102 protein-coding genes, 1 tRNA gene and 5 pseudogenes (1 of these 108 running past the window's edge) are annotated in these 115343 nt (G+C 63.9%); 52 read left to right on the forward strand and 56 right to left on the reverse strand.

Annotation, left to right across the window (positions count from 1 at the left end):
* Positions 1-395: 395 nt before the first annotated feature.
* The 7 genes and pseudogenes from M8523_RS18590 to M8523_RS18625 all read right to left on the reverse strand — a co-directional run bounded on the left by M8523_RS18590 (position 396) and on the right by M8523_RS18625 (position 6924).
* Complete coding sequence (locus M8523_RS18590) at positions 396-944, reverse strand: cupin domain-containing protein (protein ID WP_282586398.1); 549 nt, start codon at positions 942-944, stop codon at positions 396-398.
* Positions 941-1888 (reverse strand): alpha/beta fold hydrolase, encoded by a 948-nt coding sequence (locus M8523_RS18595; RefSeq protein WP_282586399.1) that lies wholly within the window; start codon positions 1886-1888, stop codon positions 941-943. The genes M8523_RS18590 and M8523_RS18595 overlap by 4 nt, the downstream gene beginning before the upstream one ends.
* The gene (locus M8523_RS18600; RefSeq protein ID WP_282586400.1) at positions 1885-2493 is read right to left on the reverse strand and encodes an isochorismatase family protein; all 609 of its coding nucleotides are present in this window, start codon (positions 2491-2493) and stop codon (positions 1885-1887) included. The genes M8523_RS18595 and M8523_RS18600 overlap by 4 nt, the downstream gene beginning before the upstream one ends.
* 31 nt (positions 2494-2524) lie before the next feature.
* On the reverse strand, positions 2525-3601 hold the full coding sequence (locus tag M8523_RS18605; protein ID WP_282586401.1) for an alkene reductase: 1077 nt from the start codon (positions 3599-3601) through the stop codon (positions 2525-2527).
* Positions 3602-3691: 90 nt separating this feature from the next.
* Positions 3692-4432 carry an SDR family NAD(P)-dependent oxidoreductase gene (locus M8523_RS18610; protein WP_282586402.1) on the reverse strand — a complete coding sequence of 247 codons (741 nt, stop codon included), beginning with the start codon at positions 4430-4432 and terminating at the stop codon, positions 3692-3694.
* A pseudogene (locus tag M8523_RS18615) lies at positions 4429-6077 on the reverse strand (CocE/NonD family hydrolase). The gene M8523_RS18610 and the pseudogene M8523_RS18615 overlap by 4 nt, the downstream one beginning before the upstream one ends.
* Before the next feature lies 1 nt (position 6078).
* Positions 6079-6924 (reverse strand): NmrA family NAD(P)-binding protein, encoded by an 846-nt coding sequence (locus M8523_RS18625; protein ID WP_282586405.1) that lies wholly within the window; start codon positions 6922-6924, stop codon positions 6079-6081.
* 155 nt (positions 6925-7079) lie between these two features.
* Between M8523_RS18625 and M8523_RS18630 the strand changes: the two genes are divergently transcribed.
* Complete coding sequence (locus M8523_RS18630) at positions 7080-8030, forward strand: LysR family transcriptional regulator (RefSeq protein WP_282586406.1); 951 nt, start codon at positions 7080-7082, stop codon at positions 8028-8030.
* A gap of 177 nt (positions 8031-8207) precedes the next feature.
* Here the strand turns inward: M8523_RS18630 and M8523_RS18635 are convergent, their stop codons facing one another.
* The 3 genes from M8523_RS18635 to M8523_RS18645 form a co-directional block, all read right to left on the reverse strand.
* Positions 8208-9641: an MFS transporter gene (locus tag M8523_RS18635; protein ID WP_282586407.1), complete on the reverse strand. Its 1434-nt coding sequence runs from the start codon at positions 9639-9641 to the stop codon at positions 8208-8210.
* A 178-nt stretch (positions 9642-9819) separates the two neighbouring features.
* Positions 9820-10833 carry a zinc-dependent alcohol dehydrogenase family protein gene (locus tag M8523_RS18640; protein ID WP_282586408.1) on the reverse strand — a complete coding sequence of 338 codons (1014 nt, stop codon included), beginning with the start codon at positions 10831-10833 and terminating at the stop codon, positions 9820-9822.
* An 11-nt stretch (positions 10834-10844) separates the two neighbouring features.
* The gene (locus tag M8523_RS18645) at positions 10845-11702 is read right to left on the reverse strand and encodes an N-acyl homoserine lactonase family protein (protein WP_282586409.1); all 858 of its coding nucleotides are present in this window, start codon (positions 11700-11702) and stop codon (positions 10845-10847) included.
* 241 nt (positions 11703-11943) lie between these two features.
* Here M8523_RS18645 and M8523_RS18650 point away from each other — a divergent pair, with 241 nt between their 5' ends.
* Together M8523_RS18650 and M8523_RS36765 are read left to right on the forward strand one after the other, a co-directional pair.
* Positions 11944-12852 (forward strand): LysR substrate-binding domain-containing protein, encoded by a 909-nt coding sequence (locus tag M8523_RS18650; protein WP_282586410.1) that lies wholly within the window; start codon positions 11944-11946, stop codon positions 12850-12852.
* 174 nt (positions 12853-13026) lie between these two features.
* Positions 13027-13435, forward strand: a pseudogene (locus tag M8523_RS36765) (helix-turn-helix domain-containing protein); the annotation flags it as partial.
* Here M8523_RS36765 and M8523_RS18660 read toward each other — a convergent pair.
* Positions 13423-13707: a type IV secretory system conjugative DNA transfer family protein gene (locus tag M8523_RS18660; protein ID WP_282586412.1), complete on the reverse strand. Its 285-nt coding sequence runs from the start codon at positions 13705-13707 to the stop codon at positions 13423-13425. The pseudogene M8523_RS36765 and the gene M8523_RS18660 sit on opposite strands and share 13 nt — an antisense overlap.
* 296 nt (positions 13708-14003) lie before the next feature.
* On the opposite strand from M8523_RS18660, the gene M8523_RS18665 reads away from it, so the two are divergent.
* Complete coding sequence (locus M8523_RS18665) at positions 14004-14132, forward strand: hypothetical protein (RefSeq protein WP_282586413.1); 129 nt, start codon at positions 14004-14006, stop codon at positions 14130-14132.
* A 54-nt stretch (positions 14133-14186) separates the two neighbouring features.
* Here M8523_RS18665 and M8523_RS18670 read toward each other — a convergent pair whose 3' ends face one another.
* From M8523_RS18670 to M8523_RS18685, 4 genes are all read right to left on the reverse strand, one after another.
* Positions 14187-14408 (reverse strand): hypothetical protein, encoded by a 222-nt coding sequence (locus tag M8523_RS18670; protein ID WP_282586414.1) that lies wholly within the window; start codon positions 14406-14408, stop codon positions 14187-14189.
* A complete protein-coding gene (locus tag M8523_RS18675; RefSeq protein ID WP_282586415.1) occupies positions 14405-14539 on the reverse strand; it encodes a hypothetical protein in 135 nt (44 codons plus the stop codon). Before M8523_RS18675 ends, M8523_RS18670 begins: the two co-directional genes overlap by 4 nt.
* 65 nt (positions 14540-14604) lie before the next feature.
* Positions 14605-15147: a carboxymuconolactone decarboxylase family protein gene (locus tag M8523_RS18680; protein ID WP_282586416.1), complete on the reverse strand. Its 543-nt coding sequence runs from the start codon at positions 15145-15147 to the stop codon at positions 14605-14607.
* A 156-nt stretch (positions 15148-15303) separates the two neighbouring features.
* Positions 15304-16038, reverse strand: a complete 735-nt coding sequence (locus M8523_RS18685) for an SDR family oxidoreductase (RefSeq protein ID WP_282586417.1) — start codon at positions 16036-16038, stop codon at positions 15304-15306.
* Positions 16039-16179: 141 nt separating this feature from the next.
* On the opposite strand from M8523_RS18685, the gene M8523_RS18690 reads away from it, so the two are divergent.
* A complete protein-coding gene (locus M8523_RS18690; RefSeq protein WP_282586418.1) occupies positions 16180-17085 on the forward strand; it encodes an AraC family transcriptional regulator in 906 nt (301 codons plus the stop codon).
* Positions 17086-17100: 15 nt separating this feature from the next.
* Positions 17101-17232, forward strand: coding sequence for a hypothetical protein (locus tag M8523_RS18695; RefSeq protein ID WP_282586419.1), 132 nt, complete (start codon positions 17101-17103; stop codon positions 17230-17232).
* Between the two features lie 75 nt (positions 17233-17307).
* On the opposite strand, the gene M8523_RS18700 is transcribed toward M8523_RS18695, so the two are convergent.
* On the reverse strand, positions 17308-17991 hold the full coding sequence (locus tag M8523_RS18700) for a substrate-binding domain-containing protein (protein WP_282586420.1): 684 nt from the start codon (positions 17989-17991) through the stop codon (positions 17308-17310).
* Positions 17922-18212 carry a LysR family transcriptional regulator gene (locus M8523_RS18705; protein ID WP_282586421.1) on the reverse strand — a complete coding sequence of 97 codons (291 nt, stop codon included), beginning with the start codon at positions 18210-18212 and terminating at the stop codon, positions 17922-17924. Before M8523_RS18705 ends, M8523_RS18700 begins: the two co-directional genes overlap by 70 nt.
* A gap of 77 nt (positions 18213-18289) precedes the next feature.
* On the opposite strand from M8523_RS18705, the gene M8523_RS18710 reads away from it, so the two are divergent.
* Together M8523_RS18710 and M8523_RS18715 are read left to right on the forward strand one after the other, a co-directional pair.
* A complete protein-coding gene (locus M8523_RS18710) occupies positions 18290-19084 on the forward strand; it encodes a DODA-type extradiol aromatic ring-opening family dioxygenase (protein WP_282586422.1) in 795 nt (264 codons plus the stop codon).
* Positions 19085-19114: 30 nt separating this feature from the next.
* Positions 19115-19732 carry an FMN-dependent NADH-azoreductase gene (locus tag M8523_RS18715; RefSeq protein ID WP_282586423.1) on the forward strand — a complete coding sequence of 206 codons (618 nt, stop codon included), beginning with the start codon at positions 19115-19117 and terminating at the stop codon, positions 19730-19732.
* 322 nt (positions 19733-20054) lie between these two features.
* Here the strand turns inward: M8523_RS18715 and M8523_RS18720 are convergent.
* The 3 genes and pseudogenes from M8523_RS18720 to M8523_RS18730 all read right to left on the reverse strand — a co-directional run.
* Positions 20055-21087, reverse strand: a pseudogene (locus M8523_RS18720) (pyridoxal phosphate-dependent aminotransferase); the annotation flags it as partial.
* A 286-nt stretch (positions 21088-21373) separates the two neighbouring features.
* Positions 21374-22277 (reverse strand): IS5 family transposase gene (locus tag M8523_RS18725; RefSeq protein ID WP_282586424.1). Its coding sequence is split into 2 segments (ribosomal slippage): positions 21374-22012 and positions 22014-22277, totalling 903 coding nucleotides; the frame shifts between segments, so codons are not numbered across the junction.
* Between the two features lie 107 nt (positions 22278-22384).
* A complete protein-coding gene (locus tag M8523_RS18730; protein ID WP_282586425.1) occupies positions 22385-23293 on the reverse strand; it encodes a LysR family transcriptional regulator in 909 nt (302 codons plus the stop codon).
* Positions 23294-23394: 101 nt separating this feature from the next.
* On the opposite strand from M8523_RS18730, the gene M8523_RS18735 reads away from it, so the two are divergent.
* Positions 23395-24156, forward strand: coding sequence for an SDR family NAD(P)-dependent oxidoreductase (locus M8523_RS18735; RefSeq protein ID WP_282586426.1), 762 nt, complete (start codon positions 23395-23397; stop codon positions 24154-24156).
* Positions 24157-24274: 118 nt separating this feature from the next.
* Here M8523_RS18735 and M8523_RS18740 read toward each other — a convergent pair whose 3' ends face one another.
* Both M8523_RS18740 and M8523_RS18745 read right to left on the reverse strand, forming a co-directional pair.
* Complete coding sequence (locus M8523_RS18740) at positions 24275-25315, reverse strand: cupin domain-containing protein (RefSeq protein ID WP_282586427.1); 1041 nt, start codon at positions 25313-25315, stop codon at positions 24275-24277.
* Between the two features lie 95 nt (positions 25316-25410).
* Positions 25411-25770: a nuclear transport factor 2 family protein gene (locus M8523_RS18745; protein WP_282586428.1), complete on the reverse strand. Its 360-nt coding sequence runs from the start codon at positions 25768-25770 to the stop codon at positions 25411-25413.
* 86 nt (positions 25771-25856) lie between these two features.
* Between M8523_RS18745 and M8523_RS18750 the strand changes: the two genes are divergently transcribed.
* Complete coding sequence (locus M8523_RS18750; RefSeq protein WP_282586548.1) at positions 25857-26798, forward strand: cupin domain-containing protein; 942 nt, start codon at positions 25857-25859, stop codon at positions 26796-26798.
* A gap of 4 nt (positions 26799-26802) precedes the next feature.
* Here the strand turns inward: M8523_RS18750 and M8523_RS36770 are convergent, their stop codons facing one another.
* The gene (locus tag M8523_RS36770) at positions 26803-27189 is read right to left on the reverse strand and encodes a nucleoside deaminase (RefSeq protein ID WP_428350853.1); all 387 of its coding nucleotides are present in this window, start codon (positions 27187-27189) and stop codon (positions 26803-26805) included.
* Between the two features lie 156 nt (positions 27190-27345).
* On the opposite strand from M8523_RS36770, the gene M8523_RS18755 reads away from it, so the two are divergent.
* Complete coding sequence (locus M8523_RS18755) at positions 27346-28443, forward strand: AI-2E family transporter (RefSeq protein ID WP_282586429.1); 1098 nt, start codon at positions 27346-27348, stop codon at positions 28441-28443.
* A 129-nt stretch (positions 28444-28572) separates the two neighbouring features.
* Here M8523_RS18755 and M8523_RS18760 read toward each other — a convergent pair whose 3' ends face one another.
* Together M8523_RS18760 and M8523_RS36775 are read right to left on the reverse strand one after the other, a co-directional pair.
* Positions 28573-28812 (reverse strand): BLUF domain-containing protein, encoded by a 240-nt coding sequence (locus M8523_RS18760; protein WP_282586430.1) that lies wholly within the window; start codon positions 28810-28812, stop codon positions 28573-28575.
* Between the two features lie 1027 nt (positions 28813-29839).
* A complete protein-coding gene (locus M8523_RS36775) occupies positions 29840-30082 on the reverse strand; it encodes a hypothetical protein (RefSeq protein WP_428350854.1) in 243 nt (80 codons plus the stop codon).
* 451 nt (positions 30083-30533) lie between these two features.
* Here M8523_RS36775 and M8523_RS36780 point away from each other — a divergent pair, with 451 nt between their 5' ends.
* Positions 30534-30743, forward strand: coding sequence for a DUF1488 family protein (locus tag M8523_RS36780; RefSeq protein WP_428350874.1), 210 nt, complete (start codon positions 30534-30536; stop codon positions 30741-30743).
* An 873-nt stretch (positions 30744-31616) separates the two neighbouring features.
* A complete protein-coding gene (locus M8523_RS18775) occupies positions 31617-31922 on the forward strand; it encodes a hypothetical protein (protein ID WP_282586432.1) in 306 nt (101 codons plus the stop codon).
* Between the two features lie 134 nt (positions 31923-32056).
* Here M8523_RS18775 and M8523_RS18780 read toward each other — a convergent pair whose 3' ends face one another.
* Positions 32057-32566, reverse strand: a complete 510-nt coding sequence (locus M8523_RS18780) for a ferritin-like domain-containing protein (RefSeq protein ID WP_282586433.1) — start codon at positions 32564-32566, stop codon at positions 32057-32059.
* Between the two features lie 345 nt (positions 32567-32911).
* Here M8523_RS18780 and M8523_RS18785 point away from each other — a divergent pair, with 345 nt between their 5' ends.
* The 3 genes from M8523_RS18785 to M8523_RS18795 all read left to right on the forward strand — a co-directional run bounded on the left by M8523_RS18785 (position 32912) and on the right by M8523_RS18795 (position 34731).
* A complete protein-coding gene (locus M8523_RS18785) occupies positions 32912-33298 on the forward strand; it encodes a response regulator (RefSeq protein WP_282586434.1) in 387 nt (128 codons plus the stop codon).
* Between the two features lie 11 nt (positions 33299-33309).
* Positions 33310-33576: a hypothetical protein gene (locus tag M8523_RS18790; RefSeq protein ID WP_282586435.1), complete on the forward strand. Its 267-nt coding sequence runs from the start codon at positions 33310-33312 to the stop codon at positions 33574-33576.
* Positions 33577-33756: 180 nt separating this feature from the next.
* Positions 33757-34731 (forward strand): sensor histidine kinase, encoded by a 975-nt coding sequence (locus tag M8523_RS18795; RefSeq protein WP_282586436.1) that lies wholly within the window; start codon positions 33757-33759, stop codon positions 34729-34731.
* Between the two features lie 27 nt (positions 34732-34758).
* Here M8523_RS18795 and M8523_RS18800 read toward each other — a convergent pair.
* Positions 34759-34962 (reverse strand): annotated as a pseudogene (locus tag M8523_RS18800) (hypothetical protein); the annotation flags it as partial.
* A gap of 201 nt (positions 34963-35163) precedes the next feature.
* On the opposite strand from M8523_RS18800, the gene M8523_RS18805 reads away from it, so the two are divergent.
* On the forward strand, positions 35164-35406 hold the full coding sequence (locus M8523_RS18805; RefSeq protein WP_282586437.1) for a hypothetical protein: 243 nt from the start codon (positions 35164-35166) through the stop codon (positions 35404-35406).
* Positions 35407-35417: 11 nt separating this feature from the next.
* Here M8523_RS18805 and M8523_RS18810 read toward each other — a convergent pair whose 3' ends face one another.
* The 5 genes from M8523_RS18810 to M8523_RS18830 all read right to left on the reverse strand — a co-directional run bounded on the left by M8523_RS18810 (position 35418) and on the right by M8523_RS18830 (position 40115).
* A complete protein-coding gene (locus M8523_RS18810; protein ID WP_282586438.1) occupies positions 35418-36443 on the reverse strand; it encodes an SDR family oxidoreductase in 1026 nt (341 codons plus the stop codon).
* A gap of 352 nt (positions 36444-36795) precedes the next feature.
* Positions 36796-36981 carry a hypothetical protein gene (locus tag M8523_RS18815; RefSeq protein ID WP_282586439.1) on the reverse strand — a complete coding sequence of 62 codons (186 nt, stop codon included), beginning with the start codon at positions 36979-36981 and terminating at the stop codon, positions 36796-36798.
* A 586-nt stretch (positions 36982-37567) separates the two neighbouring features.
* Positions 37568-38554, reverse strand: a complete 987-nt coding sequence (locus M8523_RS18820) for a tyrosine-type recombinase/integrase (protein WP_282586440.1) — start codon at positions 38552-38554, stop codon at positions 37568-37570.
* Between the two features lie 83 nt (positions 38555-38637).
* Positions 38638-38713 (reverse strand) — tRNA-Phe (locus M8523_RS18825).
* 82 nt (positions 38714-38795) lie between these two features.
* Positions 38796-40115 (reverse strand): MFS family transporter, encoded by a 1320-nt coding sequence (locus M8523_RS18830; protein WP_282586441.1) that lies wholly within the window; start codon positions 40113-40115, stop codon positions 38796-38798.
* 180 nt (positions 40116-40295) lie between these two features.
* Here M8523_RS18830 and M8523_RS18835 point away from each other — a divergent pair, with 180 nt between their 5' ends.
* The gene (locus M8523_RS18835; RefSeq protein WP_282586442.1) at positions 40296-40799 is read left to right on the forward strand and encodes a YciE/YciF ferroxidase family protein; all 504 of its coding nucleotides are present in this window, start codon (positions 40296-40298) and stop codon (positions 40797-40799) included.
* 164 nt (positions 40800-40963) lie between these two features.
* Positions 40964-41128 carry a DUF3309 family protein gene (locus M8523_RS18840; protein ID WP_282586443.1) on the forward strand — a complete coding sequence of 55 codons (165 nt, stop codon included), beginning with the start codon at positions 40964-40966 and terminating at the stop codon, positions 41126-41128.
* A 7-nt stretch (positions 41129-41135) separates the two neighbouring features.
* Here the strand turns inward: M8523_RS18840 and ruvX are convergent, their stop codons facing one another.
* A complete protein-coding gene (gene ruvX / locus M8523_RS18845) occupies positions 41136-41636 on the reverse strand; it encodes a Holliday junction resolvase RuvX (RefSeq protein ID WP_282586444.1) in 501 nt (166 codons plus the stop codon).
* A 156-nt stretch (positions 41637-41792) separates the two neighbouring features.
* On the opposite strand from ruvX, the gene gatC reads away from it, so the two are divergent.
* From gatC to gatB, 4 genes are all read left to right on the forward strand, one after another.
* Positions 41793-42080 carry an Asp-tRNA(Asn)/Glu-tRNA(Gln) amidotransferase subunit GatC gene (gene gatC / locus M8523_RS18850; RefSeq protein ID WP_282586445.1) on the forward strand — a complete coding sequence of 96 codons (288 nt, stop codon included), beginning with the start codon at positions 41793-41795 and terminating at the stop codon, positions 42078-42080.
* Between the two features lie 34 nt (positions 42081-42114).
* Complete coding sequence (gene gatA / locus M8523_RS18855; RefSeq protein ID WP_282586446.1) at positions 42115-43596, forward strand: Asp-tRNA(Asn)/Glu-tRNA(Gln) amidotransferase subunit GatA; 1482 nt, start codon at positions 42115-42117, stop codon at positions 43594-43596.
* Positions 43593-43889 carry a chorismate mutase gene (locus M8523_RS18860; RefSeq protein WP_282586447.1) on the forward strand — a complete coding sequence of 99 codons (297 nt, stop codon included), beginning with the start codon at positions 43593-43595 and terminating at the stop codon, positions 43887-43889. Before gatA ends, M8523_RS18860 begins: the two co-directional genes overlap by 4 nt.
* A gap of 187 nt (positions 43890-44076) precedes the next feature.
* Positions 44077-45567, forward strand: coding sequence for an Asp-tRNA(Asn)/Glu-tRNA(Gln) amidotransferase subunit GatB (gatB, locus tag M8523_RS18865; protein WP_282586448.1), 1491 nt, complete (start codon positions 44077-44079; stop codon positions 45565-45567).
* A 98-nt stretch (positions 45568-45665) separates the two neighbouring features.
* Here the strand turns inward: gatB and M8523_RS18870 are convergent, their stop codons facing one another.
* Complete coding sequence (locus M8523_RS18870) at positions 45666-46550, reverse strand: transglutaminase-like domain-containing protein (protein WP_282586449.1); 885 nt, start codon at positions 46548-46550, stop codon at positions 45666-45668.
* 169 nt (positions 46551-46719) lie between these two features.
* Between M8523_RS18870 and dctA the strand changes: the two genes are divergently transcribed.
* A complete protein-coding gene (dctA, locus tag M8523_RS18875; protein WP_282586450.1) occupies positions 46720-48060 on the forward strand; it encodes a C4-dicarboxylate transporter DctA in 1341 nt (446 codons plus the stop codon).
* Between the two features lie 135 nt (positions 48061-48195).
* Here the strand turns inward: dctA and gloA2 are convergent, their stop codons facing one another.
* Positions 48196-48576, reverse strand: a complete 381-nt coding sequence (gene gloA2 / locus M8523_RS18880; RefSeq protein WP_282586451.1) for an SMU1112c/YaeR family gloxylase I-like metalloprotein — start codon at positions 48574-48576, stop codon at positions 48196-48198.
* Between the two features lie 132 nt (positions 48577-48708).
* Entirely contained in the window at positions 48709-50946 is a 2238-nt protein-coding gene (locus M8523_RS18885; RefSeq protein WP_282586452.1) for a ComEC/Rec2 family competence protein, read from the reverse strand.
* A 117-nt stretch (positions 50947-51063) separates the two neighbouring features.
* On the opposite strand from M8523_RS18885, the gene gltX reads away from it, so the two are divergent.
* The 4 genes from gltX to M8523_RS18905 all read left to right on the forward strand — a co-directional run bounded on the left by gltX (position 51064) and on the right by M8523_RS18905 (position 55081).
* Entirely contained in the window at positions 51064-52485 is a 1422-nt protein-coding gene (gene gltX / locus M8523_RS18890; RefSeq protein WP_282586549.1) for a glutamate--tRNA ligase, read from the forward strand.
* Between the two features lie 189 nt (positions 52486-52674).
* Positions 52675-53436, forward strand: a complete 762-nt coding sequence (locus M8523_RS18895; RefSeq protein ID WP_282586453.1) for a class II aldolase/adducin family protein — start codon at positions 52675-52677, stop codon at positions 53434-53436.
* Between the two features lie 185 nt (positions 53437-53621).
* Positions 53622-54680 (forward strand): aromatic ring-hydroxylating oxygenase subunit alpha, encoded by a 1059-nt coding sequence (locus M8523_RS18900; RefSeq protein WP_282586454.1) that lies wholly within the window; start codon positions 53622-53624, stop codon positions 54678-54680.
* A 101-nt stretch (positions 54681-54781) separates the two neighbouring features.
* Positions 54782-55081: an alkylphosphonate utilization protein gene (locus M8523_RS18905; RefSeq protein ID WP_282586455.1), complete on the forward strand. Its 300-nt coding sequence runs from the start codon at positions 54782-54784 to the stop codon at positions 55079-55081.
* 191 nt (positions 55082-55272) lie between these two features.
* On the opposite strand, the gene M8523_RS18910 is transcribed toward M8523_RS18905, so the two are convergent.
* Positions 55273-56073 (reverse strand): SDR family NAD(P)-dependent oxidoreductase, encoded by an 801-nt coding sequence (locus tag M8523_RS18910; protein WP_282586456.1) that lies wholly within the window; start codon positions 56071-56073, stop codon positions 55273-55275.
* A gap of 266 nt (positions 56074-56339) precedes the next feature.
* Positions 56340-57731, reverse strand: a complete 1392-nt coding sequence (gene sthA / locus M8523_RS18915) for a Si-specific NAD(P)(+) transhydrogenase (RefSeq protein WP_282586457.1) — start codon at positions 57729-57731, stop codon at positions 56340-56342.
* A 321-nt stretch (positions 57732-58052) separates the two neighbouring features.
* Between sthA and M8523_RS18920 the strand changes: the two genes are divergently transcribed.
* From M8523_RS18920 to M8523_RS18940, 5 genes are all read left to right on the forward strand, one after another.
* A complete protein-coding gene (locus tag M8523_RS18920; RefSeq protein ID WP_282586550.1) occupies positions 58053-58331 on the forward strand; it encodes a DUF2849 domain-containing protein in 279 nt (92 codons plus the stop codon).
* Positions 58332-58347: 16 nt separating this feature from the next.
* Positions 58348-60021, forward strand: coding sequence for a nitrite/sulfite reductase (locus M8523_RS18925; RefSeq protein ID WP_282586458.1), 1674 nt, complete (start codon positions 58348-58350; stop codon positions 60019-60021).
* 5 nt (positions 60022-60026) lie between these two features.
* Positions 60027-60761: a phosphoadenylyl-sulfate reductase gene (locus tag M8523_RS18930; RefSeq protein WP_282586459.1), complete on the forward strand. Its 735-nt coding sequence runs from the start codon at positions 60027-60029 to the stop codon at positions 60759-60761.
* Entirely contained in the window at positions 60761-61270 is a 510-nt protein-coding gene (locus M8523_RS18935; protein ID WP_282586460.1) for a DUF934 domain-containing protein, read from the forward strand. Before M8523_RS18930 ends, M8523_RS18935 begins: the two co-directional genes overlap by 1 nt.
* Before the next feature lie 309 nt (positions 61271-61579).
* Complete coding sequence (locus tag M8523_RS18940; protein ID WP_282586461.1) at positions 61580-63232, forward strand: OFA family MFS transporter; 1653 nt, start codon at positions 61580-61582, stop codon at positions 63230-63232.
* Positions 63233-63606: 374 nt separating this feature from the next.
* Here M8523_RS18940 and M8523_RS18945 read toward each other — a convergent pair whose 3' ends face one another.
* From M8523_RS18945 to lexA, 5 genes are all read right to left on the reverse strand, one after another.
* Positions 63607-64632 (reverse strand): ABC transporter permease, encoded by a 1026-nt coding sequence (locus M8523_RS18945; protein ID WP_282586462.1) that lies wholly within the window; start codon positions 64630-64632, stop codon positions 63607-63609.
* 64 nt (positions 64633-64696) lie between these two features.
* The gene (locus tag M8523_RS18950; protein WP_282586463.1) at positions 64697-66235 is read right to left on the reverse strand and encodes a sugar ABC transporter ATP-binding protein; all 1539 of its coding nucleotides are present in this window, start codon (positions 66233-66235) and stop codon (positions 64697-64699) included.
* Between the two features lie 181 nt (positions 66236-66416).
* The gene (locus M8523_RS18955) at positions 66417-67331 is read right to left on the reverse strand and encodes a sugar ABC transporter substrate-binding protein (protein ID WP_282586464.1); all 915 of its coding nucleotides are present in this window, start codon (positions 67329-67331) and stop codon (positions 66417-66419) included.
* 77 nt (positions 67332-67408) lie between these two features.
* Entirely contained in the window at positions 67409-68233 is an 825-nt protein-coding gene (locus M8523_RS18960) for a TIM barrel protein (protein WP_282586465.1), read from the reverse strand.
* Between the two features lie 270 nt (positions 68234-68503).
* Positions 68504-69205 carry a transcriptional repressor LexA gene (gene lexA / locus M8523_RS18965; protein ID WP_282586466.1) on the reverse strand — a complete coding sequence of 234 codons (702 nt, stop codon included), beginning with the start codon at positions 69203-69205 and terminating at the stop codon, positions 68504-68506.
* Positions 69206-69620: 415 nt separating this feature from the next.
* On the opposite strand from lexA, the gene M8523_RS18970 reads away from it, so the two are divergent.
* Entirely contained in the window at positions 69621-72977 is a 3357-nt protein-coding gene (locus M8523_RS18970) for a DEAD/DEAH box helicase (RefSeq protein ID WP_282586467.1), read from the forward strand.
* 253 nt (positions 72978-73230) lie between these two features.
* Here M8523_RS18970 and M8523_RS18975 read toward each other — a convergent pair whose 3' ends face one another.
* Complete coding sequence (locus tag M8523_RS18975; protein WP_282586468.1) at positions 73231-73941, reverse strand: ArsR/SmtB family transcription factor; 711 nt, start codon at positions 73939-73941, stop codon at positions 73231-73233.
* A 475-nt stretch (positions 73942-74416) separates the two neighbouring features.
* On the opposite strand from M8523_RS18975, the gene M8523_RS18980 reads away from it, so the two are divergent.
* Positions 74417-75697, forward strand: a complete 1281-nt coding sequence (locus tag M8523_RS18980; RefSeq protein ID WP_282586469.1) for an MFS transporter — start codon at positions 74417-74419, stop codon at positions 75695-75697.
* 153 nt (positions 75698-75850) lie between these two features.
* Here M8523_RS18980 and tlpA read toward each other — a convergent pair whose 3' ends face one another.
* A complete protein-coding gene (gene tlpA / locus M8523_RS18985; RefSeq protein WP_282586470.1) occupies positions 75851-76516 on the reverse strand; it encodes a thiol:disulfide interchange protein TlpA in 666 nt (221 codons plus the stop codon).
* Between the two features lie 18 nt (positions 76517-76534).
* Here tlpA and argH point away from each other — a divergent pair, with 18 nt between their 5' ends.
* A complete protein-coding gene (gene argH / locus M8523_RS18990; RefSeq protein WP_282586471.1) occupies positions 76535-77929 on the forward strand; it encodes an argininosuccinate lyase in 1395 nt (464 codons plus the stop codon).
* 145 nt (positions 77930-78074) lie between these two features.
* Here argH and M8523_RS18995 read toward each other — a convergent pair.
* Positions 78075-78956 (reverse strand): annotated as a pseudogene (locus M8523_RS18995) (LysR family transcriptional regulator); the annotation flags it as partial.
* Between the two features lie 95 nt (positions 78957-79051).
* Between M8523_RS18995 and wrbA the strand changes: the two are divergent.
* Positions 79052-79672: an NAD(P)H:quinone oxidoreductase gene (gene wrbA, locus M8523_RS19000; protein ID WP_282586472.1), complete on the forward strand. Its 621-nt coding sequence runs from the start codon at positions 79052-79054 to the stop codon at positions 79670-79672.
* A 133-nt stretch (positions 79673-79805) separates the two neighbouring features.
* Here wrbA and M8523_RS19005 read toward each other — a convergent pair whose 3' ends face one another.
* Positions 79806-81377, reverse strand: coding sequence for a methyl-accepting chemotaxis protein (locus M8523_RS19005; RefSeq protein WP_282586473.1), 1572 nt, complete (start codon positions 81375-81377; stop codon positions 79806-79808).
* A gap of 434 nt (positions 81378-81811) precedes the next feature.
* Here M8523_RS19005 and lysA point away from each other — a divergent pair, with 434 nt between their 5' ends.
* The 7 genes from lysA to queC all read left to right on the forward strand — a co-directional run bounded on the left by lysA (position 81812) and on the right by queC (position 92536).
* On the forward strand, positions 81812-83083 hold the full coding sequence (gene lysA / locus M8523_RS19010) for a diaminopimelate decarboxylase (protein ID WP_282586474.1): 1272 nt from the start codon (positions 81812-81814) through the stop codon (positions 83081-83083).
* A gap of 192 nt (positions 83084-83275) precedes the next feature.
* Entirely contained in the window at positions 83276-84568 is a 1293-nt protein-coding gene (locus M8523_RS19015; RefSeq protein WP_282586475.1) for a murein hydrolase activator EnvC family protein, read from the forward strand.
* Positions 84565-85980 carry a S41 family peptidase gene (locus M8523_RS19020; RefSeq protein WP_282586476.1) on the forward strand — a complete coding sequence of 472 codons (1416 nt, stop codon included), beginning with the start codon at positions 84565-84567 and terminating at the stop codon, positions 85978-85980. Before M8523_RS19015 ends, M8523_RS19020 begins: the two co-directional genes overlap by 4 nt.
* Positions 85981-86045: 65 nt before the next feature.
* A complete protein-coding gene (locus M8523_RS19025) occupies positions 86046-87248 on the forward strand; it encodes a divergent polysaccharide deacetylase family protein (RefSeq protein ID WP_282586477.1) in 1203 nt (400 codons plus the stop codon).
* Between the two features lie 134 nt (positions 87249-87382).
* Positions 87383-88657, forward strand: coding sequence for an efflux RND transporter periplasmic adaptor subunit (locus M8523_RS19030; protein ID WP_282586478.1), 1275 nt, complete (start codon positions 87383-87385; stop codon positions 88655-88657).
* Positions 88658-88659: 2 nt separating this feature from the next.
* Positions 88660-91806: a multidrug efflux RND transporter permease subunit gene (locus tag M8523_RS19035; protein ID WP_282586479.1), complete on the forward strand. Its 3147-nt coding sequence runs from the start codon at positions 88660-88662 to the stop codon at positions 91804-91806.
* A gap of 16 nt (positions 91807-91822) precedes the next feature.
* On the forward strand, positions 91823-92536 hold the full coding sequence (gene queC / locus M8523_RS19040) for a 7-cyano-7-deazaguanine synthase QueC (protein ID WP_282586480.1): 714 nt from the start codon (positions 91823-91825) through the stop codon (positions 92534-92536).
* A gap of 80 nt (positions 92537-92616) precedes the next feature.
* Here the strand turns inward: queC and M8523_RS19045 are convergent, their stop codons facing one another.
* Positions 92617-93876 carry an MFS transporter gene (locus M8523_RS19045; RefSeq protein ID WP_282586481.1) on the reverse strand — a complete coding sequence of 420 codons (1260 nt, stop codon included), beginning with the start codon at positions 93874-93876 and terminating at the stop codon, positions 92617-92619.
* Positions 93877-94484: 608 nt separating this feature from the next.
* Here M8523_RS19045 and shc point away from each other — a divergent pair.
* Positions 94485-96455 (forward strand): squalene--hopene cyclase, encoded by a 1971-nt coding sequence (gene shc, locus M8523_RS19050; RefSeq protein WP_282586482.1) that lies wholly within the window; start codon positions 94485-94487, stop codon positions 96453-96455.
* Positions 96455-97141, forward strand: coding sequence for a phosphorylase (locus M8523_RS19055; protein ID WP_282586483.1), 687 nt, complete (start codon positions 96455-96457; stop codon positions 97139-97141). The genes shc and M8523_RS19055 overlap by 1 nt, the downstream gene beginning before the upstream one ends.
* 144 nt (positions 97142-97285) lie before the next feature.
* On the opposite strand, the gene hpnH is transcribed toward M8523_RS19055, so the two are convergent.
* On the reverse strand, positions 97286-98464 hold the full coding sequence (gene hpnH, locus M8523_RS19060) for an adenosyl-hopene transferase HpnH (RefSeq protein WP_282586484.1): 1179 nt from the start codon (positions 98462-98464) through the stop codon (positions 97286-97288).
* 391 nt (positions 98465-98855) lie between these two features.
* On the opposite strand from hpnH, the gene M8523_RS19065 reads away from it, so the two are divergent.
* The 6 genes from M8523_RS19065 (at position 98856) to M8523_RS19090 (ending at position 106750) form a co-directional block, all read left to right on the forward strand.
* A complete protein-coding gene (locus tag M8523_RS19065) occupies positions 98856-99842 on the forward strand; it encodes an outer membrane protein (protein WP_282586485.1) in 987 nt (328 codons plus the stop codon).
* A 184-nt stretch (positions 99843-100026) separates the two neighbouring features.
* A complete protein-coding gene (locus tag M8523_RS19070; RefSeq protein ID WP_282586486.1) occupies positions 100027-100764 on the forward strand; it encodes an outer membrane protein in 738 nt (245 codons plus the stop codon).
* 93 nt (positions 100765-100857) lie between these two features.
* Complete coding sequence (locus M8523_RS19075; protein WP_282586487.1) at positions 100858-102033, forward strand: phosphoserine transaminase; 1176 nt, start codon at positions 100858-100860, stop codon at positions 102031-102033.
* A 162-nt stretch (positions 102034-102195) separates the two neighbouring features.
* Positions 102196-103776 (forward strand): phosphoglycerate dehydrogenase, encoded by a 1581-nt coding sequence (gene serA, locus M8523_RS19080; RefSeq protein WP_282586488.1) that lies wholly within the window; start codon positions 102196-102198, stop codon positions 103774-103776.
* 51 nt (positions 103777-103827) lie between these two features.
* The gene (locus M8523_RS19085; RefSeq protein WP_282586489.1) at positions 103828-105123 is read left to right on the forward strand and encodes an adenylosuccinate synthase; all 1296 of its coding nucleotides are present in this window, start codon (positions 103828-103830) and stop codon (positions 105121-105123) included.
* A gap of 61 nt (positions 105124-105184) precedes the next feature.
* Entirely contained in the window at positions 105185-106750 is a 1566-nt protein-coding gene (locus M8523_RS19090; protein ID WP_282586490.1) for a hypothetical protein, read from the forward strand.
* A gap of 128 nt (positions 106751-106878) precedes the next feature.
* Here the strand turns inward: M8523_RS19090 and M8523_RS19095 are convergent, their stop codons facing one another.
* The 7 genes from M8523_RS19095 to fabI form a co-directional block, all read right to left on the reverse strand.
* Entirely contained in the window at positions 106879-107475 is a 597-nt protein-coding gene (locus M8523_RS19095; RefSeq protein WP_282586491.1) for a PadR family transcriptional regulator, read from the reverse strand.
* Positions 107476-107605: 130 nt separating this feature from the next.
* Entirely contained in the window at positions 107606-108130 is a 525-nt protein-coding gene (locus M8523_RS19100; protein WP_282586492.1) for a GNAT family N-acetyltransferase, read from the reverse strand.
* An 11-nt stretch (positions 108131-108141) separates the two neighbouring features.
* Positions 108142-108702, reverse strand: coding sequence for a helix-turn-helix domain-containing protein (locus M8523_RS19105; RefSeq protein WP_345894267.1), 561 nt, complete (start codon positions 108700-108702; stop codon positions 108142-108144).
* A gap of 217 nt (positions 108703-108919) precedes the next feature.
* Positions 108920-113020 (reverse strand): Pls/PosA family non-ribosomal peptide synthetase, encoded by a 4101-nt coding sequence (locus M8523_RS19110; protein ID WP_428350858.1) that lies wholly within the window; start codon positions 113018-113020, stop codon positions 108920-108922.
* Positions 113021-113231: 211 nt separating this feature from the next.
* The gene (locus M8523_RS19115; protein ID WP_282586493.1) at positions 113232-113795 is read right to left on the reverse strand and encodes a hypothetical protein; all 564 of its coding nucleotides are present in this window, start codon (positions 113793-113795) and stop codon (positions 113232-113234) included.
* Positions 113796-113978: 183 nt separating this feature from the next.
* On the reverse strand, positions 113979-114578 hold the full coding sequence (locus M8523_RS19120; protein ID WP_282586494.1) for a histidine phosphatase family protein: 600 nt from the start codon (positions 114576-114578) through the stop codon (positions 113979-113981).
* Positions 114579-114597: 19 nt separating this feature from the next.
* Positions 114598-115343 carry the 3' portion of an enoyl-ACP reductase FabI gene (fabI, locus tag M8523_RS19125; RefSeq protein ID WP_282586553.1) on the reverse strand. It continues 103 nt past the right edge of the window, so only the last 746 of its 849 coding nucleotides appear in the window; its start codon lies beyond the right edge, outside the window; its stop codon occupies positions 114598-114600.

A 115343-nucleotide genomic window follows, 5' to 3' on the forward strand; every position in this document is an offset into this window, starting at 1 on the left:
AATGGTGGCCGACATCAAATCGGAACGCTGGCCGGCTTCAGATCGGAATACCCGGCCGGCTTGCATCGGAATTCGCATTCGAGCGGCGGCCGAGGTGGGTGAGCACCGCGTGGGGCAGAATCCGCTTCCCCGCTGAACTTACGTCGTAAGCAAGGGACGATGAGTGTTGAGAGCAGACGGGATCAGTATGGCCTCGAGATTGAGTTCGCCTCTTCTACGACGCAAACCTGAAACAGTGATCGGCATGCAGTTCTAGAAGATCCGAGTTTCCAACCGAAGCGCTGGCCGGAAGGTTCTGTATTTGTCTCAGGACTGCAGGAGGGAAACGTAGCGATAGTGGCTGTTAGCGTCTTGCGCTCAAGTGCGCATCAGCGTTCGCGCCGGAGTAAACCGTATCAGGCGAGCGTCAGCATCTCGGTGCGGTATTTCGGAGCCAGTTCCTGCGCGAGTTTACCCTTGGCGGCCTGCTCCTCCTTACTGATTTCCGGTGGTGCCGCGTCGCGACTGGCGACGGCCACCCCGACTGTCATGAAGAACTCTTCCTGACCCGCAGGCGTGCACATGCACAGCATGTGGACAGTCTTTCCCGACGTGTTCCAAAAGGCGTGCGGAGCATTGGACGGTATGTTTGCGGTGGCAGGGGCCCTCACTGTCTGTGTCTCGCCTCTGAAGGTGAACTCCAGTTCTCCCTCCAGCAGCGAGAACATCTCTTCGAAGTCATGGCGATGCGGGGGTGGTCCGCTGCCGTCGGGCACCAGCATGTCGATCAGACAGTAGCGGCCATCGGTCTCGTCGCCAGAGACAAGAATTGTATAGGTGTCCCCGACGAGCGAGATATGGCGAGCGGTGGGGTCGTCAGGATCGACCACGGTCAGTTTGCGGTTCGGATCGTCGGCGGGGATGGGACCGGTCCGGCCGGTCGAGGTGATCGAGTATTCGTTCATCGTGCTTCTCCTTGTGATTCGGGGATTACGGCCTTCGCCGCGACTGCGAGTATGCGACGGACGACTTCTCGGGGCCGCTCCTCGGGCATGAAATGCCCGCAATCGGACAGGGTGTGGGCCTCGACGTTCTCGGCGACCAAGGCGGCCATCTGGCCGACCTTGTCGCCCAGACCCTTCTCGCCTCCGAGCGCCACCAGGGGCGCCTTGATCTTGCGTTTCGTCAGCGGTTCGGTCTGCGCGATGCTGGTGAAGGCGGCGCGGTAGACGCCCAGGGCGCCGAGCACGCCGGTGCGGCCGGCGAAGGTGCGAAGGTATTCGTCCACGACCGCCGGGGTGAACACGTCCTGACGCACGGTCGCGGGCCCTTGGAAGAACCATTGAAGGAACGCCCGCTCGTTGCCCACGATGAGCGCCTCGGGCACGCCGGATGCGAGCGGCAAGATCCACCACCACATCGAGCCGTTCGCCATGGCGTCGGGCGTGTAGGTGAACACCTTTCGCAGGACTTCGCCTAGCATCACGGGGGCTTCGATATAGAGCAGGCCTGCGACCTCGCGGGGGTGGTCGGCGGACCAGATCAAAGCGGGGAGCGCACCCATGTCGTGAGCCGCGTGGATCACGGGCTTGCCAGCCCTAAATCCGATGCTAGCGACGAGCGCGCGGCATTCCTGCGACAGGGCGCGAGCGTCATAGCCCTCGACGCCGTCCGGCTTGTCGCTGTCGCCGAAGCCGCGCATGTCCGGGACCAGGACCCACATGCCCGCCTCCGCCAGCGCGGTCGCGACCTCCCGCCACGCATAGCCGGTCGAGAGAAAGCCGTGCCACAGGATCACCGGCTGGCCTCCGGGGTCACCGCCGATCCAATGGTGGAGGCGCACGCCGCCGACCGTCTCCATCTCGCTGCGCAAGCCCGGTATCGGCAGGCCGGCGAACATCGCGGTCATGGCCGCGCCCACCCGACCGGCAGCATCGGCGAGATTGCCGTCATCGCCATGACCAGCGGCCCGCCCTCTGGCGTGCTCCAGTCCTGGACGAGTTCGGCGACCATCGTGTTGGTCGAGGTCAGCCACACGCCCGCGCGCTCCATGCGGCGACGCGCCATCTCCTCGCCGATCTGTGTGTCGGTTCCGCAGGCGTCCATCACGGCGAGCACTTCGAAGCCCGCCTCGACGGCGCTGATCGCGGGAAAGACGAGGCAGATGTCGGTCGTTACCGCGGCCATGATCAACTGACGCCGGCCCGTCGCCTCGATCGCCCGCACGAAGTTGCCGTCGGTCCAAGCGTTGACTATGCCGACGCGCTTGACGCGGGCCGCATAGGCGTCCGGCATGGTTTGCTGGAGCAGGGGATGGAGCGGCCCCTGAACGTGGTCCTCCTGGCTCGAGGTCATCACGATCGGCATCTTGTAGGCAAGCGCCGCCTGTCCGAGGAGCGCGGCGTTGCGAACCGCAGTATCGGGCATGACGTTCTTGATCAGCTGGATCGTGCCGACCTGGTGGTCGATCAGGACCAGCGCCGCCGTCTCTGGCGTGAAATGCGGAGAGGACATCTTGTTGTTCCTTTGATCGGGGTCGCCGCGCTTACGCGGCGAGAGCCGGGTAGTCGGTGTAGCCCGCTGATCCAGTGCCGTAGAAAAGCGCGGGGTTGGGCTTGTTGAGCGGCGCGTCGGTTTCGAAGCGTTCGACGAGATCCGGGTTGGCGATGTAGGGCACGCCGAAGGCGACGAGGTCGGCCTGACCACTCGCAATCGCGGTGTTGCCCTTCGCCTTGTCGAAGCCGGTGTTGACGATCAACGGCACCGATACTAGGTCGCGGAACGTCTCGACCACGTGCTTGATCTGGGCGCGCTCCGCGTCCTTGGCGTTCGGCTCGAGGAGGCAGATATAGGCGACGCCGAGCGCGTTCAGTGCCTGGATCACAAAGTCGAACGTCGCGCGCTTGTTGCCGTCTTCCACCCCATACAGAGAGCTCGACGGCGACAGCCGCACGCCGACCCGGTCAGCCGACCAGGCGGCGATCATCGCTTCGGCCGTCTCCAGCATCAGCCGTGTGCGGTTCTCGGCGGAGCCGCCATAGGCGTCGGCGCGGCGGTTGCTGCCGTCCTGCAGGAACTGGTCCTGCAAGTAGCCATTTGCGCCGTGGAGCTCGACACCATCGAAGCCGGCGGCGCGGGCGTTTCGGGTCGCTTGTGCGAACGTCTCGACGATTGCGGGGATCTCGGCGATGTCGAGCTCGCGAGGGATCGGGAAGTCGACGCGTCCGGTTGGCAGGAAGAAATCGCCGGTCGCAGCGATGGCCGACGGACCGACGGGCATTTCGCCGCCGCGCATGTCGGGATGAGCGACGCGGCCGCAATGCCAGATCTGGCAGAAGATGCGCCCGCCCGCCGCATGGACGGCGTCGGTGATGCGACGCCACCCGGCGATCTGGTCATCGCGGTGGATGCCGGGGCAGCGGATGATGCCGTGCGCCTGATCCGACACCTGCACGCACTCGGTGACCATCAGACCGGAGGAAGCCCGCTGGACGTAATAGTCGAGCATCAGATCGGTCGGGACACCGTCCTCGCTGGCGCGGGTCCTGGTCATGGCCGACATCAACACGCGGTTGGGGAGCGTAAGACCGTGCAGATCGAAGGGAGTGAAGAGGTCGGTCATCGTGAACTGTCCTTTATGAGGTGAGACACGGGCCAAGCCGGCCCGGGTGCTGCGAAGGCGAAGAGGGTCAGGTGGATCTCGCGGCCATGGTCAAAGCATGTGCTTGCCGCCGTCGACGTTGACGGTCTGGCCTGAGATGAAGTCGGCGTCGGGCGAGGCGAGGAAGAAGATTGCGCCGATCAGGTCGTGCCCCGTTTCCTCACGCGGAAGGGCGCGCAGCTTGATCTGTTGATCGATCAGCTCGGGCGGCATGTTGGCTTTCACGGCCGGCGTCACCGTCAGCCCCGGCGTGACGACGTTCACCGTAATGCCATCCTTGCCGAACACGCGGGCGAGGCTGCGCGACAGGCCGAACAGCCCCGATTTCGCTGCGACGTAATGGACCTGGTCGGCGACGCCCTCAAACACTGATGCGGAGCCGATGTTGACGATCCGACCCCAGCCGCGCCCGCGCAGCAGCGGCGCCATGGCCTTGATCATCAGGAAGGTGCCGGTGAGGTTGATGTCGACCACCTTGCGGAAGTCGTCGGCGGTCATCTCGTCGAACGTCTGCATCGGGAAGAAGCCGGCGACGTTCACCAGCACGTCGACACGCCCGCCCACATCACTGGCCAGCGCCGCGACCCGTCCGCAATCCTCCTCCTTGGAGATGTCGCCCACGACGGTGTGCAGCTTCGCCTCGGGCTCTTGACTGTCGACCAGCAACTTCAGCGCTTTGTCGCTGGTGTCGGTGGCCACGACGGTGTCGCCGTTGGCCAGGAAGCGCTCGACGGCGAGCTTCCCCATGCCGCCCGCGGCGCCCGTGATGACGACGATGCGATCGGTCTTCATTTTGGGACCTTCTCTGCTGCAATACTGCGCGGCCGCTCATGGAGGCGCAGCCGGGAGGGATGCGCGGCGTCGTGGTGGTAGGTGTCGGTGCCGACCTTCTGGCCGTACCAGTGCGTCATCGGCGCTTCGGTGATCGCCGACTCCCAGTTGCTGATCTCGAGCCGAAGCCGCTCGCCTTTGGCGACAAGCACGGACATCGGGATCAACTCGATCCGGAACTCGTAGGCCTCGCCCGGCGCAATCGGCTCGGCGCGATCGTGCCTCAGGAACGGCCGCATCTCGGTGGTCAGCTCGGGGTCCTCGGCGCGGTGCGAGGCCCGCAACCAACCCTGCGAGACGCGGATAGAGGGCGGCTTCTCCGGGTCGCCCGGCAGCAGCGAGAGCTTGACCATCACATCCATGTCGGTCTGGTCCGAGGACGCGAAGAGATGTAGGACGCCCTGCCCGGTGAACTCGCGATCCTGGTCGAATGACTGGGACGTGAAGGTGACGACGCGCGCGGTGTGGTGCGGTACGCCTTGCTTGTCCATCGTCGTGACGCCGGCCATCCACTTGGGGTCGGGATAGGTCCAACTTGTTGCCCCGCCATCGGCGGCGGGCCGCTCGGCGATGAGCGAGCCGTCGTTGAGCGACTGCTCGTGGCCGCTCTTGGCGCCGCTCAGATGGAACTCGGCGATCGTCGCGTCGGGCGGCGGCCAGTCCGGTGCGCCGAGGGTCGCGCCCTCGCCTTGGACGAAGAAGCGGACCTGCGGGCGATCCATCACGCCGTTGTCCCGCCCCTTCAGATGGTGATCGTACCAGGGCAGCACCTCGGCCCGGTGGAACTCCTCGTTGAAATAGAGCAGCTGAGCCTCGGCGAAGGTTTGCGCTCCGGTGATCAGGAGCTGCTTGGGGCCCTTCACGAGCCTATAACCTTCGAAGTTTCCGCGCAGGTGGAGCGACGCCTTGCCCCACGCGCCGATCGACAAAACGGGGATGTCGACCTGATCGAGCTCCCAAAAGGGGGAGCGCCGCCGCTGCCACGCGTCGTCGAACGGATGCTCGTACATCCGGCTGAGGATCTGGCCGCGGCCATGGTTGGTGATCGAGAGCCCTTCGCCCATGTGCTCGAGGATCACCGAGCCGTAGAGCCAGGAGTTCAGGAAGCCCTGGATCGGGATGCCGCCGTGGTACATCCAGTCGCGATACATGTCGGTCGCGCCGTCGAAGGCGGCGATGGTGACGAGGTGCGGCGGCTTGGTGCGCGCGGCGTTCCACTGGCTCCAGCAGTAGTAGGACATGCCGACCATCCCGATCGGCCCAGCCCAGCCCTGCGTTGCCACATGCTCGATCATGTCGTGGATCGCCTGCCTTCGGCGCGGCTGACCGGGTCCCAGGTCCCGTCCGAACGGCCCGTCCCCGGCACATCCATCGCGACGTAGGCGTAGCCCTCGTCGAGATAGAGCTGGATCGGACCGTACTCGGTGAACGGAAACACCTGCGGCGCCGGCGGCAGATGGCGGAGCGCCTTCTGATAGGGCGAGGCCCCGAGCAGCACGGGAAATGGCCCGTTCCCGTTCTTTGGAAGGTAGACGTCCGCCCGGACCAAATCCCCGTACCGGGTGGTCACCTCGATCTCGAACGGCGTGACGTTGACGTCGACCACCTCAGTGCACCTTCGATGAGGCGGCGAGTTCTTCGAAATAGGCCCGCAACGATCTCGGCTCGCGGCCGAGGATCGCGCGAAGCGTCACGCACGAGCCGAGCAGTCCGTGGCGGTCGTAATAGTCGAACATCAGTTGCATCGCGGCCGAGACGCCCTTGGGATGGGCGATCTGCGCCTCGACAGACTGCCCCAGCACGTCGCCCATCATCGCGGCGACGTCGCGGCGATCGAGATCGCCTTCGGCGCACAGCTCGAAGGTGCCGAAGTTCAAACGATCGCTGGTCAGGGCCATGGCCGCCGCTTCGGCCACGTCACGATAATCCACCCGACTGAAGCGCGTGTCGGTCGACCACGGCTCGGCGAACACGCTGGTCTTGGCGACCGTTGGCCAGGCCTGATCCAAGTTCTGGAAGAACAGGGCTGGATGGAGGAACGTATATTCCATGTCGGATGCGAGCACCGCTTCCTCGACCGGCGCCTTTGCGCCATGGTTGACGAGGGCGCTCAGAATAGGGTGGATCACGGAGGAGAAGACGAAGCGGCTGACCCCTGCGGCCTTCGCCGCCTCGACCATTGCGAGGCCCAAGTCTGCCTCATGGTCCTGGAAAGCGGGGGCGATGTAGAAGACGGCATCGACCCCGCGCACCGCTGCATCGAGGCTGGACCGGTCCCGCAAGTCGCCGACCGCGATCTCCTGGGCGCCGTGGTCGCGCACGGCGTCGCCCTGGGCGGGATCCTGAATGAACCCGCGCACGCGCGCTCCGTGCTCGGCGAGCGCGGGCACCACCAAGCCGGCGAACCGCCCAGCAGCGCCGACAGCCAGCACCGTTGCCGTACCGCCGTTCACGATCTTTTCCCGACTTGGGCTGAGTCTAGCGCGTGCACGCGGTTGATCTGGTTAGGCATAGTCGTCCTCCGTGATCCTCGAAGGACATAACGCTCCTGTTGGGCTACCCCTCAGGACCTTGTAGGAACGCACTGTTCCTGAGTTGGGATGGTCTGATGATCGACTTGAACGACTTGCGCGTCTTCGCCAGCGTGGCTCGCCTACGAAGCTTTTCTGCCGCGGCTCGCGAGATCGGCATGCCGAAGTCTTCGGTGAGCCGAGGCATAGCGCGCCTCGAACACGCGCTATCCACGCGTCTCGTGCAACGCACCACGCGCGAGGTACGGCTTACCGCGTCCGGTATCCTGTTGCAAGATCGTTGCCTCAGCATCCTGACGGGCATCGATCAGGCCGTCGACGAAGTCGGAAGCCTCGGGGATGGGCCGCGGGGAGTCCTACGCATTACCAGCGGTATCGGCTTTGGGCTGAACGTCCTGAGCGATCTGCTACCCCCGTTCATTGAACGACATCCTCACGTGCGCGTGGCGCTGGAGCTGACGAGTCGCAATGTCGATCTAGTCGCGGAGGGTATGGACATCGCGATCCGGATCGGTCCCATGAACGACTCCGAAATGGTTTCGACGCACCTCGGGACGATCTGCCGATATACCTGCGCGTCGCCGATCTACCTCCAGCGCCGGGGTGAGCCGGGCGGAATCAGAGCACTGGCAGAGCATGACTTGATTGAAATGCTCGGTTCCGATGGGCGCCCACGTCCCTGGATATTCCACCGCCCGGGCCAAGCTACGATCACGGTCGAGAACGAGCCACGCATTGCGGTCAATGATCCCGTCACGATCCACCGACTTGTCGTGAACGGTGCGGGCATCGGTGTTTTATCGGGCTATCTCTGCGCCCCCGACATCGCTGCCCGGCGGTTGATTCGCCTCTTCTCCGAATGGGAACTGCCGCCGCTTGACGTCAGCCTCGTGTTCCCGAGCAGCCGCGAATTGTCGCCTTCCGTGAGGGCGTTCGTGACCTACATGAAGGCCGTTTCAGCCGTCGGTCTTTCCTGGCAAGATGACATCATGGCCGTCTCTCACCCAGTCACAGCCAGCGACGATTAGGCTTACATGATGAGAAGCCGGTTCTGCTCGCATTGTTCGCTATGCTCAACCGCCAGCGCGGGATCTTCATCGCATCTGCGAAGCGGCAGTGGCCGGACGCGTCGAGCTTCTCGACGACACGCTGCTGATCGATCAGGAGGCCGTCTATGCAGGCTCTATCTCAGCCTGAATCGGCGTTTACAAGCAGCCGTTGCATGATCCCAAGTGGAGGCGTACTTCACCACGGCAGCGCTCGTCGGTAGATGAGGAACATGCCGGCTGCGCGACGTCGGCGGGCTTCATGAACCGGATCAGCAATATGAAACTCAGGACCAGCGCAGCCGTCGCTGTCAGCACGGCTGCGTGCGTGCCAACCAGGAAGGCGCTCGACCGGTCGGTTGCGAGCATGGCCGCGAAGAGGGCCACCCCCAGCACGCCGCCCGTTTGCGCCGAGGCGTTGAGCAGGCCCGAAGCGATCCCGCTGTCCTGGGACCGGACGGCTCCGAGGCATGCTACCGTCAGCGAGGGTACCACCAGCGCGACGCCGCAACCGACCACGAAAAACGGTACTGCGAAGACGATCGGCGGGGTCGTCGCGCCGGTCCAGAGAAGGACGAGATAGCCACCGGCCGAGATCGCGAGCCCAGCGAGGGCCGGGCGGTGCGGTCCGTACCGAGCGCACAGACGCCCGGCCACCACGGTCATCGCGATGAGGCTGCCGGTCATTGGCAGGAACATGAGCCCGGTCGCCAGAGCCGAGCGGTGTTGGATCGTCTGAAAGAACAGGCTGAATACGAACACCAAGCCGTAATAGGCGAAATTGACCAGGGCGCGGGCGGCCATGACAGCGCTCAAGGCAGGGGAGCGGAACAATTTGGGGGGCACCATCGGCGCCAAGCTCCGCCCCTCCACCACCACGAAGATAACTGCGGCGACCACAAACACCGCAACCCCGACCCAGACTTCAGGATCGCGCCAGCCCTGCGCGGCGGAGCGGGCGCTCCAGGTCAGGCTGGCAAGACCGATCATGGCGACCACCTGTCCCGGCCAGTCGAGTTGCGCCCGCTCCGCACCCGTCTCCAGCGGCGCGTGGCGGAGGGTCAGCCAGAGACCGACCAGGCACAAAGGCACGCTCGGCAGGAACACCACGGGCCATCCTCCCCGCGCGATCAGAAGCCCGCCGACCACAGGGCCGAGTGCCAGCGCCAAGCTGCCCGCCGCGGACCAGGTGCCGATCGCCTGAGCGCGCGCGGCCGGATTTGGCGACACCTGACCTAGCAGCGACAACGACGCCGGCAGCAACATGGCGGCACCGACCCCTTGCAACGCGCGCATCCCGATCAGCTCCGAATAGCTGGTCGCGCAGGCGGCGCCGAGCGCCGACAGCGCCGACAGGCCGAATCCCGCCGCAAAAACACGTCGCCCGCCGAACCGGTCGCCGAGCAGGCCCGCGCTGAGCAGCAGCGCCGCCAGCAGCAGGGCGTAGGCGTTCACCGTCCATTGCAGCGCCACGACGTCGACACTGAATGCCTGCCGCAGCGAGGCGAACGCCACCGTCACCACCGCTGCGTTGAGCTGGACGACGGTGATCCCGAGCGCGCTCGCAATCAGAGTTCCGGTACGTTTCTGCATGGGGACCGTCAGCTGTGAGAGCGGCATCGTCGTGCGTGAATGGCCCGATCTTCGGCGGCGCGAAGAAACGAGGGTATCGCCGCAGTTGCCCTGGCGACGGCCATGCGCGCATGCCCGTCGAGCAGTCGATACCGGCCGCGGCCCGTGGGGGATCGCATGGGTCTGTCGTACGGGATCTTCACGCGATTTCGACCACGATCTTGCCGAACGGGCCGCAATCGAAGGCTGCCAGAGCCTCGGGTAGCGCATCGAAACCGTAGCGGCGCTGAATCACGGGCTTCAGGCCGTTGCGGTCGATCGCCAGAACAAAATCCTCCAGCGCCCGGCGGTGGCCCACCGCGACACCTTGGATCACCGGCGATTTCAGCAGCAGCGGCACGGCCGGGCCGGACAGCTCCAGCCCTTCGAGGAGACCGATGACCGAGATCCGCCCCGCAACGGCGACCGCAGCGATCGAACGGCCCAAATTGGCGCCGCCGATCAGCTCAAGGATGTGGTCGGCCCCGTGGTCCCTTGTGTGATGGTAAACGGCCTCGACCCAGTCTTCCGTGTGTCGGTTGATAACGTAGGTCGCGCCAAGCGCCTTTGCGCGGTCGAGCTTCTCGCTGCTTCCCGAGGTCACAATCACGGTTGCGCCGTGCATGCGTGCGATCTGGATGCCGAAGAGCGCAACGCCGCCGGTGCCCTGAACGAGCACGGTTTCACCCGCCCGCAACGTCCCGCGCTCGATCAGTGCGAACCAGGCCGTCAGACCGGCGACCGGCAGTGTGCTCGCCTCCCCGTCATCGAGGCTCTGGGGTGCGCGGACCAGCCACCCGTCCGGGACGACGAGATATTCGGCGAGGACACCCGGCAGCTCGCCACCCAGCGCCCGATAAGAGGGAGTGCGCGCGTTACCCGCGGTTCGTCCGTCGATCCAGCCTGGCATGAAGGTGGAGATCACCCGGTCGCCGACGCTGAAGCGCGCCGCGCCCTCGCCGAGCGCCGCGACAGAGCCGGCCATGTCCGACCCCGGCGAGAAAGGAAAACTCAGAGGAGCGCCCATCCCGTCCGCGACCATCATGATGTCACGGTGGTTGAGCGAGACCGCGGCGACCTTTACCAGCACCTCGCCGGGACCCGGCTCGGGGATCGGTGCCGAGCGCTGACGGAGGTTCGCGCGGCCGTAGTCGTTCAGTGCCCAGAGCTTCATCTTCGACCCCATCAATCGGCGGCCTGAGGGAAGGCGGGCAGCTTGGCAACCGAGCCCGGGTCATGTTCGATCACCAGCGCGGCATGAGCGTCCCGCACGATGCCGATGATCCGATCGATGGACGCGAGCGAATCGGCGCGGCTCAGATTCGACGGCGGCATGGCTCGCGTCGTGAGTTGGCTCGGGGAATGAAGGGCATCTCCCGAAATCAGCACGGGTCCATGGTGCGCGAGGCGGACCAGCAGGCCGTGATTGCCTGCCGTGTGCCCCGGGAGGGCGACCATCACAACGGTGCCGTCGCCGAACACGTCGTGGTCGCCGGAAACCAGCTCCTGCTTTGCACCGCCCGCCAGCCACGGCGAGAGTGCGCCCGGATCGGTGAAGAACGGCGCGGGCGTCTGCCGGAGCGCTTCGAAATCCACCCTCGCCATGAGAAGGCGAGCAGACGGGAAGTCAGCCGCTTGTCCCGTGTGATCGGAGTGGTTGTGACTGATGGCGACGATGCTGACGTCGGACGGCTGCAAGCCGAGGGCCGCGAGCTGCGCCACGACAGAGCGGATCAACGTCATCCGGATCGGCAGGAACGGGTCGGCCCTGTGGCCGATCAAGGCGCGGGGGAGCCCTGTGTCCCACAACAGCAGGTCCGTGCCGTGGCGGACGAGGTAGCAGCTATCGACGTAAGCGCTCTGCTGGCCCGTATGCGCGAACAGATCCGAGAAGTCGTCCGTCGGGGCGTCGAAGGACCCGCAATCCAGGCGCCAAAGCTTCACGAGCGGCCGCGGAGACGGGGATGTCTGCGCCTGCGTGCCGGAAGCGGGGCTCAAGCCGAGCGCGAGCACGAGAGCCGTGGTTTGGAGAAAACGTGACATTGCGGGGTGCCTTCCTTTGGTCGTGGCTGATTGCGGGCACGCGAACCTCGGCTTTTCGACGACTCGGGTGACGGCAGCGGAGCCAAGGAGCTGCGCCTCTCTCGACGCCCCGGCCGATACAGGTCACAGCCGAAATGGCGAGCGGGAACCGAAGCGATCTCATGGCCGCAACAGGTACAGGGCTGGCGCCCTGTACACTATCGGCTATAATTCAACTTATTTCTTCGTAGATCGAGGCATAATGCGCGGGTCAGACTACGCCGAACTCGCCGCCTTCGTGGCCGTCGTGGACCAGGGCAGCTTCGCGAAGGCTGCGAAGCGGCTGAGGATCGCCCCTTCGTCCCTGAGCCAAACGGTCAAAAGGCTCGAGGAACGACTCGGCGTTCAGGTGCTACACCGCACCACCCGGAGCGTCTCGATGACGGGGGCCGGCGTGCGGCTGTTCGACCGGTTCAAGCCGGCGATGGCCGAGATGGAGGCGGCGGTCATCGACCTTCGCGAATTGAGCAGCGCGCCGGCCGGTCTCGTCCGGCTCCACATGCCGCGGGCGGCCTATGCGAGGCTGTTGGAAGGTCGGTTCGGCGGGCTGTACCGCTGCTTTCCGAAGATCCAGCTCGAGGTTGTCATCGACGATGTGCTCATCGACATCATCCGCGCCGGCTTCGATCTGGACGTCCGCCTGTCCGGCGCGCTGGATGCGTCGACCACAGCGGTCGCGATCGGCGGTCCGGTCCGGCATGTCGCCGTCGCCTCGCAGGCCTATCTCGCCGAACATGGCGCGCCCGCGACACCGACGGATCTTTTGAACCACCGCTGCATTCAGTGGCGACGCCCTGATACGGATTATCCGTATCGATGGGTGTTCATGATCGACGGCTGCACGACCCAAGTCGATGTCGAGGGTCCATTGACCGTTTCGCATTGCGAGTTGGCCGTGGCGGCCGCTATCCAGTCCGTCGGCATCGCTTTCGTGCTCGAGCAGCACGCCGGCGCGGCGGTGGCGCGACGGGAGATCGAACTGCTTCTGACGAGCTTCCTGCCGAAATTTCCAGGATGGAGCGTCTGCCACCCGCGCGCCGGAATCCTTTCTGCCGCGGCGCAAGCAGTGATCCAGTTCTTAGCCGAGAGCGCGTCAACGAAGTTGGAATAAACCGCCGGTGCCGATCGTCCCCATCAGACCTGGGCGCCAGTGACCGCGCATTGTCGCGAAAGGACAAAACGATCGATGCGTCGTTGAGAAACGACCAATGCCCGAGTATTGCGGTCTCACCGTGCCGGTGCCTCGGACGAATTCGGGTGTAAGGATGCGTTTGTCGGAACATGATGGTTCCGGAAGGCGGGCGGCATGCCACCAGCGATGCTTGGGCTCTCGGCGAAGCCGCTCTCAGGGCGAAATCTCTCATTTGCTGAGCGAGAGGAGATCGTTTTCTTCGTGTTGAGGATCTTCCATGCATGAGATCGCACGGCGCCTCGACCGGGCGGCATCGACGATTTCGCGGGAGTTGCGCCGCAACACGGCCACCCGATCTGGGGAGCTGGAGGTTCGAGCGACCACGGCGCAGAGGCACGCGGAGCTGTCCGCCCGCCGCCCAAGGCGAACGAAGCTCGTGTTCAACCCAACTCCGTGAATTTACGTAGAGGACCGACTGGCCGGGCTTGTCGTCGCTTCGAGCGGCGCTTCAGTCCGCGGCCCGGCTGTGGTGTCCTGGAAAGGACAACGTCATAAACCGAGGTAAGAACGGCGATGGACCAGAGCATGGAGCCCGGAGCAGATCGCCCGCTCTGGGATCACGAAGGAGGCGACCACGAGGCAGTCCGTCGCCATTCGCTCGTCACGTCGCGCGAAATCCAATGGATTATACCGATGGGTGTCGTTCGACCCCGGCGAGAACATGAAGACCTTGTTGCCCATCGCGGTGCGATGTTTGGCGAGCGCCTCGAAATTTTCCCGCTTGGGATCGAAGAAGACGGCCGAGCCCTGCCAGATATAGCCGTTCGGCAGCACGAGGCCGGTGCCCTTGCCTGACCGCGAGGAGCCAACGATGAGGATATGCGCCCGCTCGTCCGACAGGATAGTCGTCCGTTCATCGTGCCGAGCACGATGCCCTGCTGGCCCGAGAGACCCTGGCGCGCCCTGTCCATCAGGCTGCCGAACCGCGCCGACCCGAACGGCATCTGGAGCCGGTTGATGAAGGTGAAGAGCGCGCTGGCCATGCCCAGCCCCGCCACCGCGGCGGCGGCAAGCCCTGCCCTGACAAGCGCTTCCGTCTACGTTGCGCCGTGGAACAGCCGGACCCAGAAATGCTGCCAGTCGATGAGGCCGAAGCCGATCGAGAGATCGGCGTTCTGCATTCGCAGCAGGGCCCAGCGGCGGGTCCCCTCCCCGGAAACCGCGTCGGCGCCCAGCGCAAGGCGACGACGATCTCGTAGGCAAGGCTCCACAGCAACCAGAGGGCGAGAAGCCCGATGATCGTGATGACGATCCTATGGACGACGACGCGCCGCACGGGACCCCCTCCCCCCGCGGTCGGCGACCTTATTGCCTGATCCGCCTCGTTCGGCCTGCCATCGGGCCAATTCGGCAAAGTGTACCGCCGAGGTGCCGCGCCATCCGCCGACCTTGGTCTGTTGGATGACGATCGGCAGCACCGCCTTGATGTAGCCGACGATCTCGTCCCGCCGGAGATCGAGGCCCGCCTGCATCATTGTACGAAGTCGCCGAACACTGACGAGAAGCCGAACGCCTCGGCAAGGCGGACAAGCTGTGTCCCGAGGTCGGCCGGGGTCCGGGCCGCCGAAATTGCGTTCACGAAGGCGAACGATCGGGCAACATTCAAACGATAGTCCTTTTGGGGTAGGTGCCAGCAGGCGGGACAAATTACCCATCTCGGAAGCGACGCCTTCATCGGCCGACCGGATCGAGGATGGCTCGCGACCAGACGTCGCCGAGCGCAAAGGAAAGCGCGGCGTTGACTAGGAGTGGGAAGTCCTCAGCCAGGGTTCCAAGTACCGCGTCGGCGCTGATGTCGGTCGGCCCGCCGTTGAGTGACGACAACGTTGCCTCGCCGCGGGCACGTCGGCTACCCGCCGTCTCAGCAGCTGCGGCCGCTTGGTCACGCGGTAGGCCGCCGACGACGGCTCGGACCTCCGGCGCTACATTGAGCGCCTTCGGCACGCCCGCGGTGACCAGCGTCAGATTGACGATCTCGCGCAGTTCGACGGGCGTCGCACCGAAGTTGAGGGCATATTGGACGTGAAGCCGGAGTTGCGGATAGCCGTCGCGGCCCAGGGCGGCCAGGGCTGAAAACATGGCGAGTTCCCGGCTCTTGGGAGCGAGATGCGGACGGTCCCAAACCTCGCCGATCGCGAACGACATCGCCGCGTCGACCAGGAAGGGAAACTCCTGCTGCAAGTCGGCCAGAGACGGGGTTGAGGCCGCCGCCATAAGCGTTGGCAGTCGTCCGAGTATAGACGTGAAGTCCGTGACGGAAGCGATCGCTCCGGGTGTCGCTCGAGGCGCTGCCCACTTCCTGTTGCCATTGATCAGCGATGTTGCTCATGGACATGCTCTCGTCGGGCTCACATTGCGCGCTCCGGGGCCTCAGTACGGACTGGCGACCGGGCGTACGACGATCTCGGTCGTGTCGACGTCCTCCGGCTGAGAGATCGCGTGGAGGATCGCGGCGCCGATGGCTTCAGGCTTGAGCGCGATCGCGCGGAAGCCCCGCATCTCCTCGCGCGCCCGCTCATCGGAGATGCTGTCGGCGAGTTCCGACTCGACCACGCCGGGGCAGACGCAGGTCACGCGGATGCGGTCATTCTCCTGGCGCAGTCCGTCGGAGATGGCGCGGACGGCGAACTTTGTCGCGCAATAGACGGTGGCGGTCGGCGTGACGTGCAGCCCGCCGATGGAGGCGATGTTGACGATGTGGCCGAAGCCTTGCGCGTTCATCGCCGGCAGCACGGCGGCGACGCCGTGCAGCACGCCCTTGATGTTGACGTCGACCATGCGATCCCACTCGTCGACCTTGAGCGCGGCCATGGGCGAGAGCGGCATGACGCCGGCATTGTTGACGATCACGTCGATCCGACCGAACTCGTCCAGCGCACGCTTGGCGAACGCCTCCATGTCTCCACGGCGGGTGACATCGAGGGCGCTCACGCGAGCCGCGCCGCCCGCCTGGGCGATCGCGCTCGCGACTTGCTCCAGTCGCTCAGTGCGACGGGCGCCGAGTATGACGGTCGCGCCGGCTGCGGCCAGCATGCGGACGGTCGCTTCGCCGATGCCGCTGCTGGCGCCGGTGATGAGGATGATCTTGTCTAGGGACTTGGGCATGAGAGACGCTCCCGAAATGCCCTTGCATCATGACGGCCCGCCCGGCCGACCGGTAGCACAGCCGTCCTGAAATCTTGCACGATCCTATCGATCTCAGTTGATCTCGCTTGCTTGACGCCCTCCACTCGGCATTATGGCGACGTGAGCAGTATCGATGATCTCGGAGCCCTGGTCGCCCGGCACGTCCCTGGGGTGGGCATTCACAGGACCGCGCTCCCAAACGTCTCTCTGGCCCTGGCGCTGGCGCCGACCATGCCAATGCCGACCCTCTACAAGCCCTCCGTCTGCATCGTCGCGTCAGGCAGCAAGCGGGTCGAGCTGGGGAAGACCGGCTATCTCTACGACGCTGCAACGTTTCTCGCCGTATCCGTAGACCTGCCAGTCACTGGGGCGGTCGTAGACGCTTCGAGCAATCGGCCATTTCTGTGCCTGCGCCTCGACATCGATGTGGGGGTGCTGCGCGAACTCGTGCTCGACGGACATGGCGCCCCGCCAGCGGGCGGCACTCCGGTCGGCCTCATGCGCGGTCGCACGACACCCGAGCTGGTGGACGCCTCTGTTCGATTGCTGCGCTTGCTTGATGCTCCCGCCGATGCAGCTCCTCTGGCGCCACTCGCCGAACGCGAAATCCTGTATCGCCTGCTCACTGGTCCGACCGCCGGCATGATGCGCCACATCGCTTCGGTCGACAGCCATCTCAGCCAGATCTCCCGAGCGATCGCCTGGCTGCGCGATCACTACCGGGACGTCTTCACCGTCGAGGATCTCGCCCGCAAGATCGGCATGAGTCCGTCCGCGTTCCACCTGCACTTCAAGGCGGTGACCACGATGAGCCCGCTGCAGTTCCGCAACGCGCTTCGCTTACAGTCGGCGCGGCGCATGATGGTCGCCGAAGGTCGGGACGCGGCGTCGGCGGGCTTCGAGGTGGGTTTTCAGAGCCCGTCGCAGTTCAGCCGCGACTATGCCCGCTTCTTCGGCGCATCACCGCTGCGCGACGCCCGCCGCCTGCGCGAAGATCCTGAACTTTGGGTCGCCTCGCAGCCGTAGCCGCGGCAAGGCATTATGTTAGACACGCGGCCTGGGATTGTTCCGCAATTGCACACGGCCGACGTCTATGTCGAGCCATCGGGCCTCGCCTACATCACCGACTTCAACGCCGGGCTGCATATCGTCCAGAACGACTGGATGGATTGAGGGAGAAACGGCGTTCCGGCGCCGTCAAGCGACAGAGCGCAAAACCTCTGTGCAAAGCTCGGGGCACCATGTCGGTCAGACGTTCAAGCTGAGCCTCTGCCGCAAGGCCGCAAGCAGCCACGCACCGGCTCTCCCGAGTGGCTTGTCGCGAACGTGGGCTGCGTAGATCAGCAAGCTTGTACTCGGCATGACGCTTTCGTCCGGTATGCTGAGCTCGATCAGGCGCCCATCCATGAGCATGGGCGCGACGATGTGACGAGGCATCTTGCACCACCCAAAACCTGCCAACAGGAAGTCCAACCGGCGGCTGAGATCGACGAACCGCCATAGGCGCGATCCGACAATGCCGTAGGCCGATCCGTCCTGGTCATGCGGATCGGAGAGCACGAGCTGGATGTGCGCTTCGAGGTCGGCTCGATCAAGGGGTCTGCCGGCGTGCGCCAGCGGATGATCCGGCGCCGCGACCCCGACCAGTTGCAGGTCCATAAGAGGATGAGCGGTCAGGGTCGGCGGCACTGCGGGCAGCAGGAGGCACACTCCCAACGATGCCGTGCCGTCTCTTACGCGGCGCTCGGCGCCGCCGACGCCCTCCGTCCAGAATCGTACCGGGAGATCGGGGAAGGTCGCGCGGAAACCCCGCAGGCTAGCGATCAAGGGCTCCGTCGGCACGAGCGGATCGATCGCCACGGTCAGCTCGGCTTCGAGGCCTGCGCGTGCGCCCGCCGCCACAGCCTCGAAGCGACCGGCGCTGACCAGCACGAGCCGAGCCTGTTGGAGCAGGCTTTGCCCCAGCGCGGTGAGCCGGGCTTGTGCCCGCTCCGGTCGAACAGCTGCACGCCTTGCGCGTCTTCCAGGGTTTGAACCGTCTGGCTGATCGCCGATTGAACGCGACCGAGCTTCCGGGCAGCGGCCGAGAAGCTGCCGGTGTCCGCGACAGCGACCAGCACCTTGAGCTGATCGAGGGAAAGCGAGCCGATCACTCCATCACCTCAGCCGATGAGCTTCATCACAATTACATCAGTTTTCAGCGTAGACGGGTCGTTTTACGGTTCGGCGCATGCAACCAACCTACTTCATCAATCACGGCGGCGGACCCTGCTTCTTTCTCCAAGCCGGGCCGCTGCGGTCTGCCTTCAGGCTCCTCGAGGATTACCTCACGGCGTTCGCCGGCACCGTTCCGGAACCGCCACGTGCAGTCGTGTTGATTTCCGGGCATTGGGAAGAAGCCGTGCCAACGGTCAATGCCGGCGCGACGCCGTCGCTGCTGTACGACTACCAAGGATTCCCGCCCCACACCTACAAGTTGACGTGGTCCGCGCCGGGGTCTCCGGCGCTTGCCACCGCGGTGCGCGACCTGCTCGGGTCGGCCGGCATCGCGAGCGCCGCCAACACGTCGCGAGGCTGGGACCACGGCGTGTTCGTGCCGATGAAAGTGATGTTCCCGGCAGCGGAGCTGCCCCTGGTCCAACTCTCGCTCCAGCACGGGCTCGACCCCGCGACCCATCTGGCGATCGGACGGGCGCTGAAGCCGCTACGGCAGCAAGGTGTGCTGATCATCGGCAGCGGGCAGAGTTATCACAACATGCGCGGCTTCATGCGCGGCGATGCCCGAGTCGATCACGCGGCCGAGGCCTTCGATGCGTGGCTGCGCGAACGGCTGGTCGACGGTGCAACGCGCGATCGGGCGCTGACGGCATGGGAGCAGGCGCCCGGTGCCCGTCAGGCCCAGCCGCACGAGGATCATCTTCTGCCGCTGATGGTGGCCGCAGGTGCTGCCTCGGGCGAAGCCGGACAGGTCGCGTTCCACGGCCATGCGCTCGGCAAACCGATCTCCGGTTTCCGCTTCGGGTGAAATGCGCGTCAATCAACAAGGAAATGGACTATGGCAAAGCTTCTTGTGGTCGAAACCAGCCCCCGCGCCGACTATTCCATCTCGCGGCAGATGACCCGGCGCTTCTTGGGCCAGTGGCAGGCCGCCCATTCGGGCGGAGAGGTGGTTATCCGCGACCTCATGGACACGGACCTGCCCTTCGTGACCGCCCCCTGGCTCCAGGCCTATTTCACGCCGGCCGAGCAGCACTCGCGCGAGATGAAGGAGGCGCTGCGTCTCTCCGACGAACTCGTGTCCGAGATCCTGACAGCGGACCACATTGTTATCGCGACGCCTGTCTACAACTACAACATCCCCGCCGCCCTGAAGGCGTGGGTCGACCACATCGTGCGCAAAGGGATGACTCTCGGATTCGATGGCAAGGGGCTGGTCACGGGCAAGAAGGCGACCGTGCTGCTGGCGTCGGGCGGCGTCTATACGGAAGGATCGCCGATCCGTGACCGCGATCTCGCGACTCAGTACCTGCGGCTGATCCTGAACGTCATCGGCATCACGGACGTGACGATGGTCGCGGGCGGCGGAGCGAAGGTCGTCGACTTGCGCGAGGAAACCATGGACGGTTTTCTGAGCAAGCTCGAACCTGCCATCAAGGAAGCTGCCGCTGCCTGATCGTCGGTGCAACGACAATCTTGCCGGCTCTCTCATCAAGATTGTCGAGCTATGCGACGACGCTCCATTGCTGCTGAAGGAAATGCAAGGCTGTCTCGCGGCCAAGGCCGGTCGAGCAGCCAGTAATAAGGCAGTGTTCGTGGATTGAAGCTCTAATCCTGCCGTGGCGTCCCTGCCCGGCCGGGCCAGGACCGAGGCGCTGGCCGAGGTCGGGGAAGATCCGGACGACCTCTCTAGGCGGATCGCCGACGTCCGCGCCTCTGGTCGCCGCCCCATCGGACGGCGGCTCGGGAGACCTAGCTGGGCCGTAGCAGACGTGCGAAGACGAGGCCATTCGGCCGATGGCCGTCCCCAGCTCCACCTCCGACGTCGCGTAGGAGATGAGAAACTAGGATGCCAGACCGAGGCCCCCGGCACGACGGCGACCTCGGCATCTAGGGGATGCGCGTCGAAGTCGCGGTCGTCCCGATGACGCCGCCCGAGGGCGTCCGACATCCGATCAAGCCGGCGCAGCTCGCGTAGGTGTAGAACGCGCCCTGCGGTTTGGGGCAGAAGATGCCGTCGATGCGATTGGGGCCGTCGACGACCAAGTCACGCCTTTCCTGGAAAGCCCATCGCTTCTCAGTGACGACGTCCTGCGGGCCGTTCAGGGCCCGGACCGCGGCCGCTTTGCTCACCGACGACGGGCAGGAGGTCGATTGGCTCTGCACCAGGGCCATGGCCTTGAAGCGGCGCTGGTCTCCCGCCGTAGCCGATGCGCCAGCCGATGATCGCATAGGCCTTCGAGAAGCCATTCACCGTCAGGGTACGATGGCTGAGGTCGGGTGCGATCGCGGCGAAGGTCACGAACTCCAGGCCGTCTTAGGCCGCCCCCGACGGGTTCAAGGGCGAGTTGAGGAGCAGCCAACGCGTTCGGTCGGACACGGCCGCCTCGAGCTGCCCGGGGCGCAAGCGGAAACCGGGATCGGCGCCGCACTGCACGATTACCACCTTCCCGCCATCGTGACGATGTCGCTGTAGCTCGTCCAATAGGGCGCCGAGATGACGACCTCGTCGCCCGGGTTCAGGGTCGCCCTGAACGCGTTGTAGAGGACATGCTTCGCGCCCGCCCCGCAGGTTACCTCGTCCTGTCGGAAGTTCAGGCCGTTCTCGCGCCAGAACTCCTGACGCACCGCCTCCTTCAGCTCCGGCGTGCCGTCGAGCGCCGTGTACTTGGTGGCGCCCTCCTCGATGGCGCGCTTGGCCGCCTCCTCGACGTGGTCGGGGGTGTCGAAGTCCGGCTCGCCACCACCGAGCACGATCATCGGTCGCCCAGAGCGCTTGAGCGCCCCGGCCTTCGCCGTGATCCGGAGGATCTCCGAGACTCCATCACGGGCGAAGTAATCGGGATCGTCGCCGAGATCTGCGCGTCCGAGGTCGTTGCCGCCATCGGACGCGCGCACAAGGGGTTCCCAAGGCGTGCCGAACGTCGATCCATCTACAATTGGGGCGGTTGGCCCAGCGCGTGCCGGAGCGAATCAAAAATCTCCGACGCGCCGCGTGCCATTCAGTTCGTTCGGTAGTGGAATTGCCGATCGTAACGGTCGCAGTCATGCCGGAGATGCGCGGAACTGCCTGAGAGCCCATCCGGGAAGTCTGAATTCATGCTGAGGCACTTACGGCGAGGCGCCTGAGTATGACGCGGATCATGGCGAGGCGTACGAAGGCTGCGGCCTTGCGGGTGTGCCGTTCATAGCCGCGCATCAGGCGGCGGTTTCGACTGATCCAGCTGAGGGTACGTTCGACGATCCAGCGTTTGGGGAGAACCACGAAGCGGTGCAGGTCAGAGCGTTTGACGATCTCCAGCGTCCACGCCCCGGTGCGCCTTACCAGGTCGGTCATCTTAGGACTGGCGTAGCCGCCATCTCCAATGACGCGCTCGATGAAGGGGAACCGCCTGCGGGCTTGGCGGAGCAACGCCTCCGCCCCGTCCCGGTTTTGAACGTTGGCGGCGTGAACGTCCACGCTCATAAAGAGGCCGAGGGTGTCGACGAGGATGTGGCGCTTGCACCCGAGGTCCTTCGAGGTCCTTCTCCCCTCCGCTTGCCACTGCATCGAGCTTCGCTCGACGTGGGCCCTGGCGCGCTCCGCCCGCGTCATAGCCGGACGGATCAAGCGAGCGCCCCCTTTTGGTGCGCCTCTGGCGCTCTGCGCGTCGATGATCGCCGTGGTCGGGCTTGCTTCACGGCCCGCGGCCTCGCGGCTCTGAACGTAGAGTGCGTCATGGATGCGCCGGATCGTGCCGTCCCCAGTCCGACAGGTCAAGGTAAGCCCAAACCGTGCTGCGCGGCGGCAGGTCGGAGGGCAGCGCGTTCCACTGACATCCCGTCGAAAGCACATAGAAGATGGCGTTGAGCACCTCGCGTACATTCACCGTGCGCGGTCGACCGCCGCGTTTGGCGGGGGCAATCAGCGGCGACACCAGCGCCCACTCGGCCTCGGTCAGATCACTCGGATAGCGAAGGCCACGCCGATCCGAGGCACGACGATGGTCCGCTTTCCACATGGGGTGTTCTCCGACTCGACCCCCACCACTGAATCACAACCGACTCATCCGATTCAACTTCTTCCCGGATGGGCTCTGATGTGAAAGCGAGTGTCTACCACGTGCTGCTACTTCGGGTTCCGGTTCGGGGCACAAAGCGGCCCAATCACCGCGACGAGCCAGTCTACGAAAACACGCACGCGAGGTGAGAGCTGGCGGTTGCTGGGGTAGAGCACCGAGATGGGCGTCGGCGTCGGCGGGTATTCCGCGAGCACCTCCACCAGCGCGCCCCTCGCGAGGTCGTCGGTGAACCGATAGCGCGGCGCTTGGACAAGTCCGAGCCCAAGGCGCGCCGCTGCGGCACTTGTATCCGCGGTTCCAACCAGCACCCGGGCGGGGAGCGCGACATCGATCACCTCCCCGGTGCGCGTGAACTCGAGGGGGAGCGGCTGGCCGGTGCGCGAGGACACGAAGCCGACCATCGCGTGTCCGCCGAGATGGTCGGGCGAGGTCGGCACCCCGTGCAAGGCGAGATAGCCGGGACTCGCGACCGTGATTTCCTCCAGGAAGCCAAGGCGCCGCACCATCATGTCGCTGTCTGCGAGCACGCCAGCGCGCACCACGCAGTCCACGCCCTCAAGTATGAGGTCGACGAAGCGCTCGCCTTCCCCGAGGTGGACGGTGAGGGCCGGATGATGCGCCAAAAACGCGGGCAGCTCTGGCAGCAGAATCGTCCGGGCGAGGTGGCCGATGACGTCGACTCGGAGCAGCCCCGCGATCGCCCCGCTCGCGCCGCGGTCCGCGTCCTCCAGATCGGCCAGGATCGCAATGCAACGACGATGATAGGCCTCGCCCTCGACTGTCGGGTGGACGTGGCGCGTCGAGCGTTGCAGCAGTCGCGTTCCGAGCCGTTTTTCGAGGTCCTTGATGGCGGCGGTCGCGACCGGGCGAGAAAGGCCCAGGTCCGCCGCGGCGGCGCTGAAGCTGCCACGGTCGACGATGCGGACGAAGAGGCTGAGCGCGGTCAAGCGGTCCAATTCAATTGTTCCAGTCGGCAAAACAATGATGCCGGGTATCGCGGCCTAATTGGCCCCACCGCGGAATGCCAGATTACCGCGGTCAGGCAACAGAGGTTCAAATGCCCGCTCCATCCCCCATCGCGCTCATCACCGGCGGCAGCCGCGGCCTCGGCCGCTCCACGGCGGAGGCGCTCGCGCGCCGCGGCGTGTCCTCGATCCTAACCTACAACACCAACAGCGACGCCGCCGCGGAGGTGGTCGCGTTCATTGAACGGGCCGGCGCACGAGCCGTGGCGCTGCAGCTCGACACCGGCGACACCGCCGCGTTCGCCGCCTTCGCCGACGAGGTCCGCCGGGTCCTGGCCGATTGGGGCTGCGACCGCTTCAACTTCCTTGTCAACAACGCCGGCACGTCGCACGCCGGCGCCTTCGGGCAGGTGACGGAGGCGGATTTCGACGTGGCCTATCGCATCCACGTGAAGGGCGTGTTCTTCCTGACCCAGACGCTGCTGCCGCTCATTGCGGACGGCGGCCGCATCGTGAACGTCTCGTCGGGCCTGACGCGCATCATCTACCCGGGCCGCATCGCCTACGGCGCCATGAAGGGAGCCGTCGAGGTCATGACCCGGTACATGGCCAAGGAACTCGGCCCGCGGCGCATCGCCGTCAACACGGTCGCGCCTGGTGCCATCCAAACCGACTTCAGCGGCGGCGTGGTGCGCGACAACCCCGAGGTGAACCGCCACATCAGCGAGACGACCGCGCTTGGCCGTCCCGGTTTGCCGGACGACATCGGCCGGATGATCGCCGCGCTGCTGTCGGAGGACAACCGCTGGATTAACGCTCAGCGGATCGAGGTCTCGGGGGGCCAAGCTATCTGAGCCCATTCAGGCCGGGACGAAACGTGGAAGCCAGCTCCGGCCCTGGTGGCGTGTCACCGCGAAAGGGCCGGTGCCAGCAGTCCGTTGCGCTCTCTCTCGCCGGCACTGAAGCGCGGAATCAGCCGAACGGATCGGCGAGATCGAAGGTTTGCATGCCGATTTCGACGAAAAGTTCGGCCCGACGCGCCTCGGGAACCTGTGCAGGCTGAAACTCGCGAGGCGGAATGATCCGGTCTTCTGTCCTGTGCCCGGTCAGGTCGATGATCCGCTCGAAACCCGCTTGGCTATAGAGGTTGAGCAATCGCGCCGTTTCACTGCGGACGCGAAAGGCGTGAACGGTGCCCTTGGGCACGAACACTAGCGACCCTCGGCCGACGAGCTGTCTGTTGCTGCCTGTCAGAAACTCGGCCTCGCCTTTCAGAACATAGAAAACCTCGTCGGTGTAGACGTGGACGTGGGGTGGGGCGCCGGACTCCTTGGGACAGAGTTCCTCAAACAAGACATAGCTACCGTCGGTGCTGCTCCCCTGAGCCAGAACGGACCAAAGAATCCCGGCCATCCAATAGGCCGGTGCGCTCTCGCGGTCGCTCCTGAACGGCATCGCGACCGCGCCCAGGAGCGGTTCGGTCACCATCTGATCGAGGTCAGGCGGGTCGACGAAGGGAACCCCTCGCCCCGGAATCTGTCCGTAGTCAGCGGCGAGCTTCTCGACCAGGCGACGCGGTGGCATTTTAACGTCATCGGTGGGCGCTGGCGGTTCGTTGCGTTCGGCCGGTGCCGCTACGCCCATCAGCAGCATTTCGAAGCCCGCCGGAATGTAGAAGTTCAGAAAGCGCGCGCAGGCCTGCGCCATGAACGCGTGCTGCGTGTAGCGCGGAATTGCGACGAAGCTGCCCGGCCCCGCCGTCATGGTGAGGCCGCCCGCGAAGAACGTGCAGGCTCCGCTGAGGAGGTACAGCCCCTCGTCTTGCGGGTGCGAGTGGGTTACAGGACCTCCTGGCTCCTCACCCACCACCTCGTCAAGCATGCACAGAGATCCGCCCGTCTTCAGTCCCGTGGCCAAAACCCGCCATAGGATTCCGATCTGCCAGAAGCCCGGAGCACTGGCTTCAGATTCCACGAAAGCTCTGGGGGGCACTGCGGCGGCATTGAGGGTCATCGCATTTCTCCGAAGTTGACCTCCTCGAGTGACGAGGCCGAACCATTAGCGAAAGACGGACGCCCCCGCGCTGGTGAGACGATGCGGGAGGCATGTCAGAAAGGGTCCCAAAAACCTGCGAACTGGACGATGCGGCCCTCGTCGTCAAGCCTTGCATAGCTATGCGCCGTGATGAACTCGGTCCCGTCTCGACTGACCTGTGTCCACTCGGCGAGCACCTGGCCATGCTGCTCGCGCAGCCAGTTGATCTTGAAACGATCGCCCGGGAACCGCTCCTGGAAACGCGCGGTGTGGGTCAGAAGGTGGTCGCGTCCGCGGCCGTCCACACCCGGGTTGGAGAACGACACATCCTCAGCTACACAGGAGCGGATGACTTCTTCGCGCTCGGCGGGTGATGTCTTCCCAAAAGCGTCGAGGTAGGTTCTGAAGGCTGTCTGCGCCTTGTTCTCGTTCATTGTATGTCCGTATCACGAAGGTTCAGCCGGATCTTGTGTCTAACCAGCCCATCGAGCTTAGATTGTCTGCTAGTTCACAGTCGATCGTGAAGGCGCCAAAGGCCGTTACCGATCGTCCAAATCTGCGCGGAACACCCGCTGAACTGATCCGTTTGATGCGCTCGCAGGCGACGCTCTGGGGCACGATCGACGCGACGGGCCGCTGGGCAGTTTCGTTCCGAGAGCGCAACGACGTTCTCTTTTTCCGAGTCGATCGTGGATCATGCCAGCTTCTCCGACCAGGTGCCGACCCACTGCGCCTCGGTCCTGGCGATGTGGTTTTGGCGCGAACCTCTTGCCCCATCACGTTAGCTTCCGACGTCGAGTCGGAGTCGATCGACAGTTGGGCATTGGTCGCCTCGACGCGCTCCAGGTACATGCAGGTCGGAACTGTTGGAGGAAAATCCGCGCTCATTCGCGGCGGGCGCTTCGTCTTCGACGCCGGGTCGGAACAGCTGCTGGCGAGCCTGCTTCCGCCTCTGCTCCACGTCGCTAGTGGAACGGCCGCCTCGGACCGCGTACGCGCGTTGTTGGCGATGATCGAGGCCGAGGCTCATGGATCCGGGCCCGTGACCGAATTCGTCGTCGTGCGCCTGATGGAACTCCTGCTAGTCGGGCTACTGAGGGACGAAACCTTCGAAGTGAAGGCGCCGTCGTCCGGGCTGCTGGCCGGCCTCGCCGATCCGGTCATTGCGCGAGCGCTGGCGGCCTTACACGGCGATATTGCGCGACCATGGACCACAAGCGTTCTGGCACGCCTGTGCGGAACCTGCCGCTCTGGTTTCAGCACGCACTTCAAGAGAGTGGTTGGCGTAGCGCCGATGACCTACTTGCATCGCTGGCGGATGGCGGTCGCCAGGGACGAGCTACGCAAGGGGCGGCTCGCCATCGGCGAGATTGCCCTTCTCGTCGGCTTCCGGTCGGGCAGCGCCTTCAGCACCGCCTTCAGCCGTGTGGTGGGCTGCTCCCCCACCCGTTTCGCTGCGTAGGTGCTTATTCCCCGCAGCTGCTGGAGCGGACCGGCGGTGAACCTATCAGGGTCGACTGTCCGCCGTTTGTGGATGAACCCATAGGGTAAGGCCCTCCAGGGCAAGCCACGTTCTCAGGCCACTGCTTTGAACGCAGGGGCTGCAAGGTGGAATAAAGGGTGGCGCCTCGCAGCTGGACGTCGCTGATGGCCTCGCAAGCCCGCCGGATCGCGAGGATCTCGGCATGCGCCGTCGGGTCGCCACGGAGCTCGACTTCGTTGCAGGCGCTCGCTACCACCTTCCCATCCAAGACGACCAGAGCACCGACAGCCGTGCACCCAGGTTGGCTCTCCGCGTGGCGTGCGACCCTGATTGCCTCGCCTATGAAGTCGCTGTCACTCTTGTCGGCCATTCTGTGCTCCAGTCAGCGATGTCGCGCGAAACACAAACGTAATGGTCAGCTTTTCGTCGCAGGCGGCTCCTCTTATGAACTCTATAGATCGATGCGGATTGCGCTTAGCAAAGGAAACAGAGCCGCAAATCGGGGCTGATCGCCTGGAGCATCTTCATGTCCGTAGTCCCTCCGATCGGTGAACCCGAAGCCACAGCAAACCGGCTGCAGCGCAACGCCCGCATTTCCCTCGTGCTCCTTCTGGTCGGACTCAGCTTGTGGACGATCCACGATTTTCTACCAGCCTTAGTCTGGGCGGTCGTGCTCGCCATCGCGTTTTGGCCCTTCTACCAAAGATCGCTCCGTCGCTTCCCTCCCGGTAAGCACAATGTCGTCATGCCGGGTCTCTTCACCTTGGGCATCGGCCTCGTTTTCGGCCTGCCCCTCATCGTCGTCCTGATCGAGGGTGCCCGCGAGTGGCACAATGTCTTTGCAATCTACCGTCACGTCACGACAGACGGGGTTCCCGTCCCAGACTGGATTGCCCATCTCCCCTTCGGCTCCGAACGCGTGACGCAGTGGTGGCAGGATAATCTCGCCGGCGGGATGCAGCCCGGCGCCATTGCACGACGCGTCAACAAGGCCGAGATGGTCAAAGTCGGTCAAACGATCGTCAGACAGGTGGCTCACCGCGCCGTGCTGTTCTTCTTCGCGCTGATGACCTTGTTCTTCCTACTCAAGGGTGGCCAGGAGATCGTCCGCCAGATGATGACCGCAAGCGAGAAGATGTTTGGCGGCCGTGGTGAGCGCATCGCGCGGCAGATGGTGGCGTCGGTTCACGGCACGGTGAACGGCCTCGTGCTGGTTGGTCTCGGCGAAGGATTTCTGATGGGCCTTGTCTATGTCTTCTCAGGCGTTCCGCATCCGGTGTTATTTGGAGCTCTTACGGCTCTCGCGGCGATGGTGCCGTTCGCCGTCACTGTTGTCTTCATCTTGATCGGGCTGGTGCTTCTCGCGCAAGGCTCGATCATTGCCGCCATTATTGTTGTGGGGCTCGGCTCTGTGATGGCGTTTCTGGCCGATCATCTCATTCGTCCGGTTCTCATCGGCGGCACGACACGGCTGCCGTTCCTCTGGGTGCTGGTCGGCATCCTCGGTGGGATTGAGACATGGGGCCTGGTCGGCCTCTTTGTCGGACCCGCGCTCATGGCCGCACTCGTGCTGCTGTGGCGCGAATTCACAGAGAGACCGTCCTTCAGAGTGGTCGCGGACTGAGGCGGCCAAAGTGGCGTATCTAAACATCTCGCGACAGCAGCTTCATTGAATGTGCCTGGACAGGTAATTCGCTCGGCCACCCTTAAGTCGTGCCGTCAGGGCATGTGCTATTGGTCCTGCACGACGAACTCAATCCAGAATGCGCATGTCGGAATGTCGAGGATCCTCCCGAATCCGATCAAGCAGGGCTGTCACGCAGCTGCCAGGCCCCTCAAGAGCTTGGTAGAAGAATTCGCCATCATTGATCAGGAAGCCCGTGATGGAGCGTTCGGCATTGCGCCGGTACGAGGCCGCTTGGATTGCGCTGAGCACGGTGAGCTTGGCCCCCTGCGGGACGGCGCTTCTGCTGGCATAGACGACCTGGATCATACCGGACCTCTCGGAGCCCTTGCTAAGTTGCGATGTCAACGACGCAAAGCACAACAGGTTCTGCTCGCCGTCTTCAGACCCACAGGCATGCCCTACAAGCGCTTAAGGGAATTCAATAGATGCGTTGGCTCTCTTGACCCTTAGCCGCATAGCTAGCCCCGTGACCGCGAAGCTGTAAGAAACGGCTATTTGGTTTCGCGTGTCCGGTAATCCGAATTAGCGTCTTGCCGTGACGCAGGTCGGGGAGCGGGCATGAAGCGGCTGTGGTCTGCAAACGAGCTCTATTTGTCACTTTCCTTCATCGTCCCATCGCAGGTAGATCACAATCCAGACGGCAGCTGTGAGGAGACCGGCGGGCAGAAGCACGTGCACCCCGGTGGCCAATGACGAGCTCAAATTTATCATGGCCTCTCGACCCTTACCGACATAGCTCCGCCTTCGATGCCATCGGTCCTGTCTGTCGTTGCAGCGGCACTGCTGGCTCCCCCATTCCGGGAGCAAAGGTCCAGGCACCACCCACAACGCGGTGGACCTATAAGGCCGAGAGCGCAAAATCCTTCAAGTTAGATTTCTGGCTCCATCTGTGCTGGTCGGATTGGAGCCGGGCCGCCATTCGAGGGGGGGAAGCGGCCCGGTCCAGGTCCCAGCCCCGAGACCAAAATCGTTGTAGGGACGCGCCGTGGTGTCGCCAGTCCAGCTGCACGAAACGCTCTGCATTCTCGCTCCTCCGAAACTGGGAGCGAGCGTGCGAGGGAATACGAAGCCGTCCTACAGTTCAGGCGTTCCTGCACCGAATCCCTGGTCCGCGAGCTGATGTGCTGACGCGCCGCCGTCGCGCCCCTGTCGACGGTATGCGGCAGCGTGCTAGCCCGGCCACATCGCGGGATCAGGGTTGACGGCAGATAAGCGGGAGGCATCAGGCTTGACCTATCCAAACCACCCGCATGAGTCGAGCACTGATCAATTGCTGATAGTGCTCGATGAGATCGGAGAAAGATCCAAGCCGCAGACCGGCTGCCACATGAACTCACTTCAGCGTCTGCACAATGGGGAGCAACGAGAGCAGGCTCACAACCGGCAGCACCATCTGAACCGGCCGCAACCGCGCGAAGAACAGCGGCGCCTCGCCGCTTTGAGCGGCGATTGGGTCTAGAATGCCGATGCTAGTGAAAGCAGCAGCGAGCAGAACCAGGGTGAGGCTTGGAAGACCGAGCCACCAGAGAACGAGAGCACCTGAGCCCGCGCTAAAGAGCCAAAGCATGGTGATCATCTGCCTCCTCGTCGGCCCGCCCATTGTCCGGAAACTTACACCTCGGCGCACACCTGCAAGGAAGGTGCAGATGCTGACGGCCCAGATGACGACAAGATCGAACCAGACGTTGCGGCCAGGTCTGAAGTCCAACCAGGCAAGCGTCGCACCGATGACAAAGGGCAGCATTGGTCCGAAGCCGAACACGACGCTGAGCCACGGAACTGTTCGGGGCTCAGTAATCAGCATCGAAACGCTGTCGGGGGAATCGTTCGCCATTGCCCCCAAATGCCCGGGTCAAGAGTAGGTTCCATGCGTGCTGGTCTTGGAAATCCGTTCGCAACTCCGAAAGAGTGGTGGGGTGGGACGGCCTCGCTAATGCTATCCTGCGAGGCAATCCGGAGCGACCCCTATGCCGCGGACCCACATCGACGAACCCGGTGAGGTCGATGCCTTCGGCGTCCGTTTCACGATGGAGCAGCGCGGTGAGCGCGTTCGCTGTCACGTGTTGCGGTCGGCGATCACTGCAACGGCCAAGCATGCTGCTGTGAATGCTGAAGATCTCTTGGCCATGTTCGATCTGAATCGGCCTTTGTTCGAGCGTCTGGCAAGCAACCTCTTCGACGCGGGCCATCGGAATCCTTGGATCGAAGGCTTCCTCGTTCCGGCACCGCCAGTATAGCTGCTGCCATAGCGGACCGCCGTTCTACAGAGCTCTCCCATCATAGAAGTGCAGGCCTCGATCTTGAGGTTCTTTCGCCGGTTCGCATGTGAGGGGCTTTTGTACCAGGTCTCAACACCCTATCAGCCAAGAATGGAGGCGTGCTCCGACGCACGCTCCGTAAGACCGGGCGCATGATTGCGGAGACGGACGCGAGATCATCAACGCGCGTCAGCCCGCGGCGAAAGCGGTTCAAGGCACCGTTTCGATGCAGCAAGGCAGCGCCAGAGATCGACAATGCGCCATCTTGGGCGGCTCTCATCTCGACTTGGCCTGTCTGTTCCGGAACTCTGATCAGTATAGGTCTCGATTTCAGCACGCCAATCTGAATTGCAGCGATGACATTTGAGCTGAAGAAAGCAACGCCCAGCTTCGAAATTTGTCTCTACAAGCATGAGGTCAGTTTGTTGATGCCTCGGAAGATGACAATCACAGTAGGAAATGACCATGTGTCAGACCTCGATTGAATTTGCTTTAAACAGGCTTACGAGAACAGGTAGCTGTTTGCCCTAATCGATGACGATCATTCAACTCATAAAACTGTGACATTCAATTCTGACAAATTAATTATTTATTAAATAGATGATGTCAGTTTCTTTTCCTTCAAACAAACATCTACTTTGATTCTTCCCGATGGCAGCGAGAAGCACTTGGCGGATAAGGTCATCTGTGATGTGACTTCCAAGAGGGCCCACGAACTGGCTATGAACAAATATGGGGCAGTTTGCTGTGCCTGTAAGCAACTCGCGCGTTCATACAGCGTTTTCCCAAGCGACCGAAAAGCCCGGGCTACATGGCTGATCGGTTGGAGACAGCGTCGGGGAGGTTCAAGAAATGAACAGCCAGGAAATCTCGTGCACCGTGGATGGCAGAATATTCACAGGTACGTTTGAAGTGGTGGGTCACGGCGAGGTAGGTGCCGTATCTGTGCAACTCGACGGCGATGCCATTTCTGCAAGGACTGGATCTATTCCGCCTGAGATCGTCGCAAGAACGCTGCTCGGGGAGCTCGTCCGGGAGAAGCTCATGAACAACGAGCGACCGCAAGCCAAGCGCAAAGACTTAGGGCTGAATACCGATCACATGCAGTATCGATATGGCCCGCAGCTTGAGCGAAGCGGTACGGGTACTCGTCACTGATCCAATTCGAATGAACTGTAAGCACGACTGTGGATCGGCGCCGATCGGCGGTTTGCCGACAGAGGTTCTGTGACGCCGATCCACGATCATAAACGAGCCACCGTCGGCGTAACCCCCTAACGACAGCCGGGCTATTATCGGTCAGCCTTCTGGCCCGATATGGAAAGCTCCAGGTAGCGAAGGGTTGTGGTCCGGATCAGAGCCGCCACCTTCTCGGCCATGGCCTGTTCTTCCCTGAGTGACTGCTGAAAGCCGGACAGGTGAGCCGATTGGCCCGCTGCTTCGGCGATGACCAGGAGAGACGTGTAGGCTGCAATCTCGAAGTTCTCGAAAGCGTGGTTCGCGTAAGTGTTCTTCAGGATCTCGTCTTGCGCAGGCGTGTGGCCCAAGGCCATCATGTTGCCGACAAAGCCGAAAAACCCCTCCTTCAAGGTCGAGGGCAATGCAGATAATGAGGACAATGCTGCTTCGAGCCTGTCACGTTGTCCATGGGTCTCGGTGATGTGGCGCCTGAGGGCGGCTTCCATTTCGGGATAATGTTGCAGCCGTTCCACCTGACGCTCCATGATCTGCAAGGCCTGCATTTCTACGGCGTGAGTGTTTTGAAGAGCGGTGACGTAGATCGATTGGGTATCGAGTGCCATGACGTGCTCCTTACGAGATGACGGACGCTGCAGAAACGAAGGCCGCAGAGGACGGTTGCCATCGCGAGCCGTTGCATTTGGTCGCGCAGCCGACGCACCGTCATGCCGATGAAAACGCGCACCTCGGCGACGTCTGGATCTCGGTCTATGGCAGCCTCATCCCACTCTTCGCTTTGCCAGCATTGTCCAGGCAAGACCAACAGCCGCACCAGCGAGGCCCAGCATCCACATCGCACTGCGCCACGGAACCGCAGCAGCTCAATGCCAGTCATCGCGGACATATTTCGCGATCCCGCTCTTTCCCTGCACAGCCTCAACCCATTCTGGAGGCGATAGAGTCGTCCGATGAATTTGAGAGTGCTGGTGGTCGAAGATGAAGCACTCATCGCGCTGAACCTCATCTGCCTGCTTGAGGATCTCGGACACCTGGTACTTGGCCCCGCAGCCACCTCCGCCCAAGCTTTGGCCCTGGCTAGCGAGGGTGGGATCGACTTAGCCTTCGTGGATCTCAATCTGTTGGATGGAGCAACAGGCGCGTCCGTCGCGCGCGCTCTGGCTTCCAATCCCGAGACGACGGTCGTTGTGGTTTCAGCCACGCCAGCCGGCCTCACCGCAGGCGAGGATGGAATCTTTCAGATCGTGAAGAAGCCCTACGCCGATCAGACGATCACGCAAGTCGTGTCCCTTGTGGCGAGGCGGCGAGCAGATGACAAGGCAAGGCGTGAACGCTAAGTCGAGGCCCTATGCCGCTTCGTGAAATCGAGCATCACCCCACTCTTATGGTCGAAGCCCTCGCGCGGCTTCGACCCGTCCGCAGAATGCCGATCTGGATCCGCTATCTGCTGACCCTGGCCATTGTCCTGGTGTTTTTCGCAGCACGCGCCGCGCTTACCGACGTTCAAGGCTCTCCATTCCTCCTGTTCCTTCCCGCGATCGTCCTCACCTCATTCTTGTTCGACCGGGGTTCGGGTCTCGTCGCAACCTTCTTCAGCACGGCGCTGGCGATTTAATTCTTCATACCGCCGAGCACCTCGTTCTCGCTGCAGGACATCGGATCCGTCATCGCGGTCACGATCTTCCTCGGTGTCGGGCTGTTCACGGCGGCCGTCATCGAAGCGCTTCGCAGCACGATCGACACCCTTGTTGCCAACGAAACGGATCTTGGCAACAGCCTTGGCCTCCTCGAGGCGGTGATCGAAGGAACGCCAGACCCTATCTTCGTCAAGGATCGTGACGGCCGCTTCGTCCGGGTCAACTCGGTTCTGGCTCGGATCTTCGGCGTCGCCCCGGAGGTGGTCCGCGGCAAACGGGACCGCGATTTCATGCCAGAGACGTCGGCCAAGCCCATTGAGGATGCCGATCGCAAGGTGATCGAGACCGGCATGCCTCTGGTAATCGAGGAATTGGTCGAGGTCAAAGGGCGAGGGCGGCGCTACTTCCTGTCCACGAAGGCGCCCTGGTACAATCGGCGCGGCGAAATCACCGGATTGATCGGGATTTCTCAGGACATCCACGAACGCAAGCAAGCGGAGCTGGAAGTGCGTTCCGCCAATGCTCAGAAGGAGATCCTCCTCCACGACATCAACCATCGGGTGAAGAACCACCTGCAATCTGTCATGTCGCTACTGGCAATGAGCGAGCGACGTCTCGTCGACCCGGTTGCGAAAACGGAGATTGCCAACGCAGTGAGCCGGCTGAGTGTGCTGGCGCGTGTTTACGATCGCCTGCGCGTCAAAGAGGATGCCGGAACCGCAACGGTGAGCATCCGGGACTATCTTCAGGGCCTATGTGACGAGGTCGCGCCAACACTGACGGGACTGCGTCCGATCGTCGTGCGAACGCGTCTGGACGATGCGGATCTTGATGCAGGGCAGGCTGTTTCTCTCGGGCTTGCCGTGAATGAACTCCTTCAGAACAGCGTGAAACACGCTTTTCCTGAGGACAGAGCCGGCGTCATCACGATCTTCTTCGGTCTGCGCGACCCTGACAGTTTTTGCGTCGAAGTGTCAGATGACGGGATTGGCATGCGACCGGGATCTGCTTCGACCCACACGGGAACGCGTCTCGTCCGTGCGCTCGCCCATCAACTCGGCGGAACAGTAAATTGGGAAGGACCGCCCGGAACCCGTGTGCAGCTCATCTGGCCGCGGCGCGGAACTGCCTGACGACCTGCAAAGCCGTAAACGACGTGACTTCGCCGCATTCACGGCCGCATGGGCCAACACCTCGTTGTCGCCGCGGCGACGGGCGGCAGCAACGTCCCGGCGCGCTGCCATCAAGGCAGCCACCAGGCGCTGACGTTCGGCTTCGGGCAAATGGGGGTTTGCTTTGCGCCACAGGCGTCCCCGCACGACGATATAGCGGCCGTCAGGCGTCGTAAGCGGTTCCCCGTGCATCCTCGTTTCCAGGCCTCTGGATCAGCCACAGATCATGCGGCTTATCGTGCAGTCTGACGAGGGGTCCACGAGACAACGCTGATTTGCTACGATCCTGATCCGTTCGGCTGATCGAAGGCTTGCGACCGGCCTATCCTTTTTCCATTCTAACTTGAGCTTGTCGGAGCTGAACTTCGCCGACGCTGACGTGTTGAACGCCGTATGACACAACACGAACCGTCTCCTGTCGATCGGATTGCGGATGCGCGCCGGCGCGAAATGGCAATCGAACATCTTCTGTTTGGAACCCTGCGGTTCCTGGCACATCGGCACCCTGAATTGCTGGATGAGCTTGAAGCCAGCCTGGCCCATCTTTGGGACAAAGCCGACGATGTGCCGCGCGACGACGAGGCGGTGCGGGATGTCGCGCGGGTCTTCCTGAAAAGTCTACGCGCTGAAGCCTGATCGCTCGGCGTCTACACGCGTCGTGATCTTTTTCGCAATGGCGCAACCGTCAGCGCCAACAAGCCAAACAACCCTGCCGCCCCTGCGACAGCCGCATCCCGAGCCCGCGACGTGAAGAACTCCTTGCGGGTCGGATTGACTCTGTCACTGAAAGGCCCGTCGATGCCGGGATCTCCCAGACCGGGCTCGAACAGATTGCCGTCCGGCATCGAGGGCGGTCCGGGGCGGAGCTGAGGCTCCCACATCTTGGCCGCCTGCTGATCAGCGAACCCGGGCGCCACGATCTGTGCGGCCGCCATTTCCAGAACGGAACGTCCCACCCAGATATCGCGAACCGGACTGTGAGCAGCCGACAAGATTGCCGCTGCGCAAAGCCGTGGGTCGTACACCGGATCTGGCGCGTTCTGGGCATGACCCGTGTGGTTGCGGCTGCGCTCGAACTGAGGCGTGTTGACGGCGGGCAGGTAGACGATGGTCAGGTTCACATCGAGACGATCGTGGATCAGCTCGGTCCGCAGGCTGTCGGTGAATCCCGTCACGGCGTGCTTGGCGCCGCAATAAGCGGCTTGGAGCGGGGCCGATCGGATTGCCAATCCCGATGAGACCTGGATGATGTGCCCTCGATTGCGTGGCCGCATGTGCCGCAAGGCCGCGAGGGTGCCGAATACCTGGCCGTGATAAGTCACGTCGGTCACGCGCCGAAACTCGTCGGGGCTGATCTGATCGGCCGGCGCCACGACCGTTGCCATGGCGTTGTTGACCCACACCGAAATGGGACCGAGGTCCTGCTCGATCTGATCTGCCGCGGCATCGACTGCTGTGGCGTCTGCGACATCCACCTTGAGGGCGAGCGCGGGACCGCCCAAAGCGGACAACTCTGCTTCGGTTGATCTCAGACGGGCCTCGCCGCGGCTCAGGACCGCAACCGCCCAGCCGTCACGAGCGAAAGCCTGTGCGGTGGCACGGCCGATCCCCTGTGTGCCACCGGTGATCACCACCACCTTGCGTCTAGCCGCATCGCTCCTACTTCCGCTCATGGCTGCCTCTCCATCTGCCTGTCAGGCTAGATCGCCTTTGCGGGGATCCTGAACAGGTCGCATCGAAGCTGTTCGAATGATTCTCCGGCGTGACATGTCGGCACGGGCACTCCTTCTGCCGCTCCTGATTCTCACCGGCATAGCTCCGCCCTTGATGCAGTCGCCATCCGGCGACTTTTGCAGCGTGGATGCGGTTAGTTTGTCAGGGTGAAAGGGGTTGGCGTCGTTGCATGGCCTCGTTGAACCGTTCTGCGGCCTCATCGAGGGGTGTTTTGGCTTGCACCAAGTCGCGCCGACGAGGCGCGTCCGTTAGAGAAACGTCTTGTTTTGGGGTTTCTGACGGCAATTCGATTTAAAACAGATCCGAGGGCGCACCGGCCTGCTGGCCTGACGCGGGCGCGGTCGAGGCACCCGGATCGGCGAAGCTGTAGGCGTTGGACGTCCGGATGACGCGCTGTCGCCAGCCGATGACGGGATCGTAGACCTTGATGCGGGCCAGGCGGTTCACCCAGGTGAGGAGCCCTGCCCGCTTCAGCATGTGCATGGCTTGCCCGACGGTCGAGAGCGCGCAGCCCGCCGCCTCGGCGATCCTGGCATAGCCTGGAAAGCAGAGGCCGCTCTGGGCGTTATGGCACAGAGCCGCTTTCGAGCAACGCTACTGTCGGCCGAAACTCACGGCCGGGGCAGGTTGGATCTGCACGTGGAAGTGCGCGCTTCGCCTGTGGCCGCAGCTGTCGCGGTTTTCGAACCAGATGCTTCGCTACCTCCGCAAACCTGAGAGCCTCGTGCACGAACTGGGATTGCGGCCGCATCGCGCAGGACCGGACGCCTACGTCAACGCCCACCATCTACGTGACATGCTCAACGAAGCCTCACTCGAGCAGTTGCTTGCGTCGAGTCGGGAACCTGGGCTGCTTCCGCGTGTGCCGGCTGGACCTATGCGAGGTCATTTTTGGCGGATCTCGCCGATGATACTCTTCGGACCTTCGCAACCGAGCGGGATCCCGATGTCCGCTTCAGTGCGCAAGCCGAGCTTTGCCGACAAGGCGAAAGCCCCGACGCTTTACGAAGACGGCTCAAGGCAGACGGCGCTTTTCTAGGCTGCTTCGCGAGTGCGCCAGGAGTCACCCAAGCCTTCTAGCCAACTTATGCGCACGAAGATGCGTGTAGCGCTTCAGCATCTGCATGCTCTTGTGACCGGTAACCGTCGCGATCTCAACGGCATCGAGATCGGTCTCTTCAAACATCCGGCTGGTCGCCTCATGGCGCAGGTCGTGAAATCGCAGGTCGTCGACCTTCGCCCTGTCGCACGCATCGATCATGGCCTGCGTGATGGCCCCTTCCGTCATGCCAAAGACGGCGCCAGTTCGCGCCCCCAGCTTGAAGAGGATCCCGACTGCAGCCGACGACAGGGGCACGGTCCGAACCTCGCCGTTCTTGGTCCGCCGGACAAGTGCGGTGCGCCTCTCGAGGTTGACGTCGCGCCACTCGAGCCGGACGATCTCGCTGCGGCGCATTGCGGTCGCCAAGGCCCACGAAAAGACGGGTCTGAAATTCGGGCCGGCATAGGCGAGGACCCTGGCTTCCTCGTCGCCTTCAAGCCGTCGCTCCCGCCCGGTGGAACCCTTTGGCCGAGCGTGCTTAGCGAGTGGAACGGGGTTCACCAAGTACTCCATCCCCCAAGCCATACGCGCGGCGTTAAAGACCCTGCTGATCGTCGCCAGGTACAACCTGATGCTGTCGGAGCTGTATTCCTCCTCCTCAAGGTCGTAGATGAATTCTACGATGTCGCGGCCACGGACCTTGGCGAGCGCCGTAGTCGCGAGCGGGCGACGCTTAAGCGCCTTGATTCGGGACGTTTCGGTCTGATGCGACGACTCGGCGAGCTTGTGGAGATATTCCTTCTCCCAGCGGTCGAGGGCTTCGGCGAAGGTCGTGTCCTCACCCTCGGATCGGTCCACGAAGGACCCCTTGTCGATCTCGCCTTCGACCTGCCGCGCCCAGCGTTCGGCGGTCTCCTTAGTGTCGAAGGTTCGGCATTGAACGGGCACGCCCTTCCTGCGAACCCGGGCTTCCCACTGCTTGTGGCCCCTCTTTCGGATCGTCGCCATTTGGCTCCCTTTCGCTCATTGGAGCAGAATTGGAGCAAAAACTAATAAGAACCACAAGTGGAGCACCTAAGTGCTTGATTTTTTGGTGCCCAGGGGCGGAATCGAACCACCGACACTGCGATTTTCAGTCGCATGCTCTACCAACTGAGCTACCTGGGCGCGCGGGGTGATGGGTCACCGCTGGCGTGCGGGCCTTATAGGAATCTCGATCTGGTTTGTCCAGCGGCTTTGCGCGGCTCGATCATTCGGTGGATTGGCCCTGCAGATAGGCGGCCCGACGAGGCAATTGGGTGAGGATCGTGAGGAGCGCCACGCCGCACATGAGCGTGACATACCAGAAGAACCAGGATTCGTGTCCCGCATCCTTGAACCACAGGGCGACATATTCGGCCGTGCCGCCAAAGAGCGCGTTGGCGATCGCATAGGAGAAGCCGACCCCGAGGGCCCGGATCTCGGCCGGGAACATCTCGGCTTTCACCAAGCCGCTGATCGATGTGTAGAACGAAACGATCGCCAGCGCGGCCGTGACCAGCCCATAGGCCGCGACGGGGTTTTCCACGCTGCCGATCGCCCGCATGAGCGGGACGGTGCACAGCGTCGCGAGGACCCCGAAGGCCAGCATCGACGATCGCCGTCCGATCCGATCCGATAACCACCCGAAGAGCGGCTGCAGGCACATGTAGGTGAACAGCACGGCGGTCATCACGACATTGGCGGTGCGGTCCGACATATGCGCGCTGTTGACCAGATATTTCTGCATATAGGTCGTGAACACATAGAAACTGAGAGAACCGCCCGCCGTGTAGCCGAGCACGACGAGAAAGGGCCGGAGATGATGCCGAAACAGCTCCCGCAGCGAGCCGGCCTCCCGCCGTGCGCGCGTCGCCTGCGATGAGGTTTCGGGCAGCGCCCGGCGCAGAAAGAAGACCACGAGCGCACCGAGCGCGCCGAGCACGAAGGGGATGCGCCATCCCCAGCCGCGTAACGCCGTGTCGCTCAAGCCCTGCTGCAGCAGGAGAATGACCAGGGACGCCAGCAATTGCCCACCGATCAGCGTCACATATTGGAAGGAGCTCAGAAAACCGCGCCGGCCCGCCAGCGCGACCTCGCTCATATAGGTCGCCGACGTCCCGTATTCGCCGCCGACCGACAATCCCTGGATCAGCCGGGCCAGCAGCAGCAGGATCGGCGCCGCAAGCCCGATCTCGGCGTAGGTCGGCAGCACGGCGACGGCGAGAGAACCGCCGCACATGAGCAACACCGACACCATCATGGAGGCGCGCCGGCCGGCGCGGTCGGCGATAATCCCGAACAACCAGCCTCCGACGGGGCGCATGAAGAACCCGACCGCAAAGATCCCGGACGTGTAGAGGAGCCGCGTCGTGGCATTGCCGCTCGGAATGAACGCGGCCGCGAAATAGAGTTGCGTGAACGCGTAGGCGTAGAAGTCGTACCACTCGATGAGGTTGCCCGACGAACTGCCCAGAATGGCAAAGACGCGCCGCCGCGATGACCAAGCCTCTGTCGATTCCTGTCCGCGTAACTCTGTTGGCCGCCTCACATCACGTTCCTTTCGCGCTCAAGACCCCGAGCGATCCACGCTCTACATGCACCAGGGACAAACCTCGAGCATCGGGGAACCCAGCCATCACGATGTGGTGAACGGGTCAACCGAAGGCAGCCCTACGGATTGATCCTGTAGAGCACCCGCGCTCAGGGCGGGCCCCCCAGGAGTCGAGACATGGGTTTGTTTACCAAGGATATCAGGACGCTGAACGATCTCTTCGTGCATCAATTGAAGGATCTCTACTACGCCGAGAACCGCATCGCCAAAAGCCTGCCCGACATGATGCGCAAGGCCACGAACCCCGAACTGAAACGGGACTTTGCCCTGCAACTCGCCCAAACGGAAGCGAGCATCGCCAATGTGCTGGAGGTCTTCCGCCTGCATGGCGTCGAGGTCGAGGCTGTCACCTGTCCGGCAATCGATGGCATCTTCAAGGAGGCCGAGGAAGTGGCGGGCGAAGTGGGCGACAAGAAAGTCTTGGACGCCGCCTTGATCGCTGCCGCCCACGCCATTGAACAATATGTGATGACCCGTTACGCGACGATGATCGGCTGGGCTCACAAACTCGGGCGCCCAGATTGCGCGTCCTTCCTGGAGAAGAACCTCAAGGACGAGAAAGATACGGACGCCAGGCTCACGCGTCTGGCAGACGCGGAGATCGACCGTCTCGCGGCTTGAAGCGGCCAGCTGCGGGGTACGGCAAGGGAGGGACCCGATATCGCGACGAATTCGTCCACAATCGTTCGCGCGCCCGGGACCCAAACGACACTGCCGGGGGTTCTAGCACGGCTTAGACTAAGCTTGAACCAGCGGGTCGGCGACCCGGTGTTGGGGAGACAATCATGACGCTTCTTCTGATTATCGTGATCTTGGTCCTGCTGTTTGGTGGCGGCGGCTATTATGGCCATCGCGCCGGATATTATGGCACCGGCGGCATCGGCATTGGCGGCATTGTTCTCATTCTGATCATCGTGTGGCTGCTATTCGGCTCGCCCTACCATATGTGATGACGGGTCAACTTGGCTCACGTCCTGCCACGTCGGTCGTGATCCGCTTGAGCCTGTCGAGCGCGCCCTGAAGAATGTAGGCGGCCGCCATCTGGTCGATGACCTGCGACCGCTTTCTTCTCGACACATCGTTCGCGATCAGGTCGCGCTCCACAGCGGCCGTCGACAGACGCTCATCCCAGAAGGCGCAGGGAATGTCGGTCAACGGCCCCAGATTGCGCACGAAGGCTCGCGTCGCCTGGACGCGCGGGCCTTCGGTCCCGTCCATGTTCAATGGCAGGCCGATCACGAAAGCCTGAATGTCGAATTTCGCGGCGACGCCGAGGAGGGCCTCGACGTCCTGGCTGAATTTGACTCGCCGGATGGTCTCGAGGCCCGATGAGAGGCGCCGTTCCACGTCGGTGAGGGCCAGTCCGATCGTCTTCGTTCCGAGATCGAGCCCGAGCAGCCGCCCCCTGGCCGGCAGTATCGCGGCGAGTTCGACGAGAGTGAGGAGCCTTGCGCTCATCGGATCAACCTCGACACTCGGGGAAAAGCCCGAAAGCATTGCATCTGCGAACAGCCGGGTGATAGAAGCACCGCCGTTGCCGGACGCAGCCTTTGCGCCGCCTCGGCGCGTAGCTGTCGGCGCGCCGCGCCAGGTATTTGTGGATCAGGAATCAGCATGTCGGTCGACCAGGCGACTGTCCGTCGGATCGCGACCCTCGCCCGGATCGCCGTGAGCGAGGACGAGGTGCCTCATTTGCAAGGCGAACTCAACGCGATTTTGGCTTTCGTGGCCGAGCTCGACGAGGTCGACGTGTCCGGCGTCGAGCCCATGACCTCGGTCACGCCCATGGCCCTGCCGCTGCGGGCCGATGTCGTCACGGCTGGCGGGATCGCCGAGGCCGTGCTGCGCAATGCCCCGATGAGCGAGGATGGTTATTTCGTCGTGCCCAAGGTGATCGAGTGACCGCGCCCTCCCCTCTGCACGAGCTTGTTTTGTCATGACGGACCTGACCGGCCAGACCCTTGCCGCCGCCCGGGACGGGCTCCGCACGAAAGCCTTCTCGGCTGCCGAGTTGACCGAAGCGCATCTCAGCGCCATCGCGGGCGCGCGCGGCCTCAACGCCTTCATCACTGAGACGCCCGACAGGGCGCGTGCCATGGCCAAGGCCTCGGACGAGCGGCTTGCCCGCGGCGAGGCCGGAGCTCTCGAAGGCATCCCGCTCGGCATCAAGGACCTCTATTGCACCGAGGGCGTCCGCACGACGGCGGGCAGCCATATTCTCGGCAATTTCGTGCCCCCCTACGAATCCACCATCACCAAGCAATTGTGGCGCGACGGCGCCGTGATGCTGGGCAAGCTCAACCTCGACGAATTCGCGATGGGCTCGTCCAACGAGACCTCGCATTTCGGGCCCGTGACGTCCCCCTGGCGGAAACGGGGCGGCAATGCCAGCCTCGTGCCGGGCGGCTCGTCGGGCGGGTCCGCGGCGGCCGTCGCGGCCCGGCTCTGCCTCGGAGCGACCGCGACCGACACGGGCGGCTCGATCCGTCAGCCGGCCGCCTTTACGGGGACGGTCGGCATCAAGCCCACCTATGGGCGCTGCTCGCGCTTCGGCGTCGTGGCCTTCGCGTCCTCGCTCGACCAGGCCGGGCCGATCGCCCGCACGGTGCGGGATGCCGCGATCCTGATGCGCTCCATGGCGGGCTACGACCCGAACGATTCGACGTCGGCCAATCTGCCTGTCCCGGATTATGAAGCCTCGGTTGGCCGCTCGGTCGCCGGGAAAGTCATCGGCATCCCGAAGGAATACAGGCTCGACGGCATGCCGGCCGAGATCGAAGCGCTGTGGCAGCAAGGCATCGCCTGGCTGAAGGAGGCAGGCGCCGAAATTCGGGATATTTCCCTGCCGCACACCAAATACGCCCTGCCGGCCTATTACATCGTGGCCCCGGCGGAAGCTTCCTCGAACCTCGCGCGCTACGACGGCGTCCGCTACGGGCTGCGGGTGCCCGGGAAGGACATCGCCGATCTCTATGGCAAGACCCGCGCGGAAGGCTTCGGCAAGGAAGTGCGGCGCCGCGTCATGATCGGCACCTACGTGCTCTCGGCAGGCTATTACGACGCCTTCTACGTCAAGGCGCAGAAGATCCGCACGCTGATCAAGCGCGATTTCGAGACCGTCTATGCCGAAGGTGTCGACGCGATCCTCACACCCGCCACGCCTTCGGCCGCCTTCGCGATCGGCGAAAAAGGCTCGGGCAACCCGGTCGAAATGTACCTCAACGACATCTTCACGGTCACGGTGAACATGGCGGGGCTCCCCGGCATCGCCGTGCCGGCCGGCACCTCAACAGAAGGATTGCCGCTCGGGCTGCAGCTCATCGGCCGGCCCTTCGACGAGGACACGCTGTTCTCTCTGGGCGAAGTCATGGAACAGGCGGCCCCCAAGGTGGCGCTGCCGGAGCGCTGGTGGTCGTGACGGCCGACGCCGAGGCCGTCCTGGCGCCGCTGCGGGCGCAGATCGACGCCATCGACGCGCAGATCGTCGGGTTGCTGGCGAAGCGCATGGATTGCGTCGGCGAGGTGATCGGGCTGAAACAGGCCCACGGTCTCCCAGCCCGCATCGATGCGCGGGTGGAGGAAGTTGTGGCCCGTGTTCGCACAAAGGCCGATGCCGCCGGCGCACCGCCCGATCTCGCGGAAGCTGTCTGGCGCAGCATGATCGAATGGGTGATCGCCTACGAGGAGCGGCACATGGGAGCTGCAGGATGATCCGATCCCACCGTCGAACGGTACCCTTCTCCCGTGCGAACGGGAGAAGGTGGCCCGGCGTAGCCGGGTCGGATGAGGGTCGCCTCAGTGCCGAGCCGGCCCTCATCCGGCCTGCCGGCCACCTTCTCTCGTTCGCACCGGAGAAGAGGAAAAGTTCTGCAGCGCTTCCGCCGTCCAGAGACCTTCCATGACCGCCACGGCCTCAACGTCCAGCAACCTCATTCACGGCGCAACCGGCGACTGGGAGATCGTCATCGGCATGGAGATCCATGCCCAGGTCACCTCGAAGTCGAAGCTCTTTTCCGGCGCCGCCACGGCCTTCGGGGCTGAGCCGAACAGCCAGGTGTCACTGGTCGATGCCGCCATGCCGGGCATGCTGCCGGTGATCAACGAGGCATGCGTGGCCCAGGCGGTGCGCACGGGGCTCGGCTTGAAAGCGCAGATCAACGAGCGCTCGGTCTTCGACCGCAAGAACTACTTCTATCCCGACCTGCCGCAGGGCTACCAGATCTCGCAGTACAAGCATCCGATCGTCGGCGCGGGTGAGGTGGTCGTCGATCTCACGCCGAGCGAATCCTTCACGGTCGGCATCGAGCGCCTGCATCTCGAACAGGATGCCGGCAAGTCGATCCACGACCAGTCCCCCACGATGAGCTTCGTCGATCTCAACCGCTCCGGCGTGGCCCTGATGGAGATCGTGTCCAAGCCCGACATGCGCTCGGCAGACGAGGCCAAGGCCTATGTCACGAAGCTGCGCACCATCCTGCGCTATCTCGGCACCTGCGATGGCGACATGGAGAAGGGCAGCCTGCGGGCAGATGTCAACGTCTCGGTGCGCCGGCCGGGCGAGCCGCTCGGCACGCGCTGCGAGATCAAGAACGTCAATTCCATCCGCTTCATCGGCCAGGCGGTCGACACCGAGGCCCGCCGTCAGATCGGCATTCTGGAGGACGGCGGTCAGATCGACCAGGAAACCCGCCTGTTCGATCCCGGCAAGGGCGAGACGCGGTCGATGCGCTCAAAGGAAGAAGCGCATGATTACCGCTACTTCCCCGACCCTGACCTGCTGCCGCTCGAGCTGAAGCCCGATTTCATCACCGATATCGCGGCGAGCCTGCCCGAACTGCCAGACGCCAAGAAGGCGCGTTTCATCGCCGACTACGGTCTGTCGCCCTATGACGCGAGCGTGCTCGTGGCCGAGCGCGACCTCGCGGATTATTACGAGGCGGCCGTCAAGGTGCATCCCGGCAACCGCGACGCCAAGCTCGTCGCCAACTGGATCACCGGCGACATCGCGGCCTATGCCAACACCCAAGGCCTGTCGGTGCACGAGACCCACATCCGCCCCGAACAGGTGGCCGACCTCGTCGACCTGATCTCCGACAAGACCATCTCGGGCAAGATCGCCAAGGACATTGTCCTGTTGCTGATCGGCGACGAGAAGACGAGCCTCCCGCGCGAGATCGTGGAAAAGCACGGCCTGAAACAGGTTACCGACACCGGCGCCATCGAGGCCGCGGTCGACGCCATCATGGCGGCCAACCCCGAGAAGGTCGCTCAGGCTCGGGCGAAGCCGACCATGCTCGGCTGGTTCGTCGGGCAGGTGATGAAGAGCACAGGCGGCAAGGCCAACCCGCAGGCAGTCAATGATTTGCTGAAGGCGAAACTGGGGGTTTGAGAAGTGAGGAGGCGCGATGACGGATCGTTCTCGAAACCCGTCGTCGCGCGCCCTCTGACGCCAGGCATGAGGTTCGAAAACCGCGTCATAAAGGCACTTCAGATGGCAGCGGCCGGCGCGATCCACCCCACCGTTCGCACTGCTTTCGGCGGTCGCGGCTCATCGCTCTCGGGTACGCCCTCGATCACCTCGTAGGTCCAGACGAAAAACTTCGTGAGCCAGTGGGGACCGAAGCTGACGATCATGGGGATGTCGGCGGCGTCGCGGCCCCGCGCCACCACGATCCGGCCGATGCGGCGAGCGTTGTTGCGGGGGTCGAACGTGTACCAGCGGTCACCGAGATAGACTTCGATCCAGGCCGAGAAATCCATCGGGTCGACCACCGGCACGCCGATGTCGCCGAGGTGACCGTTCACGTAGCGGGCCGGAATGTTCATGCAGCGGCAGAACGCGACCGCGAGGTGGGCGAAGTCGCGGCAAACGCCGATCCCCTCCTGATAGGCCTCGTAGGCAGAACGCGTGGCGCGGGCCTGCAGGTAATCGAACGTGATGTGGCGGTGCACGAAATCGCAGATCGCCTGAACCCGTGTCCAACCCGGCGCGACATTGCCGAAGAGGTCCCAAGCCGTCTGGCTCAGCCGGTCGGTCTCGCAATAGCGGCTGCCGAGAAGAAACAGGAGCGCCTCGTTGGGCAGCGCGGCGACCGGCACCTCGGCGGCATCAGGGTTTAGGGGATCGGGCTCGCCGCTGTCGCGAATCGTGGCATCGCCTCGTAACACGAGGTCCCCGGCCGGAGCCACGAAACGCCGGCAGAGGTTGCCGTAGCTGTCGTGATAGGTCGTGACCGGGATCGACGGCGTCGTGGTGGCGCTCTCGGGCGCCACCAGATCGGCCAGGCGATCCGCCTGCACGGACATCAGGGTCACCACCGCAGTCGGCTGATTGCAGGTGATCGTGATCTCGTAGCCATAGCGGATCAACATGAGGGCGCCTCGGGTCGCTAGCCGTCCACAATTCCGAAAGGTCCGAAACAGCGCTGCCGCCCCATCACCTTAGCCAAAACTATGCCATGAGCCAGCGCGCCGGTCTCCAATGAAGCCGTTTTGGGCATAAACCTTGCACAAAACACAGCGCAACACAGGAACGATAGCCATGGCAACAGGCGTGGGCTCGGCGGGCTTGGGCCGCCGGCTTCATTCATCTCTCTTCGCGCAGGTTGTCGTGGCCTTGGTGGCCGGCATCGCGCTGGGCGTGCTGGCGCCCGGTTTTGCGATCGGCCTCAAGGTCTTCAGCGACGCTTTTCTGAAGCTGATCTCGATGATCGTCGCCCCGATCGTGTTCTGCGTCGTGGTGCATGGCATCTCCGGTGCGGGCGACCTCAAGAAGGTGGGTCGGGTCGGCGGCAAGGCCCTCATCTATTTCGAGGTCATGACCACGGTGGCCTTGGCGCTCGGCCTCGTGCTCGCCTATCTGCTGCATCCCGGTGCGGGCATGAACATCGACACGACGCACCTCGACGCCACGGCGCTGAGTACCTATGCGGATAACGCCCACAAGCTGCAGGGCGGCGGGCTTGGTGGTTTCCTGCTGAACGTCATCCCGAGCACGGCAATCGACGCCTTTGCGCGCAACGACGTGCTGCAGGTGCTTTTCTTCGCCGTGCTGTTCGGCGTCAGCCTGTCGCTCGTCGGCCCGCTCGGCGAGCCGGTCGCAGCCCTGGTCAACAGCCTGTCGTCCGTGCTGTTCCGAGCCATGGGTCTCATCGTTCGCGTCGCGCCGCTGGGCGTGCTGGGCGCGGTTGCCTATACGGTGGGCAAATACGGCGTCGGTTCTCTGGCGCAACTTGCCTCGCTCGTCATCGTGTTCTGGGTGGCTGTCGCGGCTTTCGTGCTGGTGGTGCTCGGCGCCGTGCTGCGCTTCGCGGCCGGACTGAGCATTTTGCGATTCCTGGCCTATTTTCGCGAGGAACTGACGATCGTGCTGGCCACCGCTTCGTCGGACGCGGTGCTGCCGCAGATCATGCGCAAGCTCGAAGCCATGGGGATCAAATCCTCGGTGGTCGGCCTCGTGGTGCCGACCGGCTATTCGTTCAACCTCGACGCATTCTCGATCTATCTGACGCTCGCAACCGTCTTCATCGCCCAGGCCACCAACACGCCACTGTCGTTCACGGATCTCCTGATCGTACTCGGGATTTCGCTCGTCACCTCCAAGGGCGCGCATGGCGTGCCGGGCTCTGCCATCGTGATCCTGGCCGCGACGCTGCAAGCCGTGCCCGCCATCCCGGCGATCGGCCTCGTCCTGGTGCTCTCGATCGACTGGTTCATCGGTATGGCGCGAGCCCTCGGCAACCTGATCGGCAATTGCGTCGCCACGGTCGTGATCGCCGCCTGGGAGGGCGACCTCGACCACGCGACCGCCGAACGGGTGCTCCGCGGCGACGTGGTGGTGGACCTGACCGCGCCGGACGTCGCCGTGGTGCCGGCGGAGTAAGCTGACTACGACGGTCGGCCGACCCTCGGGCCGGTGGCACGTCGCGGCGGCCTCACGGCTCTTCACCGTGGTCCTGATCTATCCCGTGTTCCGGATCACAGGATTGGCGGCGATGCTCTTGCGGCCCGAAACGCGTCATGCCTCATAGAGTTCGAGCGGCAGACCATCCGGATCGGCGAAGAAAGTGAATCGCTTGCCCGTCAGCTCGTCGGTGCAGATCGGCTCAGTGACGACACCCCGCGCGTTCAGGGTCCCGATCGCCGTGTCGAGATCGGCCACTGTGAAGGCGAGATGGCGCAAACCAGCAGCCTCGGGCCGGTTCGGCCGTGGTGGCGGATCGGGGAAGGAAAAGAGCTCGATCTGTACGACGCCGTGCCGGAGATCGCATTTCCAGGAGTTCCGGGCGTCGCGGAAGGTCTCGGCCAGGATCGTGAAGCCAAGCGAGTCGCGGTAGAAAGCGCGCGACCTTTGGTAGTCGGTGGCGATGATCGCGATGTGGTGCACGGCTTCGAACATGGCCTTGTGTAGGACGCGGCATCGCGACCGGCAACGGGCCACGTTTATGGTGAGACGAGCGGGTCGCGATTGCTCGTTCTCCGTCGCCCGGGCGCGCCACCGCTCACGCCGCAGACGAGGTGAATGCCCCAATCACGGATCTCGCTCCCCATCCGCCACCTCACGGCCCGGACGCACATGCGGGCGCGGCGGGGCCGGCGACCAGGGGCGGTCTTCGCCCTTGCGACGGGCCGGCTCGACCACCAACGCGCCATTGCGCAGCGTCACGGCGGCGGCCCCCGTCTCCGCCAGAATGCCGCGATCGATGATCATTTCGGCGGCGCAGCTTGCGGGCGCATAGAGGGGCGTGACGATCAGGTCGGCGCGACGGCAATCCTCCTCGAAGGCTTCAGGCTTCAGGACCAACGACAGCGTGCGGCCGTCGAGCACGGTGGCGACGCAGGCGAGAGGATCGCAGCGGGACACGTCGGATCCGCCGACCGACTTCGGGTCGCGGTCATCGCCGTCGGCCGTCAGCCATTGGGCGGCCCCGAAGGCGTTGATGTGGCCGAGCGTGGCCAGGCGCCCTTGGGCATCGCGGAACGCAAGCGTGTCACCGGTCGGCGCTATCACGAGATCGTAGCGAGGTCCCGTGAAGGCCCCGGCAAGTCCGAGGAGCAGCAGCGGCACGGCTGTGAGACGGAGGCTCGTGCTGCGCCAGATTACGACGGATGCCACGGCCAGGGCGACGCAGGCCGGCGTCCAGGGCGCGAAGGCCGGAACATGCAGGGTGGCGCCGGGAGCGGCGGCGATAAGGCGCGCGGCCCAGAGCACGATGGCGATGCCGAACCCGACCCAATGCCAGACGAACCCATCGAGGCCGAGCGGCACCAGCACCGTGCCAAGCAGCGCCCCGGGGACCGCGAAGAATTCGATGATGGCGAGCGTGAGCGGATTGCCGATCACCACATAGGGGCTGATCTCGTGGAAATTGGTCGCCATGAACGGCATGGTGGCGCTCGACGCGCAGATCGTCGCAAACAGCAGGCGGCCGCCGGTGGCGACCAGCGCCGCAGCGGCTTCGACAACACTGCCGCTGAGACCGAGATTGGAGAGACGCTTCGTGACGGCGCTCCGGCCGCCACGTTCGCTCTCCGGATGGCGTGATTCCTGGACAGCCACCAGCGCCGCCACAGCGGCAAAAGACAGCTGGAAGCTAGCACCAAGGATCGTTTCGGGCTCGAACACCACCACGGCCATCGCCGCGAGCGCCAGATTGCGCATCGTGAAGGCGCGTCGGTTGCAGAGGATCGCGCCGAGCACGATGAGCGTCATGAAGAGCGCACGCTGCGTGCCGATGCGCGAGCCCGTGAGAAGGTCATAGGCGACGGCACCCACGATGGCACCGGCCGCCGCCCATTGCTTGATGGGATAGCGCAGCGCGAAGCCGGGCACGAGCGCCAGTGCGCCACGCAAGCCCCCGAACAGGAGCCCGGCCACCAGCGTCATTTGCACGCCCGCGATGGTGATGATGTGAAAGATGCCGGCTTCGCGGATGAGATCGCGACCGTCCTCCGAGAGGAGATCCCGCTTGCCCGTCACCATCGCGGCCCCGATGGCGCCGGCATCACCCTCAAGGCTGTCGCGCACCCGGGCCGCGAGGGCGTTGCGGGCGCGATCGATCGCCATGGTCCAGCGCTCGTTCCAGGACAGATCGAGAGGCGGCGGCCGGGCCACGATGCGGCCGAGCACCGAACCGACCGCATCGAACCCCAGGAAATAAGCGTCGCGCGCGAAATCGTAGCCGCCCGGCAGCGCCGCGCGGGCGGGCGGCACGAGCCGGGCCGTCACGCTGACGCTGTCACCCGCCTCGACCGGGTCCGATCGGCGCGTGGTCAGGCGCACGCGGGTGAGCGGCGGCCCACCCGAACTCGCCCGGATGCGGAGGATGAAACGCGTGCCGATGCGCCGATGGTCGGCTTCTTCCACGACGCCGGTCAGCTTCATGATCGCGGTGCGGACCAGAACCGGATGCGCGATCACATGGGCCCGGAACGTCGCGAGCGTGAACCCGGCCAGCACGGCCGTGAAGGCTGCCATCAGGACGAGAGCGCGGCGATGGTGACGCGACGCGACGGTGCCACCGAGAGCGACCGCGAACAGCATGCCGCAGTAGAGAAGCGAGGGTTCTCTTTCGGCCTGGAAATACAGAACCACACCGGCCCCGGCCCCCACCGGCAGCCAGAGAAAGAAGCGCCGCTCCTCCCATTCCCGCTCTAACGCGCCGCTGAGAAGCCCTGCCGGACTTGCAAGCGCATCGCGCAGCCGCTCGACCCGCGTCCGGGTGCCGAGCGCGATGCTGCTGTCCTGCCGGCCGGTCGCGGTGGCCATGGTGCGACGAACATCCCTTATGCAAGCGCGCGCATCATGGTAGTGGAGCGCCTCGCGCGCGAAAGCCCCGAGACGGGCGGCGCGCCCTTTTTTCCAAGGACATCGAAAGGGTTCGCGGTGTCAGATCAGGTTGTGACGCGCTTTGCGCCGTCTCCGACGGGCTTTCTGCATATCGGCGGCGCCAGGACGGCGCTGTTCAATTGGCTCTACGCGAGGGGGCGCGGCGGCAAGATGCTGCTGCGGATCGAGGATACGGATCGCGAACGGTCCACGACGGCCGCCATCGACGCCATCATCGACGGACTGACCTGGCTGGGGCTCGATTGGGACGGGGACGTCATCTACCAGGCGCAGCGGGTGCAGCGTCACCGGGAGGCCGCCGACAGCCTGCTGGCCCAGGGCCGCGCCTACCATTGCTATGCGACGCCGGCCGAACTCGAGGAGATGCGCGAGCTCGCACGGAAGGAAGGCCGGGCGCCGCGCTACGATGGACGCTGGCGCGACCGCGACCCTGCCGAGGCCCCGGCCGGCGTGAAGCCGGTGATCCGGCTCAAGGCGCCGCAGGACGGGCAGACGACACTGCATGACGCCGTGCAAGGCACCGTCACCTGGTCGAACCGCGATCTCGACGACCTTGTCCTGCTGCGTTCGGACGGCACGCCCACCTATATGCTGGCCGTGGTGGTCGACGACCACGACATGGGCGTGACGCAGATCATCCGGGGCGACGACCATCTGACCAATGCGGCGCGGCAGATGCACATTTATGGCGCGCTCGGCTGGGAGGTGCCCAGCATGGCGCATATCCCGCTCATCCATGGGCCGGATGGGTCCAAGCTGTCGAAGCGGCATGGGGCGCTCGGGGTCGACGCCTACCGCGAGATGGGCTTTCTGCCCTCGGCCTTGCGCAATTATCTGCTGCGGCTCGGCTGGAGCCAGGGCGATCGCGAAATGTTCACGACGCCCGAGATGCTGGAGGCTTTCGACCTCACCGGGATCGGCCGTTCGCCTTCGCGCTTTGACTTCAAGAAGCTCGAGAACCTCAACGGCCACAAGATGCGCGAGGCCTCGGACGCGGAGGTCACGGACGCCCTCGTGGAAACGATGCCCCATCTGCCGGGCGGTGCCGCGAAGGCCGCACGCGTCGACGCGGAGATGAAAGCCAAGCTGCTGGCCGCCATGCCGGGTCTGAAGGAACGCGCAAAGACGCTCACGGAGCTGCTCGACGGTGCCGGCTACCTGTTCGACACGCGTCCGCTTGCGCTCGACGAGAAAGCTGCGGCGGTTCTCGAAGCGGGCGGCCGCGCGCATCTGCGTGAATTGCATCCCCGCCTCGTCGCGCTCGCGACCTGGTCGGCCGAGACAACCGAAGGCGTGGTCCGAGCCTACGCGGAGGCGACAGCCACCAAGCTCGGGCAATTGGCGCAACCCCTGCGTGCGGCGCTGACGGGGCGCACGACATCACCCGGCATTTTCGACGTGCTGGCGGTGCTGGGGCGCGGCGAGAGTCTCGGCCGGATCGCAGATGCGATGACGTGATCCGCCCACGGGCTGCTCTCACGTCGATAGCGGCCCGTTCGGGCACAGCCGCAACAGCGGAGGCGCGACAACGCCGGACTTAACCGCGCCGACTTCAACGGAACCCGCGAAGCCAGCAAATCGTCCTTGACAAGCGAGGCAGTCCCTTCTCCCCTCAAGCGGAAAAGGGACAAACCTCAGAGGTCGCGCATGTCCGTCACCAGCCTCCGTCCTGACCCCTCGCCCGAATGGCAGCAGCGCGTCGAACTCGCGGCCTGCTACCGCCTGCTCGCGCATTACAAGATGACGGACCTGATCTACACGCATTCGACGGTCCGCGTGCCGGGCGAACCGGGCCGGTTTCTGATCAACCCCTATGGCTACCGTTGGGAAGAGATCACCGCCTCCTCGCTCGTCAAGATCGATGTCGAGGGTGACAAGGTTGACGACAGCCCACATCGCGTGAACCCGGCCGGCTTCACGATCCACAGCGCCGTCCATATGGCCCGGCACGACGCGGCGGCCGTGATCCACACGCACACGCGCGCCGGCATGGCGGTCTCGGCCTGCAAGGGCGGCCTCCTGCCGATCAGCCAGATCGCACTGCAATTCTACGGCAGGCTCGGCATCCATGATTATGAGGGCATCGCGCTCGATCTCGACGAGCGGCAGCGCATCATCGCGGATCTCGGCACTGATAAATGCGGCGTCATCCTGCGCAACCACGGCCTGTTGACGGTCGGCCGCACGGTGGCCGAGGCCTTCAGCCTGATGTTCTACCTCAACATGGCCTGCGAAGTGCAGGTCTCGGCCCTCTCCATGGGCCAAGAGCTCGAAATTCCGCCCAAAGAGGTCTGCGAGAAAGTCGGCCAGCAATACGACCAAATGGCCTTCGACGACGGCGACCTGCAGCTCGAATGGGCTGCCCATCTCCGCATGCTTGACAAGATCGATCCGAGCTACCGGACTTAACGAACCTGCGACCCCCCTTCTCCTGCGCGAGCGGCAGAAGGTGTCGCGGCGCAACCGTGGATGAGGGCCGGCGCGGCGTTTGAGGTCGCCCTGACCCTCATCCGACCTCGCGTTTCGCCAGGCCACCTTCTCCCGTTCGCACGGGAGAAGGGAGACGCGACCACTTATTTTGGGAGTGACTTGCGATGCCCGACTTCGACTGGACCCTTCCGGCGCGCGACTACCGCGACCCCGCGCTCTACGAGCGCGAGCGGCAGGAGATCTTCGCCAAGAACTGGATGCTCTTCACCTGGGGCGAGCGGCTGAAGCAACCCGGAGACTACGTCACGGGCACGCTCGCCGGATATCCTGTCTTCGCGATGCGCGACGACGCAGGCCAAATCCGTGCCTTCCACAATGTCTGCCGCCACCGGGGCGCGCAACTGCTGTCCGAACCGCACGGCACCTGCGGCAAGCTCGTGGTCTGTCCCTATCACAGCTGGAGTTACCGGCGCGACGGGCGCCTGAACAAGGCAGTCGATTTCGGCTCCGACGCCGTGTTCGATCCGGATGCCTGGAGCCTCTACGCGATCGATGCCGAGGAGTGGCGCGGGCTTGTCTTCCTGCGTCTGAAGCGCGGCGGTCCCGGCCTCGTCGAATGGCTCGGCCCGATCCACGACATGGCCGCCGACTACCCTCTCGAAAACCAGCATTATTTCATGTCGAAGGACCGCGACTGCGAGGTCGACTGGAAGACCTACGGCGAGAATTATCTCGAATGCTATCACTGCCGGACCATGCATCCCGGCCTCTGCGAAGCCATGGATATCGACGCCTACCGCATCGACACCTATGGGCCCGAGAGATTCTTCCATCTGCACGCGCCGAAGCGCGAGGGCGGCCTGACGCGCGGCCTGTATTTCTACCGCTTCCCGTTCCTGATGCTGAACCTCTATGATTGGGGGTCGTCGATCGCCACGATCGAGCCACTCGGGCCCGGCCGCATCCGCCACATCAACTGGTATTTCTTCACCGACGTCTCGCCCGAAAAGGCGGACGAGAACCGCAAGTCGGCGGAATGGTCGGCCCAGATCGTCACCGAGGACCTCGACATCATCACCGGCGTCCAGCGCAACCTCAATGCCGGCATCTATGAGCGCGGGCCGTTGTCGCCGAAATACGAATATGCGGTGAAGTCCTTCCAGGACATGGTGCGTGAGGAACTTGCGCCGCGGGGTCCGGTGCAGCGCGTCGCCGCCGAATAGCAACTGCGAGCCGCTCGGCTCGGTCGGGCCGCGCGGCTTTTGCCTTGCGGGCCGCAGCCTCGGCCGTCAGAAGGCTCATTGCCAATGCGAAGGGAGCCGATGTGACGAGCGACGACTATGTGTATGACGACGCGACGGGCGAATGGCGGCCGGCCGGCGAGGTGAAGGCCTCCGGCGCCAGCGATCAGGTCGAGGTCCGCGACGCGGCCGGCAACATTCTGGCCGATGGCGATTCCGTCGCCCTCATCAAGGATCTCAAGGTCAAGGGCGCCGGCCAGACCCTGAAACAGGGCACGGTCATCAAATCCATCCGGCTGACCGACAACCCGGAGGAGATCGACTGTCGTTACGAGGCGATCAAAGGCCTCGTGCTGCGGACCGAATTCGTCCGCAAGCGCTGATCCGGGTCCCGCAGGGGGTTCACGGCGGCGGCGGATTTTGCCGGTGCCGTCCCCGCGAACGACGGGCCTCCCCTGCCCCGCCATGCCGCATTTCTTCTTCGAGCTGGCGGTCGAGGCGACACGAGCCGCCGATACCGACTTTCGCCCTGGCGCCTGCCTGATCAGTAACTACGAGCCTGGTGCTCGCCGCCTCAGTAATAAATCGCCCCACGGGTCCCGCCGCCTGCCGCGACCGCGTCCCCGTTGATCGCCATCGACCGGGGCGAGGCCAGGAAGGTCACGACGTCGGCGACTTCTTCCGCCGTGATCAATTTGCCGATGAGGTTGCCGCCGGCCATCTGGCCTTCGATCTCCGCCTCGGGCTTGTCTTCCGCTTGCGCCCGCTGCCGGACGACGCCAGGCGTTTTTTCGGTGCGGGTCAGGCCCGGATGCACGCAAACCGCGGTGACGCCGTGGGGACCAAGTTCGTCGGCGAGGTTCTTCGTCAGCGCCGAGACGCCGACGTTGCGGATCGAGCCGATGATGCTGCCGGTCGAACGGGCGGCGAGTCCGCTGATGTTGATGATCCGGCCGCGACCGGCGGCGATCATCGAAGGTGCGACCTCGCGAGCGACCCGGATATAGCCCATCACCTTGACGTTCACGTCCGCCCAGAGCGCCTCGGCGGTGACGTCGGCGAGCGCCGGCGGCTTGGCCTGGCCGGCCGGCCTCGCAGCGCAATTGACGAGAATATCGATGCGGCCGAAGCGCGCGAGCGCGCTCGCGACCATCGCCTTGACGGCGGAATCGTCGCCGGTGTCTGCGATCGAGGGAAGGATCGAGCGACCCGTCTCGCTCGCGATCTCCCGGGCCGTGGCTTCCAATGCACCGCCGTCCCGGCCGACGATGACAACATCGACGCCTTCAAGGGCCAACCCTCGCGCGATCGCCTTGCCGATGCCGCGGCTTCCGCCTGTGACGATCGCGACATGGCCAGTCAGATATAGGTCCAAACTATTCTCCTTCGCGCACGAGCCCTCATCTGAGGCCGGTCGGGAAACTGGCGCGCTCGACTTCGCCTCAAAACCAGAGTTGCCGGCATTGAGGGCAGAGGTATGGCCGTGATCGGCTCCGGCCCCGCTCCGACGAGAGGAATTTTGGGCCGGCGTCTTTGTGCAGATGAAGCAGCGTAGCCTGAGCAGCAGTGGACTGCACTTGGATTGCGCCAAATGCTGGTTGAGGAACACCGGTCGACTACCGAATTTCAGGAATATAACCGCTACGCCCGCGACAGCCGGTTCCACGCGTCGAGGCCAGCGATCTTGTAGGCCTCGGCCAAGGTCGGATAGTTGAACGAATTCTCGATGAAATAATCGATCGTGCCCTTCAGGTTGAGGACCGCCTGGCCGATGTGGATCAGCTCGGTCGCGCCCTCGCCGACGATGTGGGCGCCGAGCAGCCGGCGGGTCTTGATCGAAAAGATCAGCTTCATCATGCCGGTCTCGAGACCCATGATATGGCCGCGCGACGTCTCGCGGAACCGGGCGATACCGCATTCGTAATGAATGCCGCGCTTCCGCACCTCCTCCTCGTTCATGCCGACGGTCGAGATCTCAGGCACCGAATAGATGCCGTAGGGAAAGAACTCGGGCGGCGGTGGAGGCTCGAGCCCGAAGGCGTGGCAGGCCGCGACCCTTCCTTGTTCCATGGAGGTCGAGGCAAGGCTTGGGAAGCCAATCACGTCGCCGGCCGCATAGATGTGGGGCACTGCGGTCTGCAGCGTCTTGGGTTCGACCGCGATGCGGTTGCGATGGTCGGTCGCAAGACCGGCGGACTCCAGGTTGAGGCTGTCCGTCGCACCCATGCGACCGGCCGCGAAGAGCAGCATCTCGGTGGCGACCGATCGCCCGTCCCCCAATTTGCAGAGCACCCCGCCCTCCCGGCGCTCGATCGATGTCACGGGGCTACCGAGCCGCAACGCGACATTGCGGTCACGCAGGTCGTGGGTGAATTCCTCGATGATCTCCTTGTCGATGAAGTCGAGAAAGGTCGGGCGCGGCTCGACCAGCGTCACCGCGACATCGAGCGCGCTGAAGATCGTGGCATATTCGACGCCGATTACGCCCGCGCCGATCACCGTCAGACTGCGTGGAAGCCGGGGCAGCTCCACGATCTCGTCGCTGTCGAACACGGTCATGCCGTCGAACGGCACGTAATCGGGCCGGAACGGCCGCGTGCCGCAGGCGATCAGGAAGAAGGCGGCGCTGCAGCGTCGCGGCTCGCCGCTTTCGGCCAGGATCTCGACCGTATGCGGATCGACGAAGCGCGCTTCGCCGCGTGCCGTGCGGACGCCGTTCCGAGCGAACTGGTGTTCCAGCACCTCGACTTCATGGTCGAGCGTCTTATGCAGGCGTGCCATGAGATCGCTCGCCGCGATGTCTTGCTTGACCCGGTAGGAGCGGCCATAGAAGCCGCGCTCCCGCCAGCCCGACAGGTTGAGCACGGTTTCCCGCAGTGTCTTGGACGGGATCGTGCCCGTATGCACCGACACGCCGCCGACACGGCGGCCCTTTTCGACGACGAGCACCGATCGTCCCAGTTTTGCGGCCTGGATCGCGGCACGCCGACCCGAGGGCCCGCTGCCGATAACGACGAGATCGTAGTCGTACATGGAAACTCTCATCCCGACGCTTTGGGGCCGCTGCTCGTGCAGCTTGGCATGCGACCTATTCAGACGTGACCGATCGTGCAGTGCAACATGAAACTCCGCGCAGCGTGTCGCGCGATGCTTGCGCCGCCCTGGTCAGAAGATCTCATTTCGTTACGAAATAATTTACAGTCGCATTTTGTATATTAAAGCGATCTCGCAATTTTTCACGTGAAATGCTATCTGAAGGAGAGCCGAGGGAGTTGATCGCTCGTTTGGAATTATGCGAAGGACGAGGCTGCGGCGATCGGCGCCGTCGAGCAAGAGGCGCGTGCTTTGAACCAAGTGATCACAGCCAGCCGCCTGACCGATGGCGCCGTGGTTTTTCTCGGCCAAGATCGCACCTGGGTGGAACGGCTCGCGCAGGCTGAGGTTTTTTCGACCGTGGACGCTTCGGCGGAGGCGCTCAAATCCGCCCAGAAGGACGAGCAAGCCAATGTCGTGCTCGACATCTATGCCATCGACGTCGCCCCGAAGGCTGGCGTTCTGGTGCCGATCAAGCTTCGTGAAGCCATTCGGGCTCAGGGGCCGACGGTGCATCCCGAGCACGGCAAGCCGCGCTAACCGACGGACCTGACGCATGTACCGTTACGATGAATTCGATGCTCAGTTCGTGGCCCAGCGCGTGGCACAGTTCCGCGACCAGGTGGCACGCCGCCTTTCGGGCGAGTTGACGGAAGAGCAATTCAAGCTCCACCGGCTAATGAACGGCGTCTACCTTCAGCTCCATGCCTATATGCTGCGGGTGGCGATCCCCTACGGGGTCCTGTCGTCGCGCCAGCTGCGCAAGCTCGCCCATATCGCCCGCCGTTACGACAAGGGGTTCGGGCATTTCACGACGCGGCAGAACATCCAATACAACTGGCCCGCGCTGGCGGATTGCCCGGACATTCTCGACGAATTGGCCTCGGTTGAGATGCATGCGATCCAGACATCGGGCAATTGCATCCGCAACGTCACGGCCGACCAGTTCGCTGGTGCGGCCGCCGACGAAGTCGCCGATCCCCGCCCCTATGCCGAGATCCTGCGGCAATGGTCGTCGCTGCATCCCGAATATTCGTTCCTGCCCCGCAAGTTCAAGATCGCCGTCACCGGTGCCCCGAAGGATCGCGCCGCGATCCAGGTGCATGACATCGGGTATCACGTCATCAAGAACAACAGGGGCGAGATCGGCTTTGCGGTCTATGTCGGTGGCGGCCAGGGCCGCACACCCATGGTGGCGCTGAAAATCCGCGACTTCCTGCCGGAAGCGGAGCTGCTCGCCTATACGGATGCGATCGTCCGCGTCTACAATCTGGAAGGTCGGCGCGACAACAAATACAAGGCCCGTATCAAGATCCTGGTGCACGAGAAGGGCGCCGAGGCCATGCGGACCGCGGTCGAGGCCGAGTTCGCCAAGGTGCGCGAGCGCAACCTTACCCTGCCTGACGCCGACATCCAGGCCATCCAGAGCTATTTCGCGCTGCCGAACCTACCCGGGAAGCCGGTACACGCGGAAGCTGTCGAGGCGCGCCGCGCCAAGGATGCGGCCTTCGATCGCTTCGTGGCCGTCAACGTCACGCCGCATAAGGTGGCGGGTTATGGCGTCGTGACGATCTCGCTCAAACCCATCGGCGGCATTCCGGGCGATGCCACGGCGGAGCAGATGGACCTCGTGGCCGATCTTGCCGAGCGTCATTCGCACGACGAGATCCGCGTCTCGCACGAGCAGAACCTCGTCCTCCCGCATGTCGCTTTCGAAGACCTGCCGGCCGTCTACGACGCGCTGGCGGCCGCCGACCTCGCAACCGCCAATGCCGGTCTGGTGACCGACATCATCGCCTGTCCGGGTCTCGATTATTGCGCCTTGGCGACGGCGCGATCGATCCCGGTCGCGCAACGTATTTCCGAACGGTTCGGCGACAGCCCCCGCGCGCAGGACATTGGTGACCTGAAAATCAAGATCTCAGGCTGCATCAATGCTTGCGGCCACCATCACGTGGGCCATATCGGAATCCTAGGCCTCGAACGGAAGGGCGAGGAAACCTATCAGATCACGCTCGGCGGGACGGCGGACGAAACCTGTTCGCTCGGCACGCTGACCGGCCCCGGCTTCTCGTCGGAAGACGTGGTGGATGCGGTGGAAACCGTTGTGAATACCTATCTTGGCGTCAGGCGCGACCGGTCGGAGGACTTCCTTTCGACCTTCCGTCGAGTCGGCATGGCGCCGTTCAAACAAGCGCTCTACGAGAAGAACGAGGGCGCAGGGATCTGACCATCATGGGTGTGTTGGACGTCAACCTGTTCGGGGATCTTTCGGCCGCGTCGCGCTTCGAAGAGCGCTTCGTCGCGCTCGATGCCAGCGCGGTGCTGCGCCTCGCTATCAAGGATCTGTTTCCGGGTCGGATCGCGCTGGTGTCGAGCTTCGGCGCCGACTCGGCCGTGCTGCTGCATATGATCTCGACGATCGACACCGCGACGCCTGTGATCTTCGTCGACAGCGGCCATCTGTTCCCCGAAACGCTGGCCTATCGCGACGAATTGGTGGCTCTGCTCGGCCTGACCGACGTGCGAACGGTGTCGGCGACGCCGGAGGAACTCGCGGCCCTCGACCCGGAAAGCTTCCTGTGGTCAAGCGATCCCGACCGCTGCTGCGCCATCCGCAAAGTGGCCCCGCTTGGCCGGGCCATCGACGGGTTCGACGCCTGGATCACGGGCCGCAAGCGTTTCCAGGCCGATACGCGCGCCTCGCTGCCGCTGTTCGAGACGGAGGGCGAGCGCGTCAAGATCAATCCCTTGGCGGGCTGGGATGCCACGAAACTTCTGACCTATCTCGACGAACACAACCTGCCGCGCCATCGCATGGTGGCCAAGGGCTATCCGTCGATCGGCTGCATTCCGTGCACCTCGGCCGTGAAGCCGGGCGAGGACGCGCGAGCGGGCCGGTGGCGCGGCAAGGGCAAGGTCGAATGCGGCATCCACCTCGGCGTGGTGAGCGGGGGCGCGGGGATCTGATGGCGGTCTACAAGAACGGCAAGGCGATCGACAACCTGTGGCGCGCGCTGCCCGACGATGGTTTCGCGCCGAATGGCGTGCCGACGATCTTGCCGCTGAAAGCTTGGATCGAACAGCGCGACGCCCTGAGCCGGCGTGACCAGTTGCTGGGGGTGCTCGTCGAGCCCGGCGAGGCACTCGACCCCCTGGTCCCCGACCTCGGGCGCCTGAGTCTCGTCTCCCTGTCGTTTCCGAAATTCGCCGATGGACGGTCCTTTTCCAAAGCCACCAAGCTGCGCGAGGAATACGGCTACAAGGCCGAGATCCGGGCCGTCGGCGACATTCTCTGGGACCAGTTGCAGTTGATGACGCGTTGCGGCTTCGACGCGTTCGAGATCACGAACGAGCCGACTTTGCGGGCTTTGGAGGCCGGCAAAACCCCCTTCATGTCGGATTTCTATCAGCCGGGTTACGGGCCGGAGATGCGGGTCAATACCCCACGGACTTGGGCGCGGCGATCAATCGAGTAAAGCTCCCTTCTCCCGTCTGAACGAGAGAAGGCAGGAAGGCGGATGAGGGCCGGCGCGGCGCCCGACGTTCCCCGTATCCGGACCTCGAATGCCGTCGATCGTCCGGTCCGAAGCGCAGCTTGAACATCTCTCGAGGCATCGAGAAATTTCGTGCTCCCCGAAGGCGGCCTTGCCACTTTCGCGGCAGCCCGGGAAATGTCGATGGACTGAGAGCCCTGGTTCGTGCTGCCATGTACAACCTCGAGCTGGCGGCTGTACCAGCCTTAGCTCACGCTCAACGATAAAAAAATTTCCGGGAGAAGCTGCGCTATGACGATCACTGCCGTTGCGGGTGGGCGTGAACACGGACGCCCCGATCTGCTCGATCGCGAGCGGATCATCGCTGAAGCGGGGTTCAACCGCTGGGTCGTGCCGCCGGCCGCCCTGGCGATTCATCTTTGCATCGGCATGGCCTATGGGTTCAGCGTCTTCTGGTTGCCGTTGTCGCGAGCGGTCGGCATCACGGCGCCGAAGGCCTGCGCGATCGGGTTCACGCAGGCCCTGTTCGACACTGGTTGTGATTGGAAAGTTAGCGACCTCGGGTGGATCTTCACGCTTTTCTTCGTGGTGCTCGGCTCGTCGGCAGCGCTGTGGGGCGGATGGCTCGAACGTGCCGGCCCGCGTAAGGCCGGCGTGGTCGCGGCATTCTGCTGGTCCGGCGGTTTGCTTATCGGCGCGATCGGCATCGCCACCCATCAGCTATGGCTGCTCCTGGTCGGGCCGGGCATCATCGGCGGCATCGGGCTTGGACTTGGCTACATCTCCCCGGTCTCGACCCTGATCAAGTGGTTCCCGGACCGGCGCGGCACGGCGACCGGCATGGCAATCATGGGGTTTGGGGGCGGCGCGATGATCGGCGCGCCGCTGGCAAACCTGCTGATGGATCATTTCAAGACGACGGATGCGGTCGGGGTGTGGCAGACCTTCGTCGCCCTCGCCCTGATCTATTTCGTCGCCATGATGGCGGGGGCGCTGTTCTACCGGCTTCCGCCCGCCGGCTGGCGTCCGGATGGACTGCCGGTGGCTCTTGCGGCGAAGTCGAGCATGATCACCACCCGCAATGTGCATCTCAAGAACGCGCATAAAACGCCCCAGTTCTGGTTGATATGGGCGGTGCTCTGCCTCAACGTGTCGGCCGGCATCGGTGTGCTCGGCATGGCGTCACCCATGCTGCAGGAGATCTTCGGCGGCCGCCTCTTGGGCTTGCCCGACCTAAGCTTCACGCAGCTCGACCCGACGCAGAAGACCGCTATCGCGGCCATCGCGGCCGGCTTCACGGGTCTTCTGTCCTTGTTCAACATTGGCGGCCGCTTCTTCTGGGCCGCGATGTCGGACAAGATCGGCCGCAAGACGACTTATTTCATCTTCTTCGCGTTCGGCATCGTGCTTTACGCGAGCGGACCCTGGGCCGCCCATGCCGGCTCGAAGGCGCTGTTCGTAGGGATCTTCTGCGTGATCCTGTCAATGTACGGCGGTGGCTTCGCGACGGTCCCGGCCTATCTGGCCGATATCTTTGGAACCCAGTTCGTCGGCGCCATCCATGGACGACTTCTCACCGCTTGGTCGACGGCTGGCATTATTGGCCCCGTCGTGGTGAACTATATCCGCGAAGCTCAGATCGCGGCCGGGGTGCCCCGCGATCAGGTGTACGATCGGACTATGTATATCCTGGCCGGCATGCTGGTCCTGGGATTCATCGCCAATAGCCTCGTCCGCCCTCTCGCGGACCATTGGTTCATGAAGGACAGCGAGGTCGCGGCCCTTCAGCCCAATCGTGCGACGCCCGCCTCTGCGACCGGCTCTTTCGGTATCGGCTTCGGCGGGTTCGACGCCCGGGCCGCCATCGCCTGGGCCCTGGTCGGCGTGCCACTGCTCTGGGGGGTCTGGCAGACGCTCAGCAAGGCGCTGATCCTTTTTAGATAACCCTCGTCAGAAGGGAGCAGCTTGGTGCCGGCCTACACTGGATGGAGTTTTCCCGTCCAGTGTAGGAAACGTCACCCCTCGGGATCGGCCATCACACGATCCTAACCGAGACGTCTGGCTGCATTCTGGGCGCATCGCTCCGCGCGATCACGAACCGACAAACGAATTCTGCGATCCCCATGCCACATGTCACTGCGAGCCAATGGGCGCCGTGGGGAATCCTCAAAGCCCGGACACTGGCCCAGAGATATCCGGCAACATCTCCGGCTTCGTCGCGCGGTGTTTGGAACGAGAACGCTCAACACCTGGCAGACAGTTCGTGTCTGCACAGCGCCCCAAGACAATTCCAGCAAGGGTTGCGACGGCACCCGACCTCACACCTTCCGCCGGCGCCGCTGGCGATACTGATCGGCCACGACGGCGGCCACGATGATAATCCCTTTCACGATGCCCTGGATGTAGGAATCGATCCCGATAAACGTGAAGCCGCTCGTCATCACACCGAGAATGAGGGTGCCGATCACGGTCCCGGTGATGCGCCCGGCGCCGCCCGCGAGGCTGACGCCGCCGATCACGGCCGCCGCGATGGCGTCGAGCTCATAGCCGAGGCCCATGCTGGATTGCCCGCTTTGCGCGCGCGCCGAGGTCACCAGCCCGGCGAGGCCCGACAAGAGGCCGGCCAACGTGTAGACCAGCATGATGTGCCGGTTGACGTTGATGCCGCTCACGCGCGCGGCCTGCGGGTTCGCGCCGATCGCATAGGTGAACTTCCCGTAACGCGTGTAGCGCAACGCGATATGGAAAATCACCGCGGTCACGAGAAAGATCACGACAGGCACGGCGCCCGAGCCGATCCAGGTGTAGTTCTCGGCCAGCATGCTGATCGGCTGGCCGCGCGTATAGACCTGTGCGACGGAGCGCGCCGTCACCATCATGCCGAGCGTTGCGATGAAGGGCGGGATCGCCGTGATGGCGATCAGGCTGCCGTTGATGAACCCGGCCAGCGCCCCGATCACGAGCCCGCACAGGGCCGGCACGATGAACGGCAGGCCACTCAGCGACGGAAACACCGCGCGGGCATAGCCGGGCTCCTGCGCCAGGCTCGCCGCCACCATGGCCGACACCGCCAGCACCGAGCCGGAGGAAAGATCGATACCACCCGTGATGATCACCTGCGTGACGCCGATCGCGATCAGCCCCACCACCGAGACCTGCAGGATCATCACGAGAAGGCGCTGCTGATTGCCGAGAAAGCTCTGGCCCCTGATGCCCCAGCCCAGCGCCTCGAACAGAAGTGCGATGCCGATCAGCACGGCCAGGATGCCGAATTCGGTGGGCAGCCGTCGTTGGCGCTTCGGTTTTCGATCGGGCGCCGCTAGCGTGTTGCTCAGAGGTTCCATGGCGCGTCCCTTTGCAAGGTCAGGCCGGCGTTGGTTTGGTCACGCCGTTGCAATCAAAGTGAGTTCAGGCCGCGGCGAGCCGCATGATGCTGACCTGATCGGCCTCGGCACGGTCGAGGATCCCGGTGACGCGCCCTTCATGCATGACCACGATGCGATCGCTCATGCCGAGGATCTCGGGCATCTCGGACGAGATCATCAGCACCGCGACGCCCTCGCAGGCGAGGCGGGAGATCAGGCGATGGATTTCAGCCTTCGCTCCGACATCGATCCCGCGCGTGGGCTCGTCGAGGATCAGGATTTTCGGGTTCGTCAAAAGCCAGCGGCCGATCAACACCTTCTGCTGGTTGCCACCCGACAGGTTCTCGATGCGCTCGTCGAGGTTGGGCGTCTTCACCCGCATCGCGTCCTTCATCTTGGTGCATTCGGCGTTCACCGCACCCTGATTGACGAAGCCACCGGTGACGAAGCGATCGGTCAACACCGCCATCTGCATGTTTTCCAGCACGCTGAGGGCCAGGAAGCAGCCTGTGTCCTTGCGATCCTCGGTCAGGAGCGCCATGCCGGCCTTCATGCCCTCGCGCGGCGAACGGATCCTGATCGGCTGACCGTTGAGCCGGATCTGGCCCCCGGTCGCGGGTGTCACGCCGAAGATCGTTTCCGCCACATTGGTGCGTCCCGACCCCACGAGCCCGGCCAGGCCGAGGATCTCGCCCCTGCGAAGATCGAACGACACGTCGCGGAACACGCCTTCGAGGGCCAGATCCTTCACGCTGAGAACGACCTCGCCGATCTGGGCCTCTTCCTTGGGGAACATCTGCGTGATCTCGCGACCCACCATGGCAGCGATCACCTGTTCGCGCGTGATGTCCTTGGCCGCATGGGTGGCGATGTAGCGCCCGTCGCGGAAGATCGACACGTCGTCCGCGATGGTGAAAAGCTCGTTCATCTTATGCGTGATGTAGATGATGCCTTTGCCCTGCGCCTTGAGGTCCGCGATGATGCGGAACAGATGATCGACTTCCCTGTCGGTCAGGGCCGACGTCGGCTCATCCATGATCAGGATGTCCGACTCGTAGGACACGGCCTTGGCGATCTCGATCATCTGCCGGTTGGCGACCGAATGATCGCGGACCTCGGAGGCCGGATCGATATCGATGGCGAGACGCCTGAAGAGTTCGGCCGTGCGCCGGTTCAATTCGCGGTGATTGACGAGGCCGAAGCCATTGAGCGGTTCGCGGCGGATCCAGATGTTCTCGGCAACCGTCATGTAGGGCATCAGGTTCAGTTCCTGATGGATCATGGCAATGCCGGCCTCGAGCGCGTCGAGCGGCGTGGCAATTTTGATCTGGTTGCCCTTGAGGCGGATTTCGCCCGTGTCCGGCTGGTAGACCCCGGCGATGATCTTCATCAGTGTCGACTTGCCGGCGCCGTTCTCGCCCATCAAGGCGTGCACGGTGCCGGGCCGGATGCGCAGCGTCACATTGTCGAGTGCAACTACGCCAGGGAATTCCTTGCGCACGTTGTCGACTTCGAGGAGGTAGTCGGCGCGGGTCTTCACGCCCGCCTCACGCACGGTCCTGAATGTTCCCGGGCTGAGCATGGGACCTCCGCCAGCTGTTGTTTAGAGCTGCGCGGGCCGGATCGCCCGCGGAGCCTGGTCGGGTTCACACTTCGTGCGAAGTGCAGAATGCTGCGTTGTCACCCTCTCCCTTGTGGAGAGGGGGTTTAGGATGCCCTGCTGAGATAGGTGAACCGCAAAGCCCCCGCGGCCGGAGGTGGCCCTATTTCGTCATGTAGGTCTTGTAATTGTCCTTGGTGACCTTCTCGAACGGGACGTCGACGTAGGACGAGACCTTTTCGCCCTTCACCATCTTGAGAGCCGCATCGATCGCGCCCTTGCCCTGCCCGGTGGCGTTCTGAAATACCGTAACGTAGAGGTTGCCGTTGGCGACCTCGGACAGGCCATCCGCCGTGGCATCGATGCCGCCGATGCACATGGTCTTGGGGTCGACGCCGGCCTGTTTCAGGGCCAGGATGGCCCCGATGGCCATTTCGTCGTTGTTGGCCGCCACGCCCGCGATCTTGTCGCCGGCGGTGATCCAGTTGTTCATCAGATCAAGTGCCTGATTGCGGTCCCAGTTGGCGGTCTGTTTCTGAACGATCTTGATGTCCGGGTTGGCGGCCACGACCTCCTCGATATCCGCCGTCCGGTCGAGCGCGGCATTGTTCGAGAGCTGGCCCTGCATGACGACGATGTTGCCCTTGCCCTTGAGGCACTTGACGAGTTCTTCGCCCTCAAGCTTGCCCGATACCTTTTCGTTGGAACCCACGAAGGCGACGTTGGCGGGCAGTTCCTTGTCCTCGGGCTTGCGGTTGACATAGACGAGGGGGATCTTCGCCGCGACCGCGAGCTGCGTCATCTTCGGCGTCGCCGACGTGTCGACCGGGTTGACGATGATGGCGTCCACCTTCTGGGCGATGAAGTTCTGGATCTGGCTCAATTGCTTGCCGGTGTCGTCCTGAGCGTCCTCGAACTGCAGCGTGACACCCTGGGCTTTGCCTTCCGCCGCGATGGCGTTGCGGACGCTCGTCAGGAAGTTGTCGTCGAATTTGTCCATGGTGACCCCGATCGTCGTCGCATGGGCGGCGGCGCTGAATGCCACCGTTGCGGACAGGGCCAGAAAAAGCTTCTTCATTCGCGTTTCCCTCGTGTTCGGGCTTGATACCCGATGGTATGGACGGCCGATTTCCGGTCCGCTTGGTCGAGCGCCTGTCAGGCTGCCTTCTTGTTGTGTTCCGTTTGCATGTATCTCAGGCTGGCTTCTACCGCCGGCCTAGGATCTTCCAAGGCGGCGACGCTCTCGGCGAAAGGTTCGAGCGAGATCGGCCCCGCGTAGCCGCCTGCCAGCAGAGCCTCGATTTGGCCGACATTGTCGATGAGATCCTCGGCGTCGACCAGCACGCGATGGGGATCCCGCATCGACTCCCCTGGAACCGACGGATCGACGACCCCTGAAACATGGACGAGACCCGTCCGATCGGGGAACAGGGCGGGCTCACCCGCGACATGGTGATGGAACGTGTCGTGCACGAGCCGGAACACATCGGCCGCTTCCACGGCATCGATGGCCTCGACGGCCTCTCGCTTCGATCGCAGGGAACATTCGGCGAAACCGAGCGGTTCCACGAGCCCGATCAACCCGGCGCTCCGTAGCATGGGGGCAAGTCCGCTCAGTGCCTCGCGCAGACCAGCGAGCCGCGTGGCCTCGTCGGGCTGGAAGGTCAAGTCGTTGACGGGGCAGAGGACGATGGCAGCTGCACCGCAGGCTTGCGCATAGCCGACGAGCTCGGCCGCCTCGGCGGCCCGCGCGGGGCTCCACTGATTGAACCGCTGCAGGGCATTGATGGACACGATCGAAACCCCGGCCGCCGCGGCTTCCGCCTTCACGGTTTCCGGCGACGTTCCATCTGTGATCGGCCCCGGGAGATCATTGCGGATTTCCACATGCGCCACGCCGAGCGCCTGCGCGAGCGCCAGGAAGTCGCGCAGCGACTTGCGGGGACACACCATATGATTCAACGCAAAGCGCAACGGCATGGCGAACCTGACGGTCGGATCGAGACTGGATTGATCGGTCTGTGGACGCGTTAAGGCACGATGAGCGTGTCAGCTCATCTTGGTTTCCCCCGAGAACTGCCTTGTGGCGTCCTCTATTCTTATATGAAATGAATATTCCACCGACGCCAGGCGGTCAATACGTTTGTTCGATTTTCAACGGGCACCTGACACGATCTGCGCAGCGACCAACGGGGCGCTCCGCATCTCGTGCCCCACGCAGACATCACGTTGGTGCGCGGGTGCGGACGATCAGTAACGCCGCATCAGGCTGACCAGACGTCCCTGGATCTGCACGCGTTCAGGCGCATAGACCTGCGTCTTGAAGGCGGGATTCGCGGCTTCGAGCTCGATCATTCCCTTGCGGCGCTGCAGACGCTTCAGGGTGGCCTCCTCATCGTCGATCAGGGCCACCACGATATCGCCCGAGGTGGCCGTATCCTGGCGTCGAATGATCACGGTGTCGCTGTCGAGGATGCCATCGCCGACCATCGACTCTCCCTGCACTTCCAGCGCGAAATGATCACCGGGAGGAAGGAAGTCAGCCGGGAGGCTAATGGTACGCGAAGGAGACTGGATGGCCGAAATGGGCGAACCTGCCGCGATACGGCCCACGACGGGAATTTCGATCGCATTGCTGTTGGCGGCGGCCCGTACCGGCGCTTCGTCCTGTTCGGCCAGTCCGCCCTTCATCGCACGGGGCCGGAAGGGCTCCCGCCGTGGCGCCGAACTCGCAGCCGCCTCGGGGAGGCGAAGCACTTCGAGCGCCCGCGCCCGATTGGCCAGGCGACGGATGAAGCCCCGCTCCTCGAGAGCCATGACGAGGCGATGAATGCCAGATTTCGATTTCAGATCGAGCGCATCCTTCATCTCGTCGAACGACGGAGGCACTCCCGCTTCCTTCAGCCGCGCATCGATGAAGAGCAAGAGCTCGCTCTGCTTCTTGGTCAACATCCCGCTTCTCCCGCCGCCGCGACGCAATCAAACAAATCGTGAACGGAGACTATCCGTTCCCGCTGCGTTCCGCAATGTGCTAAGGGGCTCTTCAATGAGGCTTGGCCTTCCGCGCGGGATAAATCACGCTGAATATGTCTTCGACCCTAAGGTTCGGTGTTCAACAGGTTTGACAATGCAATTGCCAACAGCGCGCCTTGTTGGGCTTAAGTCGCTCTACCTTGCCGGTCAGGTGCATCGTGATCCACAGCAACGGAAAAGCGTTGAAGCTTCGGACTCTTCGATCAAATGATCCGCACATGACCGGTTCATCCAAAACTAACCAAGAGATTCATCGAGTCGATCGAACCTCTGGGGGCGCGGGCTGAAACCGGACAGCCGGGCCAGGGGCCGCTTTACCTATTCCGAAGCTGACGTGCAGAGATCCGTTTCCGCCAATGCCTTCAAGGCGGGACAGGTCTACCGGTCGCAACGTCGCGTTCTATCGATGGACCTTGAGCAAGACGGAACGCTGTCGACCCGGGTGATCGGCAACGAACGCAAACCCTATACGCAAACCATCACGCTTGAACCGCATGCCGGGTGGGTCGACATCGAGGGACATTGCAGCTGCCCGGTCGGACTCAATTGCAAGCATGTAGCGGCGGCCCTGCTCGAGGGCCTGGCCGGCATCCCGAACAGAGGCGAGGCTGCGGTCGCCCAAAGTTCCGCACGCGTCGGGATTGCGCACCCGATCCGGGCCGTCCCCGAGGGTCCGCAGGGAGCCCTGTCCTCAGAACTGCTGGGTTGGCTCGACGATCTGGACCGCGCTCGTGCCACCGCGGACGAAACCTATCCGGCCACGGTGGCTCAGCGGATTGTCTACGTCCTGGCGCCACTCGCGCGCGGATCTCGCGCCGCCCAACTTATGGTCAAGCCCATCTCGGCGCGGCTCCTGAAGGACGGGCGCTATTCCGACTCGGGCCGCCCCTACGCGCCCGACTCTGTGACCTCCGGCCAGCCGGCCAAGTTCCTGCGGCCTTCCGATATAAGGATCCTCGCGGCCCTGGCGCGGCTTCGCCGCGAGACCTACACCACCGACCTGCTGTTGGCGCGCGAGACCGCGGCGCCTGTCCTCGCCGACATCCTGGCGACGGATCGCGCCCACTGGCTGTCGACCGACGGGCCACGCCTAGCGCCTGGCGGGCCGCGTCCCGCGCGCCTGGTCTGGACCTCCCATGACGGACAAGCGTTGCGGCCGATCTTCGAGGCCGCTGACGACCTTGTCGTGCTCAACGCCACCCCGCCCGTCTATGTCGATGCGAAAGCCGGGCTGATCGGCCCGCTCGAAACCGGGTTTCAACCCAAGATCGCGGCCGCTCTGCTCGACGCTCCACCCGTACCCGCGGATCGGATCGCCGCGTTCACGGCCGCGTTGCGCCAACGCGCCCCGGATCTCGCCGCTGTCGGCCCCGTCGATGCCGGACCGCCAGACGTGGTCGAGGTGGCGCCGGTCCCATGCCTGCGGCTTCTCACGGCCCGGCTTCCCGTCCAGGCGTCCGCGCCCTTCAGGCATTACGGCCACGAGGCGCCGCTCGAACCGGTCGGCATCGCCCGGCTGTCGTTTCGGTATGGGCCGGCGCAGGTGGCCCCCGGCGAACCCCGCGCCCGCCTTAGCCGCATCGAGGGAGGCCGGGTCCTCGACATCCGTCGCGACCTCGCGGCGGAAAGGGGACACTCAAACGCGCTTGGCCAAATCGGCTTCCTGCCGCTCAGTCGAGTCCGGCCCCAGGTCCCACCCGCGCATGCCCATGATTTCGTGCCGGAGGGCGACGACATGGGCTGGCTCGACGCGATCTATCACGATCTTCCGCGGCTATCCGCCGAGGGATGGCAGATCGAGGTCGCCGACGATTTTCCCTTCCGTCTGCTGCGAGGTGATGGGGCCGTCCAGGCCGACATCCGCGAAAGCTCAGGGATCGACTGGTTCGAGTTCAGCCTCGGCCTGATGGTCGACGGTGAGAGGATCGACCTCGTGGACCCGATCGTGTCGCTGATCGGCGCGCCCTCGTTCGATCCGGACACGTTCCAGGGGGGCGAGGCAGAGGATGAGCCTTTCTACCTGCCGCTCGGCGACGGGCGCATCCTGGCCGTGCCGCTGTCGCGCATCGCCTCGATCGTCGCCGCGATCCATGATCTCGCCGCCGGTGCGCTCCTGGGCGAGGGACGCCTTCGGCTGCGGCTGGCAGATGCGGTCGGGCTCGCCAGCTTCGAGGAGGCAACACTCACGGCGGGGCTGGTCTGGCGCGGCGGCGAAGCGCTCCGCCAGATGGGCCGCAAGCTCGGATCGAAGGGCATTCCCGAAGCCGGCCTGCCCGCGTCGTTCCGGGCGACCCTGCGGCCGTACCAGCAGCAGGGCGTCTCCTGGCTCGCCTTCCTGCGCGACGTCGGCCTGGGCGGCGTTCTGGCCGACGACATGGGTCTCGGCAAGACCGTGCAGGCCCTGGCGCTGCTGGCTATGGAGAAGGCCGAAGGCCGGCTCGACCGGCCGGCGCTCGTGGTCGCGCCGACGAGCCTGATGGCCAATTGGCGCCGTGAAGCGGAGCGCTTCGTCCCCGACCTGCGGGTCCTCGTCCTGCACGGCTTCGACCGAAAGACCCACTTCGACGCCATCGGGACGAGCGATCTCGTGCTCACAACCTATCCGCTGATCGGCCGCGACCATGGCGTCCTGAACCAGACCTCCTGGCACATGCTGATCCTCGATGAGGCACAGACCATCAAGAATCCCGAGGCCACCACCACCAAGCTCATCGGCACGCTCGACGCACGCCATCGCTTCTGCCTCAGCGGAACGCCGTTGGAAAACAATCTCGGCGAACTCTGGTCGCTGTTCTCCTTCGTGCTGCCGGGTTTTCTCGGCGACCGGACTTCTTTCACCCGGCAGTGGCGGACACCGATCGAGAAAGGGGGCGACAGCGCCCGCGCCCGGATGCTGGCCCGCCGGATCAAGCCCTTCCTGCTGCGCCGCACCAAGGAAGAGGTGGCCAGCGATCTGCCGGCCAAAACCGAGATCATCGAGCGCGTCGAGTTCGGGCAGGCGCAACGCGACATCTACGAAGCGGTGCGCCTGTCGATGCACGCGCTTGTGCAGGAGGCCATCGCCAGCAAAGGGTTCGCGCGAAGTCAGATCGTCATCCTCGACGCGCTCCTCAAGATGCGGCAGGCCTCCTGCGATCCGCGACTGCTGAAGCCGACCCCCAAGGCGGCCGGACGAGCCGGTTCGGCCAAGCTCGAACGGCTGGAGGAACTGCTGCGCGACCTGCTGGCCGAGAAGCGCCGCATCCTGATCTTCTCGCAATTCACCTCGATGCTGGCGTTGATCCGGTTACGTCTGGATATCTCCGGGACCCCCTATGTGATCCTGACCGGTCAGACGCGGGACCGCGACGCGGTGGTCCGCGCCTTTCAGGAGGGCGAGGTCCCGGTGTTCCTCGTCAGCCTCAAGGCCGGGGGGACCGGCCTGAACCTCACGGCCGCCGACACGGTGATCCTCTACGACCCCTGGTGGAACCCCGCCGTCGAGGACCAGGCGATCGACCGGGCGCACCGCATCGGCCAGGACAAGCCCGTCTTCGTCCACAAGCTCGTGGCCTCCGGCACCATCGAAGAGAAGATGGAGATCCTGAAAGACCGAAAACGTGCCCTCGCCGACAGCATGCTCGATCAGGACAGCGCACAAACCCTCGCCATGACGGAATCAGATCTCGACATGCTGTTCGGTGCCGGGTGAGGGAGAGTATGGCAGATTGTCATGCCCTCGATCCGGGAGTCGTGGATTCGGCTCAACTTTGACACGGTGAACAACAGGACGGCATCTGAAACGCCGATTGGGACGGGAAACGTTCCAGAGCTTCATTGCCGACAGCGGGCGCTCAAAAGCGCATCCAGCCGGTGAGCAATGGGGGGGATCCTAAGCGAACCAGCGTTTTTGCTCGATGTCGAGCCAACTGGCCGGTCGGACGCCGCCCTCTGGAGGTCGACAATCAGGTCGAAACATTCGGTCGCCTGATGTCGAACTCGTCGCGGAGGGCGCGCCAGCCCGCCGGGGTGATATCAAGCGCGCGTGAGCCTGACTGCTGACGTACCCAGCCCTGCTTGAGGCAGTGCATGCAGAGTGCCGTGCCGAGGCGGCCAGCGAGATGCGGACGGCGCTCGCTCCAATCGAGGCATGGGCGGCAGAGTAGCGTCGCACGCCTGCCGCCGGTCCTGCTGGCCTCCGCATCAATCTCGAGCGCAGCAAGACCCTGCAATCCCTCGGGCGTGACAAGCGCCGCGTCATCAGTGATCTCAATCCAGCCTCGCGCTGCCAGCGTATCGGCGAGGCTGACGCCGAGCCATCCGGCCATATGATCGTAGCAGGTTCGCGCGAGGCGCAGGCGTGCGTCCCGTGGTCCAACGCGGGGCTTCATTCTGACTGCATCGGACGCCACGAGCATCAGGTTCTCCAGGAGCCGGGCAACCTGCGGGGTGGCAAGGCGGTGATAGCGGTGTCGTCCCTGCTTGGACATCGTGACGAGCGATGCCGCCGCGAGCTGTGCGAGGTGACCGCTCGCCGTCTGAGGGGCGATACCGGCGACCTGGGCCAGTTCGGAGGCCGTGAGCGCTCGACCATCCATCAGAGCCTGCAGCATGGCCGCGCGCGCGGGATCGCCGAGAAGAGCGCCGATCTGCGCAACCGAGACTGTCGTCACCATCGGTTCGCCTCCCGGACTCCTCCGTAGCACGCTCGCTGGCTGCATGGTTCGGTCGACACCGAAGCATTCGACCCATCATGGCGTGCATACATCGAACATGAACCCTCTCTGCCGACCTCTACAGCGAACATTGATTGCGCCGAGCCGCACGTTCGACTTTACAGCGGGCCACTGTCCGACCGTGCCGTGCGTGTTCTGCGCGGACTTGCGCTGACATGGATCAGTGATGCAACGGCTGGTTTCGTCCTGGTCGAACGACATAGCCGTCGCTGTCGGTCCACTCGTGGGAAGAGCAGGCGCTTTGCCGCTTACGCGGCCATCCGTGCGCCCCTTTCCGGCGCCCCGACCTGAATGCCTTCGCCATCGCAACCGTGGGTGACCTGCCGGTTCTGGCCTTCGAGGCTGCAAGCTGGAACCGCCATGTCGTGCAGGGCCGCCCATCATCCATCTCCACCTACCTTGCGGAGTTTCAAGCATGAGTCACGTGTCGGGTTTCTACGGTTGGCGCATCGTAGCGGCCGCTTTCGTCGTGGCCGTGTTCGGTTGGGGCGTCGGCTTCTACGGACCACCCGTCTATCTCGAAGCTGTGCGGCAGGAGCGCGGCTGGCCGATCGCACTCGTCTCCGGAGCCGTGACGCTGCATTTCCTGACGGGCGTCGGCATCGTCGCGAACCTGCCAGCACTGCATCGGCGTTTCGGCCTGCCCGCCGTGACCTTCGCTGGTGCTATCGTGCTGGCTCTCGGCGTGCTGGGGTGGGCTTGCGCTCAAGCACCCTGGCAACTCTACGCCGCTGCCCTCCTGAGTGGTGCAGGGTGGCCGGCGCTCGGTGCGGCAGCCGTGAATGCGATCATCGCACCCTGGTTCGTCGCCAAACGGCCGGCGGCGCTGAGCATGGCTTATAACGGTGCGAGCATCGGCGGAGTCATCTTTTCCCCGCTATGGGTCGCCCTCATCGGCCAGGTCGGCTTCGTCTCCGCCGTCCTCATCGTCGCGGCCGGGATGATCACCACGCTCGGGGCGCTCGCCCTTTTCGTGCTCGGACGGACCCCTGGTAGCATGGGTCAGACCCCTGACGGGCAAACCGCGGAGATCGCCAACCCGGTTGCGAAGAGCACCGCGGTGCTCCCGGTGGTACGTCTGTGGCGCGATCGCGCGTTTCTGACGCTGAGTCTCGGCATGGCGCTGGCGCTGTTCGCGCAGATCGGCCTCATCACGCAACTCGTTTCACTGCTCGTGCCGGCGTTGGGGACGCAAGGCGCGGGTCTCGCGGCTGGCCTCTCGACCGCTGCGGCGGTCGTCGGGCGTCTTCTAGTCGGCTGCTGCATGCCGTCGGGTGCCGACCGCCGCCGTGCCGCGGCCTTGAGCTTGCTCGTGCAGGCGGCAGGGTGCTGGTTGCTAATGCTGTCTGGTGAAGCGAATGCGCCCCTTCTGCTTCTCGGTGTCATCCTGATCGGATTCGGCATCGGCAACGCCACCTCCCTGCCGCCGCTCATCGCCCAGGTCGAGTTCGCGGGCGTGGATGCACCGCGGGCTGTAGCGCTTATCGTCGCCGTATCCCAAGGCGCCTATGCCTTCGCGCCCGCCGTCTTCGACCTGTTGCGGCAGCTCGGATCGGATCGAGTGATCTTCATGGCGGCAGCCGCCATCCAGCTCGCGGCCGTGGGCGCGTATCTCCTGGGGAGCAAGGCCCACGGTCTGCGCGGAATGCATATTGAAGTTCGCTCGCGTGCCTCATGCGCTAAAGCCCATTCGTAGAAGCGGCTGTCTCCGAATGCCCCAGTCGCGATCGGGTCGTCTCTCGGGCGCGAGCGACGTCGTAGATTTCGTCGATGAGCGGCTTCCCCGGAAAAAGAATGCGCTATGACTTTGCGTTGACGCCCTGGCGGATCAAATCTCCATGACTGCAGTTCATGATTTTGCGGCCTCGATCACCTTGCGGGCATCGTCCGAGGCCCAGTCCGCCGGCCCCGCCATCGTGGCGATGACGCAGCCACTGCGATCGATCAGGAACGTGGTCGGAAGTCCCAGAACGGGTCCATTTTCGCGCAGGGTCTGAAAGACCGCCGCCGTCGGATCGGCATAGAACGGCAGGTGCGTGGCACCGACATCTTTAAGAAACTGCTTCGGCCGGTCGAGCTTGGCCGTATCGATGTTGACCGCCACCACCTGGAAATCCGGGCCGCCGAGCTCGCCCTGGAGCCGATCGAGTGCAGGCATTTCCTTGCGACAGGGCACGCACCATGTCGCCCAAAGGTTGAGCAGCACCGTTTTCCCCTTGAAGTCTGCGAGGGTTTTGGGGGCGCCGCCGTCCCCTGTAAACGACAGGCCGGGGAGCACTCCGGAAGGCCGGGCGGGGCTGAGCGCCGCCACCTCGCCATGGATCAAGGGATCGACCCGGTCGACAGTTGCAGTGGTGGCCGCACAGGCGGCCGCACTTTCCTTGCTGGTTCCATGCATCCCGTATAGGACGCCAGCACCGAGACCCAATCCGACAAACCCGGCCAGGATCACCAGAGTGCGGCGCAATCGCCGGGGGCGGCTCTCAGGGATTTCGGTTTTGGCTTCGTTCAACATGTTCAACCCGGGGCAGCGATGAGCAATGCGATGTGGGGCGGCCGTTTTGCCAACGGTCCCGATGCGATCATGGAGGAGATCAATGCCTCGATCGGCTTCGATCAACGCCTTGCCGCACAGGATATCCGTGGCTCCAAGGCGCATGCCGCCATGCTGGCCGCCACAGGCATCATCTCGCATGAAGATGCGGCGGCGATCCAGCACGGCCTAACCCGGATCGCGGGCGAAATCGAGGCCGGTACCTTCACGTTCAAGCGCGAGCTCGAAGACATTCACATGAATGTCGAGGCCCGCCTCGCCGAGATTATCGGGGAGGCCGCGGGTCGACTTCATACGGCGCGTTCCCGCAACGATCAGGTGGCCCTCGATTTCCGCCTGTGGGTGCGCGATACAGTGGATCAGCTCGACGTCGGGCTGCGCGACCTGCAGACCGCTTTGGTCGAGAAGGCCTTCAGTCACGCCGAAGCCGTGATGCCCGGCTTCACCCACCTTCAGTCGGCCCAGCCCGTGACGCTCGGCCATCATCTTCTCGCCTATGTCGAAATGCTCGGCCGCGACCGGGGCCGCATGCGCGATGCCCGCACCCGGATGAATGAATGTCCGCTCGGCGCCGCGGCGCTCGCGGGCACCTCCTTCCCCGTCGACCGGCACAAGGTGGCGGTCGATCTCGGCTTCGACGGACCGACCCGCAATTCGCTCGATACGGTGGCGGATCGCGACTTCGCCCTGGAGGTGCTGTCCGCAGCCTCGATCTGCGCCATGCACCTGTCGCGCTTCGCCGAGGAGATCGTATTGTGGGCGACGCCGCAATTCGGTTTCGCGGCGCTGTCCGACAAGTTCTCGACCGGATCCTCGATCATGCCACAGAAGCGAAACCCGGATGCGGCGGAGCTGGTGCGCGGCAAGACCGGCCGGATCATCGGCGCCCTGACCGGGCTCTTCATCGTCATGAAGGGCCTGCCGCTCGCCTATTCGAAGGACATGCAGGAGGACAAGGAGGGCACGTTCGACGCACTCGACTCACTCGTGCTGATGATCGCCGCCACGGCCGGCATGGTGCGGGACCTCAAACCCGATCTCAAGCGCATGGAAGCGGCGGCCGGCTCGGGCTATGCAACCGCGACCGATCTCGCCGACTGGCTGGTGCGGGTTCTTGGTCTCCCATTTCGGCAGGCCCACCACGTGACCGGTCGGATCGTTGCGGCCGCTTCGGAGCGCGACATGACGCTCGAGGAATTGCCGATCGAAGCCATGCAGGCGATCGAGCCCGGGATCACCAACGCGGTCTACGATGTGCTCGGTGTCCGCCGCTCGGTCGCAAGCCGGACGAGCTTCGGCGGAACCGCCCCTGCGAACGTCAGGGCACAGGCCGAGACTTGGCTGAAGCGGCTGGTGGCCGAAGCCGCGGCCTGACGCTCGACAGGCGGCGGCGCAGACGGGGGTCTGGATCGACCGCCGCGGTCACCGGACGCCGATCGAGTTCGGGTGATCTCAGCGTCTCGGCCGGCATCACGAAAATGTTCGCCGGCATGGCCTCGAGGCCGTTCATCTCCCGTCCGAGACGATCGAGCAGCCAATGCGCCGCCGGACCCGGCGGCGTATCGGCCAGATGAATGGTTGAGAAACTGTAGGTATGGTCCGGGAGATCCTCGACCGTCAGAGCGACCAGCCGCCCGGCCGCGATATCACTTTCCACGTGATGCGCGGGCATGTTCCCCCAGCCGAGTCCTTCGAGCAACAAGGCATGCTTGGCCCCGAGATCGGCGAGCCGCCATGTCTGGGGGCTGAGGACCGCGAAATCCTGCCCCTTCGTCAATTCCGACCGGTCGGTCAGGACGAGTTGGATATGCTGCTGCAACTCCTCGCGCGGGATGGCACCCGCACATCGAGCCAGCGGATGACTGGGGGCCGCGACCGGCATCATGAGCACGGAGCCGAGCGGCTTGGTCACGAGGTTCTCGGCGCAGAACAGCCGCGGTCCGCTCGCGCCGATGACACAGGTCCGGTCGAGGACCAGACGCGCGACCGAACCGAGCGATTCGGTGTAGAGCCGCAACCCGACTGTCGGAAAAGCCTGGCGAAACGCCGACAGGACGCGGACGAGCCGATCGGTCGGCAGCATCACGTCGACCGCGAGGCCGACCTCCGCTTCAAGGCCCTGCAGGAGGCCGCTCGCCCGGGCGCGCAGGTCGTCGGCGCCGGCCGCGAGTTTCCTGGCTTCGGTCAAGATCGCCGTGCCGGCTTCGGTGAGCACGGGGCGGCGCTTCTGCCGATCGAACAGGACCAAGCCGCCGAGCTGCTCCTCGAGATTGGCGATCGTGTAACTGATCACCGACTGGCGCCGGTTCAGGAAGCGCGCGGCCGCGGAGAAGCTGCCGGTCTGCACCACCGTCAGGAAGACGCGCAATTGATCCAGGGTCGGAGTTCCGAGGGCCGGCATATCGATCGCCTTGATGGGTAGGATCGAAACTATCCCGATTTCGAGCGAAGGTCACGGTGGTAGGGTCGCGGTGCAATTCATAAGAGGGTCGTGCCATGTCTGAACTCAATGTTCTGATCGCGTTCTATTCCCGATCCGGCGTCACCGAGGCGCTTGCCAAAGCGGTGGGAAGAGGCGCTGAGGGCGAGGGCGCAACCGTGCGGTTGCGGCGCGCTCGCGAATTCGTTGGCCCTGAGGTGATGGCTCAGGCGCCGGGGTGGAAGGAAGGCGCGGATGCGATGAACGCGCTCTACGAGGCCCCCAGCGCCGCGGATGCCGAATGGGCGGATGCGATCGCCTTTGGAACGCCCACCCGCTTCGGCAATGCGGCCGCCGAGCTGAAAGCCTATATCGATAGTCTTGGCGGCTTGTGGTTTCAGGGCAAGCTCAACGGCAAGGCCGGCGCCGCTTTCGCGTCGACATCCACCCCGCACGGCGGCAACGAAACCACGATCCTGTCGCTCTACCCGCCGCTGGCGCATCTTGGCCTGATCATCGTGCCGACCGGTTACGCGGATGCGTCGATGTTCGCAGCCGGGACACCTTATGGTGCGTCATCCGTGTCCGGGCAGACGGCCGCGAAGCCGAACGATGCAGATCTTGCAGCCGCGACATGGCAGGGCAAGCGGTTGGCCCAAGTTGCAAAGGCGCTCAAGACCGCAACTTCGGCGGCCTGAGCTTAACGCGATCCGGTTCGAAGCCGGCCAGTCGCGGAAGCATGTACCCGAATGCTGCGACGGCACAAGGATCCGTGCCGTCGCGTCGACTGAAATCAAGTCTTCGGTCAGTCTACAGGCGCAGGGCCTGGGACTAGAACTCCTCCCATTCGGTCTCGGCGCTCACCGCCTTGGCCGGCTGACGGGCGGCACCGCCGCGACCGACGGTCTTCATCGCTGGAACAGGCCTGCTGCTGCGGGCTGCCCGATGGGCCGGCCGCGCGACGACATCCGCGCCGATTTCAAAGCGGGCGACCAGCCGGGCGAGTTCGTCGGCGTCTTGAGACAAGTTGTGCGCCGCCGCTGTGGTTTCTTCCACCATGGCGGCGTTTTTCTGGGTGACCTGATCCATCTGGTTGATGGCCGTGTTGACCTGCTGCAGTCCGGCCGCCTGCTCCTGGGCCGAGGCAGCGATCTCGGCAACCGCGACGTTGAGGTCGGCCACCTGGCCGACGATCCGCGACAGCGCCTGACCGGTCTCGCCGACGAGTTCCACACCGACCTTCACTTGGCTGTCCGAGGCATGGATCAGCGCCTTGATCTCCTTCGCGGCCTCGGCCGAACGTTGGGCGAGAGCCCGCACTTCGGACGCCACGACAGCAAACCCCCGGCCGGCCTCGCCGGCCCGCGCCGCCTCGACACCCGCGTTGAGCGCCAGGAGGTTGGTCTGGAAGGCGATCTCGTCGATCACCCCGATGATCTGGCCGATCTGGACGGCCGATTTCTCGATATTGTTCATCGCGCTGATCGCCCGGCCGACGACTTCGCCGGAACGTTCCGCGTCGCCCTTGGCATTGCCGACGACTTCGCGGGCATGGCTGGCGCCTTGGGCGGTCTTCTTGACCGTGGCCGTGATTTGGTCGAGTGCGGCCGCGGTCTCCTCCAAGCTCGCAGCCTGCTGCTCGGTGCGCTGCGAAAGGTCGTCCGTTGCACTCGTGACCTCGCCGCTTCCCGCGTGGATGGCGTCCTTCTTGGTCGCGATCTGCTTCATGGTCTCCTGCAGCTCGACCGCCGCGCGGTTGAAATCATCCTTCAACGACTGCGACTTCGGCGGCACCATCTCGTTGATGCGTGTTGTAAGATCGCCTGACGCGAGCGCCGACAAGGCTTTCGTGAGCGCGGTCAGGATCAGTTTATCGTTCTCGCTTTCGGTCGCGGCGGCAAATTCCGCCACCTTTTGTTTGTGGATGTCGGTCAGCGAACCGCAGGCCCGGACCGTCTGTCCGTCGGCCGCGTAGCGGCACCCACCGGTCGCGCGGAACCAGCGATAAGATCCATCACGAACCTTGAGGCGATAGGTGACGTCATAACGGGATCGGCCCGATTTGTCAGCGAGATGACCCACGAAGGCCGCGAAGGTCGGCGCCACATCGTCCGGGTGCAATCTATCCGACCAGGACTGGACCACGTTGGGGCATTCGGATTCATGCTCGTAACCGAGCAGTCGGCGAAATTCGGGAGACCACGTCCAGACGCTTTTGGCGTGCATCGCATCGCCCTGGAAGAGAACGGCTTCCCAGAGACCGACCCCGCAGGCGTCGTCGAGCAGTTCGGCACGTTCGCGGACAGCCGCGTAGGCAGACTGTTCCGCAGAGTCCGCAGCTTTCTTCCACCAGGCAAAGCCCATCAAAATCCCCGTCTCTCGAAACGTCCCAAGGCTCGTCACCTTGTTCTCGATTTCCAAACAGGCCTTTAATCGGCGATGTTTCGGGGGCCCGAATTGATCGAGGAGGGGAAAAGGCGCGAATGAAGGTAAATGGCCGCTGATCAAGGGCACCTTGTGTTTGCGACCAGCGCCGTGAAGCGGAGTCCCGCTTTTTCCTCGCCTTCACGCGGGCTCTGTTATAGTGACGCTCTCGCTCTAGAATGTTGTCGTAGGTGGTCTTGTCGCGTCGTCTGAAAATAGCTACGATGCTCTGCGTCGTTCTCATGACCATGTCGATCGCCGGTTGCGGACGGCGGGGCCGGCTGGAACCGCCGCCTGACCCCAATGCGCCGCCTCAGAGCGCCGTCACCAAGTCGGGCATGCACCGGCGGCCGAAGAATCCCCCCATTACGGCTCCAAACGACTCCTTCATTCTCGATCCCCTGCTCTGACGCATGCACCATTTCGAGTACCGCGACGGTGTGCTTCACGGCGAGGAGATCGACGTACGGACGATCGCCCGGTCTGTCGGCACACCCTTCTACTGCTATTCGCGCGCCACGATGGAGCGGCATTACCGCGTCCTGAGCGAGGCGCTCGGCGGTTTGCCGAGCCTGATCTGCTACGCCATGAAGGCCAACTCGAACCAGGCCGTGCTGAACGTGCTCGCGCGCCTCGGGGCCGGAGCCGACGTCGTCTCCGAAGGGGAACTACGGCGCGCCTTGGCGGCAGGCATTCCTGCCGAGAGGATCACCTTCTCTGGGGTCGGCAAGACCGCACGCGAGATCGCCGCTGCGCTCGATGCCGACATTCTCTGCTTTAATGTCGAATCGGAAGCCGAACTCGCGCGCCTGTCTCGCCTGGCCACCGAAAAAGGCCGGACCGCGCGCATTGCGCTCAGGGTCAATCCGGATATCGATGCCAAGACGCATGCCAAGATCTCGACCGGAAAGGCGGAAAACAAGTTCGGCATCCCATTGGGAAGGGCCCGCGCGATCTACCGGGAAGCCGCCGCCTTGCCGGGCCTCGAGATCACCGGCGTCGACATGCATATCGGCTCCCAGATCACCGACCTCGAACCGTTCGACAATGCCTTTGCGGTTCTGGCCGATCTCGTCCGGATCCTGCGGGAGGACGGACACGCGATCCACCACGTCGACATCGGCGGTGGCCTCGGCATTCCCTACCACCAAGGTGAGGATGCCTCGGCTTTCCACCCAAGCCGTTACGCGGCGCTTGCCACGCGGCATCTGCACAATCTTGGTGTCACCATCGTGCTCGAACCGGGCCGTCTCATCGTCGGCAATGCGGGGCTGCTGGTCACCGAAGTCGTTGCGGTGAAGACCGGAGAGGCGAAGACCTTCGTGGTGGTCGATGCCGGCATGAACGACCTGATCCGGCCGACGCTCTATGACGCTCATCATGACATTCAACCCGTAGTCGTCAGTGATCAAGCCGAGATCGTGCTGGCTGATATCGTGGGGCCGGTGTGCGAGACGGGTGACTACCTCGCCTTGTCGCGACGGATCGCTCGACCGCGGGCCGGCGATCTTCTGGCTGTTTTTTCCGCCGGAGCCTATGGGGCCGTGCAGGCGGGAACCTACAATACGCGGCTGCTGGTTCCTGAAGTGATGGTCGATGGTGCCAAATGGGACGTGATCCGTCCCCGCGGCACGTACGAGGATCTGATCGGGTTGGACCGTGTCCCCGACTGGATCACGGGCTGAAAGCTGCCGAGAGCGTCCCGACTCCACTGGAACCGATCGGTGCCGGAGATCTGGCCTCCGCGGTGGATAGTGTCACGGTCCAGCTTGCTTTAGAATTGCCTGATGAGCTTCGGCCGGACAGCAAAGCATGAAAGCGGGTGCTCCAGGCGCAAGCGGTTTGCGTCATGGGGCATTGCGGCAATGGTCCTCGCAATGTCCGGACCGCTTCAGGCCCAGACCTCGCCGCCCGCGGCGGCTTCGCCGAGCGAGTCCGAGCTCGATCAGAAGCGCCATGACATGGAAGCGCTACAAAGTGCCGCAACGGTGTCGGTCGAGCAAAAGCGGAAAATCGAAGCCGAGATCGAAGAGATCCGCACCGATCGGGTGCGCCTTAACGCCGCTCTGATCGACACCACCGCAAAGGTCCATGCCGCCGAGCAGCGCGCCGACGAGATCGGCGAGCGTCTGACAACCATGTCTGGAAGCGAGGATGCGATCCGCCGATCGCTCGAAAGCCGACGCGGCGTGATCGCAGAAGTCTTGGCCTCGCTGCAGCGTCTGGGCCGCAAGCCGCCGCCCGCGATTTTGGTGCGCCCCGAAGACATTCTCAGAACGATCCGCACCTCCATCATGCTCGGTGCCGTGGTTCCGGAATTGCGGGCCGAGGCTGAAGCGCTGGCGTCGGACCTGAGCGACCTGGCCAATCTCAAGACGTCGATGGCCGCCGAGCGTGCGACGCTCGCGACCCAGATGGCTGATCTCAATGCGGAGACGACGCGGCTCCAGGGGCTTGTCGACGCTCGTCAAAAAGCACTTGCGGAAGCCCAAACCACGCTCGACGCGGAACAACGACACGCCGCCGAGATCGCGCAACAGACAACAAGCCTGAAGGACCTCATCAGCCGGATGGAAGGGAGCGACGCCCTCGCCCGCAAGGCGGCCGAGGCCGCGCACGAGTCCGAGGTCGCGCAGCAGAAGGCGGCGGAAGTGGACGCCGATTCGATCAAGGCCAAAGTAGAGGCCGGCCCGTTCCGCGATCCGGCACGGCTTGCACCCGCGGTGCCGTTTGCCGACACGAAGGGTCTGTTGTCGCTGCCGCTGAGCGGGCGCATCGTCAAGGTCTTCGGGCAGGACGACGGCTATGGCGGCACCGAGAAAGGTGTGTCGTTGCAGGCACGGCAGCGATCAATCGTCTCAGCCCCGGCCGATGGCTGGGTGGCCTTCTCGGGCCCCTATCGAACCTATGGACAAGTCTTAATTTTGAACGTCGGCGGCGGTTATTATACGGTCCTGGCGGGCATGGATCATGTTGACGTCGCGATCGGGCAATTCGTTCTTGCGGGCGAGCCGGTTGGGGCCATGGGTGACGGTTCTGTTAAGACGGCAGCCGCGATCGCTCTTGGCGCGACGGAACCCATTCTCTATGTTGAGTTTCGAAAAGACGGGGCCGCCGTCGACCCCAGCCCATGGTGGGCCAAAGCGGCGTTGCAAAAGGTTCGCGGATGATGCGCAAGGTGACTTTGATGGTGGCTGGAGCCGCACTCGGTGCCGCGTCCGCGACCGTTGCGTTCCATACCGGTATTCTGTCCTCGAGCCCCGCTCGGGCGGCGGCCTCGGACACCTATCGTAATCTCAACCTCTTCGGTGACGTTTTCGAGAAAATCCGCACCGATTATGTCGAAAAGCCGGATGAGGAGAAGCTCGTCGAGGCGGCCATCAACGGGATGCTGACCTCGCTCGATCCGCATTCGAGCTATATGGACGCCAAGAGCTACCGCGACATGCAGGTGCAGACGCGCGGCGAGTTCGGTGGCCTCGGGATCGAGGTCACGCAGGAGAACGGCGACATCAAGGTGGTGACGCCGATCGACGACACGCCCGCGTCCAAGGCCGGCATTCTTTCCGGCGACCTCATCGTCGGCATCGACGGCGATCAGGTCTCGGGCCTGACGCTCAACCAAGCTGTCGACAAGATGCGTGGTGCGGTCGGGACGACCGTCACACTGAAGATCGTGCGTCCTGATGCGAAGAACCAAAGTGCTTCGAAAGAGGGCAAGGACTACAAGCTGACCCGCGCCGTCATCACAATCAAGTCGGTGAAGTCTGAAGACAAGGACGACATCGGTTATATCCGCATCTCGCAGTTCAACGAGCAGACGTTCGATGGGCTGAAGGATGGCATGGAGAAGTTCTCCAAGGACATCCCGGCGGACAAGTTCAAGGGCTACATTCTCGACCTTCGCAACAACCCGGGCGGCCTGCTCGACCAGTCGATCGAGGTCGTCAATGCGTTTATCGACCGCGGCGAGATCGTCTCGACCCGCGGCCGCAACCCGGACGAGACGCAGCGCTACAGCGCCCGACCGGGCGGCGATCTCTCGCACGGGAAGCCGGTGGTGGTCCTCATCAACGGCGGATCGGCTTCCGCTTCCGAAATCGTGGCCGGGGCCCTGCAAGACCATAAGCGCGCCACCATCCTCGGCACGCGATCCTTCGGCAAGGGCTCGGTGCAGACGATCATTCCACTTGGGCAGAATGGGGCTTTGCGGCTGACGACGGCACGGTACTACACGCCATCGGGACGTTCGATCCAGGCCAAGGGGATCGATCCGGAATATACGATCCTTGAAGACGTGCCGGATGAGCTCAAGGGCAAGGACGACACCAAGGGTGAGGCGTCCCTGAAGGGTCACCTGAAGAATGGCGACGACGAAAAGCAGGGGTCGCAGGCCTACGTGCCGCCGGATGCTTCCAAGGACAAGCAACTCATCGCAGCGATGAATATCCTTCATGGCGTCAAGGTTTCGAGCACCACGGAAGCCGCCAAGCCGATCGCGGCATCACCGGCTCCCTCGACCGAGGCACCGGCCAGCAAGCCGGCGACAGCGACACCGGCCGAAACGCCAAAACAGGACTGAGGAACGACGGGGAGTCCGTCCCGGGCGACCTGTAAGACCGACACGCGCCATGATCGGCTACAGCCATGACGCGTGATGAACTTTATGAGCCGCTCGGCCGGAAGCCGGACCCGGTTCGGCCGCGTAGCCTTATCCCGATCCATTTGGTGCTTGGCCTCGGCTGCATAGCGGCATTGGGCGCATGGTTTCTATGGCCGGTCCGCCCGCAGCCGCCGAAGGCCATCGCGGTTTCCCCCGTTGTGGCGTCGGATCCGGTCAAGCCTGTCCCGAAGGCTCCGCCGAGCAAGATCGACGCTTCGACGGCGTCGGTCGAACCGCCCCCGAAGAGTGCCCTTTCGGCCGCCGAGGCCGAGCACGAGAGCGGCGTGAAGGTTGTCCGCCCTCCAGGGTCGTCGGCATTTCCAGGGACTTTCATCCCGGTGCCGCAAACGGAGACCCTCGCGCTCGCGCCAGCGCCCGACAGCCGGCTCGTCGAACGCGGCCGATACGGGTTCTTGCCGCGACGCGCACCCGACGGCACACGACCGGCTGACGTCTATGCTCGCCCTGTGAGCCTGGACGGAGCGCTCGGCACCCATGCCCCGCGCATCGCTCTGTTCGTCGGCGGCATGGGTCTCAACCGCATGCTGACGGCTGCCGCGGCCCAGGCTTTGCCGCCAGCCGTGACATTCGGCTTCGCACCTTACGGGGGAGACCTCGGCCAGCAGGTCGAGAATACACGTGCGTTGGGGCATGAAGCCGTTCTCCAGGTGCCGATGGAGAGCTTCAATGCATCCGACGGCTCCAGCATGCCGCGGCTTCTGGAAACCGCCGACCCCGCTCGCGTCACGTTGGACAACCTGCACTGGCAAATGAGCCGCTTCAGCGGATACGTCGGCGTCTCCAGCTTCCTCGGCGGCAAGTTCACGGCCGACGCTGCCGCCTTTTCCCCCGTCCTGAAGGACATTGCGGCCCGAGGCCTGTTCTACCTTGACGACGGGACGGCGCCCCGCAATCTCGCCGCGACACTCGGCCCCTCACTCGGCGTCCCGACACTACGCGCCGATGTCGTTATCGACGCGCTCGGTGAGCCCGAGGCGATCGACGCAGGACTGAAGAAGCTCGAGGCCGTCGCGCGCAGCAAAGGAAGCGCTCTTGGTGCGACCACGGGTTTGCCGACAACGGTGGACCGCGTCGCGGCTTTCGCGACAGCCCTCGCCGGACGTGGCATTGCCCTCGTCCCGGCCAGCGCCCTCGCTCCAGATGCTCCACAAAGGTCTGGGCCGTAGCGGCGCGGCTGACTTTTCTATGTGGTCGCCATCGCTTTCCCATCTTGAGCGACACATAACTTTACACATAACCCATGAATTCGACGTGTTCTGCCTGCACAGTTGCGCTGCAACATGTCTGCCCGGAACCCCTGATGAACCAAAGTCCAGCTCGAAAAGGTCGGTCGTGGTTTTGGCCCGGTCTGTTCGTGGTCCTCATCGGCCTCGGCGCGCTGGTCTATGAATGGCGGCAGTTCGAGCCCTGGGGAACCGCTCATCTCGGATCGTGGGTAGCTTCGGCTGACCCCTGGCTCGAAGCCCACGCGGGCTCGTTCATGAAAGCCGGGCCGACGAAAACGCCGGCACAGGATGCAGCCGCCAAGCCCAAAGGGCCAGCCGCTGTTCCGGTTTCGGTGGCACAAGCGAAGGTTGGCGCCTTTCCGGTGGTCCTGACGGGCCTCGGGACCGTGGACGCCTATAATTCCGTCCTCATTCGAAGCCGCGTCGACGGCCAGATCGTCAAGCTGAATTTCAAGGAAGGGGATCTCGTCGAGAAGGACGATGTACTGGTCGAGATCGACCCCCGGCCCTATCAGGCGGCCCTTGAGCAGGCGCAAGCCAAGAAGCAGCAGGATCAGGCTACGCTCGCGAATTCGAAGCGGGATCTTGAGCGCTACACGTCACTGGCCAAGAGCGATTACGCCACCCGCCAGCAACTCGACACGCAGACCTCGCAGGTTGCCCAGTTGACGGCACAAATCGCCGCCGACCAGGCCGCTATCGACAATGCGCAAACGCAGCTGGATTACACGACCATCAAGGCACCTATCAAAGGCCGTGTCGGATTCCGGTTGGTTGACCTCGGCAATATTGTGAACGCTTCGGCCACGACCGGGATCGTGCAGATCAATCAGATCAAGCCGATCTCCGTGATCTTCACGCAGCCAGAAGATTTCCTGCCGCAGATTTCGGACGGCCTCGCCAAAGGACCTCTCCCGGTCGAAGCACTTTCGACCGACGGCAGCCAAGTCTATGCCGAGGGGCGCCTCGAAGTGTTTAACAATGAGGTGGACGCGTCGAGTGGCACGATCCGACTGAAAGCGACCTTCCCGAATGCCGACAAGAAGCTCTGGCCGGGCTTGTCGGTGTCGACCCGCATGACCGTGGCGACGCGGGACAATGTCGTCATCGTGCCCGCCTCCGCGGTGCAGCGCGGCCAGGCTGGATTTTATGCCTATGTGGTCGGACCGGACAACAAGGCCGAAGCCCGCAACCTGAAGATCACGTTGATGAACAGCAAAGAAGCCGTGATCGACGACGGAATCAAAAGCGACGAGACCGTCGTCACCGGCGGGCAATACCGGCTGCAGAACGGAACGCCGCTCGACTTCAAGACGGCGGCGGAAAAGACCGCGTCGGCGGAGCAATGAACATGGGCGGCGGACTTTCCGGACCCTTCATCCGCCACCCGATCGGCACCACCCTGCTGATGATCGGGCTTTTGTGCATCGGCCTTGTGGCCTATCCGCAACTGCCCGTGGCGCCCCTTCCGCAGGTGGACTTCCCAACCATTCAGGTTTCGGCCTCCCTGCCCGGCGGCAGCCCGGAAACCATGGCCTCGTCGGTTGCCCAGCCCCTTGAGCGCCAGTTCGCCCAGATCCCCGGTGTGGCGCAGCTGACGTCGATCAGTTCGCTCGGGTCGAGCAGTGTGACGATCCAGTTCGATCTTGATCGAAACATCGACGCCGCGGCCGGCGACGTGCAGTCCGCGATCAATGCCGCGAGCGGCCAGCTTCCAAAGAGTCTCCCGAGCCCGCCAACCTACCGCAAGGTGAACCCTGCGGATTCGCCGATCCTGCTCTTGTCGGTGACCTCTGACACACTGCCGCTCACCGAGGTCGACGACAATGCCGACACCAAGGTGGCCCAGCAGATCAGCCAGATCGCGGGTGTCAGCCAGGTGTCGATCGGCGGCGAACAGAAGCCTTCGATCCGGGTTCAGCTCGATCCGGCGAAGCTCGTCGCAAAGGGCCTGTCGCTTGAGGATGTCCGCAGTGTCATCAGCATCACGACCGTCGATTCGCCCAAGGGGAATATCGATGGCGAGCGCAATAGCTTCGTCATCTACGCCAACGACCAGCTGACTGCGAGCAAGGACTGGAACGACGTCATCGTTGCCTATCGCAACGGCGGGCCCGTGCGCATCCGCGATATCGGTCAGGCCGTCACCGGCCCCGAGAATGCCAAAAATGCCGCCTGGGCCAATGGCAAACGCGGCGTGTTCCTCGTCATTTTCAAGCAGCCCGGCGCGAACGTCATCGACATCGTCGATAAGATCAAGGCCGAGCTCCCACGGCTGCAGGCGTCGATTCCACCCGCGATCAAACTCGGCGTCCTCAGTGATCGGACGACGACGATCCGGGCCGCCGTCGATGACGTTCAGTACACTCTGTTGCTGACGATCGCGCTCGTCGTGATGGTGATTTTCCTGTTCCTGCGGAGCGTCTGGGCGACCATCATCCCGTCGATCACGGTGCCACTCGCACTGCTCGGCACCTGCGCCCTGATGTGGGCCTGCGGCTACAGCCTCGACAACCTTTCGCTGATGGCCCTGACGATCGCGGTCGGCTTCGTGGTCGACGACGCGATCGTCATGCTGGAAAACATCAGCCGGCATATCGAGGAGGGCGAGCAGCCGCGCGCCGCGGCTTTCCGGGGCGCCGGCGAGATCGGCTTCACGATCATGTCGATCAGTGTGTCGCTGATCGCCGTGCTGATCCCCCTCCTGATGATGTCAGGCATCATCGGCCGCCTGTTCCGCGAATTCTCCATCACCTTGGCCATGACCATCGTGGTGTCGGCTTTCGTGTCGCTGACCCTGACGCCCATGATGGCGTCACGCTTCCTGAAGCCCCACGACCAGGAGCAGCACGGACGCATCTACAAGGCGAGCGAACGTTTCTTCGACGGCATGCTCGGGGCCTATGAGCGCGGGCTGGACGTCTGCCTGAAGTTCAAATTCATCACATTCCTGGTGTTCCTCGGAACCGTCGCGCTCACGGTCCATCTATTCAACGTCATTCCCAAGGGCTTCTTCCCCCAACAGGATATCGGCCTGATCGTCGGCACATCGGAAGCCGCGCAGGATATTTCCTTCAACGACATGAAGCGGCACCAAGAGGAACTCGGCAAGGTCGTTCAGGCCGATCCGGCCGTCGCGACGGTCGCTATGGCGTTGGGGTTCGGCGGTTTCGCGGAGAACAACGGCCGGTTCTTCATCACCCTGAAGCCGCTTGATCAGCGGGATGCCTCGGCCCAGCAGGTCATCGCACGCCTGCGCCCGAAGCTTGCCAAGATCCAGGGCGCGCAGCTGTTCCTGCAAGCCTCGCAGGACGTCAACGTCGGTGGTCGCGCCTCCCGCACGCAGTTCCAGTACACGCTGCAAGACGCCAACCTTGACGAACTCAATCTTTGGTCGCCCAAGGTTTTGGCGAAGCTGAAGAGCCTTCCGGAACTGCGCGACGTCGCCAGCGACCAGCAGACCGAGGGCAACACCCTGACGCTGAAGATCGATCGCGACCAGGCATCACGCTATGGGATCACGCCGCAGCTCATCGACGATACATTGTACGATGCATTCGGGCAGCGGCAGGTCACTCAATACTTCACGCAGCTGAACAGCTATCACGTCATTCTCGAAATCCTGCCGCAGATGCAGGGCCAGACCGAAAGTCTCGACAAGATCTACATCAAAGCCCCTGCCACGGGCGGCATGGTCCCGATCTCCGCCATCGCGGCTTGGAGCACAATGCCGGTCAGGCCGCTGTCGATCAGCCACCAGGGCCAGTTCCCGGCCGTGACGATCAGCTTCAACCTCGGCGAAGGCGCAGCGCTCGGCGACGCCACCGAAGCGATCAATCGTGCCATGCGTGAGATCGCCGTTCCGGGCACCGTACAGACGACCTTCCAGGGCAACGCGCAGGCATTCCAGAAATCGCTCGCCACCGTGCCCTTGTTGATCCTGGCGGCGCTTGTGGTCGTCTACATCATCCTCGGCGTTCTTTACGAAAGCTTCATCCACCCGCTGACCATCCTGTCGACCCTCCCGTCGGCGGGCGCGGGGGCGCTTGCGATCCTTATGGCCTTCGGGTTCGACTTCTCGCTCGTGGCATTGATCGGTGTGATCTTGCTGATCGGCATCGTGAAGAAGAACGGCATCATGCTGGTCGACTTTGCGATCGTGGCGGAACGCGAGGAAGGTCTGTCGGCGGAGGCCGCGATCCGCAAGGCCGCGCTCATGCGGTTCCGGCCCATCCTCATGACCACCATGGCGGCTCTCCTGGGTGGCGTGCCCTTGATGCTCGGCCACGGCACGGGGTCGGAAATCCGGCAGCCACTCGGCTACGCGATGGTGGGTGGCCTCGCCGTGAGCCAGTTGCTGACGCTCTTCACGACACCGGTGGTCTATATCTATCTCGACAAGGTCGCCGACTGGCTCGGCGCGAACCGCCACGACGACGCCAACAAACATGACGACGAGACGCCGCTCGATCTTCCGATTTCCCAGGCCGCCGAGTAACGACGAAAAGACGGACATGTCCTCCGCAATCGTCCTCTTCTCTGGAGGGCAGGATTCCGCCACATGCCTGGCTTGGGCGCTCGAGCGCTTCGCTCATGTTGAGACGGTCGGGTTCGACTACGGCCAGCGACACCGCATCGAACTCGACATCCGCGCGCCCTACCTGCAATCCCTGCGGGACGCGTTTCCCGCCTGGGCGGGACAGCTCGGAGACGACCACCTGGTGGATCTCCGGTCGCTCGGGCAAATCAGCGACACCGCGCTGACCAGCGATGTTGCGATCACCATGGCGGCAAACGGACTGCCGAGCACCTTCGTGCCGGGCCGCAATCTCGTGTTCCTCAATTTCGCGGCCGCGATCGCCTATCGGCGCGGCATCAAGCATATCGTGACCGGCGTGTGCGAGACGGATTATTCAGGCTACCCCGACTGCCGGGACGACACGATCAAGGCGTTCCAGGTGGCCTTGAACCTCGGCATGGACAAGCGCTTCGTGATCGAAACGCCCCTGATGTGGATCGATAAAGCGGCCACCTGGGCCATGTCCGAGCAGCTCGGCGGGGATCGCTTGGTCGAACTCATCAGGACGGGCACCCACACGTGCTACCTCGGCGATCGAAGCACGTTGCATGCGTGGGGTTATGGGTGCGGCACGTGCCCGGCGTGCGGACTCCGGGCCGATGGGTGGGTTCGCTACCAGAACAGCCTCTCCTGGGCCCGGCCGGATTAGCGCCGCACGATCGATGCCGATCCGGTCGTGTTCGTACGACCGGTTCCCACCCGGCGAAGCTCGCCGAGCGGGAAGAGCCCTCAGCGCGCCGCCACCACGGTCTTCTGCGGGTTCGCGGGGATGAACCAGGCCAGGAGGCCGATCGCCGGCAGGAATGAGCAGACCTTGTACACGAAGGCGATGCTCGTGTGGTCAGCCAACTGACCGAGCACGGCCGCTCCAAGTCCACCCGTGCCGAAGGCGAGCCCGAAGAACAATCCGGCGATCATGCCGACGCTGTTCGGCATCAGGTCCTGCGCGTAAACAACAATCGCCGAAAAGGCAGACGACAGAATGAGACCGATGAGCACGGCCAAGATGCTGGTCCAGAACAGATTGGCGTAAGGCAGCGCCAGGGTGAATGGCAACACGCCCAGGATCGAGATCCAGATCACATATTTTCGCCCGATGCGGTCGCCGATGGGGCCACCCACGAGCGTGCCCACTGCGACGGCCGCCAGGAACAGGAAGAGCTGCAGCTGTGCGTGTTCGACGGACACATGGAATTTGTCGATCAGATAGAAGGTGAAATAGCTGCTCATGCTGGCGAGGTAGAACTGCTTCGAGAAAACCAGCAGCACCAGAACGGCCATCACCATCCGGACCTTGGCCTTGGAATGGACCGAAACAGCCGCCGCCGTCTTGGCCTTCGCGGCCCGCAGGTTGGCGGAATACCATTGCGCGACCTTGAATAGGATGATGGCGGCGAGAACGGCCGCGGGCGAGAACCAGGCGATGCTGCCCTGCCCGTGCCGAACGACGATCCAGGCCGCCAGGAGCGGCCCGAGTGCCGTGCCGAAATAGCCGCCGACCTGGAACAGGCTCTGGGCGAAACCATGCCTTCCTCCGGACGCTGCGCGGGCGATCCGCGACGATTCCGGATGGAAGATTGACGACCCGACGCCGACCAGCGAGGCCGCGATCAGCAAGACCGTATAGTTCGGCGCAGCCGACAGGAGCAAAAGCCCCAGGAGGCTAACCCCCATGCCCACAGGCAACAGGAAAGGACGCGGCCGCTTGTCCGTGGCGTAGCCGATCCACGGCTGCAGCAGCGACGCTGTGAGCTGGAACGCAAGGGTAATGAGACCGATCTGCCCGAAGTCGAGCGCGAACTTCTCCTTGAGGATCGGGTAGATGGCCGGCACGAGCGACTGCACGAGGTCGTTCAGCCCATGCGTCAGGCTTACCCCATAAAGCACCAAGGTCGCCCCGCCGGCTCCCGCCGCTACGGCGCGGCCCCGTCCGGCCGCCGTCGTGCTCGCCCCCGCCGGCACCCCGGCGCCTTCCAGTCTCGCATCCATGTGAACTACCTATCGGGACGCTCCAGCGCCCCCCAAACAGCATCGCCTCCATGGCTGCCAAAATATTGAGCAAACCGATGCGGTGCTTCCGACGCACGCCCGACATGGGCGTTCCGGATTGGTTGTAAGGCTTTACTCCCGATCGTCGAGAGCGCAATCAATTGATCCGCATAGCTGGCATTTCAGTGTCGCAGGCGCGGTGCCGTAAAATTGAAGGTGGTGGCACTGATTTTTGCGAGTCATACGGGCAGGAACCGCCCGGGCGAAGCGTCGCCGGCGTGCGGGCCCTATGGCGAATTTGGGCCCTTGTTTCGCCCGTGGATCGTCCCGCGACCTCGCAGAGGAAGCAGAATCTAAAAGCGTGCAGGTAACGGGCATCTGCCCGATCGTGATACTTGCACCAGCCTAGCTCAAGGTTTATTCCACGGTAAGAACGATACTGAGACACCCTCCGGGACATGCTTCTCCCGTTGGATTGGGATCTGTCACTTCTCAGTCACGCCCGGAAGCTTTGCATCCAAGGCTGGCGCGTATCGCTTGTGTTGTCTCACGTTTACGGGAAGACACATGGGGGGACGTGCAGATTGTGAGTTGAGACGACCAAACAGATGTCATTCGCCACCGCTGCCGAACATCCCCTAGGCGCATCACCCAGGTCCGACGAACTCCACAAAACCATTGCACGCGCCACGCAGGCCCTCCGATCGCAGCAGCGCAAGGATGGGCATTTCGCGTTCGAGCTTGAAGCCGACGCCACAATACCCTCCGAATATATCCTCCTGAAGCACTTCCTCGGTGAACCCGACATTGAGATGGAGCGCAAGATCGGCGTCTATCTGCGCCGGGTTCAAGGGGCCGATGGTGGCTGGCCACTGGTGCATGGCGGCGACCTCAACATGTCGGCGTCCGTGAAGGCCTATTTTGCCCTCAAGATGATCGGCGACTCGGTCGATGCGCCCCACATGCTGCGTGCGCGCGACGCGATTTTAGCGCATGGCGGCGCCTCTCAGGTCAATGTCTTCACGCGCAACACGCTGGCGCTCTTCGGTGAGGTTCCCTGGCGGGCGGTTCCGGTCATGCCGGTTGAGATCATGCTGCTGCCGGCCTGGTTTCCCTTCCATCTCAACAAAGTCTCCTATTGGGCGCGCACCACCCTCGTGCCCATGATGGTGCTGGCCGCCCTGAAGCCGATCGCGGTCAACCCGCGTCGCATCGGCATCCGCGAACTTTTCCTGACGCCGCCGGAACGCGAACGGCATTGGCCGACGGCACAACAGGACCTGAAGGTCTGGGGTGCCGTATTCGCGGCGATCGACGCGGTTCTGCACAAAGTGGAGCCCTTCTTCTCCAAGGCCGTGCGGCGGCGCGCCATCGACAAGGCGGTCGCATTTACGATCGAGCACCTGAACGGGGAGGACGGCCTCGGGGCCATCTACCCGGCCATGGCGAATACGGTCATGATGTTCCAACGGCTCGGCTATTCTCCGGACTTGCCCGAGGTGAAGCTCGCCCGCGCTTCGATCGAGAAGCTGATGGTGGTCAACGAGCACGAGGCTTATTGTCAACCTTGCCTTTCGCCGATCTGGGACACGGCCTTGTCGGCACAGGCGCTGCTTGAGACTGGCGATGATGGCGAAGCAACTGCACAACGCGGCCTCGACTGGTTGATCCCGCGCCAGGTTCTCGACGTTGTCGGCGACTGGGCGCACAACCGGCCCAACGTCCGGCCGGGTGGCTGGGCCTTTCAATACGAAAATCCGCACTATCCGGATCTCGACGACACCGCCGTTGTGGTGATGGCCATGGACCGTCTGGCCGGCAAGCCCGGCGGCGAACGCTACAAGGAAGCGATCGCGCGCGGTCGCGAGTGGGTCGTCGGCCTTCAGAGCAAGAATGGCGGCTGGGGCGCGTTCGAAGCCGATAACGTCCATTATCATCTCAATGCCATTCCGTTCGCCGACCATGGTGCTCTGCTAGACCCGCCGACCGCCGACGTGACCGGCCGCTGTGTGTCCATGCTGGCGCAACTCGGAGAGCGGATGGAGACAAGCGAGCCGCTGCGCCGCGGTGTCGAATATCTCATGCGCGAACAGGAACCGAACGGAAGCTGGTTCGGCCGATGGGGCGTCAACTACATCTACGGCACCTGGTCGGTCCTTATCGCCCTCAATGCAGCCGGGATCGATCATGCCAGCGGACCGATCCGGCGCGCGGTCGATTGGCTCCTGTCGATCCAGAATCCCGATGGCGGTTGGGGGGAAAGCGATCTGAGCTACGAGGCGAATAGGGCGGGACACCGCGCTGCGCCCAGCACGGCCTCGCAGACCGCCTGGGCGACGCTTGGCTTGATGGCGGCCGGTGAGGTCGACCATCCGGCTGTCGCGCGCGGAATTGCCTACCTCATGGAAAGGCAGGATGCCGACGGGTTCTGGCCCGAGGAATCCTTCACCGGGACGGGCTTCGCACGCGTCTTCTATCTTCGCTACCACGGTTATTCGAAGTTCTTTCCACTTTGGGCCACAGCCCGATTTCGCAACCTCAAGGCCGGCAACACAAAGACCGTGATGATCGGCATGTAATGACGGAGGCGCCTCCCTCCGTCATCGTCCTGGCCGTCACGGGGCTCGTTGCCGAGGCTCGTATCGTGCGCGCGAACGGTGTCGGCACCGTCGCGGGGGGAGGCAATGCGACAAGGCTCGCATCTTTGCTGAAAGCTCAGCTCAGCCAGGGTGCCCGTGGCGTGATCAGCATCGGCATTGCGGGCGGTCTTGCGCCGAGCCTCAAAGCCGGAGCCATCGTCATTGCCGACAGGATCCTGGAGGGCTCGACGGGCTGGCCCACGGATCCTGTCTGGTGTCGCGCCCTTGCGGGTTCTCTCCCCGACGCCTTCCTTGGTGCGCTCTGCGGCGTGGATCAGCCTATCGCAGGGACTGACGCCAAGGCGGCGTTGCACGCTCGCGCCGGTGCTCTCGCGGTCGACATGGAATCGCATGTGGCAGCCCGGCTTGCGGCCAGCTTCGCCCTGCCCTTTGCGGCGCTCCGGGTCGTGGCCGACCCGGCGTCACGGTCCCTGCCGCAGGCTGCCTTGGTCGGCATGCGGCCGGACGGAACGACCGACGTTGCCGCCGTGCTGCGCGCCCTCCTCCGGCGGCCGGGCGACCTAGCGGGCCTGATCCACACGGCCCGCGACGCGCAGGCCGCGTTCCAGTCGCTGAAGCGCGTCTGTGCGAAGCTCAACGCGCCCCTTGGTTTCCCGTATCGCTAACGAGCCAGACGGACGCGCCACATGAGCCCACGCGGCTGATTGGCGGGCATGTTTCGGATTGACAGGTCTGCGCCGAACAGACACTCGAACCACAAAAAAGGACGCCCGAAGGCGTCCTTTTGACCGTCAAACCAAAAAGTTCGTTTATTCCGCCGCTTCGAGCGAGACAGGCCGGTTCTCCGCCGCGCGACGGTCGGCGACTTGTTTTTCCTTTTCCGTGATCTCGGTCAGCTTCTGCTCGACATGACGGGAGAACATGTACTCAGCCGGCCGCTGGTTCGCGAGCGAGATCTCAGGAGCCATCTTACCGGTCGTCCTGACCCCGCGCAGTGTCACCATCAAGGCCTTCAGCGGGTGCTTGATCGTGTCGGTGACAGCGGTGGCCTCGAAGCCGCAGTGGACCATGCAGTCGGCGCATTTCTCGTAGTTGCCGGTGCCGTATTTGTCCCAGTCGGTGTTTTCCATCAGCTCTTTGAAGGTCTTCACATAGCCTTCGCCGAGCAGATAGCAGGGCTTCTGCCACCCGAAGACCGTTCGGGTCGGGTTGCCCCAGGGCGTGCACTGATAGGTCTGGTTGCCGGCCAGGAAATCCATGAACATGAGAGACTGGAAGATCGGCCACGCTTTGCCGCCTTTGCCGCGAGACAGAATGCCTCGGAACAATTCCTTGGTCTTGGCGCGGTTGAGGAAGTGTTTCTGGTCGGGCGCCCGCTCATAGGCATAGCCCGGCGACACGGTGATACCGTCGACACCCATCGCCTTCATTTCGTCGAAGAAGGCAGCGGCCCGCGCCGGATCAGCGTCGTTGAACAGGGTCGTGTTGATATTGACCCGAAAACCCTTGGCCTTGGCGGCCTTCATGGCCGCAATGCACTTGTCGTAAACACCACTGCGGCACACGGAGCGGTCGTGCATCTCCTTGTCGCCGTCGAGGTGGACCGACCAATTGAAATATTCGCTCGGCTTGTATTGGCTCATCTTCTTTTCGAGAAGGAGCGCGTTGGTGCAAACCGTGACGTATTTCTTCTTGGCGATCGCGCCTTCGACGATCTGCGGCAATTCCTTGTGCAGGAGCGGCTCGCCGCCGGCGATGACCACGACAGGCGCACCACATTCGTCGATCGCCTGCATCGCATCCTCGTAGGAGATGCGCTGATTCAGGATCTTGTCGGGATAGTCGATCTTGCCGCAGCCCGCACAGGCGAGGTTGCAGCGAAACAACGGCTCGAGCATCAGCACGAGCGGGTATCGTTTAACCCCCATGACGTGCTTCTTGACGACGTAAGCTCCGATCCGTGCGGCTTGAAGAAGCGGAATACCCAAATCGAACTCCTCGGAAAGCCGCTGAAGGGCCTTCGTTCAGTTGGTGGATCAGCGTGATCCACCTGGCGCCTCGCCGTTCTTTCCCGCACCGCACAAGCGGACGGATGCGAAGCTCGTCCAAGACTTTGGTGGTAGAAAAAACAGGTTAATGCCGCAACCAGGATTCGGTCGCGGCACATAACCGGTTGGAGAAGGTTGCGTCTCTGCAACATACCAGCGGCATGCACCAAGTTTTTGCCGCAGTGCAGCCACAGGTGTGACACGCGCGCTGGATCATGACGGTTAAATGTTAGGGTTAAGCTCCTTTTAAGTGCTTGCTGGCAGGGTCACCGACGTTGGCACGGCGCCGTAGTGGATCTCCGCTTCGCGCCTAGACGAAGGAAATCCACGTATGGGCGCTTGCAAAGCCCTCATTCTGGCAGGCGCCGTGGTCATCGGCCCCGCCACACTCGCAGTGGCGGCTGATCTGCCGCCTCCCCCCATGATCGAGGCTCCCCCGGAACCCGTCGAAGTCAGCGGATGGTACCTTCGCGGCGACGTCGGGGTCGGCATAGCCGAGAGCCCGGACATCCGCTCGACCTTCTACGATTCGTCGTTCGCGCCCCTCAGTGGCGCAGCGCTGAACTCGACTGTCCCGAGCTTCGCCCGCAACTCGCAGCACATCGGCGACTCCGCCATCGTCGATGTCGGTATCGGTTACCAGTACAGCAGCTGGCTGCGCTTCGACGTCACGGGCGAGTATCGGACCGGACAGGATATCAGCACGCTCGAAAGCTATGGCATCCGCGGCTCGGATTACAGCTATAGCTATCAGGATGCGAATGGCGTGTCGCAGAAAGGCACCGGCACGGGGAACTATCGGGGCTTCGACCAGTACCACGGCAACGTCCAGAGCTCCGTATTCCTGTTCAATGCCTATACGGATATCGGGACGTGGTACGGCTTCACGCCATTCATCGGCGCCGGAGTCGGCGCGTCCTACAATCAGGTGACCTCGCTTTATGATGTCGGCGTAGGCGGCCCGACCATCATCGACGCGAACAACAAAAATACGGTCATCACGGGCGGTGTTGGAAACGGCGGCTACGGTTATGCCAAGAGCAGCGGTCACTTCGATCTCGCTTACGCCGCCATGGCCGGCATCGACTATGCCATTTCGCCGGACGTGAAGCTCGAACTCTCCTACCGCTACCTGAACATGGGCGAAGCCAAATCAGGCTTCATCAATTGCGTGAACAGCACGGGATGCGTGTCGGAGAAACACAGCTACAGCCTCGCCTCGAATGACATCCGGCTCGGCTTCCGCTGGCTCTTCACAGATGTCACGCCCTACCAGCCTGTCGTCTACCCAGCCCCACCCATCGTTCGCAAATACTGAAGGGTTCGGGCCCACATCAATGCCGAAACAGGCCGGCGTTCCGGCCTGTTTTTTTGTTTGCCGATCCTCGAAGCAAGAAGGCTCTGTTTGCCAGAGCGATTCCAGCCAGGCTCAAGCCTGGCGCGCTAGGTTGTCGATGTGAAGACGCTGCCGTCGTGCGGCACCCTCCTTCGGAACCGCCTCCGTGAAATTATTGATCGTCATATGGTCGTCGCTTGTGGTCAGCGGGCTGACCGGCGGGGTCGCGGAAGCGGCCGACCTCGCACCTCTGTACGGACAGCCCGACAATGAGGAAGCGTTCCCGCCCCAGCAATACACATTCGGTACCGGCTGGTACCTCAGGGGCGATCTGACGGCATCCGACGACGTGAAACTCAACACGCTCGGAACCCTCACGGACAAGCGCGACTGGAACTACGGTGTCGGCGGCGGCGTCGGTTACAAGTTCAACGATTATTTTCGCGCCGATGTGACAGGCGACTATCTTGGCACGCAAAAGTCGATCGAGCGAAGCGCCGACAGTTTCGGCACTATTTCGACGCTGAAATCCAACCTTCGACGCTTCGATGGTCTCGTCAACGCCTATATCGACCTTGGCACTTGGGGCGGCTTCACGCCCTATATTGGTGCGGGTGTCGGCTTTGCAGGTCTGCGCCTCGACGGATCCAGCGTGAACACGCCCCTAGGAGCCAAATCGCACTACACCAAATATTCCGGCGAAACACGCTACGACCTCGCCTGGGCCGCAATGGCGGGCCTCACCTACAGCGTTTCCGCCAACCTTCTGGTCGATATCGGCTACCGCTATCTCGATCTCGGGACCTACAAGGCACCCAACATCCCCTCCTCGCCGTTCAACGCGGCTAAGACGGACCTGAACGCGCACGAAATCCGCGCCGGTCTTCGCTACATGATCTACTAGCCGTCGCAGACTTGCCATGTAGCGTCGCATCAGCTACATCCTGCGGTGGGACACCTCTCCCCAACGAGAGGCGCTCATCTGTAAGGATGGCCAGTGATGACGATATCGGTACCCGGCGCGCGCCCGGTGAATGCGTGCTTTTCCAGCGGCCCTTGCGCCAAGCGCCCCGGCTGGAGCCTCGATGCCCTGAAGGGCGCCGTTCTCGGTCGATCCCACCGTGCGAAGGCCGGCAAGGCCAAGTTGCAGCAGGCGATCGACCTTACCCGTGAAATTCTCCAGGTTCCTGCCGACTACCGGATCGGCATTGTGCCGGCCTCCGACACCGGCGCGGTTGAAATGGCGATGTGGTCGCTCCTCGGCGAGCGGCCGGTCGATGTGGTGGCCTGGGAAAGTTTCGGCGAGGGCTGGGTCACCGACGCGGTGAAGCAGCTCAAACTGGCCGACGCCCGCGTCCTCAAGGCCGGCTACGGCGAGATCGTCGATTTCACCACCATCGACTTCGATCATGATGTCGTCTTCACCTGGAACGGCACGACCTCCGGTGTGCGCCTGCCGAACGCCGATCTCATTCCGGCCGACCGCAAGGGGCTCACGATCTGCGACGCGACCTCGGCCGCCTTCGCCCAAGGGCTGGATTTCCAGAAACTCGATGTCGTGACCTTCTCGTGGCAGAAGGTGCTGGGCGGCGAAGCCGCCCACGGCATGCTGATCCTGTCGCCGCGCGCCGTGACCCGGCTCGAATCCTACGCGCCGGCCTGGCCACTTCCGAAGATCTTCCGGCTTACCGCCAAAGGTAAGCTGATCGAAGGTATCTTCTCGGGCGAAACCATCAACACGCCGTCGCTTCTCTGCACCGAGGACTACATTGACGCCTTGCAATGGGCGGCATCGATCGGCGGCCTGGAAGGGCTGATCGGCCGGGCCGATGCCAATGCCAAAGCGCTGAACGATTGGGTCGACCGGACGCCTTGGATCGCCAATCTCGCCGCGGATCCGGCGATCCGCTCGAACACTTCCGTCTGCCTCAAGGTCGTCGACCCGAAGATCGCGTCGCTGCCGGCCGAGGGACAGGCGGCTTTCGCCAAGACACTGGCGGCGAGCCTAGAGAAGGAAAAGGTCGCCTACGACATCGCCTCCTACCGCGATGCTCCGGCCGGCTTGCGCATCTGGTGCGGCGCGACGGTCGAAACGTCCGACGTCGAGGCCCTGACCCTCTGGCTCGACTGGGCCTATGCCAAGGCCACGTCAGAGCTGAAGGCAGCGGCCTAGCAGATCTATTTCCCCCTTCTCCTGCGCGAGCGGGAGAAGGTGCCGGCAGGCGGATGAGGGTCAGCTCGGCCTTGGACCGCCCCGTTTTCCCTCATCCGACCTCGCTTCGCGAGGCCACCTTCTCGGCTCGTGCCGGAGAAGGGTTTTCCCATAGGACTCACCATGGCTCCCCGCGTCCTGATCTCCGATTCCCTCTCCCCCGCCGCCGTCGCGATCTTCAAAGAGCGCGGCGTCGAGGTCGACGTCAAATCCAACCTCGACAAGGACCAGCTCGCCGCGATCATCGGCGACTATGATGGCCTGGCGATCCGGTCGAACACCAAAGTCACCGCGAAGCTGCTCGAATCCGCGACCCGGCTGAAAGTGGTCGGCCGCGCCGGCATCGGGGTCGACAATGTCGACATTCCGGCCGCGACCGCCAAGGGCGTGATCGTCATGAACACCCCTTTCGGCAACTCGATCACCACGGCAGAACACGCCATCGCGTTGATGTTCGCGCTGGCCCGCGAACTCCCGGCCGCCGACGCCTCGACCCAGGCCGGCAAATGGGAGAAGAACCGCTTCATGGGCGTCGAGATCACCGGCAAGGTCCTGGGGATCATCGGCTGCGGCAATATCGGCTCGATCGTGGCCGACCGGGCGATCGGGCTCAAGATGCGGGTCATTGCCTATGATCCCTTCCTGTCGCCCGAACGCGCCCTGGATCTCGGCGTCGAAAAGGTCGAACTCGACGATCTCCTGGCCCGCGCCGATATCATCACCCTGCACGTTCCGATGACGCCGCAAACCAAGAACGTGCTCTCGGCCGAGAACCTCGCCAAGACCAAGAAGGGCGTGCGCATCATCAATTGCGCCCGCGGCGGCCTGGTCGACGAAGACGCCTTGCGCAAGCTGCTCGACGAGGGACACGTGGCAGGTGCGGCCATCGACGTCTTCGCGGTCGAGCCCGCCAAGGAGAACGTCCTGTTCGGCCATCCGCGCGTGATCTGCACGCCGCATCTCGGAGCCGCGACCAACGAGGCGCAGGAGAATGTCGCGCTTCAGGTCGCAGAACAGATGTCGGATTACCTGATCCGGGGCGCCATCTCGAACGCCATCAACTTCCCGTCGATCACGGCCGAGGAAGCCCCCAAGCTGAAGCCGATGATCGCGCTCGCCGAAAAGCTCGGCTCCTTCGCGGGTCAGCTCACCGAGGGGCCAGTCAAGCAGGTCAAGATCATCTACGAGGGCGGCGCGGCCGATCTCAAGACCAAAGCTCTGACGGCGGCGGCCCTGGCCGGCCTGATGCGCCCGAACCTGTCGAGCATCAACGTCGTGTCGGCGCCCGCCATCGCCAAGGAACGCGGCATCGTGGTGGACGAGATCACCCGGGCGGCCGAAAGCGATTATGAGTCCTTGATTACGCTGACGGTCGTGACCGACAGCCAGGAACGATCGATCTCGGGCACAGTCTTCACCGACGGCAAGCCGCGCATCGTGTCGATCAAGAACATCAAGGTCGATGCCGAATTCGCGCCCTCGATGATCTACGTCACCAATGAGGACAAGCCAGGCTTCATCGGCCGTTTCGCCACAACCCTCGGCAATGCGGGCGTCAACATCGCGACCTTCGCGCTCGGCCGCGACCAGCAGGGTGGCTCGGCCATCGCTCTGGTCGAGGTGGATGGCGAAGTTCCCATGGCGGCGCTCGAGAAAATTCAGGTTCTTCCCGGCGTGAAGGCCGGTAAGGTGCTGCGGTTCTGATCGAGTTCCCCTTCTCCCGCGCGAGCGGGAGAAGGGATAAAGGAAACGTATATGGCCAATGTGGTTGTCGTCGGCGCCCAGTGGGGTGACGAAGGGAAGGGCAAGATCGTCGACTGGCTGTCGACGGAAGCGGATGTCGTGGTGCGCTTCCAGGGCGGCCACAACGCCGGCCACACGCTCGTCATCGGCAACCAGACCTACAAGCTGGCGCTGCTTCCTTCAGGCATCGTGCGGCCCGGGAAGCTTTCGGTCATCGGCAATGGCGTCGTGCTCGATCCGCATCATCTTGTGTCCGAGATCGCCAAGCTGCGCGGACAGGGCGTCGAGATCACCCCCGACAACCTGAAGATCGCCGAAAACGTGACGTTGATTCTCTCCCTTCACCGCGAACTCGATGCGCACCGCGAAAGCGCCATCGTGGGTGGTGTGACGATCGGCACGACCAAGCGCGGCATCGGTCCGGCCTACGAGGACAAGGTCGGACGACGGGCGATCCGGCTGATGGATCTCGCGGAGCCGGATACGCTCGACGGCAAGATCGAGCGGCTTCTCTCCCATCATAACCCACTGCGCGCGGGACTCGGCCTCCCCACGATCGCGGTCAAGACGATTCGCGATGAGCTGACGGCGGTCGCGCCGGAGGTTCTGCCTTTCATGGACGCGGCCTTCGAATTACTCGACGCCGCGCGGCGTGCCGGCAAGCGCATCCTGTTCGAAGGCGCTCAAGGGGCGATGCTCGATGTCGACCACGGCACCTATCCCTATGTGACATCGTCGAACACGGTCTCGGGCGCGGCCGCGACCGGCTCCGGTCTCGGGCCGACCTCCATCGGCTATGTCCTCGGCATTGCCAAAGCCTACACCACGCGGGTTGGCGGCGGCCCATTCCCGACCGAACTGCATGACGAGATCGGCCAGCTCATCGGCGACAAGGGCCATGAATATGGCGTCAACACAGGACGCCGCCGCCGTTGCGGCTGGTTTGACGCCGTACTGGTCCGGCAGGCGGTGAAGACTTCCGGAATCAACGGGATCGCCCTGACCAAGCTCGACATCCTCGACGGGTTCAAGGAGATCAAGATCTGCACCCGTTACAGGCTCGACGGACGCCTGATCGATCGTCTTCCGGCAAGCCAAGCCGCGCAGGAACGGATCGAGCCCGTCTACGAGACATTCGCTGGTTGGGACGGCGAAACGGGAGGCGCACGCTCCTGGGCCGACCTTCCGGCGCAGGCGATCAAATATGTGCGCTACATCGAGGAACTGATCGGCGCCCCGGTCGCCTTGCTGTCGACGAGCCCGCAGCGCGACGACACGATCCTGGTTCAAAACCCCTTCCAGGACTGAACCGTGCATCAGGCTTCCGGCAAGGATTGACGGAAGCCGGCCGGGATGCTCTGAACGGCCCATGGCCGAATATTACCCTCTGATCTCGCGCGCGGTCGCAGGTCTTCGCGATGGCGCGCCGGAGGCGCGTCAGGCCATCTACGGCCGTGCCAAACAGGCGTTGGTCGGTCAGTTGCGCGGCATGCAGCCTCCGATCCCCGAAGCGGCGATCGACAAGGAGATTGCGGCCCTCGACGAGGCAATCGCCCGAATCGAAACTGAAATCGCCTCCGCGTCGGCGCCCCCGATCGCGGATGAGGCTGTTCCCACGACTGCCGCGACGGCGGCGCCTGAACCGGCGCCCGCCGGGCTACGGCCGGCGCGACCGGCGGCGCCAATCGCGGCGCGCCCGGCAGCGCCAAGCGTCACGCCCCGGACCGAACGCGCGGTTTTCACACCGCGCGCCAGTCTTCCCGCATCCCGTCCCGCGGTGGCGGCACGGCCAAGCGCCCCGACGGTGTCCTCGGCCGAGGCTGCGACCTCTTCGCCGCCCATTCCGCCTGCGCCGGCGCCGGAGACTCCGCCTGCTCCGACGTTGCCGGTCGCCGCAACGCTGAGAGAGGCCGATCCGGTCGTTGAGCCGGTGCTGACGGATCCACCCAAGCCCGCGCCCCACCCCCATGTCGGCGAGGAGGACCGAGCAGGAGCGGTCGGCTCCATCCCGGAACTCTCTGTCGGCGAAAACCGCACCCGGGAAGAGGTGCTCCGGCCGGCCATTCCGCGCACCGAGACGCCCCGGCCCCGCAACCTGCGCGTCTGGATCGTTGCCTTCGCGGCTCTTGCCGCCGTGGTGGTCATCGCCTTGACGGCCTGGAAGCTCCGCGACAATCCAGAGGAGCTTGTACGGGTGTCGAACCCACCGCCGCAGGCGGAGGCGACGCCAGGTAAGATCGTCGAACGGGCGGACGGCGCCACCGATGATGGCGACGCCACAGAACCCGGCACGAGCCCCGCTGGCACCGGCCAAGCACAAGTTCCCGCTGCGGCTTCCTCGACGGCCGCCCTCGCGAGCGCTTCACAACCAGCCGGAGGCCAGGCCATCCCGGTGTCCTACAAGGCAGCGATCCTGATCGCCGCGCCCGATACGCCCGAAAAGATCAAGACCTATGTGGGCTCGGTGGTGTGGCGCACCGAAAATGTGGCGCAAGGGCAAGGGCAGCCGCTCGGCACGGCGGTCCGGGCCGATGTCGACATCCCGGATGCCGGGATCGGGCTCGTGATCGAGATCCGCAAGAATATCGAAGCGCAGTTTCCTGCCTCGCACACCATGGATTTGAAATTTACGATCCGTCCCGGCAGTCCTGTGAAGGGTGTGAAACAGATAGATGTCCCACAGATGCGCCGCGAGGATGCACCGACGGGCGACCCGCTGATCGGCGTGCCGGTGACGATTACGGGGAACTACTTCCTGGTCGGCCTGACGCGCGGGGATGCCGAAGCCCGCAATGTCGAGGCGATGCGAACGCGAGGCTGGTTCGATATCCCGCTCATCCTCGACGATGACAGGGCCGCCAAGATCACCTTCGAAAAAGGCGCGTCCGGAGACAGGATCCTGGCCGATGCCTTGACGGCCTGGAGCCGGCCCTGATCGAGGCGCGTGCCCAAGGCATCGCTGCCTTGGTGCTCGAAGAAAGATCGGTCCTGCCGAGGCCTGTCGAACTCATGCAGGCTTGGAAAGCCCGCATGTTCAACACTCGTTGAGACTGACTGATCGACTCAGAGGCGGTCGAGGGAGTCACGCGCCGTGCGCAGGATCTTCCGGGCCTCATCGGCTTGCTCGGCGGAAAGATTGCCGCGGCGCAGGCGTGTGAATACGGTCATACGTAAGGCCATCACCTCCTGGGCCAGAGCCGACTGGCGGATGTCGGCGGACGCTTCGTCGAGCTGGGCGTTGATGCGGTCGAGTTCGGCGCGGTTGTCTTCCAGGTAGACGCGGCCCGCCTCGGTGATCGCATAGGATCTTTTGTTGCCGTCCTGGGTCGAGATGACGAGGTCGGCCTCTTCGAGCATCTGCAGCATCGGGTAGATCGAACCGGGGCTTGGGCTGTAAGCCCCCTGGAAGCGAGCCTCGAGAGCCTTGATGATGTCATAGCCGTGCCGAGGCTCTTCGCCGATCAGTCCGAGAACCACGAGGCGCAAGGCACCAGGATCGAACATGCGTGGACCACGGCCGCCAAAAGGACCGCCGCGATGCCGCCCGAACGGCCCGCCGCGCCGCCCATGCCGTCCTCCGGGTTCCCGAAGGCCCTCTTCGGGACCATCCACCATACGGGGGCTACGCCCGCAGCGTGAAAAGAATGAATGCGCAAACATGAGACTCTCCATGCCGGACGCCCGGCTACGATATATCTTATGATCGATATATCGTTTTGCAAGAGTTGGCGGAGCCTGCTTGCTGCCGGAGCCAGATGGGGGACACCGCGCCTCATCCCGGTCGAGAAGGTTACATCCGGCGGAACATGTAGGTGGTCGCGTGTTTTGCCTGACCGTCCGGGTCCCACGCGTAGTCGGGAATGACACCCGCGACCTCGAAACCAAGTGACGCATAAAGCGGTTCGGCCACATCGCCGGTTCGCGTGTCGAGTGTGACGAGCGTCTTGCCGAGTTCTCCCGCGTGATCGAGAGCACGGTTCATCAGCGCTCGACCGAGCCCAAGCCTTCGGGCTCGCGGATGAACGATCATTTTCGCGATCTCGCAACGATGAGGCTGATTGGGCGGCATGGCCCGCAGAAGCTGGACGGTACCGAGCACATCGCCCTCGTGCTCCGCGCCGAAAAGGACTCGCCTCTCTGCGACGACTTCGGGCCGAACCTCCTTCGACCAAAACAGGGCCGCATCGTCATAGGACAATGGGGCCATGAAGCTGATCGCCGCTCCTGCGGCCACGCTGTCGGCAAGGATGCGGGACAGGGGTTCCAGCCATTGGTCGATCGCGGGCCCGTCGAATTCGGTGATCTGCACTTCCATGTGCGACGTCCTCAGGCCAGAGCGATGATGTACCTGGCGCCCTGGACACCCGTTTCGAAGCACGACGCGCCACGCAGTCGATACCGAAGGCAATCGCCTGGGCCGAGGTCATGGCGGACGCCATCGACGGTGAGAGAGAGCGCGCCGGACAAAAGCAGGAGGTGATGCTCGTGATCCGGGAAAGCCGGACGATCGTAGGCGATACGTTGATGGGGTTCTATCGTGCACTCGATCATTTCGAGCTTGAGCCGTCCGCTCGGCGGCGAGACTGACCGTCGGGAGAAGCCGTTCTCCTGGTCCGACCAGATGCTTTGGTCGGCATGGCGGACAAGCGGCTGAAAATCCGCTTCCAACGGCGCAAGCAGTTGTGAGAGCGGCAGCGCGAAAGCCGAAGCCAGGAGCCCCAGGGTTTCGGCTGTCGGGCTCACATCGCCGTTCTCGATCCGCGAGAGCGTCGCGCGGCTCACCCCGCTAATGCCGGCAAGGTCCTGCAACGTCAATCCACGGCTCGTGCGAAGCATCCTGAGGTGCTCGGCAAGGGCTCGGTTTCGATCCGGCGGCATTTTTCCCATTTATGGGAATAAATCCCATAATCAAACGCGACGCAAGCGCGTTTAAGGCCGCCTGATGGGAACACGGAAGGCAACGCGCGTCGAAAGCGATCCCGATCTCAGCGCGAGCGTGCGCCCCAAGAGACCTGCGACGCGCCGTTTCCGGCGCCATGGCAAGACAGCGCGTGCCGGAGAGTTGACGTCAGGAGCCGGCGTCTTCAGATCGTCCGGCTCGGGTTTAAGCCGCTTCCTGCAACCCCGTGGACAAAGCTTCAGGCGGCTTCGGTTCGGCCGGAGCTCCGAGCCATTCGGTATTGGGCGGGATCGACTCCCCCTTCATGACGAGCGTGAGCGGGCCGAGGCGCGCATTGTCGCCGACATGCGTGTCGTACAGCACGGTCGAACCCGCGCCGATCGTCACGCCATTGCCGATCGTGACGCGCCCGACCTTCATCACACGGTCCTCGTAGAGATGCGTCTGGAGAGCCGAGAGGGCGTTGATCGACACGAAATCGCCAACGGTCACGCAATCGAACTCCGTTATGTCGGTCATGTCCATGTAGACGCCCTTGCCGAATTTGGCGCCGAACAGCCGCAGGACCCACGGTAGGAACGGTGTCCCGCGCAGGTGGTCGAGCAGCACCTTGCCGGCGAGGCCCCAATACATCACGGCGACAGCCTCGGTCCGCATGGCCCAGAACGACCACATGGGTTGGGTGGTCGGCTCATAGCGGCCCATGGTCAGCCATTTCACCGCGATCACCACACCGGTCATCGCCAGTGAGATCGCCATGGCGATGACGACGAAGAGCCACAGCGCCGACCCATAGGCGCCGTCCAGCACCTTGGGGCCGATCACTTCGACCGACCATGTACCAAAGACGATGAACAGCATGGTCGGCAGCGAAATATGGACGGCCTCGAAGACGCCACGCATGTATTTCTTCCAGCGCGGCGGCTCGAACGTCCAGAGGGTCCCGCCGCCGTCGAAGCGCTGGCGCACCGGCAACTTGATCGGCGGCGTGCCGAACCACGTGTCGCCCGGACTCATCGCGGCATTCTGGGGCGGCTTCGACTTGATGCCGATGAGAGCGCCTTCAGGGATGTCCGCGCCGATCGGCACCACGGCATCGTTGCCGATGAAGACACGCGGACCTGTCCTGACGCGCTTCAACGTCATCCAGCCACGCCGGATCTCCTCGTCGCCCAGCACGACCTCGTCGGCGATGAAACATTTCTCGCCGATCTCGACCAGATCGTAACGACCCGACAGGTTGGTCGAGATTTCGGCATCCTTGCCGATCTTCGCCCCCATCAGCCGGTACCAGGCCCGCATGTAGATGGTGGCGAAGAGCGACGACAGCGTGTCGAGCGTGATCTCGGTCGCGAGCGACATGGCCCATTTGCGGAAATAGAACCAGGAATGGACCGAATAGACGCCCTCACGGACGCGGGGCAGCACCACCCAGCGCACCGCAGCGATCAGCGCCACCGTGATCAGGACGAGAACGAAGGAGGTCGGCCAGGCGAGAAGCGGCAGTGACGCCAGATAGGCCGTGCGATCGACATCCGGCACGGCGAGCCAGGCATCGAGCTGGTCGAAGACATAGAAGGCCGGGAAGATGGGCAGGAGCCCGAGTGGCGGGATCAACAGGAGGCACAGGACATAGAGGAAGCCCTGAAGGATGCGGATCGCGCGCGGTGCGTCGGCCTGGGCCGGCAAGCTGTCCCGATCGACCATGCCCACCTTGTGGCCGGGCGATCCATCCCACACCTCGCCCGCGCCCACCCGGGTGCCGGACTGAATGGCTACGAGATCGAGGAGTTCGGCCCCCTCGCCCACGACGCAGCCTTCTTCCAGCACGCAGGACGTGCCGATATAGGCGTCCGCCCCGACCGCAATGGGACCGACGATGAATTCATTGCCTTCAACGCGGGCGTTGTTGAACTTGACCTTCCCGCCAATGGCGGCACCGGCCCCGATCGAGAGGAGATCCGGCGCCCCGATATCGACATCGCCGATCACGGCGTCCGAGCCGATGTCGGCACCGAGTGCCCGCAGGAAGAGACGCATCGTCGGCGAGCCTTGCGCCCATTTGGGGTGCGTGAGCCCGATGAAGCGCTGCACCAGCCACCAACGGAAGAAATAGGCCCCCCAGAGAGGATAGCGGCCGGGCTTCATGCGGCCGATGATCAGCCATTTGGCGCCGATCGCCAGAGCCACGGTGGCGGCATTGATGACCACGTAGATCGCGATGAGCCAGACGGCTTCCTCCAGCAGCGTGGCGTCACTCCCTGAGAGCAGCATGTAGCTGATGAACACGCCGATCCATTGGAACGTCATCAGAGAAATGATCACAGGCAGCGCGATGGCCTGGGCCAGCCCGCACAGGAAGCGCCGCCGCAGGGGCGGTGGCTCGAAGGAAAGGTCGCGCTGCGGCACACTCGGCACGGTATTGCGGTGATCGAGATGCGCCGCGATGGCCCGCAGGGTGCGCAACCGGTACATGTCCTGCAGGGTCAGACCCGCCAGCTTCGGCGACTCGCGCACAACGGAGACGAAGCGCGCGGCCAGCAGCGAATGGCCGCCGAGGTCGGTGAAGAAATCAGCATCGAAGGGCACGGGCTGCGGCGGCAGCACTTTCTGCGCGGCGGCCAGTAGGGCCGCCTCTGTCGCGGTACGGGGCTCTTCCTGCGCTTCGGTCGAGACCTGCCGGGTGAGCGGCATGGCTTTCAGGGCCTTGCGGTCGGCCTTGCCGGACGACAGCCGTGGCAGATTCTCGACGATCTCGAACCTGGCCGGGATCATGTAGGGCGGCAGGTCTTGGCGCAGCGCATCGCGCAGCAGCTTCGGATCGAGCGGCAGTCCCGCAGGGTCTTTGGGCACCACGAAGGCGACGAGTTGGTCGATGCCATCATCGCTGCGGAGGACAACCGTTGCCTGTGCGACGACCTCCTGCGCCGACAGCTTCGCCTCGATCTCACCGAGCTCGACCCTGAAGCCGCGGATCTTCACCTGATCGTCGATCCGGCCCCGGAATGCGAGATTGCCCTGAGGGTCAAGCGCCACGGCGTCGCCCGAGCGGTAGAGCACGGGGTCATGTCCGTCGCCGCCGAACGGATTGGCGATGAATTTCTCGGCCGTCAGCGCATCGCGTTTCAGATAGCCACGCGCGATACCGGGACCTCCGATGAGGAGCTCGCCCTCGACGCCGGGCGGGCAGAGGTGCAACGCCTCGTCGGCGACGTAGCAGGTATAATTCGCAATCGGCCGGCCGATCGTCACCACTTCGCCGGGGCGCACCTCGGCGGCTGTCGCCACAACGGTGCTTTCCGTGGGTCCGTAGGTGTTGAAGATCGCCCGATCAGGGCGCCACCAGCGCAGGGCCAGGGAGGCTGGGCAGGCCTCTCCGCCGAGGATGATGAGCCTCAGGCTCGGCACGTCGCGGGTCAGCATGGCGAGCAGCGTCGGCACGGTGTCGAGCACCGTGATGCCTTCGGCATTCATGAGATCCGGCAGACGGTCGACCTCGCCCAGCATCTCGGCCGAGGCGACGAACAGGGTCGCGCCCACCAGATAGGGGATCCAGATCTCCTCCATGGAGAGGTCGAAGGCGACCGATGCGCCCTGAAAGACGAGATCCTCAGAGGAAATGTGGTAGAGCGTGTTCGCGGCGCGCAAGTAGTGGCAGATGTTGCGGCCGGTGATCACGATGCCCTTTGGCACGCCCGTCGAACCGGACGTGTAGATCATGTAGGCAGGATGATCTGGGGTGGCGCCAAGCGCGCGCGCATTGACCGGCGTCGCGTCGGCAGGGTCGACAAGATCAGCTGCGACGAGTGCCGGACACGGCAGATGGCCGCCGGCCTTGGCCGCGAAGCCGGCATTCGTCAGAATATAGCGGGCTTCGGCATCGCTGAGGCAAACCGCGATACGGTCGACCGGCGCGTCGGCATCGAACGGCAACCAGGCCGCACCGGTTTTCGCCACGGCGATCTGCCCGATCAGCAGCTCCGACCCGCGCGGCATCCACAGCCCGACGACGCTCCCGGGTCCAACGCCCCGCTTGATCAACCCACGCGCAACAGCGGTGGCCGCCTCATCGACCTGGCGATAGGTCAGCAGCACCTCACCGGATCGGATCGCACCTTTGTCGGCATGCGCCGCAACCGTCGCATCGAAGATTTCGGCCAGCAGTTCGTCGCGCAGGAGGTCGGGCCGCGATGGACCGATCAAAACCGCAGGAGCTTTGCCGACCGCCGAAATCGTCCCTGCCATCGGCGCCGGCGCAGCCGCTTGTCCCGGCTGGTCCGGCAAGGTCCCATCAAAATGCTCCATTTGCCCCCGCGATCCGCTTCGGCAAAAGCCAAAGCCCGCGCTTGTGTTGAGAATGCGGCGTTTCGCCGTGCTAGTCCCTAGGAACAAGCTGTGAAGTCGTCGTGATTCGTCAACCCACCCATCCATGAACACCATCGCCCGAAGAGGGGAATGACGCGTCGGCGCTGAATGGGCCCTGAACGCAAGATCGCGCGCCTTTGCGTCGATCACCTCATACTGGAAACGCGTGCTCCAGCTCGTCGAGGATCTCTTGTTCCCGGGCCGAAACCTTGCCGAAGCCCAGAATGCCTCCGGCCGCTTCGGCGACGCCGCGAGCCTTGCCGATGATCTCGGCCCGCAGGGCTTCAACCGCCGATGTGTCCATGTCCGCGCACAGAGAGGCGATGAAGCTTTTCCAACGCTCGAAGAGCTCGGGATCGGGCCGTTCGCGGAACCATGAGTCCAAGAGCGCGTGACTTGGACTTCCCTGCGAAATTCCTGCACTCTCGACGGCCTGCAGCAGGGCTGCTCGCTCGCGATCATGAAGCTCGCGGTCGGCCCAGGCGATCGCGACAAGCGGGACCAGAGCCATGGCGGCGGCGGTGTCACCATCCACATGCCGGGTCGTCAGCCCGTTAAGCGCATGAGGGTCGTGGATGCCGGACGCCACGGCCAAACCTCCGGAGGCATCTTGATGGACCATCTCACGCAGATTCAGCCGCAAACGTTCGTTCTCGTGGACGAAGAAGGCTTCCTCCATGCTGCGCCCGCGCACCCGAAGTTCGTCGTCACTCATTGTATTGCCCCACCTCTTCGGCCGCCTAGCGGCCTCTCAACACGCTGAGCCCAATGATCGATCTCATCGCCGGTTCCACCGGTGAGAGGCGCGGCTTGGATGACCGTTTCAGGTGAGTGTGTCGACTGTGTCTCGCGAAGTGCTGCTTGCCGAAATTTCATGAATGGACGACGCGCCAGTATTTCAGAACCACTGGAATCGCCCTCGGGCGAAACGAAGAACACGTCCTTGGAAAATCTCGATGTCCGGCGCCTCGGTGATGGGAACCCCTGCCAAAATATGCATCAGGGCCCGTGCGACACCGCCATGGGCAACAACCACGTCACCGGGCCGACGTTCCCCGAGCCAGGGCATCAGCCGATCGGCGAGGTCGGCGTAGCTCTCGCCGCCGGGCGGCACGAAAATCCATTTGGCCCGCTTGCGTTCCTTCACGAGCGCAGGCGCGACCGCCTTTGCCTCGCTCCACGTTAGTCCCTCCCACGCCCCGAATCCGATCTCCTTAAGACGATCATCGGTCTCATAGGCGGCAGGCGGCAGGCCGAGGGCCGACCGCAGTCGCTCCATCGTATCGCAGGTGCGCCGGAGCGGCGACGCGACAAACCGAAGGCCGGCAGGGTCAATCCCCTCCTTGTGCAGGAGCTTCTTCAGCTTGCGACCCGCCGCCGACGCCTGTTCCAAGCCGATGGGGTTCAGGGGAACATCCCGCTGCCCCTGCAACCGGCCCTGCCTGTTCCAATCAGTTTCGCCGTGGCGGATCAGGAAAAAATCGACAGGGGGCTCCACGCGTTTCCAGGGACCTGGCTCAGTCCTGACTCACGATGGAGATGTCAGGCGCTTCCGGGTTCTTCATGCCGACCACGTGATAGCCCGCATCCACGTGCAGGATCTCACCTGTGATTCCGCGCGCAGCCGGCGACAGCATGAAGACCGCGCTTTCGCCCACCTCTTCAATCGTGACGGTCCGGCGCAAAGGTGCATTCAGCTCGTTCCAACGCAGAATGTAGCGGAAATCGCCAATGCCGGAAGCCGCGAGTGTCTTGATCGGTCCCGCCGAAATCGCATTGACCCGGATCGCCTTGGAGCCAAGGTCAGCCGCCATGTAACGGACGCTCGCCTCAAGAGCCGCCTTGGCGACCCCCATCACATTGTAGTGCGGCATCCACTTCTCGGCGCCGTAATAGGTCAGGGTCAGCATGGCGCCGCCATCCGGCATCAGCAGCTCGGCACGCTGCGCCACGGCCGTGAAGGAGTAGCAGGAGATCAGCAGCGACTTCGTGAAATTGGCCTCGGACGTGTCGACGTAACGCCCCGTCAGCTCATCCTTGTCCGAAAACGCAATGCAATGGACCACGAAGTCGATCTTGCCCCAAAGGCGCTTAACTTCCGCAAAGACCGCGTCGAGGGATGTCGCATCGGTGACATCGCAATGCCCGACCACGGCCGCGTCAAGTTCCTTGGCGAGCGGCCGGACGCGCTTTTCCAGCGCGTCTCCCTGATAGGTGAAAGCGAGTTCGGCACCCGCCAGACGGGCGGCCTTGGCGATTCCCC

Origin of the sequence: Lichenifustis flavocetrariae, assembly GCF_026130545.1 — a bacterium.
Taxonomy (GTDB): Bacteria; Pseudomonadota; Alphaproteobacteria; order Rhizobiales; family Beijerinckiaceae; genus Lichenihabitans; species Lichenihabitans flavocetrariae.

Bases quoted from the DNA above. Each gene is read 5' to 3' on its own strand.
- M8523_RS18670 (WP_282586414.1), bottom strand. From the start codon at position 14,408: ATGATGCAGGCGGGCCTCGATCTCCGGCGGGACGAGATCGTCGGCTAC.
- queC (WP_282586480.1), top strand. From the start codon at position 91,823: ATGTCCTCCGCAATCGTCCTCTTCTCTGGAGGGCAGGATTCCGCCACA.
- M8523_RS19065 (WP_282586485.1), top strand. From the start codon at position 98,856: ATGGGCGCTTGCAAAGCCCTCATTCTGGCAGGCGCCGTGGTCATCGGC.
- wrbA (WP_282586472.1), top strand. From the start codon at position 79,052: ATGTCTGAACTCAATGTTCTGATCGCGTTCTATTCCCGATCCGGCGTC.
- M8523_RS18610 (WP_282586402.1), bottom strand. From the start codon at position 4,432: ATGAAGACCGATCGCATCGTCGTCATCACGGGCGCCGCGGGCGGCATG.
- M8523_RS19090 (WP_282586490.1), top strand. From the start codon at position 105,185: ATGGCCGAATATTACCCTCTGATCTCGCGCGCGGTCGCAGGTCTTCGC.
- M8523_RS18640 (WP_282586408.1), bottom strand. From the start codon at position 10,833: ATGAAGCTCTGGGCACTGAACGACTACGGCCGCGCGAACCTCCGTCAG.
- M8523_RS18950 (WP_282586463.1), bottom strand. From the start codon at position 66,235: ATGCTCAGCCCGGGAACATTCAGGACCGTGCGTGAGGCGGGCGTGAAG.
- M8523_RS18810 (WP_282586438.1), bottom strand. From the start codon at position 36,443: ATGAGCGGAAGTAGGAGCGATGCGGCTAGACGCAAGGTGGTGGTGATC.
- M8523_RS18605 (WP_282586401.1), bottom strand. From the start codon at position 3,601: ATGACCGACCTCTTCACTCCCTTCGATCTGCACGGTCTTACGCTCCCC.
- M8523_RS18710 (WP_282586422.1), top strand. From the start codon at position 18,290: ATGCAACCAACCTACTTCATCAATCACGGCGGCGGACCCTGCTTCTTT.
- M8523_RS18680 (WP_282586416.1), bottom strand. From the start codon at position 15,147: ATGGCGGCGGCCTCAACCCCGTCTCTGGCCGACTTGCAGCAGGAGTTT.
- M8523_RS19100 (WP_282586492.1), bottom strand. From the start codon at position 108,130: ATGGAAGTGCAGATCACCGAATTCGACGGGCCCGCGATCGACCAATGG.
- lexA (WP_282586466.1), bottom strand. From the start codon at position 69,205: ATGTTGACCAAGAAGCAGAGCGAGCTCTTGCTCTTCATCGATGCGCGG.
- M8523_RS18780 (WP_282586433.1), bottom strand. From the start codon at position 32,566: ATGGCACTCGATACCCAATCGATCTACGTCACCGCTCTTCAAAACACT.
- M8523_RS18870 (WP_282586449.1), bottom strand. From the start codon at position 46,550: ATGTTGATCCGCTATGGCTACGAGATCACGATCACCTGCAATCAGCCG.
- M8523_RS19095 (WP_282586491.1), bottom strand. From the start codon at position 107,475: ATGTTTGCGCATTCATTCTTTTCACGCTGCGGGCGTAGCCCCCGTATG.
- gatB (WP_282586448.1), top strand. From the start codon at position 44,077: ATGACCGCCACGGCCTCAACGTCCAGCAACCTCATTCACGGCGCAACC.
- M8523_RS18805 (WP_282586437.1), top strand. From the start codon at position 35,164: ATGACACAACACGAACCGTCTCCTGTCGATCGGATTGCGGATGCGCGC.
- lysA (WP_282586474.1), top strand. From the start codon at position 81,812: ATGCACCATTTCGAGTACCGCGACGGTGTGCTTCACGGCGAGGAGATC.
- M8523_RS18835 (WP_282586442.1), top strand. From the start codon at position 40,296: ATGGGTTTGTTTACCAAGGATATCAGGACGCTGAACGATCTCTTCGTG.
- M8523_RS18840 (WP_282586443.1), top strand. From the start codon at position 40,964: ATGACGCTTCTTCTGATTATCGTGATCTTGGTCCTGCTGTTTGGTGGC.
- M8523_RS18955 (WP_282586464.1), bottom strand. From the start codon at position 67,331: ATGAAGAAGCTTTTTCTGGCCCTGTCCGCAACGGTGGCATTCAGCGCC.
- M8523_RS19030 (WP_282586478.1), top strand. From the start codon at position 87,383: ATGAACCAAAGTCCAGCTCGAAAAGGTCGGTCGTGGTTTTGGCCCGGT.
- M8523_RS18600 (WP_282586400.1), bottom strand. From the start codon at position 2,493: ATGTCCTCTCCGCATTTCACGCCAGAGACGGCGGCGCTGGTCCTGATC.
- M8523_RS18635 (WP_282586407.1), bottom strand. From the start codon at position 9,641: ATGCAGAAACGTACCGGAACTCTGATTGCGAGCGCGCTCGGGATCACC.
- M8523_RS18630 (WP_282586406.1), top strand. From the start codon at position 7,080: ATGATCGACTTGAACGACTTGCGCGTCTTCGCCAGCGTGGCTCGCCTA.
- M8523_RS19085 (WP_282586489.1), top strand. From the start codon at position 103,828: ATGGCCAATGTGGTTGTCGTCGGCGCCCAGTGGGGTGACGAAGGGAAG.
- ruvX (WP_282586444.1), bottom strand. From the start codon at position 41,636: ATGAGCGCAAGGCTCCTCACTCTCGTCGAACTCGCCGCGATACTGCCG.
- M8523_RS18590 (WP_282586398.1), bottom strand. From the start codon at position 944: ATGAACGAATACTCGATCACCTCGACCGGCCGGACCGGTCCCATCCCC.
- M8523_RS18975 (WP_282586468.1), bottom strand. From the start codon at position 73,941: ATGGTGACGACAGTCTCGGTTGCGCAGATCGGCGCTCTTCTCGGCGAT.
- M8523_RS18665 (WP_282586413.1), top strand. From the start codon at position 14,004: ATGCTGCCAGTCGATGAGGCCGAAGCCGATCGAGAGATCGGCGTTCTG.
- M8523_RS18820 (WP_282586440.1), bottom strand. From the start codon at position 38,554: ATGGCGACGATCCGAAAGAGGGGCCACAAGCAGTGGGAAGCCCGGGTT.
- M8523_RS18895 (WP_282586453.1), top strand. From the start codon at position 52,675: ATGTCCGTCACCAGCCTCCGTCCTGACCCCTCGCCCGAATGGCAGCAG.
- M8523_RS19115 (WP_282586493.1), bottom strand. From the start codon at position 113,795: ATGAGTGACGACGAACTTCGGGTGCGCGGGCGCAGCATGGAGGAAGCC.
- M8523_RS19035 (WP_282586479.1), top strand. From the start codon at position 88,660: ATGGGCGGCGGACTTTCCGGACCCTTCATCCGCCACCCGATCGGCACC.
- gatC (WP_282586445.1), top strand. From the start codon at position 41,793: ATGTCGGTCGACCAGGCGACTGTCCGTCGGATCGCGACCCTCGCCCGG.
- gloA2 (WP_282586451.1), bottom strand. From the start codon at position 48,576: ATGTTCGAAGCCGTGCACCACATCGCGATCATCGCCACCGACTACCAA.
- M8523_RS18760 (WP_282586430.1), bottom strand. From the start codon at position 28,812: ATGATCCAGGTCGTCTATGCCAGCAGAAGCGCCGTCCCGCAGGGGGCC.
- serA (WP_282586488.1), top strand. From the start codon at position 102,196: ATGGCTCCCCGCGTCCTGATCTCCGATTCCCTCTCCCCCGCCGCCGTC.
- M8523_RS19045 (WP_282586481.1), bottom strand. From the start codon at position 93,876: ATGGATGCGAGACTGGAAGGCGCCGGGGTGCCGGCGGGGGCGAGCACG.
- M8523_RS18745 (WP_282586428.1), bottom strand. From the start codon at position 25,770: ATGAACGAGAACAAGGCGCAGACAGCCTTCAGAACCTACCTCGACGCT.
- M8523_RS18650 (WP_282586410.1), top strand. From the start codon at position 11,944: ATGCGCGGGTCAGACTACGCCGAACTCGCCGCCTTCGTGGCCGTCGTG.
- M8523_RS18775 (WP_282586432.1), top strand. From the start codon at position 31,617: ATGAACAGCCAGGAAATCTCGTGCACCGTGGATGGCAGAATATTCACA.
- M8523_RS19015 (WP_282586475.1), top strand. From the start codon at position 83,276: ATGTCCGGACCGCTTCAGGCCCAGACCTCGCCGCCCGCGGCGGCTTCG.
- M8523_RS36780 (WP_428350874.1), top strand. From the start codon at position 30,534: ATGGAGCAGCGCGGTGAGCGCGTTCGCTGTCACGTGTTGCGGTCGGCG.
- sthA (WP_282586457.1), bottom strand. From the start codon at position 57,731: ATGTACGACTACGATCTCGTCGTTATCGGCAGCGGGCCCTCGGGTCGG.
- M8523_RS18755 (WP_282586429.1), top strand. From the start codon at position 27,346: ATGTCCGTAGTCCCTCCGATCGGTGAACCCGAAGCCACAGCAAACCGG.
- M8523_RS18935 (WP_282586460.1), top strand. From the start codon at position 60,761: ATGGCGGTCTACAAGAACGGCAAGGCGATCGACAACCTGTGGCGCGCG.
- gatA (WP_282586446.1), top strand. From the start codon at position 42,115: ATGACGGACCTGACCGGCCAGACCCTTGCCGCCGCCCGGGACGGGCTC.
- M8523_RS18685 (WP_282586417.1), bottom strand. From the start codon at position 16,038: ATGCCCAAGTCCCTAGACAAGATCATCCTCATCACCGGCGCCAGCAGC.
- M8523_RS18740 (WP_282586427.1), bottom strand. From the start codon at position 25,315: ATGACCCTCAATGCCGCCGCAGTGCCCCCCAGAGCTTTCGTGGAATCT.
- M8523_RS18715 (WP_282586423.1), top strand. From the start codon at position 19,115: ATGGCAAAGCTTCTTGTGGTCGAAACCAGCCCCCGCGCCGACTATTCC.
- M8523_RS18815 (WP_282586439.1), bottom strand. From the start codon at position 36,981: ATGCTGAAGCGGGCAGGGCTCCTCACCTGGGTGAACCGCCTGGCCCGC.
- M8523_RS18645 (WP_282586409.1), bottom strand. From the start codon at position 11,702: ATGTCACGTTTTCTCCAAACCACGGCTCTCGTGCTCGCGCTCGGCTTG.
- M8523_RS18925 (WP_282586458.1), top strand. From the start codon at position 58,348: ATGTACCGTTACGATGAATTCGATGCTCAGTTCGTGGCCCAGCGCGTG.
- M8523_RS19110 (WP_428350858.1), bottom strand. From the start codon at position 113,020: ATGGAGCATTTTGATGGGACCTTGCCGGACCAGCCGGGACAAGCGGCT.
- dctA (WP_282586450.1), top strand. From the start codon at position 46,720: ATGGCAACAGGCGTGGGCTCGGCGGGCTTGGGCCGCCGGCTTCATTCA.
- M8523_RS18980 (WP_282586469.1), top strand. From the start codon at position 74,417: ATGAGTCACGTGTCGGGTTTCTACGGTTGGCGCATCGTAGCGGCCGCT.
- argH (WP_282586471.1), top strand. From the start codon at position 76,535: ATGAGCAATGCGATGTGGGGCGGCCGTTTTGCCAACGGTCCCGATGCG.
- M8523_RS18960 (WP_282586465.1), bottom strand. From the start codon at position 68,233: ATGCCGTTGCGCTTTGCGTTGAATCATATGGTGTGTCCCCGCAAGTCG.
- shc (WP_282586482.1), top strand. From the start codon at position 94,485: ATGTCATTCGCCACCGCTGCCGAACATCCCCTAGGCGCATCACCCAGG.
- M8523_RS19020 (WP_282586476.1), top strand. From the start codon at position 84,565: ATGATGCGCAAGGTGACTTTGATGGTGGCTGGAGCCGCACTCGGTGCC.
- M8523_RS19025 (WP_282586477.1), top strand. From the start codon at position 86,046: ATGACGCGTGATGAACTTTATGAGCCGCTCGGCCGGAAGCCGGACCCG.
- M8523_RS18945 (WP_282586462.1), bottom strand. From the start codon at position 64,632: ATGGAACCTCTGAGCAACACGCTAGCGGCGCCCGATCGAAAACCGAAG.
- M8523_RS18930 (WP_282586459.1), top strand. From the start codon at position 60,027: ATGGGTGTGTTGGACGTCAACCTGTTCGGGGATCTTTCGGCCGCGTCG.
- M8523_RS18785 (WP_282586434.1), top strand. From the start codon at position 32,912: ATGAATTTGAGAGTGCTGGTGGTCGAAGATGAAGCACTCATCGCGCTG.
- M8523_RS18695 (WP_282586419.1), top strand. From the start codon at position 17,101: ATGTTAGACACGCGGCCTGGGATTGTTCCGCAATTGCACACGGCCGAC.
- M8523_RS36775 (WP_428350854.1), bottom strand. From the start codon at position 30,082: ATGATCACCATGCTTTGGCTCTTTAGCGCGGGCTCAGGTGCTCTCGTT.
- M8523_RS19105 (WP_345894267.1), bottom strand. From the start codon at position 108,702: ATGGGAAAAATGCCGCCGGATCGAAACCGAGCCCTTGCCGAGCACCTC.
- M8523_RS19055 (WP_282586483.1), top strand. From the start codon at position 96,455: ATGACGGAGGCGCCTCCCTCCGTCATCGTCCTGGCCGTCACGGGGCTC.
- M8523_RS18940 (WP_282586461.1), top strand. From the start codon at position 61,580: ATGACGATCACTGCCGTTGCGGGTGGGCGTGAACACGGACGCCCCGAT.
- M8523_RS36770 (WP_428350853.1), bottom strand. From the start codon at position 27,189: ATGGCCGACAAGAGTGACAGCGACTTCATAGGCGAGGCAATCAGGGTC.
- M8523_RS18595 (WP_282586399.1), bottom strand. From the start codon at position 1,888: ATGACCGCGATGTTCGCCGGCCTGCCGATACCGGGCTTGCGCAGCGAG.
- M8523_RS18885 (WP_282586452.1), bottom strand. From the start codon at position 50,946: ATGGCCACCGCGACCGGCCGGCAGGACAGCAGCATCGCGCTCGGCACC.
- M8523_RS18790 (WP_282586435.1), top strand. From the start codon at position 33,310: ATGCCGCTTCGTGAAATCGAGCATCACCCCACTCTTATGGTCGAAGCC.
- tlpA (WP_282586470.1), bottom strand. From the start codon at position 76,516: ATGTTGAACGAAGCCAAAACCGAAATCCCTGAGAGCCGCCCCCGGCGA.
- M8523_RS18735 (WP_282586426.1), top strand. From the start codon at position 23,395: ATGCCCGCTCCATCCCCCATCGCGCTCATCACCGGCGGCAGCCGCGGC.
- M8523_RS18900 (WP_282586454.1), top strand. From the start codon at position 53,622: ATGCCCGACTTCGACTGGACCCTTCCGGCGCGCGACTACCGCGACCCC.